Consider the following 94,093-nt stretch of genomic DNA (forward strand, 5'->3'; position numbering starts at 1 on the left):
TAGGTGGTCATTTTGAATTGGAATCAGGTGGTCACTTTAAATTGGAATTGGGTGGTCAATATCACTGGAATTTGCAAACAAGCACAAAAAAGGCTTTTATACAATTGAATTAAGTGTAGAAGGTTGTCTGGATTTGCTTTTTACTGTTGCTAATTTAATTAAGGTGTCCATTTTAGCACTTGATTCAGATGAAATATGTTCTAATCAGGTACAAAACCCACCAACTAATATAACGAATATATTAGAAATAGCGCTACAGCTATTGCCTTATGACGAAGCAGAATTTTTAGACCAGTCAAGAGAATTACTTTTGATGGAAAACGAAAATGATATTCCTGAAACATAAGAATAAAAGATAGTTTTTCTATTACATTGTCTCCTATCCTCACCATATTTTGACTATGATTTAGAGAAAAGCGAAACCTATCTTTGTATGGAAGTGTGATTTATGTCGAATTAGTAAAAGACTGTCTTGGCTGTCGTTTATTATTGAAAAAAGGAGGTGTGTGATGAAAAATGAAGAGGAGAATGAAAAAAGCAGAATCACTCCAGAGAAAGCTTTGGAGTTGTTTTATAGGGATAATGAGGGTTTAATTCTTAAACTCGATAAAAAATCATTTTGCGATGCTAAAACAAATGCTGAAAATAATCAAATTAAGTCGAGCAATTTGTCAATTTTAACAATTCGAGAGGTTGCTATCAAATTAAAGTTAATTAATAGCGAAGCAGCTAAAAAATGGTTAGAAAAAAGAGGAATCAGAATTCATAAATTTTCAAAACAAAATATTGTTTACGAAATTGAAGTTATATGCGAAATCGACAAACCTTTTGTAAAATCTTTAAGATTGAAATACCCCTTAAAATGGAAAGAAATATATAGAAATCTGGTTAAAGATCAGAATGTGTATGAACTATTGGTTTTACAACTAGAGGGAGAGTTAGATTACATTCCAACCACCAAGGTGAAAAGGAATATAGGGGATGAGAAACTATATAATGATTTAATGAAATGAATAAGTTAGTATTACCAAAGAAAAAATATAAAGGAATTAAGATTTATTGTAGAATTTGTAAGGTAGATAATCCTAAATGTAATCATTTTGAAAGCTTTACATATAGAGTAAGAGTTCATATCCCAGGAACTCTTAAGAGTGTCAAGTCTAAAATATTAAACTCAAAGATTTATAGTGATGCTGTAATTGAAGCTATTAATTTTGAAAAGCACTTAAAAACCAATAATTATCAAACAATAGTAGTTGATTCGGCAGAAGGAAATGATTATTCTGTTATTGATTCCATAATAAAGTATAATCATTATTTAAATGGTGAAAGTGAATATGCTCAATTTAAAAAGAGTGTTACTAATGAACATCGTAAAGAATTAATACGATTTTGCAAATATTTTGCTAAGACATTAAAGAAGAATAAAAACATTGAGTTGACTAGAATTAAAGATGTTAGTAGGCAAGATGTGTCTAATTTTTATTCTTGGGCTGATAACCATTATAGCCCGAAAACTTTTAATAAATGTCTGAATGGAGTCAAAGGTTTTTTTGATTTTCTCATAGATATTGAAGAAATTGAAATGAAGAATCCTTTTAGAAAGTATTCCCGGAAACAGATATCAAAAACAAATATTGATTCTGTCACCAGAGAAGAGTTTACTAAAATTCTTGAGGCGGTCGATACATATAGCCCTTTTGTTATTCTTGGGGGTAGAGGAGAGCGGAAAAACATGTTTAAGCCGTATTTGAAAGATGGTTTTAAATTGTTTTTGTTAACTGGTGGAAGGCGAGAAGAAATTGTAGATTTACGGTGGAGTGATATTTATGAAGCTGTTAGTGGTGTGAAATTTTTTAGAATCCAAAACTTAAAAGTAGAACGAAGCCGAAATATTGATGGATTATATAAATACATTCCAATAAATTCTGATTTGTTTGACTTACTAATGGAGATGGGATATCACGACAAAAAACAAACTGATGATTATATTTTAGTACCTGAAAGAAAAGTCCAATCAAAAACAATTATGGATTCACTTTCAAAATCTTTCACCCATTATAAAAATGGAGCAGGCATCAAAAAAGAGATAAGTTTGAAGAGTTTAAGGAAAACATATATCACTTGGGTGCATCAAGTCATGCAAAAAGAAACGGGATTATTAACATCACATTCAACTGCAAAGGTATTGGAGGCATACTATATAGATCCTCAAATTTTATCAGTAGTGGAAAAGGGGGCTGTTGAAATAAAAATATTTGGAGAAGATTCCTCACTCTAATTCCTCACTTTTTTTCTTTGGGTCGACCTGTTTGTTGATTTAATCCCAATAAAAAACCCTTAAACAGTTGATGTTTAAGGGTTTGTTTTTGTAGCGAGAACGAGATTTGAACTCGTGACCTCAGGGTTATGAATCCTGCGCTCTAACCGACTGAGCTACCTCGCCAAATGTTCAAAGAATAACAATCCCTGAACGCGGGTGCAAATATAAAAATAATTTCACAGCATACAAGCAAAAAACAAAGAAAAAAAAATATTTTTAAAAACGTTTTTTTTATGGAATTATATTCTATATATTCGAGAAAAAATATAAATGTAGCTCATGGATTTAAAAGTACGTTACGAAATAGAGTTCCCCATAAATTCTTCTCCGCAATTATTGTATCAATATATTTCGACTCCATCTGGATTGTCAGAGTGGTTTGCAGATAATGTAAATTCTCGAGGTGAGTTTTTCACCTTTATATGGAATGATTCTGAGGAAAAAGCTAGACTTGCCTCAAAGAAATCAGGCGAAAAAGTAAAGTTTAAATGGGTGGATGGTAACGGTAAAGATACTGAGTACTTTTTTGAACTACATATTTTAGTCGATGAGCTAACCAAAGATGTTTCGTTAATGGTGGTTGATTTTGCTGAAGAAGATGAAATTAATGAAGCGACTCAATTATGGGGAAACCAAATTTCAGATCTTAAACATCTAATTGGATCTGTATAGTAAAATTGTATATTATAACTTACATTTGCCCTAAACTAAATTTAGGGCTTTTTTTATGATTAATTTTAATGGAACTATTGTATCTCAGGATAATAATATATTGACGCAGAATCGTGCTTTCTTATATGGTGATGCCGTTTTTGAAACGGTTAAAATCGTAAACTCTAAAATTCTTTTTTTAGAAGATCATTATTTTAGGCTGATGGCGTCCATGCGCGTGGTTAGAATGGAGATTCCGATGGATTTTACCATGGAGTACCTAGAAGAGCAAATTCTTTCTTTAGTAGCTAATAATTCGTTGTCGAGTTCGTCTCGTGCCAGAATTACTGTTTTTAGGAAAGATGGTGGGTATTATTTACCTCAAACTAATACAGTCTCTTTTTTGATTCACACCATAGGTATAGAAGATAAGCTTTATTCATTCATTGAGGGGAAATATGAAGTTGATTTATTTAAAGATTTTTATGTTACTAAGCAATTGCTTTCTTCTATAAAAACAACTAATAAAATTCTAAATATCACGGCTAGTATTTTTGCTAGTGAAAATGGATTTGATAATTGCTTGCTATTAAACGATAGTAAGAATGTTGTTGAAGCAATTCAAGGAAATATTTTCATGCTTACTGGGAGCAAATTAATTACCCCGCCAGTTTCTGAAGGTTGTCTAAATGGAGTGATGAGGAAACAGGTATTAGCATTAGCTAAAAAGATGGATAACTTGCAAGTAGTAGAAGAGGTAATCTCTCCTTTTGACTTACAAAAAGCGGATGAATTGTTTGTTACAAATGTGATAAAAGGAATACAACCCATAACAAAATACAGAAAAAAAGAGTTCCGTATTGACTTGGCAAAAATGCTGTTACTAAAATTAAATGAAGTGGTAAGTGCGACTTAGTTTAAATAAGGATTTTCTGGAGCATTAGACCAGATCATGTAATCGCCTCCTAACTCTAGGATTTGTTCTTTCCAGAAATGAGCAGAAGTCTTACCTATTATCTTGTTTTTATAGCTATTTGGAGCAACAATCCACGAGTTTGATATCATTTCCAACTGTAGTTGATTTTCTTCCCATCCAGTGTAGCCTAAAAAGAAACGGATATTGTTTTTATTTATTTTTCCATTATTGATGAGCGCTTTTGTGGACTCAAAGTCTCCGCCCCAATAGATACCGTTAGAAATTTCTATGCTATTTGGTATAAGTTCTGGAATATTGTGGATAAAGTAGAGGTTGTCTTGTTCAACAGGTCCTCCATTATAGATTTTAAAAGAAGCATTGATTTCAGGGAGTAAATCATTGATTGTATATTTCAATGGTTTATTGATAATAAAACCTACTGATCCTTCCTTGTCATGGTCTGCTAGTAAAATTACAGATCTATTAAATGATAGATCTCCAATTATAGAAGGCTCTGCTATAAGTAGTTGTCCTTTTATTAAGTTTTCTGAAATCATAATACCGTAATTTTTTTAATAAATTTAAGAAAAAATAACAGAAATAACCAAATAAAATCGTTTAAAGGCAAAAAAAAACCTTCCATCAGGAAGGTTTTTATTATAATAGCTTTGAAATCTTACAATTAGTTTACTGCACTTTCTAATTCTGCACCCGCTTTGAATTTTACAACATTCTTAGCTGCGATTTGAATAGTTTTTCCTGTTTGAGGGTTTCTACCGTCTCTTGCTGCTCTCGCAGAAACTGACCATGATCCGAAACCTACTAGTGATACTCTACCACCAGCTTTCAAAGTTCCACTTACATTTCCTAAAAATGACTCTAAAGCTAATTTTGCAGCTGCTTTTGTAATTCCTGCATCAGCAGCAATAGCATCGATTAATTCTGATTTGTTCATAATAATAGTTATTAATTGTTGGTTAAAAAAAAATTGTTAATACACAAATTTAGCAGGAAATCCCTTCCTCGCAAGCGTTTCCGTGGATTTTAGTTGGTTTTGTTGATAACTTATTTTTTTTGTTCATAAAACCACTGTTATTTGTTGTGATTTGTAAAAACCACCCTGTTTTGTTGAGGTTAGTAGACTTTTGCGTCGGCAGAAAACGTGATTCCATTGAGGAATGCAGGTGTTGTCATCTTTTTTTTGCCAGGAAACTGTAAACTTAGAACCTGAATAAACCCATTTTCTATTGCTATTTTCATTTCTTTCTTAGTACAGATCATAGTACCAATAGCTAAATCATGATCTTCAAGTAGTATCTTAGCATCATAGATTTTTACATTCCATTCTTCATTTTTGTCTAAAAACACACTCCAGGCAGCAGGGTAAGGGCTCAGGCCTCTAATTAGGTTATTGATTTCTGAAGCTGATTTTTTCCAATCGATTTTGCAATTTTCTTTGTTAAGTTTAAATGCTGATTTGATGTCAGAGGAATCAGTCTGAATGGTGGTGGTTACATTTCCTTTTTCGATTAGCTCCAAAGTGCTTATTACGGTTTCACTACCCAAATGCATTAAACGGTCGTGCAAGTGTCCCGCGTTTTCATTTGAATCAATCTCAATTTCTGAACTCATGATCATCGCACCAGTATCAATCTTGTCGTCGATAAAAAAAGTGGTGACTCCTGTTTTTGTTTCTCCGTTTATTATTGCCCAGTTTATAGGTGCAGCCCCACGATAATTGGGTAGGAGAGATGCATGAAGATTGAAGGTGCCTAATTCAGGCATTTCCCAAACTACTTTAGGTAACATTCTAAAGGCAACAACAATTTGCAAATTTGCATTTAGAGACTTCAATTCGGCTAACAAAGATTCTTCTTTAAGATTGGTAGGCTGTAATAGTCTTAAATTGTTTGCTATCGCGTATTCCTTTACCGCTGAATATTTTAATTTTTGGCCACGGCCTGCTGGTTTATCGGCGGCCGTAATAACCCCGACAACCGTATAGTTGTTTTTCATTATAGTATCCAAAATGCCAACGGCAAATTCTGGTGTTCCCATAAATACGATTCTTAATTTTTCCATTATATTTTTAAGGTATATTTATTATTTGATTTTATCAGGATACGTTCGTTTTCTAATAGTTGTTGTAGTACAAATATAATATCGTCTGATTTTTTATTTGTTTTATTTTCAATCTCTCTGGAATTTAAATCCTCGATGTTTAGTAAGCAGATTATTTCTTTTGAAAGACTAGAACTATCTGTTTTCTTATTTTTTTTAGTAATACAGTAGGAGCATATGCCACAATCAGTACTTGTTTTTTCGCCAAAATAGCTCAAAATCAATTTGCTTTTACACACTTTTTGCTCATTAATATAATACAATACTGATTTAAGTTGGTCTTTTTTTAATTGATTTTGGTTTTCTAAATATTTAGAAACTCTGGAAATGGTTCTTTCGTCTTCCCGAATTTCATTAAAAATAAAAGAGGCATCATTGTTTTTTGATTGATAATCAACAATGTCTTTTTCTTTTAATTTCTGTAAAACGGTGAGTACTTGAGCTTCAGTATGTTTTGATTTTTTTGCGATTAATTGTAAATTAAAAGCAGTTTGCGTATCGTAAATTCCAGCATATGTTCTTAAGATGGCTAGAATGATTTCTTCGTCGTTGCGATTCAAACTCATGTAACGAATTAGCTCTTTAGAAGGAATAATGAACTGCAATAAAATTTTTTCTGAAAATTCTTGTGACAGTGTTATAATTCCTTGCCGATCTAAAAACTGCATTGCGTTGTATGTTTTTAACACTGGAAACTTATATTTTAAACAAAACTGATTCAAGTTGAATGAAAATCGTTCGTTGATTCCTTCTCCGTATGCAATCTGGAAAAAATTACATAGTTTATTATACATTTCGTTCAGAAACTTTTTGTCAGGAAGAATGTGGATAAACTGATTTTCGGCCTGTTTAATATCCGAAGGGTTTGTGAGTAGTACGGCAAACGCTTTTTCTCCATTTCTACCAGAGCGACCTGCTTCCTGATAATAATTTTCAAGATTTTCTGGTAGCTGAATATGAATTACGGTCTTGACATCTGCTTTGTCGATTCCCATTCCAAATGCATTTGTGGCAACAATAACCTGAGCCTTGTCTTCCATCCAAAGTTGCATATTCTTGTCCTTTTCCCTAGATGTTAGTCCGCCATGATAGTAAGTGGCCTTAAATCCTAAAGATTGTAATTGGGATGAAATTTCGACACAGGATTTTCTGTTTCTAACATAGATTATTGAGGATTGAGGATTTTTCTTTAGAATTTGTTCGATTCGAAAGAGTTTGTCTTCCACCTCAAAAACCATATAAGCAATGTTTTTCCTGGCAAATGATTTTTCAAAAATCTGCGGTTCATGTAAGCCGAGTTCGTTGATAATATCTTCTTTAACTTTAGGTGTCGCAGTTGCGGTTAAAGCTAAAAAAGGAACCGTAGGGAAATGTGCTTTTAAGTTGGAAATTTTTAAATAGGCTGGCCTGAAATCATGTCCCCATTGCGAAACACAATGTGCCTCATCGATGGTTATCAAATTGATAGGAAGATTTTTTATTCTTTCTAATATCCAGTCTGACTGCAGGCGTTCAGGCGATAAATAGAGGAATTTATAATTTCCAAATTGGCAATTATCCAACAGGTCAATCATTTCGTCAGATTTTATTCCGCCTGTTAATGCGATTGCTTTGATGTTTCGCTGTTGCAAATTGGCAACTTGATCTTTCATTAAGGCTACCAAAGGAGAAATTACCAAGCAAATTCCTTTGTTCATCATCGCTGGAATCTGAAAACATACTGATTTTCCTCCGCCAGTAGGCATTAAGGCAAAGGTATCCTTACCGCTTAAAACGGAATCAATGATTTCATTTTGCAACGACCTAAAGGAATCGTGTTTCCAGTATTTTTTTAGGATTTGTAATGCTTCTGACATCAATTATGAATTTGGATTACAAAATTCGAATTACAAATCAATGATCCATAGTTCCTACCTCAAACAACTAATTTACTTAGAAATTTCATCTAATATAAAAAGAATTCGGTTATCTAGAGTGTCTTTAGGGACTTCTGTAAGAGAATAACCATATCCTTCATAGGTTTCTATAAGGTGGTTTTGAATCAATTTTGCTTGTTCATAGTTTTCATAGCGAGCTTCGTCGCTCACATAAATGGCTTCCCATGGAGGAAGAATGAAAATTTTACTGTAGATGTGTTCTTTGCAAATAGCATCAAAAGAGGCAGGGTAGCTGTCTCCAATGTAATGCATATAGGCTAAAACATCAGGAATTCCGCGGTCAATAAATACAACATCATGCGGTTCATTTTGTGCGTCAACGAATTGTTTTTTTCTTCCTTCAAGAAGTAGTTCGCTGAATAATAATGGCTTTTCGAGAAATAATTGCTCGATACCTTGTTTTTTTGCCTCTAGGGTTACTTCTCTTGAAATTTCAGGATAACAACAAAAACCTTTGGCTATTAATCCATCGATAATAGTACTTTTTCCTGTTCCCGGACCTCCGATAATTACTATGATTTCTTTCTGCACTTTTTGGAAATAAGGCGCAAAAGTACTCAAACTTATTGGAAATCGAAAAAATCATTACCATTAAAATAATAGTTTTTGGGAAAAATTAATAATTCATAATTCGTAATTTGCATTTGAAACCGTATATTTGCTATTATTTTTTTAAATATAAAATGGATAAAAACACCGAAGAATTTTATACTAGATTAAAAGCGGAGCTGGATATGGCTAATGCTTGGCCTGCCTTATATTTGTTTAAGTTTATTGTACCTTCTGAGAATGATAACATTGCTCGAGTAGAACAGGCTTTTGATTGTATGGGAGCCGTTATTAAAACGACAAAATCCAAAACAGGAAAGTTCACCAGTATATCAGTTGATGTTCAGGTTAAGGATTCTCAAGAAGTAGTTGATAAATACCTGGAAGTTTCCACAATTAAGGGTATCGTTTCCTTATAAATAGGAAAGAGACTGTTTAAAGCAAATGCAAATACTAAATTTGTCGCTGCTTTATGTCAGACTGTAACATAGATTCAAAATTAAATTCACTTATGAATTCAAAATACCAAAAAGAAATCGCGAACGATGTCGTTCACCATTTAGAATATAATGCGGAGAGATCGCATTTAATTATTCCTGAATATGGTCGTCATCTACAAAAACTTATTGAGCAGGCTACCGCGATAGAGGATGCAGAAGAGCGAAATAAAGCCGCAAAGTACATCATTCAAGTAATGGGTAGTTTGAATCCTCATTTACGTGACGTATTAGATTTTCAACATAAATTATGGGATCAACTTTTTATTATGTCTGATTTTAAATTAGATGTAGAGTCCCCTTACCCAATACCATCTCGTGAAGTTTTGCAACTTAAACCAGACGTGCTACAATACCCACAGAATTTTCCAAAATACAGGTATTACGGGAACAACATTAAGTACATGATTGATGTTGCCAATAAATGGGAGGACGGCGACATGAAAAATGCGCTAGTTAAAGTGATCGCAAATCACATGAAGAAATCCTACCTAAGCTGGAACAAAGACACCGTTAAAGATGACGTTATTTTTGAGCATTTATATGAACTTTCAGATGGTAAATTAAACATGATCCAAAGTACGGAAGAACTAATAAGTACAACGGATTTGTTGCGAACAAACAAACGAATATCGAATAAAATTTTGCCTGTCGGACAACCAAAAATACAAAGCAATAAAAACACAAAAACGGGCAAATCAAAAACATATACAAAAAACAATAATAATCAGAAATAGTAATGTTTTAAATATAGGATCTCGATTGGAGAGTAATTTTCTAAGAAAATCCGAGCAATTTAAATGTATTACATAAATCTTACTACAATAATATGGGAATTTTCAAAATAGAAGGAGGCATTAGGCTAAAAGGTGAAATCACTCCACAAGGAGCAAAAAACGAAGCGTTGCAAATTTTATGTGCTGTTCTTTTAACTCCTGAAAAAGTAACAATCAACAACATTCCTGATATTATTGATATCAATAAATTAATCACGTTGTTAGAAAATTTGGGTGTGAAAATTCAAAAAAACGGACCGGGTTCTTATAGTTTCCAAGCAGATGATGTAAATGTTGGTTATTTAGAAACGGAAGCATTTAAAAAAGAAGGAGGCTCGTTACGCGGTTCTATTATGATTGTTGGTCCGCTTTTGGCCCGTTTTGGTAAAGGATATATTCCAAAACCAGGTGGAGATAAAATTGGAAGAAGAAGATTAGATACGCATTTTGAAGGTTTTATCAATTTAGGGGCGAAATTCCGCTACAATAGAGAAGACCATTTTTATGGAGTTGAGGCTCCAGATGGATTGAAGGGAGCAGATATGCTACTTGATGAGGCGTCTGTAACTGGAACTGCTAATATAGTAATGGCTGCAGTTTTGGCAAAAGGAAAAACTACTATTTATAATGCTGCCTGTGAGCCTTATTTACAGCAACTTTGTAAAATGCTAAACTCGATGGGAGCTAAGATAACGGGTGTTGGCTCGAATCTATTAACTATTGAAGGAGTAGAAAGCTTAGGTGGTTGTGAACACAGAATTCTGCCTGACATGATTGAAATTGGTAGCTGGATTGGATTGGCTGCGATGACAAAAAGTGAGATTACAATTAAAGATGTAAGTTGGGATAACCTAGGTGTGATTCCAAGTACATTCAGAAAATTAGGAATCACATTAGAACGCAGGGGTGATGATATATATATCCCATCTCATGTAGATGGATATGAAATTAAAACAGATATTGACGGTTCTATTCTTACTGTTGCCGATGCGCCTTGGCCAGGATTTACACCTGATTTGTTGAGCATTGTTTTGGTTGTGGCAACCCAAGCCAAAGGAGATGTTTTGATACATCAAAAAATGTTTGAAAGCCGATTATTCTTTGTTGATAAACTAATCGATATGGGGGCAAAAATTATGTTGTGCGATCCACATAGAGCTGTAGTTATGGGGCATGATTTTCAATCACAATTGAAAGCGACGACCATGTCTTCCCCAGATATTCGTGCGGGTATTTCTTTATTGATTGCAGCGCTTTCGGCAAAAGGAACAAGTACGATACAAAATATTGAGCAAATTGATCGTGGTTATGAAAGAATTGACGAACGATTAAGAGCCATTGGTGCAAATATTGTTCGTGTTGAATAAAAAAATGTAACAACAAGTAATGACGAATGAACAAACTGCTGTAAAAGCAACTTATTTCAGTATTGTTGGAAATGCCTGCCTAGCCCTTATCAAAGGGATGGCAGGCTTTTTTGGCAATTCATATGCCTTAATTGCTGATGCTATTGAGTCCACGACAGATATTTTTGCATCATTTTTAGTTTTGTTTGGAATCAAATATTCAAACAGACCGCCAGATAAAAACCATCCATATGGACATGGTCGTGCAGAGCCATTGATCACCTTTATAGTTGTTGGTTTTCTAATAACTTCGGCTACTATTATTGCTTATGAAAGCATTTCAAATATTCGAATGCCACATGATTTACCTAAACCATGGACTCTTTTCGTACTTGGCGGAATAATTATTTGGAAAGAATATTCTTTTCGATTAGTTATGAAAAGAAGTGTAGAAACTAATAGTTCGTCATTAAAAGCAGATGCCTGGCATCATAGGAGTGATGCAATTACTTCAGTTGCCGCGTTTATTGGGATTGCAATCGCTTTAATATTGGGTAAAGGATATGAGTCGGCAGATGACTGGGCGGCACTTTTTGCTTCAGGATTTATCTTGTTTAATGCGTATCTTATTTTTAGGCCAGCGCTTGGGGAGATAATGGATGAACATGTATATGATGATTTAATTGAAAATATTAGAGAAGTGTCAACTCAGGTTGAAGGGGTTATTGATACTGAAAAATGTTTCATCAGAAAAGCCGGAATGAAATATCACGTAGACTTACACGCAATTGTAAGTGGCAATATTTCAGTTAGAGAAGGACATGATATATCTCATAAGTTACAAGATAGACTCTTAAAAGAACTTCCTGAATTAGGACATGTTTTAATACATGTGGAGCCACACAGGGAGCGTTGAAAAGGAAAAAATGAATAAAAAAATGGGTCAGACTATATCGTCTGACCCATTTTTTTATTGTTGTACTTTTTATATGGCGATTATTTTATAAACGATACTATAGCCAATTCATAACTTTGTAATCCAAAGCCTAGTATTACTCCTTTTGCATTTCCTGAAATATAAGATTGATGTCTAAAACTTTCACGTGAATAAGTGTTCGAAATATGGACTTCAATAACAGGAGTTGTTATAGCTTTAATAGCGTCACCAATTCCAATCGAAGTATGTGTGTAAGCACCAGCATTTAAAATAATTCCATCATAGGTAAAACCATATTCTTGAATTTTATCAATTAACTCTCCTTCTATGTTGCTTTGGAAATAGCTGAACTCTATAGTGGGGAATTTGATCTGTATTTGCGTGAAATATTCTTCAAAAGTAAGATTGCCATAAACTTCGGGCTCTCTTTTACCTAATAAATTTAAATTTGGGCCATTGATAATGCAAATTTTCATAGTTCTTGTTTTTGTAAAAATAAAAAAACCGTTCCAATTATAGAACGGTTTTGTATTATTTTGTCAGGGATTTTTTTAGAAAAGTATTCCAGCTGAAATTTGAAATGTTGAATTTTTTGTTTGTGCATCTTTACTCGCTTCGGTTAGTCCTAGACCATATCTAGCTTGTAAAAATAAATTGTTGGTAACTTGTAACCCTAAACCTACTACACCAGCAAATTCAAAAGTTTCAGATTCTTTATAGTCAAATTTATTTCTTTCGCTTAATAAGAAAGATGCTTGAGGACCTGCTTCCAAAGAAAGACTGTTGTTTAAGTATATTTTTGCAACTACAGGAATCGAAATATATCCTAATTCATTTTTGAATTCCTCTGTTGCATTTTTATAAGTTGCTCCTTGAGTAGAGTATAAAAGCTCTGGCTGAATAGCAAAGTTTTTAAATAATTTAATTTCAGCAACTATACCAGCGTGGTAGCTAGTTATTGCTTCTTCAGTATTATAATTTTCAGAATTTAAAGTAATGTCTGTTCCATTTTGGTTAGCATAATTGATTCCACCTTTTACACCAAATCGAATTGATTGTGCTTGAGAAATCATTGTCGTTCCAAGTAGTAATGCAGCGAATAGAATTGTCTTTTTCATAAATTTTAAAATTGAAGTTTATTTTTGATGCAAGATAAAACTCTAGATTCGCAAATTTGTTGTGTAATTGTAAATTTATTTTATATAATACCCATCTGTTAAAAAGTTATTCTTAGATTGAATTTGGAATTATGTTTTGATAAATGAATCAGTCAATCACTAACTTTGAGCTTCTTAGTTAGGTGGTTTTTCTCTTTGAGTCTAATTGTGGTTAATTATAGGTTTTGCTCGCTATCTAAGCAGATCAGTTTTTATCACTATAGAAAATTTAAAAGAAGTGTCCGCATTTTGATACCAACACCTCATAATGGATTGATGGCTTTGGTTCAAATATTTTTTTATGCACTAAAAATTCGTTTATTTGTAGTATGAACTGGAATAGCGATATTAAAAATTATCAATCCTATCTTCGTATTGAAAGAGGCTTGTCAAAAAATACAATTGACAATTATACTTTTGATATTGAGCGTTTGTGTCAGTTTTTAGACGATAATCAAATTATCGTTTCTCCCTTCAAAATTTCTGAAGAAACGGTTCAGCAATTTATTTATGCAGTTTCAAGTCAGGTTAATCCAAGATCTCAGGCTAGGATAATTTCAGGTCTTAAAAGCTTCTTTGGGTACTTGATTTTTGAAGATTATCGAATAGATAACCCTATGGAGTTAATTGAATCTCCTAAAACGGGTAGAAAATTGCCAGATACCCTTTCTGTTGATGAAATTGATGCGTTGATCAGGGCAATTGATTTGACTTCAAATGAAGGAGAGCGCAATCGAGCGATGCTAGAAACTCTTTATGGTTGTGGTCTTCGAGTTTCAGAATTAGTGTCTTTAAAAATCTCCGACTTATTCTTTGACGAGGGCTTTATTAAAGTCACAGGGAAAGGGAATAAGCAACGTTTTGTGCCTATAGGGGAATTAGCACAAAAGTATATTCATATCTATAAAGACACCATTAGGATTCATCTGAATATAAAGAAAGAGCATGGGGATGTTTTGTTTTTGAATAGGAGGGGAGGCCAACTCACAAGAGCCATGATTTTTACAATTATCAAAGACTTAGCGGTTAAAATAGAGCTACGTAAAAAAATAAGTCCACATACCTTTCGGCATTCTTTTGCGACACATCTTCTTGAAAATGGTGCAGACCTGCGTTCAATTCAATTGATGTTAGGACATGAATCGATTACTACAACAGAGATCTATTTGCATTTGGATCGGAAGTTTTTAACGGAAGTGATAAATAATTTTCATCCTCGAAAGAATTCTTGATTGTCCATAGAAAAATACAGTATCGAAATACGGCTTTACAGGAATAAAAAAGCAAAAAAAAGACCTATTGAATCATAATTCGATAGGTCTTTTTCTTTATTCCCCTCCTTTGGAGGGGCTAGGGGAGGATTACTTAGCGATATTAACTGCTCTCGTTTCTCTAATTACTGTTACTTTAACCTGACCTGGATAAGTCATTTCTGTTTGAATTTTTTGTGAAATTTCAAAAGATAGTGTTGCTGCGTTGTCATCTGACACTTTTTCGCTTTCTACAATAACTCTAAGTTCTCTACCAGCTTGAATTGCATAAGCATTTTTAACACCAGTAAATCCGTATGCTACTTCTTCTAAGTCTTTCAGACGTTGAATATAAGAGTCTAATACTTGTCTTCTTGCACCTGGTCTTGCACCTGAAATGGCATCACAAACCTGGATTATTGGAGACAATAAAGATTTCATTTCTATTTCATCGTGGTGGGCTCCGATAGCATTACATACTTCTTCTTTTTCACCATATTTTTCAGCCCATTGCATACCTAATAAAGCATGAGGTAAATCGCTTTCTGCATCTGGCACTTTACCGATATCATGCAACAAACCAGCTCTTTTAGCTAATTTTACATTCAGACCTAATTCTGCTGCCATGATTCCACAAAGTTTAGAAACTTCACGGGAGTGTTGTAATAAGTTTTGTCCGTAAGACGAACGGTATTTCATACGTCCCACTACTTTTATTAATTCAGGGTGTAGTCCATGAATTCCTAAATCGATAACGGTACGTTTTCCAACTTCTATAATTTCATCATCAATTTGTTTGGCTGTTTTAGCAACAACTTCTTCAATACGGGCAGGGTGAATACGTCCGTCCGTTACTAGTTTGTGCAAAGCTAAACGTGCAATTTCTCTACGTACAGGATCAAAACAAGAAAGGATAATAGCTTCTGGTGTATCATCAACAATGATTTCTACTCCTGTAGCAGCTTCCAATGCTCTAATATTACGTCCTTCACGACCAATAATTCTACCTTTAACATCATCAGATTCTATATTGAATACAGATACACAGTTTTCTACCGCTTCTTCTGTCCCCACTCTTTGGATAGTGTTTATTATGATTTTCTTAGCTTCTTGTTGAGCTGTTAGCTTAGCCTCTTCAATTGTATCTTGAATATGAGACATCGCTTTAGTTTTAGCTTCTGCTTTTAAGCCTTCTACTAATTGATTTTTAGCTTCTTCAGCAGATAAGCCTGAAATTACTTCAAGTTGTTGTAATTGACTTTTATGAAGTTTGTCAACCTCCGTTTGTCTTTTGTCTAAAACTTCAATTTTAGCAGTGTACTCAGTCGTTTTTGTTTCAAAATCGTCGTTAACTTTTTTAGCCTTAGATAATTCGTTAGAAACTTGGGATTCTTTGTCTCTGATTCTTTTTTCAACTTCGGCTACTTTCTTGTCTCTAGTCAGAATTACTTGTTCGTGTTCTGATTTTAATTCAATAAATTTTTCTTTTGCCTGAAGGATTTTATCTTTCTTTATATTCTCGGCTTCAAGGTTAGCATCTTTTAAGATGGATGAAGCTTCTTTTTTTGCGTTTTTAATAAGATTAGAAATATTGCTTTTTTCTATAATTTTTGCGATTCCAAAACCCGCTGCAATACCTATAATTCCTGAAATAACGATCGTTAATATGTCCATGTTTGTTAAAATTTATATATAAAAAAAGCCTACATTAGGTTGATTGAATAAACTCGAAAAGACAAGTTTTGAGCTAACTCACTGTTCAAGTTTCCTCGCCTAGGCGTGGCATGCTTTAGTAGTGATGATTCGCTCATTCTAAAATGTTAGTGTTGAGTTTACCAAATGTGAACTAATGTAGGCAGTATCTTAGTTTCTGTAAAGAACGTTTAATTGTCGAGATATTGATCTAAAAGTGCATTCAATTTTTTAATTCTTTCAATAGTCTCATCACCATTGATCGTATTATCTATTTGTTTTTGCTCTACTTGAGAAGCAAATTGCAAAGCACACATGGCTAATACATCCTGCTTATCTCTTACAGCATAATTTTCTTCAAACTGCTTCATCATTACATCAATTTTTTTAGAAGCACTCCTAAGTCCTTCTTCCTGAGAAAGATCTACCGTTAATGGATAGACTCTGTCTGCGATTGATATTTTAATTTTAAGCTTTTCGTCCATATGTTTTACTAATCAGATAGCTGTGCTATACAGTAATCAATTTCCCGAATTAATGAATTTATTTTAAGCTTCGTATCTCTTTTATTATCGTCACTGCCTAATAATGAGTTGGCAATCTTAAGTGTCTCATATTGCGCTTTTAACGCTTCAATCTCATTTGATTGAGTTTGTATGATGTGTGCAGATTTTGTTAATTCGATTTTTAATTCTTGAGTATTATGATCTAAACGTTTTATTTTTAGAATTAGTTTTTCAACTTTATTTTCAAGAGTATCAATTATTTCTGCAATTACACTCATTATTTATCCTATTCATTACTTAATATTACAAATTTAGTATTACTTTTTATTATTACAATATATTATTCGTTTTTTTATTAAAAAATAAGCAAATTGTTGTACTTTAAACGGTTACGAAATGTATTATTTTATAAAGGAGAATAAATTACTTTTTTTTACCTTAGCAAAAATGTATACCATGAAATTTTTAGTTTTTATTCTATTTTTATCGGGCTCTATTCTTGCACAAACAGAGTATCCAAAGGATTATTTTAGTCATCCTCTAGAGACTCCTATGCAATTGTCAGGTAATTTTGGTGAACTGCGGCCTAATCATTTTCATTCGGGTTTTGATTTTAGGACCTTGCAACGGGAAGGCTTAGAGGTGCATGCAGTTGCGGACGGTTATGTATCCAGAATAAAGATATCTACCTTCGGTAATGGTAAGGCGATTTACATTACTCACCCCAATGGCTATACCTCTGTTTATTGTCATCTTCAAAGAGCTACAGGTGAAATTGAAAGCTATATCTATAAGACACATTATAATGAAAAATCATTTGAGATAGAAATGTTTTTGAAACCAAATGAATTGGTTGTCAAAAAAGGCCAAACGATTGCTTTATCTGGAAATACAGGATCTTCAGAAGGGCCTCATCTACATTTTGAATTTCGCGATAGCAAAACAGAAAAAATTATCAACCCTATGTTATTTGGTTTTGATAAAGACATCAAAGACACTAAAAAACCTACGGTTTCCGCTGTTTATGTGTATCCGGTTGATGGTAAAACTTCAGTAAATCAATCTAAACGTCCCTTATTATTAAATTTGTCTTTACAAAAAGACGGTAGCTATCTAGCGAATAAGGTGGTTGCTAATGGTAAAATTGGTTTTGGGATCACAGCTGTAGATTATGATAATGTTTCGGGTAATAGAAACGGAATTTATAAAGTGCAGACCTATTTAAATGGAAAACCTAATTTTGGTTATCAATTCGATACCTATTCATTTGACGAAATGCGTTATATCAATGCTTTAATTGATTATCCAAGGTATAAAACGACTTCGCAGAGGGTGCAAAAACTATTTATGGCTAATCCTTATAAATTAAGTTTTATTAAGACAGATGAAACAAATGGAGTTGTTACTGTAGTCCCTAACTTAACCTCTGTGTATCGTATTGAAGTTTCCGATTTTCAGGGGAATACAACAACAGTTTCTATTCCGATTAGTTATGACTTGTCTACTACCATTGTTGATAAAGAAGCTGTAGTTTCTAATTATTTTGTAAAAGTAAATAAAGACAATAGTTTTGTTAAAAATAACATGTCAGTATTCTTCCCTGCGGGAACCTTTTATGAAGATTTTGATATGAACTTTAATGTAAAAGACGGTACTTTATACCTTCATGACGAGTCAGTTCCTGTGCATTCCAATTTTACAATTACAATAGAGGACGACGGTAAATATTCGGAAAGTCAAAAGGAGAAAGTTTTTATTGCAGATATTAGTAAAAGCGGGAGAGTGGGTTATAATAGTACCTCGACAAAGGATAACGTATTTACAGCTAAAGTAAGATCATTAGGTAATTACACCTTGGCAATGGATACTACTGCACCAACAATTTCTATTGGTAAATCAATTGAAGGTAGGTGGTTGAGTACGCAAAAAACGATTCAGCTTTCAATTAATGACAGTGGTTCAGGAATTAAGAGCTATAATGGATATTTGAACGGTAATTGGATTTTATTTGAGTACGATAATAAAACTAGAAAAATCACACATGATTTTAGTGATGGTATTGTGGCTGAAGGTGCTAATGATTTAAAAGTGGTTGTCACTGATAATGTAGGGAATTCTACTATCTTTGAGACTCATTTTTTTAGAAGTCAAAAATAATAATATAGCACATCTTGAGGATCATTAAAATAGTTTTTGTTTTTATAACTTTATACATAAGCTTGCCTTCGTTTGCACAATTCGCACACGTTAAGGGAATTATTCTTGATAAAAATAATCAACCGGTAGAGAATGTAAATGTTACAGTCGCAGGAAACAGAACGCAATCTATTAAAAATGGTTTTTATATTATTAGGGTACCGGTAAATCAAAGGGTAGCTGTTATTTTTAGCCATGTATCTTTAAAGAAAGCAACGGTTTATCTTACATTAAAAAGGAATGAAGACTATGAGTTTAACCTGGTTATGAATGAGCGGGAAGAACAAATGGGCGAAATTATCGTTACTACAAACAACAAGAAACAAGTTCAAGGAATTGTTACTATTGCACCTGAGGTAATCCGGAAAATTCCCGGAGCGAATGCCGGTATCGAAAATATTTTAAAAACACTACCAGGCGTAAACTCTAATAATGAACTCAGTACGCAATATGCTGTTAGAGGAGGAAATTACGATGAGAATTTAGTTTATGTAAATGAGATCGAGATTTATAGACCTTTTCTAATCCGTTCTGGACAACAGGAAGGGTTGAGTTTCACTAATACTGATTTAGTTCAAAACGTAGAATTCTCGGCAGGTGGTTTTCAAGCAAAATTTGGAGATAAACTATCTTCCGTATTAGATATCACGTATCGGAAACCAACACAATTTGGTGCTACACTTGAAGCGAGTTTTCTTGGCGGCAGCCTCTCCCTAGATGCAATTTCGAAAAATAAAAAATGGAGTGCAATTACCGGGGTTCGCTATAGAAATAATAGCCTTTTAGTAAATAGCCAAGATACTCAAACTAATTTTACGCCTGCATTTGTTGATGTGCAAACGAATATTAATTATGAGGCTTCGCCAAAATGGCATTGGAGTTTTCTAGGGAATATCTCCCAAAATAAATACCAATATCAGCCAGTAACACGACAAACTAAATTTGGTACCTTAGATAATCCGATGTCGCTTACTGTGTATTATGAAGGACAGGAAAAAGATAAATACGATACTTATTTTGGTGCTTTTAAAACAACATTCAAAGCAACTGATTCATTTACATTAAAATTCATTGGTTCGGTTTTTCATACTATAGAACAAGAGCATTTTGATGTTTTTGCTCAATATCGTTTAGGGGAAGTGGATTCAAATATTGGATCAGAAACCTATGGTGATGTTGCTTTCACGCGAGGTATTGGTAGTCAACTCAATCATGCTCGAAATGATTTGGATGCACTGATCGTAAATACCGAAATAAAAGGGTTTCATGATTGGAGAAAAAACCAATTCGAATGGGGGATTAAATATACCCGTGAATCGATTCGGGATAGAGTAGTAGAGTGGGAAGTAATTGATTCAGCTGGTTTTTCAATAAATCCTCCAATTATTGATTTACCTGTTAACGAACAGCCGAACTCAACTTATAATGGGCCACTGCTTCCTTATCAAAATGTACGTGCTACTAATTTTAATACGATCAATAGATTCTCCGGTTATGGGCAATGGAGCCGAAAAGATATGATAGGCAGCAATGAAGTATGGTACAATGCAGGAGTGCGAATCCATAACTGGGAAGTTGCAGGCGAGAATGTAAATGGATCTGCCCAAACTACCTTTAGTCCGCGAGCACAATTTGCTATAAAACCGGATTGGGAAAAAGATATGGTTTTTAGAGTTTCAGGAGGTGTGTATTATCAGCCACCATTTTATAGAGAACTGAGGGGTGCTAATGGAGCGGTACAACCTAATGTAAAAGCACAAAAATCGATTCATTTTGTTTTAAGCAACGATTATAGTTTTAAAATGTGGGATCGTCCTTTTAAACTTGTTTCAGAGTTGTATTATAAATCACTTACAGATGTAAATACCTATACAATTGATAATGTTAGAATACGTTATGCTGCTTCTAATGTTGCCAAAGCCTATGCGCAGGGATTAGATTTTAGATTGAATGGTGAATTTGTTCCCGGAACAGAGTCTTGGTTTAGTTTTGGTTATCTAAAAACAGAAGAAAATAGTGAAAATAGAGGTTATATTGCTAGACCTACTGACCAACGACTGAAATTCGGGCTTTTATTCCAGGATTATATGCCTAATATTCCAAGTATGAAAATCTATTTGAATCTGGTTTACAATACAGGATTAACCGGAGGTTCGCCATCTTACGCAGATCCTTATTTGTATCAAAATAGATTAAATGATTATCGTAGGGTAGATGTGGGATTTTCAAAAGTGTTATTGGATAATACTTCAGGGACACCAAAGACAAATTGGCTAGGGAATTTTAAAGAGCTTGCTATAGGATTAGAGATTTTTAATCTTTTTAACAATCAAAATGCAATTACGAATACGTGGGTGCGAGATGTTTATTCTAAAAACGAATATGCAATTCCAAATTATATGACTACTAGGGTTTTCAATGTTAAGTTGAGTGCCAGGTTGTAGTTTAGAGTTAGGAGTAGCTTTCGGTAAGCATCCATTTTATCATATAAATTGGTTATAAATATCAGAACCATTTTTAAAAATCATTACATTTGAATTTATTTTAATATTACATCACTATGAAAAAATTACATATAGCCCTATTAAGTAGTATTGTTTTGCTTCTAGCCAGTTGTAAGGAAGAAGTGGAAAAGCCTAAAGTAATTTATGATGCTGCCAATAAAGGGAAAGGTATCTCTAAGGTAGATTCTACACAAGTAGCCATTTCTGATTTACCTATTCAGATGGAAGGGACTGATTATTTGATTCATCCAGTAGGAGACTTAAGAGTTTATGAAAGAGGAACAAAAGCAAGATATGGATCTTCTAGTGTTATTGATTTGAGTTTTACGATTTCTAACTATGGTGAAAATGAGATTACCGGTTATTTACAAAACTTAAAATTTCAAAAAACCGATTCTGATTCGATACGACCATTAACTGATAAACCTGCTTTAATTCAAACGGCAACTTATTTAAAGTCTGTTTCTGATAGAGCTAAAAAACAAATTATGGTTTACACTATGTTTGATACGGATACGAACAGAGATGGGAAATTAGATAGCAGTGATATTAAATCCTTATACTTAAGTGATATTAGCGGAGAGCGATTTACAAAAGTGTCAGCAGATTTAGAGGAATTGATTGATTGGAGTTTAATCGATTCTAAAAGCCGATTGTATTTTAGAACAGTTGAAGACACAAATAAAAATGGGCAATTTGATAAAAATGACGTGGTACATTACAACTATATCGATCTGTCAAATAATGACTGGAAAGTATCTAGCTACGAACCAATTTAAAATAGTAGCGAAATACTAAATTAGGATATCACTCTCCAAGTCTGATTTTTCAATAGTAAAATCAAAACCAAGTTGTTTCACTAATTGAATAACTAGGTTTTTATACCAGTTTTCTGATTTTGGGTGGATGTAGATTTTTTCAATTAGTTGACTGAGATCCACATTGATTTTTAAGCCGTCATTTAACGTAATGTTACTTTCGGCGACATCCGAGATAATACGTACTTCCCGCTCGTATTGAAAGCTTTTTCTTTTAAATAAAAACGGGAAAAACATATCGTCAAAAGGGATGTATTCTTTTTTGTAATCAATATAATTTACCTCACCAATATACTGTTTGTAATTGTTTTCGGGTGCAAGTGCATTTTGTAATCGTCCTATTGTGGATTGTATCGCGAGTCCTTCACTATTTTGAGTAAATATTTGCCACATGGCAAAGGATTCATATTCGTTGATATGCCAACTGCTAATTGCTACTTTTTCACGGTGTGTTTTGTAAAATTTTAAAAAATCAGGATTATCGATAGATAGTTTTCTGATTTCTTCATAGGTAGGTTCGCTAAAAGTACCTTCGTATTGATCCTCGAATTTATCAGAGCGTGACATGAAAAGTTTTCTGGACATTAACAAATCCAAAAATTTAGATAGGTCTAAATACTTCCATATAATCGTGTCAGGGTCGTCGGGGAGTTTAATATTCGGGTTGTTTAGATACATTTTTTTCGTTTAAAGATTTAAAAACTAAATAATTTAAAGATTATACTTGATGGATAAACCTTGAACAAAAAAATTAACAGCCATTATTCAAATGACTGCATAGTAACTAATTTATTGTACATTCCATTCAGCGCCATTAATTCGTCATGGTTCCCTTGTTCTACAATTTTTCCTTTTTGCATCACTATAATAGTATCTGCTTTTTGAATGGTCGAAAGACGGTGAGCAATTACAATAGACGTTCTGTTTTGCATCATGTTTTCCAAGGCTATCTGAACAAATTTTTCGCTTTCGGTATCTAGTGCTGATGTAGCCTCATCCAAAATCATAATTGGAGGATTTTTTAAAACTGCACGAGCGATTGAAAGTCTTTGTTTTTGACCACCAGAAAGTTTATTTCCGCTGTCTCCAATGTTAGTGTGAATGCCTTTTGGTAATTCTTGTACGAATTCATAAGCATTAGCAATTTTTAAGGCCTCAATAATTTCATCATCTGTAGCATCTAGTTTTCCTAATGAAATATTTGCTTTTATAGTGTCATTAAATAAAATGCTGTCTTGCGTAACCAGCCCCATTAGTCCACGAAGAGACTGTAGGTTTAGGTCTTGTATGTTTATTCCATCGATACTGATTATCCCTTCATTGACATCATAAAAACGGGTCAATAGATTAGCAATGGTGCTTTTTCCGCTACCTGATTGTCCTACCAGTGCTACCGTTTGTCCTTTTTTAACTTGAAGTGAAAAGTCTTTTAAGACATTTTCGTCTTCGTATTTGAAGTTAATGTTTTTGATCGTGATGTCTGACTCAAAAGTATTTTTTACAATGGCATTTTCTTTCGATGTAATTTCGTTTTCCACTTCCAAAACTTCAAAAACGCGCTCTGCAGCCGCTAATCCATTTTTTACGGAATACGATGCTTTAGAGATTGCTTTGGCCGGGGTAAGAATATTGAATGCCAATGTTAGATAGACAATAAAAGCAGATCCATCTAGCGTTTTTTCGATAAGAACTAAATTACCACCATAGAAAAGTAAAACGGCTATGGTTGTGACTCCTAGAAATTCACTTAATGGCGTGGCTAGATTGTTTCTACTTCCTATGCTATTCGTTAAATTTAATAATCTCGTTACCGAATCATTAAATCTATTTTTGAAATTAGGTTCAGCATTATAGCTTTTGATTACTTTCAATCCTCCTAAAGTTTCATCAACAATAGAAATTAAGAATCCACTTTCTTTTTGTGCTTGCAATGATTTTGCTCGTAAGTTTTTGGCTAATTTTGAAATAATCCATCCTGAAATAGGCATGAAAATTAAAACAAACAAAGTTAGTTTTGTACTTATTATAAACATCGTTGCTAATGCAAAAACAATAGTAAGCGGTTCTTTTACAACTAGTTCTAGAATGGAGAAAAACGAATTCTGTACTTCGTTGACATCACCAAGCATACGTGCCATGATATCTCCTTTTCTTTTTTCAGAATAGTAAGATATAGGCAATTCTATGATTTTATTATACATAGATTTTCTCAAATCTCTTAAAACACCATTCTTCAGGTGCATAATATGATGTGAAGCCAAATAATTAAATACGTTTTTTAATAAAAATGTGGTTATTACCATTAAGACTACAAATAAAAGCGCAACTTGAATGCTGTTCTCTTTTGTAAGTGCTGAAATTTGGTAATACATATAATCCGTACCAAACTGCTTTATGTCTCCTATTCCTGTATATACTGGTTTAGTTAGTACTGCTTTTGTTTTACCAAAAAGTACTTCAAGTACGGGAAGAAGAGTAAGCATAGAAATAGTGCTAAACAATGCGTATAAAACATTGTACACCACATTCCAGATGATATGTGACTTATATGGTTTTGTATAAGGTATTAATTTTAATAAACTTTTATCCATTAGTTCAATTGCATTGCAATAATAATATTTTTAATTTTTTGATCTAAAACAGCTTCTACTTCTTTGAAATCATCAACTGAATCTAATATAGTATTGACGCTGATATAGAATTTTATTTTAGGCTCCGTTCCGCTTGGTCTTGCGCAAATTTTAGATCCGTCTTCTGTGTAATAAATTAATACATTCGATTTAGGAATGTCCATTGTAGTTTCTGAACCGTCTAATATGTTCTTTGCTATAGAAGATTGGTAATCTTCGACTATTATCACTCTTTGTCCGTTGATTTCTTTTAATGGGTTTTCACGCAAGTCAATCATCATTTGATTTATTTCTTGCAGTCCTTCGATTCCTTTTTTGGTGATAGAAACTAAGAACTCTTTGTAGAATCCGTTATCAACGTATAATTGCAATAACTCTTTATAAACGGTACTTCCTTTAGCTTTTGCTTGCGCAGCTAATTCACATATTAATAGGGTAGCGGCAACGGCATCTTTATCACGTACTGCATCGCCTACCATATAACCAAAACTTTCTTCGCCACCGCCAATGAATTCCTGAGCAGGAAAATCTTTGATCATTTTGGCAATCCATTTAAATCCAGTCAATCCAATTTTGCATTCTACGCCGTAGTTTGTAGCTAATTCCATCATCATTGGAGTAGAGACAATCGTCGAACCAACAAATTGATTTCCATTTAGTTTGCCTGCATTTTTCCATTTTTCTAATAGAAATGCAGTCATCAAAATCATAGTTTGATTTCCGTTTAACAAAGTCATTTGACCTTCGTTATTACGAACAGCAACTCCTAAACGGTCACAATCAGGATCAGTCCCAATAACGATATCTGCATTTGTTTTATCAGCTAAAGCTAAAGCCATCGTCAAGGCTTCTGGCTCTTCTGGATTTGGAGATTTTACAGTTGGGAAATCACCGTTTGGAACTCTTTGCTCTTCTACAATATGCACATTGGTGTAACCCGCTTGCGATAAAGTGTCAGGAACTAGTGTTATGGAAGTCCCGTGCAATGAAGTAAAAACAACATTTAGGTTTTCTTTGGCTTCAGCGGGAGTGTTAAAACTTGCGTTTTCAATAGATGACTTTATGAAAGCGGCATCTACTTCGGCACCTATATAATGAATTAAATCTTCATTAGCCTCAAACTTAATTTGATTGAAGTTTAGCTTTTCGATAGTACCTATAATTGCTGCATCTTCTGGGGGAACAATTTGTCCGCCATCTTCCCAGTATACTTTGTATCCGTTATATTCAGGAGGATTGTGAGATGCTGTAAGTACAATTCCGCATTGACATCCTAAATGCTTAACGGCAAATGACAATTCTGGTGTTGGTCTTAATTCTGAAAATAAAAATACTTCTATTCCGTTTGCAGAGAAAACATCGGCAACTATTTTTGCTAAAGTATCACTATTATGACGACAGTCATAGGCAATGGCCGCTTTTAGAGGTTGATTAGGAAAAGCTTTGTGTAAGTAATCAGAAAGTCCTTGAGTACTCTTTCCAAGGGTGTATTTATTGATTCTATTGTTTCCAACGCCCATTACACCGCGCATTCCGCCAGTTCCAAATTCAAGATCTTTATAGAAGCTCTCTTCTAGTTCTTTTGGAGAACCGGCTTTTAATTCTTTTACAGCTAACTGTGTTGCTGCATCAAATGTTGGAGTTAACCATTCGTTTGCCGCATTCAAAATGTTTTGTTTGATTTCCATTTATATATGTTTTAAGCTTTTAGTTTAAATTTTAAAAATACTGACTGCATTGTCAGCTTTCGTTTTTGAAGCAACTTCCTATTCTCGAATCGGTGGTACGCTCTATGTGTTCAATTATAGCGTATTATGTCGATACTGTCAGTGTCGAGTTATAAATTAACTTCACTCGAAATTTTATAGCGTTCTTCGTTGCTTTTTGTGCGTAAAATTATTTCGCCAAGAAATCCTGCCAAAAACAATTGAGTACCCAGTACCATTGTAGTTAAGGCAATAAAAAACCATGGATTATTAGTAACTAAGCTATAGCGCATGTTTAAATACATATGGTATAGTTTTGATACTCCAATGTATCCTGCCAATAAAAAACCAATAATAAACATTAATGATCCCATGGCTCCAAATAAATGCATTGGTCTTTTTCCAAAACGGGAAAGAAACCAAATCGTAATTAAATCTAGGAAGCCATTTATGAAACGTTCCATTCCAAATTTAGTTTCCCCGTATTTTCTAGCTTGATGCTGTACCACTTTTTCTCCAATTTTCCCAAAACCGGCATTTTTTGCCAAAACCGGAATGTAACGGTGCATTTCGCCCGATACCTCAATGTTTTTTACGACTATATTTTTGTAGGCTTTTAAACCGCAATTGAAATCATTTAGTTCTACACCAGACGTTTTTCTGGCTGCCCAATTGAATAATTTTGAAGGTAGGTTTTTAGCAACCACAGAATCGTAGCGCTTCTTTTTCCAGCCAGAAACTAAATCAAAGTTTTGGGAAGTAATCATATTGTATAGTCCCGGAATTTCTTCAGGACTATCTTGTAAGTCGGCATCCATTGTTATGATAACATCGCCTTTTGCTTTAGCAAAACCAGCGTGTAAAGCTTGGGATTTGCCAAAGTTTTTCATGAAACGGATTCCTTTTACATTTGGGTTTTCAGCTGCAAATTCTTCGATAATCGACCAGGAATTGTCCGTACTACCATCATCTAAAAAAATGATTTCATAGGAATAATTGTTCGATTGCATCACTTTAATAATCCAGGTATAAAGCTCTTTTAGTGATTCTTCCTCGTTAAGAAGGGGTATGAGTATGGATAAATTCATTAATTAAAGGCTTTGGGGATTTTGGTTTTTTACAATTGCACCAACAATTAACGAATAAATCAATCCAATAAACGAATACATTGCAATTGTAACTGGAAAGACAATTAGAGGATTCATGAATTTTTTCATCATTGCAAGTCCCGTTTCCATATCAGAACTCGTTATGCTAGGGTTTTGTTTAATCATTGCATCTTTAGAAATAGAAATCATCTCATTAATAAACTCAGGAAAAACATAATTAAAGACAATATTAAATATACCATATACTAGTCCTGCTATAAATGTGATAGATACTCCTACCTTTAGACATTCACCAAAGGAAATGAAGCCGTTATTTAAATTTTTCTTATAGTTGATGCATCCTAAATAGATGAATAGTAAGGGTAGTATTAAGTAATTAGCAATGTTGACAATCACTCCGGCGCTCGTCCCTACTAAGGATCGCATACCTATTATGTACATAATTACAAATTCGAGAACCATTATAACACCAAATAACACACCATATACTAGTCCAGACTTGCCTGGGGATACACTTTTTTCCATAGAGACTTTATTTATTAATCCACAAATATAACAATTCCCGATATATTGGGCTACAAAAAACAGTTTTTACGATTTAATAAAAAAAATGAAACAAAGATTTGTTTATTGAAAAATAATTGTAAATTTGCACACTCAAAATAATAGTGTAAAACAAAAAGTTATAATGAGTTTACACCTTTTCTGTTGAAAGAAAAGCTTCAAAACAAGTTATAGCCAAACAAATAAAAAAAGATGAAAAAAGGTACGCACCCAGAAAATTACAGATTAGTTGCATTTAAAGACATGTCGAATGAAGACGTTTTTATCACTAAATCTGCTGCGGATACAAGAGAAACAATTACAGTTGACGGTGTTGAATACCCAGTTGTAAAATTAGAGATCTCTAGAACATCTCACCCTTTTTACACAGGAAAAAACAAACTTATCGATACTGCAGGACGTATTGACAAGTTCAAAACTAAATACGCTAAACACGCTAAATAATTGTAGCTTGTTTTTAAACATACTAAAGCCTTCCTTATTGGGAGGCTTTTTTATTTTTATCTATTTGAAAACTTTGTAACTTTGAGCTTTATTTAAAAATAAATTAATGTACGGCCAAGTTGACACTTGACCCTCCACAAATATAAATATTATGAATTACATACTTTTTGACGGACCCGCTCGAAATGCCTTGTTGCCTTTTACTTTTACGCGTCCTGTAGCTGATATTCTAATTGGGATTATGACAATTCGTCAAAAATGGGAAATGCATTTGGGTTCTACTACTACAACATTAACTGAGGAATATTTATCAGATAAATATCCAATGGTAGAGTTAGAAGAGAATGTAATGATTAATGCTTCTTTTCTTCCTAATGCTGTTCTGGTCGAAATGGTGATCAATTTAGAGCCAAATCAAGTTATCTTTAAAGGAGAAGAAGTTGTTGCATTTTATACAGATGAAAATCAGGAAGAAGTTAATTTTGATTCTTATGAGATTATTGAATACAATGATGACTGTTTAACTGTGATGCATACTTGGGATATTTTCTCAAAAAATGATGCTGCGATTCGCGAAGACTTCGAATTTTTGACGGCAGATAGAAAATCAAAACCAATTCCGAAAAGTGTCAATGTACTTGGGCACGAAAATATATTTATCGAAGAAGGAGCAAAGCTAGAGTTTGTTACTTTAAATGCTTCTTCAGGCCCTATTTATATAGGGAAGGATGCTGAGATTATGGAAGGTTCCGTAATCCGCGGGCCATTTGCCTTGTGTGAAGGCGCTGTAGTTAAAATGGCGGCCAAAGTATATGGTGCTACTACTGTAGGACCTTACTCTAGAATAGGCGGAGAGATAAACAACTCTGTTATTTCAGCTTATTCTAATAAAGGACATGATGGCTTTTTGGGAAATTCAGTACTGGGAGAATGGTGTAACATTGGCGCTGACAGTAATAATTCGAATCTGAAAAACAACTATGAAGAAGTAAAACTATGGAGTTATGAAACAGAAGGTTTTGCTAAAACCGGACTGCAGTTTTGTGGGTTGATGATGGGGGATCACAGTAAGTGTGGAATTAATACCATGTTTAATACAGGAACCGTAATAGGGGTTAGTGCAAACATTTTTGGTAGTGGCTTTCCGCGTAATTTTGTACCGAGTTTTTCTTGGGGTGGTGCTTCTGGTTTTTCTACTTACATCACTAAAAAAGCATTTGAAACGGCAAGAATCGTAATGAGTCGTAGAAATTTAGATTTTGACGAGAAAGAAGCGGCAATTTTAGAGCATGTGTTCGAAGAGACAAAAAAATGGAGAAAAGAATAAATGCTTTAATCTATTTGTAAAATATTTAAAATGCTTCATTATCTACTAATGAAGCATTTTTTTGTTGTGAGAGTTGTTGGTTTTTGATAATTATTTCAATAAACATTGAGTATTTTGTTAAAAGTAGGGGTTTTGTTTAAAAAGCACTCTTTTTATTGGTGAGTTTTTTTTAGTTAAATAATCAGTTTCTGTTATTTTATATAGCTGTTCGTTAGTTTTTTTTATTCATATGTTATAGTTTTATCAAAAAAAAGTTGCAAAACGTTTGTTTTGCTCTTTTTTTGATAATTATTAATGTAAAATAAATTTATGGAAGAGATTATTGGAGTATTAAATGATTTTGTTTGGAGTAATGCTTTAATCGCTTTGTGTTTAGGAACTGGGCTTTATTTTTCTATAAGAACACGTTTCTTGCAAGTGCGTCATATCAAAGAGATGTTCCGATTATTATTTGATGGTAAAAGCTCTGAGTCTGGAGTTTCTTCTTTTCAGGCATTATCAATGTCTCTTGCAGGTAGAGTGGGTACAGGGAATATTGCAGGGGTAGCTACGGCGATTGCTTTTGGAGGGCCTGGCGCTTTATTCTGGATGTGGATGGTTGCTTTTTTAGGGGCAAGCACCGCTTTTGTTGAAGCTACTTTGGCACAAATTTATAAAGAGAAACATTTAGGTGAATTTCGTGGTGGACCTGCTTTTTATATTGAGAGAGGGTTAGGAGTGAAATGGTTTGGTATCTTGTTTGCGATAGTTTCTATCGTTTCTGCAGGGGTATTATTACCAGGAGTTCAAGCTAATTCTGTGGCAGACGGAATACAGAATGCATTCGAAATAGAAACTTGGAAATCAGGAATTGTAGTAGCGTTAATATTTGGTGCTATTGTATTTGGTGGTGTAAAAAGAATTGCCAAGTTTACTGAATTCGTTGTTCCAATAATGGCCATTGGTTACATTATTATAGTATTGGTGATCATTGCGATTGATATCGATCAACTTCCAGGAGTCGTTGCTTTGGTTTTTAGAAGTGCTTTTAATATGGAAGCTGGTTTTGGAGCTGTTTTTGGTTTAGCCATTCAATGGGGTGTAAAAAGAGGGATTTATTCTAATGAAGCAGGACAGGGTACAGCACCGCATATTGCAGCAGCAGCAAATGTTTCGCATCCCACTAAACAAGGTTTAGTACAATCATTCTCGGTTTATATCGATACTTTATTAGTTTGTTCAGCTACTGGATTTATGTTACTAATCACTGGTAAATACAATGTTCAAAATCCTGTGTTAGGAGCTAATGGTGCTACGCAGTTTTTATATCAGGGAGCAGAAAATGTTTCTGCCGGCCCTGGGTTTACACAAAGCGCCATGGATAGTGTTTTTCCTGGTTTTGGTTCTTACTTTGTTGCGATTGCATTATTTTTCTTCGCATTTACTACAATTTTGGCCTATTACTATATTGCAGAAACAAACATCGCTTATTTGACAAGGAATCTGAATTCTCCTATATACAGTCATTTACTTAAAGTATTAATGATGGTCGTGATTATGTATGGCTCTATCAATCAAGCAAAATTAGCTTGGAATATTGGAGATTTAGGAGTTGGACTAATGGCGTGGTTTAATATTATTGCCATTATTCTTCTACAAAAGCCTGCATTGTTAGCCTTGAAGGATTACGAAAAACAACGAAAGGCGGGCAAAGACCCTGTTTTTAATCCAGAAGATATTGGGGTGTCAAATGCGCATATATGGCATACAATAAATAAAAATAAACAAGAGTAGTTTTTTTGTTACGACCTTTAAAAGCTTCCAGAGATCAGATCTTTATTCTGTTTCTGGAAGCTTTTATTTTATTGCAAACAAACTACTTATTTAATCTATCTTTGCACTTTTTAAAACAAATCGGTTTTCATGGTAACGAATAGCCGAATCTACAAATTTACAATTCAATGATTACAGTTAACGATATTTCAGTACAGTTTGGTGGAACCACCCTTTTTAGCGATGTCTCTTTTGCTATAAATGAAAATGATAAGATTGCCCTAATGGGTAAAAATGGAGCAGGAAAGTCGACACTTCTTAAAATTATTGCCGGACAAAGCAAGCCGTCAACAGGAAATATTTCAGCACCAAAAGAAGCAGTGGTGGCTTATTTGCCTCAGCATTTGCTAACTACTGACGGAGCTACTGTTATGGAGGAAACCTCTAAAGCATTTGGCGAAATTTTCGGTATGAAAGCGGAGATAGATGAAATCAACGAGCAATTGACGATTCGTACGGATTATGAAAGTGATGCATATATGAAATTGATTGAGCGCGTTTCTGACTTAAGCGAGAAATTCTATGCAATTGAAGAGGTGAACTATGAAGCTGAAGTAGAGAAAATATTAATCGGGTTGGGTTTTGTTCGTGAGGACTTTACAAGACAGACTTCTGAATTTTCTGGAGGATGGAGAATGCGAATTGAGTTAGCTAAAATCCTTTTGCAAAAACCAGATTTGATTTTACTGGATGAGCCTACAAATCACATGGATATTGAAAGTATCCAATGGCTAGAAGACTTCTTGATTAATTCGGCCAAAGCAGTTGTGGTAATTTCCCATGATAGAGCTTTTGTTGATAATATAACAAATCGTACTATAGAAGTTACTATGGGGCGTATTTATGATTATAAAGCGAAGTACTCCCATTATTTAGAATTGCGTAAAGACAGACGTATTCATCAGCAAAAAGCGTACGATGAACAACAACGTATGATTGCTGACAATAGAACTTTTATTGACCGCTTTAAAGGGACTTTTTCTAAAACAGATGCCGTTCAATCCCGTGTTAAGATGTTAGAAAAGTTGGTTATAGTGCAGGTGGATGAAGTAGATACTTCGGCATTAAAATTAAAATTTCCTGCAGCAGTTCGTTCAGGTCAATACCCTGTAATTGTAAAAGACCTTTCAAAAGCTTATGGAGACCATGTGGTTTTCAAGGATGCTAATATTGTTATCGAAAGAGGCGAAAAAGTAGCTTTCGTTGGAAAAAATGGTGAAGGAAAGTCGACAATGATTAAAGCCATCATGAAAGAAATTGGTATTGATGCGGGAAGTCTGGAGATTGGTCATAATGCGCAAATTGGTTATTTTGCTCAAAATCAAGCTGCTTTATTAAACGAGAATGCAACTATTTTTGAAACTATTGATGATATCGCAGTAGGGGATGTAAGAACTAAAATTAAGGATATCTTAGGCGCTTTCATGTTTCACGGAGATGATGTGACTAAAAAAGTAAAAGTGCTTTCAGGAGGAGAGAAAACACGTTTAGCAATGATTAAATTATTGTTAGAGCCAGTTAACTTGTTGATTCTGGATGAGCCTTCAAATCACTTGGACATGAAGACGAAAGACATCATTAAAGATGCACTACGTGATTTTGACGGAACTTTAATCTTAGTTTCTCACGACAGGGATTTCCTTGACGGACTAGCGACGAAGGTTTTTGAATTTGGAAACAAAAGAGTAGTAGAGCATTTTGAAGATATAACTGGTTTCTTAGCACATAAGAAAATGGATAGCATGAAAGAAATAGAGAAATAATTTTTATAAAATTGAAACAAAAAAGGCGTAAGTTCATTCTTATGCCTTTTTTATTGGATTAAACTTCGGTTTTCAAAACATTTTTCTTTTTAAAATACAAAGCGATGTAGGAGAGAATGCCACATATAAAACTTATAATTAACAAATTGATAATGGAGTCATGGGTTTGCGAAAAGTTTCCTCTTTCTATAATTAATACCCGAAAAGCTTTTAAGAAATGAGTTAGCGGAATTGCATTTGCAACTTCTTGAACCCAAATAGGCATTTGGCTTAAGGGCCAAGTAAATCCACTTAATATAAAACTAGGTGTTGCAACTACCATCAAAACTTCGGTGGCTTTAATTTGTGATGGTATCATGATACTGACTAAAATCCCCATAAAACTGGTAGCAACAATAAAAATTCCTGCAACAATTGTAAGCGGAAAGATGTTGTCATAAACTGGGATTCTAAACCAAAGCGTAAACAACCAGTATAAAATCCAAAGACCAAAACTCATTATTAAGTAGGGTATAATTTTTACGGCAATCAATTTAATTAATGAGGGGCATTTTTCTATTAAATTTTTAAATGTTCCTAGTTCAAATTCTGAAGCAAAGGAAAGCGCTAGGCCAAGAAGTAAAACCTGTTGCAAAACGGCACCCAAAACTCCTGGCCAAAGAAAATACATGTAGTTGGAACTGCGATTGTATTTTTTTATATAGGTAGTTTTAAACGGTTCATATTGTGAGCTAATTATCTTTTCGGGGACGCCTTGTTTGCGTAATGTTTCTAGTTGAACTCCCACTTTTAATGTCCCCAAACAAAGTTGAATCGCCGATGATGCATAATTAGCCGTCAAAATATTAGATGCATTTACAATAGTGACAATCTCGGGGTATTTCCTTGTGAGTACCATTTTTTCAAATCCTTTGGGGATAATGACCACACAGGCAGCGTCTTTTTGAATGGTAATTTCCGAAATGTTTTTCTGGTCGTAAAGAAGAGAAGCAATATGTAACACTTCATTATCTTCAAACATTTGGATTGCTGTTGCGCTCATTTCACTTTGGTCCTCATCCACAACCAGTATTGGTAAATTCGTCACTTTCCCTTTTTCATAAACATAGCCTAACATTATTCCATATAGCAGCGGAGCTCCAATAAACAACAGTCGAAGTACTTTGTTTTGCCAAAATAACTTGAATTCTCTTTTGAGAAGATCTAAAAAAATTTGCATTGTTATAGTGTTAAAGTTACTGTTGTTTTCGAAATTAATTCTTTGGTTTCTTGAATGTTTATTGGGCTTATTTTTATTTCAAATAAACTTTCCTGCATTTCGTAATCTGGGTAAGCGGTAGCAATATTTCCGTAAGCTCCCAATTGCTTGATTGTGGTAACCGTTCCCTTGATGTCTTTGTTATTATAGACAACATGCACGCTTATATCTTGTCCTTTTTTTATTCTACTTAATTTGTTTTCTGGAATCGTAAAACGGAAATAGGTACTATTGGTAATGTAGCCGTTAAATAAAGTGTATCCGGCTAATGCTAATTCGCCAAGATCTAAAGTTATGGTTTCGATGCTCATGTCTTGTGGAGCAATAATATAACGTTCTTTGTTGGCTGTTTCCACTTCTTGCAAAGCGCCTATAGCTCTGTTTTGTTGGCCAAGAGCCATGGTTTGCTGTTCTTTTCTTGCTCCGTTTTTGGCGTCGTCTAATTCTGCTTGAACGGCATTGTACTGTGCTAGTGCCCCTTGATATTTTGCAAACGTTTCATCGTAGGTTTGCTGTGAAACTAATGAATCTTTAAGCATGTTGCCTAGTCGTTTGATTGATTTTTGGGCAAATTCATACTGTTCTTTCAGTCCTCTTTTTTTAGCTTCCAGTTGTTTGATTTGATTGTCGGTTGCTCCGTTTACGGCCATATTGTATTGTGCGTTTGCCGAAGTTAAAGCTCCTTCTGCCTGGGTCTTTTTTGCTTCGACTTCAGGTATGTCCAAAATGGCCAAGGTGTCTCCTTTTTTTACCAAATCTCCCTCTTTTACAAATATTTTTAAAATTTTACCGGGAATTTTACTCACTACGGCAATTTGCTCTTTTTCAATTTCCCCTTGAATTTGATTTTCATTTTTCATTTTTCCACAACTAATAAAAAGAGTTGCAAGAATCAGTAAAGCGATTATTTTTCTCATGAATTCCAGCTTTTATTGTGATAGGTTTTTTGTTAATTCTCCAGTGGCTATGATAGTTTCAATAGCTGATAATCGTTGTTCGATTAAAATATTTATTTTATTGACCGAGGCTTTGAAGGAATCATTTTCAGCTTCTAAACGTTCAGAGACAGTTATTAAACCTTCTTTATATTGTTTTGTTGCCATGTTCAAATTGTTTGCCGCAGCCTTTTCTTGCTGTTCTGCAATTTCAATTTTTTGATTTAAAACCGAATAATTTACAAAGTTGTTCTCTAAGAGCAGTTGTAATTTCTCTTTTGTGTCATCAATCTGGTTTTGAATTTGTTCAATGTTTATTTTGGCTTCATGGACTTTATGTTTTCTCTCAAAACCAGCAAAAATTTCCCATTTCATTGCGGCACCAACAACCCAATTTTGGCTGATTGTCATTTCGTTCAATCCTAAATACAATGCTTCGTTTATTCCGGTAATTATTGGGGTCGTAGTTTGGGCATTAAATAGACTAGAATAAGAAACTCCACCAAAAGCGCCCAAAGTAGGAAGGAAAGTTCCTTTTTCCTTTTTTAATAGAAATTCATTTGCCATTTTAAAAGACTCTAGCGCTTTAATTTCCTGTTTGTTTTCGGTAGATAATTTATCTGATGCAATTAAATAGGGAACTAGATTATATTGAACCGCGTCAATCTCAGAAACGGAATAACCAGTCAGGTATTGAATTTTTTTATAGACTAATTTCCGTTTTCCTTCCAATTCAATTTTTTTTGACTCTAATTCTAATGAAGCTAACTTTATTTTATCTCTGTCATAAGGAATGGCAAGTCCTTCTTCAATTGCTCTTGTAACTCTTTTCGTTTCTGTCTGCAATCTTTTATCACTGTCATTTACTAATTTTTCGACTTCATTTAATAAGGCGAGCTGATCAAAACTGTTGATGACTTCTTTTATGACCCCATCTTTTTCAGATTCTTTCAGATACTCTGTTCCTTTGGTTTTTTGTTGAAGTGCTTTGGCTCCGTTTGGAATTTGCAAGCCGCTAAACAACACCGTTTTTGCCATTACGCTCCCGTTGAAAAGATTTCCATAATTATCGAAAGCTGTTTTTCCGTCAAATAGGGGGTAATTAACTATAGGAATAGTTGCAGTAGGGAGGTCTATGGTCAGCCGATTATCAAAATAGGAATAAATAGCAGTCGCATCCACAGTTGGGATGTATTTATTCCAGACACCTTTTTCCTGTAGATTTAATTTTTCAATTTCAAGTTCTTTATTTTTAATAGAACTATTTTTTTCAATTGCTTTTTCAATTGCTTTTTCCAAAGATGTAGAAACGTTGATCTGGGCAAAGCCAGCGAATGATAAAAGAATAAGAATGGAAAGAGCTACATATTTTTTCATCTTAATTTGTGTTTCCGTGGTAGGATAAATTGTTGTGAGAGTCTTTTTGCGTACTGATCATATAAATATATGAAATTAGATATCAATTTATTACAAAAATAGAAATGTTATTCGGACTAACTTATGACACTTTAGTAAAAGTAGTGTCATAGGCGGGTGGTTTTTAATTTCGTTATAGATGTCTAATTTTAGCAATGGTATTGCTTTAACTGGACTCAGCTTTGTCAAACGATATCAAATAAATTTTGAAATGCTATGTTTTCTTGGCACGCAATGAAATGAGTATTAGGAAAGAAATGGAGGTAGTTGATCATTAATTTTCTTTGTTAGAATCGAAATTTACATGGAGGGAGTATAGAAACTGCGTAGGATTTATTTAGTTACTTTTTTTAGTACTGCGAGGTCACTTCCTATATCGGATTGTAATTGATGCCCTACATATCTTTTTACGACAGAAATAAATAGTTAAAATACTGATTATTAGTTAATTGTTTTTTTTATATTTTGTACCTTGTAGTTGAGTGTGTTAACAATATTTAAAATTTTAAACCATGAAAAAGTTAGTTTTAACTACGCTATTATTAATTATTGGGTTGTCCAGTAGTTCATTATTTTCGCAAACGCCAATTGAGGCTACTGCTTTGGGCTTGCCTGGGGATAACCTTAATCTGTATGCGGTTTTGGATGTTTTTCAGGATTCAAAAACATTAGAGGAATTTGAAAGAGCAATTAACTCTAAGGATTCTAACATTAATAATTTGGATTTGAATAATGACAATTTGGTTGATTATATCTCAGTGTTCAGTTATGATCAAGGTCACTTTCATTCTATAGTGCTTCGTGTAGCAGTTAGTAGTACTGAATTTCAGGATGTTGCTGTAATTGAAGTGAGTAAAAATAATTCGGGTAGAGTTATTGTGCAAGTTATTGGAGATGAGGCTTTGTACGGGGAAGATTATATTGTGGAGCCTTCGTATAGTAGCGTCGAAACTCCTAACCCTGGCTACGTAGGTGATCAAACAGTAATTGCTAGAGAAAATAACTATAGCAACACTGTTGTTTATGTGGATAGCTGGCCTATAATAGCGTATATTTTCTCACCACCATTTTCAGTATATCTCTCGCCTTGGCATTGGGGATATTATCCTAGATATTACTTTCCATGGAGTCCTATCCTATATTATAACTATTGGGATATTCACTATCATTATTATAGAAGTCCTTATTTTAGAAGAGTTGCTTATGTTAGATATCCTGCTAATTATTCTTATTATCAAAAAAGACGCACAAGCTCTCGTATCGTAGAAAGAAACAGAACGAGCGGAACTTATAGAAATACCTATGATGGAAGAGTATTTAAAAGACCTGATGCTCCGATTAGAAGACTCTCGAGACAAGAAATTACAAGAGAAAACAGTGCGACGTCCAGACAAGTTCGTCCTTCCACAATAGAGCGAAATAGAGAATCAACGAGACGTCAGGTACAACCTTCTAATCGATCGCGTAATCAGCAATCAACAAGAGAGCAGAGTAGTGAATCGACAAGACGAAAAGTGCAACCTTCGACAAGGCGTCAAGTACAGCCGTCAACAGAAACGAAGAAAAGGGAGCCGACAAGACAACAGCGTATACCGTCAACAAGACGGCAAGTAACTCCATCTCCATCTGCAGCTATTAAAACTAACCGCCAAATAAGACAGTCAGCTCGAGAAACCAGAAGGTCTAATAATTCTAAAAGTAAAAAAGAGGAACAGTAGAGTAACAGAAAGTATTTCTCTTTTCTTTAAAGTCTAATTCCTGGGGGAAGCAGTTCTTTGTAAACGGGATTTTTTTTGAAAAAGACCACGATTTTTGGAAGTATTGGAACTACTTTTAATTTTCGTTCAATTGCAATTGCCATTATTTTACATAGTAACTGAGTAATAAATTCTTCGTTGTCAAATTCTTCGGGTGTATTTATTTTTGTCAAAAAAATTTTTTTTTCCTGAAAAGAATATTCAACCGAAACTAAACCTTTTTCGACTGTAGTTTCAAATTGTCTTGCGAAAGTATTGTCTTTAATCTCCATAATGATACTAGATTGTTTCATTTTGTTTATTTTAGTATTTATGACCGGGTAATGTTTACCTTGGTTCATTGTTGAGGATTTATTGGAATTTCAACCAATAGTATTTTAAATTTAATATGGTTTTATTTAAAATTATTAAAAATCAATTGCATTTATGATTGTTTCGTGATTTAAACGTCAGTTCGTCACTTGCTTTTTAGCATAAGAAAGAGAACGGATGAATGCCGTTCTTGAGGAAGCAAGTATTCTGTTCTATAGTTGTGTTATTTTCGAAAATTTGCAGATAGAAAAAAGATTTTTAGTAATGAATTTATGTTGTGTTTCTAGCAATTATTTTTGTTAATGAGGGAACCTCTACAAAGATATTAATTTGATTATCAACATCAAATTGTTTTAACGTCTATGTTTAGATACGTTTCTCTTTGTCAGTAAATATAGGTCCTCGCAGTATTTTTATTAGTTAATTTTTTTTACACTATTCCACTCTTGTTTCGATAGTAATCGAAGGAGCGGTCTTTCTGTTTTTAATGCTTTCTTACGGTATAGCGTTTTGGTGTTTTAGAATCTATTTGAAGAGAATAACAATAATATTTAAAAGGAAATATAGAAAAGGAATCAGAATCTGCTGTATCCACAGTTTCAGATTTGTAAAGTAGAGTACTCTTAATTTAATGCTAATATAAAGGTATATTTGAAGTTGGTTCAAATAAAAAAATTAATTTTATGGGAAATTTCTAATAATTAGATGGCAATCTGTTGTAAAATCACGAAGCAAAATTATGAGTAAAATACCAGTTTATTTCATGCCTGGATTAGCGGCTAGTGCCGCAATTTTTGAGAGAATACAACTACCGGAGGCTGATTTTGAAGTCCATCTTTTAGAGTGGGAGATTCCACTATCTAAGGAATCTCTGGAAGATTATGCCAAAAGAGTAGCTCAAAAAATAAAAAAGGAGAATCCCGTTTTGATCGGAGTTTCGTTTGGCGGTATTTTGGTTCAGGAAATGGCAAAACATATCGATGCCAGAAAAGTGATTATCATCTCGAGTGTAAAAAGCAATCTCGAGTTTCCCCGAAGAATGAAAATGGCCAAGGCTACTAAAGCCTACAAACTGATTCCGATGAGTTTGATATTGAATTTGGAGAATTTAGCCAAATTTTCCTTTGGGGCAAAGATTAATCATCGACTGAAATTATATGAGAAATTCCTGTCGGTTCGTGATATCGGTTACTTAGAGTGGGCCGTAGAGAAAGTGATTCTTTGGGATAGAACAGTCGCTGACGAAAGCGTAATCCATATTCATGGTGAAATGGATGATGTTTTTCCTATAAAGTACATTAAAGAATGTACGGTGGTAAAAGGAGGGACGCATATTATGATCTTGAATAAATATAGGTGGTTTAATGCTAATTTGGCTTCTATTATTCTAGAAGAAAATACAAGTGTAGACTAATATAAATACCTAAAAAGAGAAAGATGAAAAGAATAGAAAAAATAACTATTATCCTTACGGTAGTTTTAGCAAGCGGTCTGTTGATTTTTGCGACTACTTATGCATCCAAAGACAAACTAGATAAAGAAAAAGAGTATGTGTCAACCTATTTTCCGGCTACTGCTAATTTTGCAGGGGAAACAACACCGCTAGAAATTTCGGATGTCAAAGAACGCTTGGACCGGGAGTTGATTGTCAACATCAACCTTCATGCTTCTACTATTTTAGCAATAAAAAGAGCAAACCGCGCTTTTCCTGTTATTGAACCCATTCTTAAGAAAAACGGAATTCCAGATGATTTTAAGTACCTGGCAGTTATAGAAAGCGGTTTAGTCAATGCTGTATCTGGTGCTGGCGCAAGAGGGGTATGGCAGTTCATGCCTGAAACGGCTAAGGAAAGAGGTATGGAAGTAAACGATATTGTTGATGAACGCTATAATTTAGAAAAATCAACAGAAGCAGCTTGTAGTTATTTTTTGATTGCCAAAGCAAAATTTGGAACTTGGACATTAGCTGCTGCTTCTTATAATGGCGGAATGGGCGGAGTAAACAAACAAATGGACATCCAAAAAGAATCTAATTATTATGATTTGTTGCTTACTGAAGAAACGTCTCGTTATGTATTCCGAATTTTGGCACTAAAAGAAATTATGAAAAACCCTGACAAATTTGGATTCTCCTTAGCAAATGAAGAACTGTACGCAATATTGCCAACAAAAAAAATTGCCGTAGATAGTACGATTAATGACTTAGCTAGTTTTGCGAAAGCACAGGGGATAAACTATAAGATTTTAAAAATTCACAACCCATGGCTTAGGGATAAAAAATTAGAGAATCCAACGAATAAAAAATATACAATTGAAATTCCATTGAGTGGATATTAATCTAAAATGACATGAAAATGACAATTCAAACTATAATTTTGTTAATGTGCATTGGCTTAACTGCTGGTGTTTTGAGTGGCTTGATAGGAATTGGAGGAGGAATTATAATGGTTCCGCTTTTATTATTGATGGGATTTACGCAGCAACAGGCGCAGGGAACTAGTTTAGCTGCTTTGTTGCCACCTGTTACCTTACTTGCTGTAATTAATTATCATAAAGCGGGATTTATAGATTGGCGCTTTGCAATTATAATATCGTTAGTGTTTGTGGTAGGCGGTTATTTCGGAAGTAAACTGGCGATTCATATTGATCAAAAAATATTAAAGAGAGTTTTTGCAGTGACTTTATTGGTTATTGGAGGTTTTCTTTTCTTTGAAAAATGACAAAAGAAAAAGGTGTTATTGTATCTTAACTTTAGATTGTATAAAAAACGCAGCTTCACAATTACTATTTTTCAATAGATTTGCGAAGCTGCGTTTTTTAATGCTTGATATTTTTGAAGTAACAAAAATAAGAAAGGGCAAAATGAAATTATTTGCCCTTTTTTAAATTATATCTTTTTCATCTGACCTTTCATCATGGTGATCTGTTCTTTCAGCATACCTTGTTTATCTAGTCTTTTTGCTTCGTTTAGAAGGTTAGTAGCTTCTAACTTTCTTCTTCTTGACATTGCAACTCCCGCCAGGTTCAATTTAGCAACAGCTAAATCCATATCCATAGACAATCCTAATTCGATTGCTTTCTTGAAATATTTCTCGGCTTGATTGATATTAGTTTGCGAAAGCATGATTCCGTGAAGGTAATTGAAATACCCCTGTTGTTTTCTTACTAAAGCTGTTTCTGGATTTTTAATGAAAGACAGCCATTTTTTTGCTCCTTCAAAATCCTGTTTTCTTAGTTTTAAAAATGCTAAAAGGATGAATTCGTTTTTGAAATAAAGGAAAATTGGAATTGCAGTCAATAATATAAGGAAAATTCCATTGCCGATATTGTTTTCAGTAAATTGCCAAATGCCAGTAATTACGAGAAGTCCGGCGATAATAAGTTTAATATTCTTGTGAAACATAGTAAGTTTGTTTTATGAACGCAAATATAGTAAAATGAATTGAAAATATTTTTACAAAACTACTTGTGAGAAAAAAAAGTCTTTGTATATTTGCACTCGGTTTTAGGGTAACGAATATTCAAAAACGGGAAGACATATAAATAAGATTTTAAAGATACAAAGCAATGAGCAAAAGAACGTTTCAACCATCGAAAAGAAAAAGAAGAAATAAGCACGGATTCATGGACAGAATGGAGACTCCGAATGGAAGAAAAGTTCTTGCTAGAAGAAGAGCTAAAGGAAGACATAAATTGACTGTTTCTTGCGAACCAAGACACAAAAAATAATGTTTGTATAAACATAAATAAGGCGTTACTTTTTTTAGTATCGCCTTTTTTTATACCTTGTCGTTAAATTATTATTTTTTTTAGAAGCATATCTGGATTTTTGTAACAATTAAGAGCGCTATTCTGCTGATTTACAATAAAAAAGATTAGAGAACAACTACAACAATAAACTACACATAATTTTAGTAAAATGCCAAAAGATACATCCATAAAATCAGTCTTAATTATAGGTTCAGGTCCTATTGTTATTGGTCAAGCATGTGAATTTGATTATGCAGGATCACAATCAGCTCGTTCTATCCGTGAGGAAGGAATTGAGGTTATCTTGATAAATTCGAATCCGGCAACGATTATGACCGACCCATCCATGGCCGATCATATTTATTTGAAACCCCTAACGACTAAGTCGATAATCGAAATTCTAAAAGCACATCCTCAAATTGATGCTGTTTTACCTACTATGGGTGGACAAACGGCTTTGAACTTGTGTTTAGAAGCAGATGAAAAGGGAATTTGGCAGGATTTTGGGGTAAAAATGATAGGTGTTGATGTAAATGCTATCAATATTACTGAGGACAGAGAGCAGTTTAAACAATTGCTTAAGAAAATTGGAGTACCATCTGCACCTGCAGAGATATGTACTTCTTACCTTAGAGGTAAAGAAATTGCACAGGAATTTGGTTTTCCGTTAGTAATCCGTCCTTCCTTTACTTTAGGAGGTACTGGAGCGGCTATCGTGTATAAAAAAGAAGATTTTGATGAACTTTTAACCAGAGGTTTAGAAGCATCACCTATTCATGAGGTGTTGATTGATAAAGCTTTAATGGGTTGGAAAGAATATGAGTTGGAGCTCTTGAGAGATAAAAACGACAATGTTGTGATTATCTGTTCGATTGAAAATATGGATCCTATGGGAATTCATACCGGAGATTCCATTACGGTAGCGCCAGCGATGACGTTATCTGATCCAACTTTCCAAAGAATGCGTGATATGGCCATTTTGATGATGCGTAGTATCGGAAACTTTGCAGGAGGTTGTAACGTGCAGTTTGCCGTTTCGCCTGACGAAAAAGAAGATATCGTAGCAATCGAAATTAACCCTCGTGTATCTCGTTCTTCGGCATTAGCATCTAAAGCAACTGGTTACCCTATTGCAAAGATTGCTTCAAAATTAGCTTTGGGTTACAACTTGGATGAATTGCAAAACCAAATTACCAAATCAACTTCGGCTCTTTTTGAACCCACTTTGGATTATGTGATTGTAAAAATACCGCGTTGGAACTTTGATAAGTTTGAAGGAGCTGATAGAACATTAGGACTTCAAATGAAATCTGTTGGTGAAGTAATGGGAATTGGACGTTCGTTCCAGGAAGCCTTGCACAAAGCTACGCAGTCATTAGAAATTAAAAGAAATGGTTTAGGAGCTGACGGAAAAGGATATAAAAACTACGAACAAATTATCGAGAAACTGACTTTTGCAAGTTGGGACCGAGTTTTTGTGATCTACGATGCGATTGCCATGGGAATTCCTTTGAGCCGTATTCACGAAATCACTAAAATCGATATGTGGTTCTTGAAACAATACGAAGAGCTTTATACCTTAGAGAAAGAGATTTCTACTTATAAAGTAGACGCTTTACCAAGAGAATTGTTGCTAGAAGCGAAACAAAAAGGTTTTGCCGATAGACAAATTGCACATATGGTAGGTTGCCTTGAAAGTCAGGTTCATAGCTTAAGAATGACAATGAATATCAATCGTGTATTTAAATTAGTAGATACTTGTGCGGCGGAGTTCAAAGCAAAAACGCCTTATTACTACTCTACTTTTGAAGCCGAAATTGAAAAGGCTGATGGAACACGTTATGTAGATAACGAAAGCATTGTTACTGATAAAAAGAAAATAATTGTTCTTGGGTCAGGCCCAAATAGAATTGGACAAGGAATCGAATTTGATTATTCTTGTGTACACGGAGTTTTGGCTGCCCAAGAGTGCGGTTATGAAACGATCATGATTAACTGTAACCCAGAAACAGTTTCGACTGATTTTGATACAGCCGATAAATTGTATTTCGAACCGGTTTTTTGGGAACATATCTACGATATTATCCAACATGAGAAACCAGAAGGTGTAATTGTACAGCTTGGTGGACAAACGGCGCTGAAATTAGCAGAAAAATTATCTAAATACGGAATAAAAATTATAGGAACCAGCTTTGATGCTTTGGATTTAGCCGAAGATAGAGGGCGTTTCTCTGAATTATTGACGGAACTGGAAATCCCTTTCCCACAATTTGGAATTGCAGAAACTGCTGATGAAGCTGCTGCACTAGCCGATACTTTAGACTTTCCATTATTGATTCGTCCTTCTTATGTGTTGGGTGGTCAAGGAATGAAAATTGTAATCAACAAGCAAGAGCTTGAAGAGCATGTTGTCAATTTATTGAAAACCATTCCAGGAAACAAATTGCTTTTAGACCACTATCTTGATGGTGCAATTGAAGCAGAGGCAGATGCGATTTGTGACGGTGAAAATGTGTACATCATAGGTATTATGGAGCACATCGAGCCTTGCGGAGTACACTCTGGTGATAGTAATGCGACTTTACCACCGTTTAATCTGGGTGAATTTGTGATGCAACAAATAAAAGATCATACTAAGAAAATAGCACTAGGTTTAAGAACCGTAGGTTTAATCAACATACAGTTTGCAATAAAAGACGATATTGTTTATATTATTGAAGCTAATCCTAGAGCGTCACGTACGGTTCCGTTTATTGCAAAAGCGTACGGAGAACCTTATGTAAACTACGCTACGAAAGTAATGTTAGGTCACAATAAAGTAACCGACTTTAAATTCAATCCGCAATTAAAAGGATATGCAATTAAACAACCGGTTTTCTCTTTTAGCAAGTTCCATAATGTAAACAAAGCGTTAGGGCCAGAAATGAAATCAACAGGAGAAAGTATCTTGTTTATTGATGACTTAAAAGACGATCAGTTTTACGAATTGTATTCTAGAAGAAAAATGTATTTGAGTAAATAAGCTCAAGTCACTATATTGAAAAGCCCCTATCAAGGGGCTTTTTTTTTGGCTGTAATTTTTTGTTATTTGTATGTAGAAACAAGGTTGTGAAGTTGCTAATAACGTAATACTGCTTTGCATAGGACCTCTAGCTGTTGTGCAGTCATTTTTCTTATTTACACTTTGTCAAATTTGTTTTTGATTGCTTTTTCGACTCTCAGCAAAAGTATAATTACCATTATAATCATAAGACTTAAGCCAATAATCATATTTGTAAAGTTGTCAAAAGTTGTTGAAAATCCAAACAAGGAACAAGCAGACAATATCACTCCAAGTTTAATCATTTCTTTTGAAGAATAGCTTTGAGCAAAAGTCCATCTTTCGTCACTTTTCATTGAACTTGGAGTTCTGTAACCATAAAGCGAATTAATCTTTTGTGGAGGAAATTTTAGCGTAACAAATCCTGCTAATGAAAATACTATTCCCATCGATAATGGAATTATAAATAATAAATTTTCAAACATATTAATTTAAGTTTTGTGTTGTTCCATTTTCCGGTTTTGTTCTAATAAAATGGTGCGCAACGTCAGTCTGTGAAGAAAAATTGCAATTGAATATCAATCAAATATAGTAAAATACTAGAATGAAAACAGGAATTTTCTGATTTTTAATTATGAATCATATCATCAGAATTTCTCGTCGCCAAATGCATTTTTTGGAGCTAAATTTATTTTTAACGTTTTTTGTGGATCTTCTTCTGTGCTATAGAAAAGGGTCAAGATGCTATTATCTAAAGACATTTTATCAAACTGTTGCTCGGGAACTATAGCTGTAAACTTCTCTTTAAATGGAATTTTAATTGTCTGTTTGGTATCAATGAAATATATAATTAAATCATCTGAATCTTGTGATAGATATACAATAAAATCAAATTCATATTTACGAGAAACCTCACTCCATAGACTGTCAGTATCAATGCAAATCAGTTGTCCATATTCGTCTATTTTTTCTCCATTATTCTTGTCAATTAAAATATAAGAGCATGGACCACTCGCGGAGCAACCACTTCTAAAAAGCAATGTGTTTTCATATTCTTTGATTAGATGAAAGCCAAGTCTATATGTATAATTATAAAGGTCAATATCTACTTCGTCTACAGTTACTTTATTTCCCTCAGCATTTTCAAGAGTTAACCAAATTCTGTCACAGTTATATTGCCAATATAATTTGGAATTATTTTTTAATTTAATAGTTTCACAACTAATAGTTGAACCATTCATTAAAGTGTTTTTGTCACAGAAGCACTGTTTTTTCTGACCAAATAATTGACAAAAAACAAAAAGTAAAAGGATAACGGAAAAATGCTTCATAATATATTTGTTAATGTCAATGTCATTTCGTCTAAAAAGCGGTAGTCAGCATCTTTTTAATTAATTATAAAGTAAATATAGGTCATTCTAGTAGATGAATTTATTTGTTTAGCGGCGTTCGAGCGAGACCATAGAAGTAGCGAGGGAGTCATTATTCTATTATTCAAACACCACTTTATTTATACCTTCTAGCTGCAATAAGTTAACTTCAATTTCCGGGCGACAACTACACATGGTTATTGAAATACCAGCTGATCCTTCGATGGCAGCAATATAAGCAGTATTTCCTGTTACTTTTATGGTGGTTTGCTCCATAATTCTATTACACTTTCCAGAAGTGGCAGCCAGTACTGTGGCTTTAGCTAACTCATTTGGAGTCATTTTGTCTATTACTGTATTCGTTATTACCTTATGGGTAATTGTCTTCCTGTATCCATCGCTATCGCTAATAGCGCCATTGCAATAGTCTAGCGGATCTTTGGTTGATGATAGATAGGTTAAATAAGTTGCAGGTTTTGTAGGGACTAATTGAGTTGTGTCTTGAATTAGCTTCGTTACTTCTGGATTACTGCCTTGACTGTTCTCTGGTAAAAGAGGAGTGTGCTGTTTGCATCCTGTTGTAACTGCTGTTATAAACAAAGCTATTAAAATTAGTTTTTTATTTTCCTCCTTCGGCATGGTGTTATTAGCTGCTATAAGGAAATACATTTTCCTGTATTTTATTAAAATTCCTAGTATTATAAATAGAATGGCTGCTGCAATCATTTTCCTATTCTATTTATTCCGGTGATTATTTATTCATTAGTAATAATGATTTTCAATGCTTTTTCTTCTGCAGCATTTAAAAACACTTGATATGCATGTTCAAGTTCAGAAAGAGGAAAACGATGTGTGATCATTTTCTTTAAATCCATGCGATTAGCAGAAACTGCTTTCAATAGCATTGGAGTTGTATTTGTGTTTACCAGTCCAGTAGTTATGGTTAGATTTTTAATCCATAGTTTTTGAATGTCAAAATCTACTTTTACACCATGAACGCCTACATTAGCAATATGAGCTCCTGGTTTAACTATTTTTTGACAAATATCCCAAGTTGTAGGAATACCAACTGCTTCAATCGCCACATCTACACCATCACCACCCACTATTTCTTTAACAGCTTCTTCAACATTTGTAGTTCCAGAATTAATGGTATGTGTAGCACCTAATTCTTTGGCTAATTTTAGTCGGTTGTCATCTAAATCAATCATGATTATTTTAGAAGGAGAGTAGAACTGCGCTGTTAAAAGTACAGACATCCCAACTGGACCTGCGCCAACAATTGCAATTTCATCGCCAGGTTTTACGTTTCCGTATTGAACACCTATTTCATGACCAGTAGGCAAAATATCGCTTAACAAAACGGCGATTTCATCATCAATACTTTCAGGGATTCTATGTAGGCTATTATCAGCATGAGGAATTCTAACATATTCTGCTTGAACTCCATCAATCATATACCCTAAAATCCAACCTCCATCTGTACAATGAGCATACATTTGTTTTTTACAATATTCGCAAGAACCACAGGAAGTAATGCATGAAATTAAAACCTTTTCTCCCTTTTTAAACTGCGATACACTGGCACCCACTTCTTCAATTATACCTACACCTTCGTGACCAAGGATGCGTCCACTTTCAATTTCGGGGTTTTTACCTTTGTAAATACCTAAATCGGTTCCACATATAGTTGTTTTTAATACTTTTACAATTACATCTGTCGGTTTTAGGATAGTAGGTTTTGGTTTTTCTTCTAAAGCGATTTTATGATCGCCATAATAAACTAGTGCTTTCATTTTATTTCTTTTTTAGGATTTAACGATTATTTTAATATACTATATATTTGTTAATCAGTATTTTATGCTTCTATACTCAAATATAGGCTATTTTGTTTACATAGCATGAAAAGGGACCTTATTTGTTGTCTCTCTTAGTATTTCAAGGAGTTTGAAGTTCAGTTTTTATATACAAAACCCCTTCATACGCACTCGCAGAGCGGGTTTGAAATGTAGAATTAAATTTAGTGAAATTTTAAAGCCTTCTTTTTAAGATATAGACTTTCTTAATGGAGTCTAATTTGGGAAAAGTTTTCAAAAACTTAGCGCGATTGGGAGATAAGGAATCGTATTGGTCCATGGTAGCATTTCCGTAGCCAGAATAGATAGATTCGACCACTTCCATTCCTTTTACGACAGTACCAAAGGAAGGAAATCCTTTTACACCATTATAGTTAACCGTGTCAAGGCGCGAATTATTCTTAAGATTAATGAATAAATCATTGCCTCGGGTATCTTTTCCATCTCGGGCATAGCTTAAAGCACCTTTTATATTGCTTTTCAATACTTTTTCATCGGATATTTTGAATTTGTTCCAAGGTCCCGTTTGTGTAGTGTCACTATTGCCAAATTGCACTACAAAGTCTGGAACGACTCTGTAAAAGAGCGTGTTGTCGTATAAATGATGTTTAGTAAATTGATAAAAACGGTCAACTGCCATCGGCGAAGAAGTTCTGTTTACTTGAATATCAAAAACGCCCTTTGAGGTTTCAAACCGAGCTGTAAAATTTTCGGGTGCTTTGTCATTAGTCCATTTGGGTTGAAAAACGGCTTTCGAACAACAGGAAAAAAATACGATTAGTATAATAAAAAGAAAGGTTCTCATCTGGCAAGTTTACGGATTAGTAGTTGATTTCATAAATCTAAATTAAGGTAATCGCGTTGCAAACGTTACAATGGTGCAGGAAATTAAAATTGGTACTCGTTGAAAATGAGCGCTAGTGGGTGCATTTTATGTTTGTGACTTTGAGCTGAGAATTCGTAACCGTTCAATTTTCGGTTTACCGAAAATTCGATGCGAAACCATAATTCCACTATACTCCAGCTAGCTCAAAATGGCTTTTAGCAAATCGGTTTTTAACTCCATTCGACGTTCAGTTTATCCAATTCGTTTTTCAATTCAGCAAGTGAATTCGGGTCGATTATTTGTGTATTGATTGTCAATTCAGTTTTTTCAGTTTTTATGATATAATCTCCAGCAAATTTTTTGATTTGCTTTATATCAGTTAGATTTATTTTCTTTCCAAATGGACTATTCTCTTTTATAAGTCCGTTTTCAATTGTTAAATATTTATTTTGCCTTTGGTAAAAATATCCACTCAAATACATTGCAGAAATTACAATCCAACCATAATCAGTCCAATTCGGTTCATCTTCTGTTAGGATTCCGATAAAAAACCAAACTAACCACATCAACCCGAAAATTAGATTGATATTCATTTGTCTTTTTTTATAACTTATTTTCATTTTTAAGCTTTTTTTCTTGCGTTTGTCTTAAACTGTTTGCTAACTAGTAGATAGGTCTAATGAAATCAGACCTATCACCCCTAATTTAAAGAGACAGGTCTCATGTTAGTCAGACTTTATTTATTCTCAAATATACCTAAATATCTAATCCTTATATGTTTATGATGTATTTTATTAAAGAAATGTATCATTCTAAAAGCTTTTTTTATTCCGCAGTTAATTCTATAGGAAACCGATCTGCTACTAAATTCAGTTGAATATTGTGTTCTAGGTAGGCTTTTAGTCCCGCTAGAACGAGTGTAAAGCCTTCGGTAACATCTCTAATTTGGTCACACATCTCGTCCGTTCTTCCTTGAATTCCATTGTATGTTATAGTAACAAAGGTTTTAGATTCGCCTAAATCATTAAATTCCCATTCGGCTATTGCCTTTTCATCTTCTCCCCATTGAACAACAATCGATTCGTTTGCTAAAAGAGAAAGTACTTTAACGGTAACAGCGTGGTTGCCGTACATTTCCCAAACCCAATCAATCGATTTTCCTTCTTCTAGTTTTCCTGAGGATTTTGAAAACCAGAACTTAGTCGTGATTTCTGGATTTATAAAGGCTTCAAATACTTCAGAGATTGGTTTTCTAATCAGCATTGCTGCTTCGGCGTAAGAAGTGTTGTCTGTATTCATTGTGTCTTTTTAATTGTCTAGATTAATTCTCATATGAGAATGTTGAATTCCTACTTCTACAAAGGGGGCATCGTATATTTCGAATCCTAAGATTAAGTAGAAAGGTACTGCATTGTGTCGGGCATGACATACGACTTCTTTTATTCCGTTAGCATTACAAAAAGACAGTAACTCCTTCACTAATAATTTCCCGATGCCTTTTCCTTGTTGGTTCGTTTCAACGGCCATTTGCATGAGTTGGGTTTTGGTTTTATCAGGGTTGAGCGGATTCAATACCACACATCCTATGACAGCATTACTTTCAACCGCCACAAAATGCCAGGCTTTATGATCGTGCATTTCCCAAGTATGATCTGGAACACCAATGGGGCGCAGTAATATGCGGTTTCTTAAATCGGTTTCTAATTGATAAAGAGGATTAGAGGTTTCAATACGTTGAATAGTAATCATTAATTTGTAGTGTCTGAATTTTTAATAGCATCGTTTTTCTTGCCAAATATTTTTTTAAATCCTTTTACGACAACTAATGCTATGATTCCGCCCACTAGTCCAGCTAGGGCCTCTCCAACTATCGAAGGTAGGTTTTGTAGTAAATGATGCACCGGTTCGATTTTATGCATGAATATTCCTCCTGCGACCAGAATTAATGCGATGGTTCCTATAAAGGCTAGGCTTTTAATGACTATGGGTAGCAATTGTATCAACTGCTTACCAATAAATTTAGAGGTTTTACTCCTATTAGCAGTTAGTAGCATTCCTAAATCATCCATTCGTACGATGGCGGCGACAATACCATAGACTCCTACGGTGGCTAAAAAGGCAATAAAAGTGACTACAATAACTTGGGTCGTAATCGGTTTTCCTTCTACGCTACCTAGGGCTATAATCACGATTTCTATCGATAGTATAAAATCAGTTAGAATGGCTGCTTTTATTTTTCCTTTTTCGAGAGCTAATACTTCCTCTTTGCTCGGGATTATGGTGTCAATTTTAGTACCCTCCTGTTCATGAGGAACTATGTATTCGTATATTTTTTCGGCACCTTCAAAGGCAAGATAGATAGCTCCAAGTATAAGGACGACCGTAATTAACCAGGGAATAAAATAACTTAGTAGCAACGCGAGTGGCAGGATGATTAGTTTGTTTAAAAAAGAACCTTTTGTTATGGCCCACAACACAGGGATTTCTCTTGAGGAAACAAAACCTGATGCCTTTTCAGCATTGACAGCTAAGTCATCGCCTAATATTCCTGCTGTTTTTTTTGTTGCTATTTTACTCATCACCACAACGTCATCCATAAGTGCTGCAATATCGTCTAGCAGTGCAAAAATTCCTGATGCCATAATCTACTATTTGTTTAGTTTTTCTTTAAAAAAATCAATTGTTCTTGTCCACGATAAGGTAGCAGCTGCATCATCGTATCGGGGTGTGGTATTGTTGTGAAAGCCATGATTGACCCCGGGATACGTATAGGCGGTGTTTTCTACTTTATTTTTTTTGAGTATGGCTTCATATGCTGGCCAACCTTCATTTACCCGACTGTCTAAACCTGCGTATTGCAGTAATAGCGGTGCTTTTATTTGCGCTGCTTCTTCGGCAGTGGGTTGCCCACCATAATAAGGAACTGCTGCCGCTAAAGTTGGAATTTTTACCGCCATCATATTGGCAATCCAACCTCCAAAACAGAATCCTACAACTCCTACTTGGCCATTACAATCTTTATGAGACTTGAGATAGTCGTAGGCCGCAATGAAGTCTTCGAGCATTTCTTCACGTGTCCGTTTTTTTTGCAATTCCCTTCCGTCGTCATCATTTCCCGGATAACCGCCTAATGGAGATAAAGCATCTGGTGCCAGAGTGATAAAGCCTTCTAATGCAGCTCTACGTCCTACATCTTCGATATAAGGATTTAGTCCGCGGTTTTCGTGTACTACGATGATTCCGGGTAGTTTCTTTTTCGTTTCCGTTGGCTGTGATAAAAGAGCCTTAATTTTTCCTCCACCTTTCGGGGACTCGTATGTGATATATTCTGATTTTAACCGTGGATCACTGGGTTTAATCAAAATGGAATCTAAATAATTAGGCGTCATAAAACTAAGTAGAGAAGGAACAGTAAGCGTTCCTACCGCAAACAAGGATAATTTTTCAACGAACCTTCTTCTGTCAATTTTGTTATGTGCGTAGTCATCGTAAAGGTCAAATACTTCCTGACTTATATCTTCTTTGGTTAATTTCTTCATGGTTATAGCTTTTGTTAAAGGTACGTATTTGTTTCAATCAATAGAAGACGCAAATATCTTCGAGTCCTTTTCTTTGTAAATCTGGAACCCAACATTCTTCGGCTGGATAGCCAACGGGAATCAATAGAAAAGGTTTCTCATTATCCGGTCGACCCAGAGTTTTGGTCAGGAAATTCATTGGGCTAGGAGTATGAGTTAAGGAAACCAAACCTGCATTATGTATCGCTGCCAACAAAAATCCGGCAGCCAATCCAACACTTTCCTGAACGTAATAGTTATTTTTCTTTTTGCCGTCAGCACCAAATTCATAAATGCGTCTAAAAACGATGATGAGATAGGGAGCGGTTTCTAGAAACGGCTTGTGCCAATCTGTTCCCAACGGTTTTAAATCGTCCAACCAATCACTAGACATACGAGACTCATAACTTTGTAGTTCTTCCTCTTCAGCAGCGATGCGAATTTTCTTTTTAATTTCGGGATTTTCAATTACACAAAAAGTCCAAGGTTGTTTGTGCGCACCAGAAGGAGCGGTAGAGGCTGTTTTTATTATATTTTCAATTACTTCTCGAGGAACTGCTCTGTCTGAAAATTCCCTTGCCGAACGTCTGCTGTCCATGGCTTCATAAAAAGAGAGGGAACGTTCGAGCATTTCTTCGTCAGAAAGAATAGGTTTGCTATAACGGATATACGGATGGTCTTCGATTATTTTTTTATCGGGCATTTTGAACGTTTTTTTCTTATTGTCAAATATAAAAAAAAATGAGTCTAAATAGTAGATTTACTGCTCAAGTAGGTATTTCTTTTGACAGCACACAAAAAAATCCCTAAATTGGGATTTTAGAAGTAATTTAATGAAGCTCCTTGTGTAGTGACCAAATGGTTTTTATACCAGCTAATCGCTAAATCAGCGACTTCAGAGAGTTTTCCCGGCTCTTCGAATAGGTGGGTTGCTCCGGCAACAATTTTCATTTCTTTTGTACAATGTAATTCGTCATAAGCTGTCTTATTCATTTCGATAACAGGCACATCATTGCCTCCTACAATTAGTAATGTGGGAGCAGTCACCTGATGCAAAGCGCTAAGCGCCAAGTCTGGTCGACCACCGCGAGAGACCACCGCTTTTATGGTATCACCAAAATAAGCCGCCGCCCGCAATGCCGAAGCCGCTCCCGTACTGGCTCCAAAATAGCCGATGGGCAAGTCCTTCGCTTCATTATAATTCATAAGCCATTCCGTAGTTTCTATTAATCGGCTAACCAAAAGGTCAATATTAAATCGATTTTCGTAAACGCTATCTTCTTCGACTGTTAGCAGGTCAAATAATAGAGTGCCTATTTTTTGTTTTTGAATGAGTTCAGCAACCATCCTATTTCGGGTGCTAAACCTGCTACTGCCACTACCATGTGAGAACACAACAATTCCTGTTGCCTCTTCAGGAATTATTAAATTTCCTTTTAATGTTACATACGTTAAGGGGATGTCAAGTTCTAGTTTTTTCATAATTTCCTTTCTTATAATAAGTACATGGTAATGTTTAACTTTTACTCCAGCGGTTAGTTGGCTTGCAGCATTTTGATTACCTCCTCGTCTTCTAGCTGTTGAAAATCTTTGTAAAAGCCGCCCACGCCCCTGAAATTTTTTGAAGCAATCAAATAGATGAGCTCATCGGTATGTTTTTCAAATAGGGGGACAGTATCGTAGGGTAAGACTGGAACAGCAACAATGATTTTTGCAGGATGCTGTTTTCGCAACATTTCTATACTTGCTAATAGTGTATTTCCTGTTGCTATTCCATCATCTACGAGAATAACATTTTTATTTTCAAGAACTTGGGGTTCTCGATCGCCTCTGTAGAGTTTGTATTTTTCGCGAAGTACATTTCGGAGTCTAGCAATTTCATTTTCTATGTATTCTTTTGGGACAGTAGGATGTTCATCTAAAATGGTAGAATTCAGTGAAACGGCGCCAATCGCAAATTCTTTATTGGATGGATGCCCTATTTTTTTAGAAAGAACAATGTCTAAAGGTAGTTGTAAGCTTTTGGCAATTATATAGCCAAGTGGAACACCACCTCTAGGTACCGCTAAAACAACTGAATTGCTGTTTTTGTACTTTTTTAATTTTTCTGAAAGCAAAAATGCCGCTTCCGTTCTGTCTTTTAGGATTTCGTTATACATGTCTCAAAAGTTTATACAATAAAATGTCACAACACACATAAAGATACTGATTTTAAGTCATTTATGAAATGCGGAGTAAAAATTTATTGATTGACAGCTAATTTTAATTGTTAGTATAAAGAACGAAGTATTAATTTTCAATTAGCCCTATATTTTAAAAAAACTAAACTTTCAAAAAGTTGGCTGTAATGATATAGAGAACTACGATGCCTATCATAATTGCAAAATTAAGAAACGGAAGCGGAGAGATTCCTACCACGCTGGCAACAGGAAGGAAGAGCATGGAAACGGTGATAACCAAACGTAGTAAGCTTAAAAAAGATATTTTCCAAGTTTACTTTTATAAAAATTTTTTCGGGTTCGAATGATAAATAAAATAAATAATTCTGATAGTATGTGGTATTATTCGATCAGGTTTGAGATTGAAATGAAAGACTTTTAAAGTGGTTGATTGAGTTTTGGCCCTAGTTTCATTAGGAATTACGGTCTTGGGATGTTGCGGTGATTTTCCTTCGGAACATAATCTTTGGATGCTTGGTAATTTTATCTAATTTTACTTCCTATATAAGACATAAATAATGGCATTGTTAGAAAGAATAAATCTAAGAGCAAAAGCGGATAAGAATACAGGATTTGGTACTAATGCCAATAGTTATGGCGGTCGTTTTGTCAACAAAAACGGAAGCGCTAATGTAGAGAAGCGAGGAATGCCTGTTTTGCAGCGCATCAGCTGGTATCATACCATGATTGATATGGCAGTGTGGAGATTCATGCTTATTATTCTGTCGTTTTATGTGAGTATCAATTTTATATTTGCCACTATTTATTATGTAATTGGAATCGAACATTTGGACGGAATTACAAGTACGGACAGTGAATGGGTTAAATTTGGTCAAGCTTATTTTTTTAGTGCACAAACCTTCACCACGGTTGGTTATGGACATATCAGTCCCACTGGTTTTTTGACCAGCGCACTTTCAGCCGCCGAGGCATTAATTGGTTTATTGAGTTTTGCTATTGCCACAGGATTGTTCTTTGGAAAGTTCAGCAAGCCAACTGCTTTTCTAAAATTCTCACACAATGCAGTGATTGCACCTTATGGAGATATCTCAGGACTGATGATACGCTTAACGCCGTATAAAAACACGAATTTTACCGATGCGGAAGCGAAAATAACTTTAGGGATGAGCGTGGAGGAAAACGGAAAGAAGGTTAATAAGTTCTATGCGTTGGATTTAGAATTAGAAAAGGTAAACGCACTGCCCTTGAGCTGGACTTTAGTACATCCCATTACTGAGGAAAGTCCCCTATACCAATTCACGAAAGAGGATTTTGCCAATACGCACGGGGAGATCCTTGTTTTTGTAAAAACGTTTGATGATATGTTCAGTAATACCGTGGCCACTCGTACTTCCTATACTTTTGAGGAAGTAATCTATGGGGCTAAATTTGAACCGATGTACACCCGAAGCACGGACAATTCTAAAACTATTTTGTATTTAGATAAGCTCAATTCATTCAAGGATGTCCCTTTAAAAGGATAGTTTTTAACTTATTCATAAACTATATAAAGTCTTTCTGGCAAAATAGCGTACTCCATCTCTATTTGGTTAAAACCTATTATCGAGTGTAAACAGCGCGTGCAGATACCTCCATAAAACGTAGAGTTTTCAATTTTTATAGTCTTGTATACTGTTTTAAACTTCTATTTTTCAATAGGTTATATCATTATTTCTTTTTAAATTTAATATGAATTTAATGAGATATATGATTATGAAAAAATTTTACATTACTCAGCTTAATACAATTTCAACAATTATTTTGTTAGTTGTATTCATTACTTCTTATTCTGTGACTGCTCAAACTTTTACTGGGAGTAATTTACCTATTGTAATTATTACGACTGATAATGATCCGAGTACAAATTTGCCACTTGAAATTTTGGATGAACCAAAAATTTTGGCAAGTATGAAAATTATCAAGAGACCAGACGGTACTAGAAATTTTATTTCGGATCAAAATACACCTGGATTTTTAAATTATAGTGGTAGAATTGGTATCGAAATTAGGGGTTCTTCTACTCAACTTCTACCAAAAAAACAATACGGTTTAACTACCTTAAAAGCGGACAATACGTCTAATAATAATGTAAGTATTTTTGGAATGCCAGAGGAGAATGACTGGATCTTAAATGGATTAGGATTTGACCCATCTTTAGTTAGGGATTACATGGCTTATTATATGTCAAGACAATTGGGGAATTATGCCAGTAGAACACAATTTTGCGAGGTTGTGATTAACGGAGATTACAAAGGGCTGTATGTTTTTCAGGAAAAAATAAAATCAGATGAAAACAGAGTAGATGTCTTAAAAATTGAAAAAACAGATAATATTTTACCCAATATCACGGGAGGATATATTACAAAAGCAGATAAAACTACCGGGGGTGATCCCATCGCTTTCTGGATGGACGAAACTAAGTTTGTACATGATTTACCAAAATCTAAAAATGCGACAACTGAGCAGACACAGTATATCGAAGGTGTCTTCAATAAATTGCAAGACCATGCTTACGACAATGATTTAGAAGATGGGTACAAAACTGTTATTGATGTACCTTCCTTTGTTGATTTTATGTTGGTGAATGAGTTATGCTCTAATTCAGATGTTTATCAGTCCAGTACCTTTTTTCATAAAGACAGAGATGGAAAATTGCGAGCAGGACCAGTTTGGGATTTTAATCTAAGTTTGGGTAGTACATTTGCAAACGGCGACAGTCAAGTTGATCAATGGCAATTTAACAATGGGAATAGAATCGGTCCGCCATTTTGGACTTATTTATTCGATAATAGAGATTTTAGATGTTATTTAGCAAAGCGATGGAATGAGGTAATAGCACCTGGTCAACCATTGAATAAAGAGGTGCTAATTGCCTATATTGATAACACTTTAAGTTATATCATTGAAGCTATACCTCGGGAGAATGAACGTTGGGGAACGCTCGGAGATCACACTAACGATATAAATAGAGTTAAAACCTTTATTGAAGAAAGAACTACCTGGATTACAAATAATATAGGGCCGTTTTCTGACTGTTCTACTGTCACTTTACCACCGCTTGTAATTACTAAAATTAACTACAATCCTAAAACGTCTACTGCTTTTGCAGTAAGTAGTGATTTAGAATTTATTGCTATTAAGAATATAGGTAATCAGGAAATAAATCTTTCAGGGATTTATTTGAGACAATTAGGACTGACCTATCAGTTTCCTTACAATTCAACAATTGAAGCAGAAGGAACTATTTATTTGGCTAGTAATTCTACGATTTTTCAAAATAAATATGGAATAGCTCCTTTTGGTCAGTTCACTAGAAATCTATCCAATAAATCTCAAAAAATTGTTCTCGCTGATGCCTATGGAAATACAATTGATTCAGTCGAGTATTTTGACGCTGACCCATGGCCAACATCAGCTGATGGAGGAGGAGATTATCTTGACTTAGTAAGCACTTCTCTAGACAATAACATCGCCTCAAGTTGGGTTGCTAAAAATGACAATGCCTTATCTACTCAATCATACCTAGCTTCTTCTTCATTTACCGTTTATCCTAATCCATTTTCAAATAGGGTGATTATTCAATCTGATAAAGTGGTCACTGGAGTTAAAGTGTTTACTGTTTTTGGTGCTTTAGTACAAGATATTAAATCAAATTCAGAAAACATAAATGTGGATTTAAGTGGGCATTCCCCTGGTCTCTATATTATAACAATCTACAACCAAAACGGTTTTACAAGCAAAGAAATCATAAAAAAATAAATTTAAACAGTAAGAGTATTTATGTTAAGATCAGATAAGTAAAGGCGTAGACTTTTACTTATCTTTTTTTGTATATGCATTTTTCCTTGGTGTTTCCTAAAGTTTGATTTTTGATGGAAGTTGGAGAGAAATCGTTAATGCAACTGCTGTAATTACCATTTGATATTCGGAAAGAAGTCATATTCCTAATTGTTTTGTTTATGCTAATGCATAGAAAAATTAAGCAAAAATGAAAGTTTAAAGGCGATAATAAGGGTTTTTAATTAAATTATTTTTATATTTGTTTAATAAATATGAATAAATAATGAACAATATAAAAAATGTTTTTAGCATAAAGGATCTCGAAAATCTTTCCGGTATAAAAGCACACACCATACGTATTTGGGAAAAAAGATATAATGTGCTGCAACCCATGCGCACAGACACTAATATCAGATTGTATGATTTAGCGAGTTTGCAAAAACTGTTGAACATTACTTTATTACACGATTACGGATATAAAATATCTAAAATTTCGGCCTATCCAGAGGAACAGATTCCATTGATGGTAAAAGAAATTGTATCTTCAAAGAGTGCTAAAAATCATGCTATCACCGCTTTCAAAATGGCTATGATGAACTTTGATCAAGAACTTTTTTTAAACACGTACAATTGGCTGAATGAAGAAAAGTCATTCAAGGAAATATTTCATCAGGTATTTATTCCATTGCTTGAAGAATTAGGTTTATTATGGCAAACTGATACTATCACTCCTGCTCATGAGCATTTTATCAGCTACTTAATCAAACAAAAAGTATTGGTCAATACGGAAAAACTTCAGGCGGAAAAACGTACTAAATTAGACAAGGTTTTTGTACTTTCACTTCCGATGAATGAAATACATGAGTTGGGGTTGATGTATCTCAATTACGAAATTTTATTAAGTGGATATAAAACAGTCTATTTAGGGGAGAGTATGCCCATTGATAACTTAAAAGACCTGAAAAAACATTTTGAATCTATTGTTTTTGTGTCTTATTTAACGGTTCAGCCGGAGAGAAGTGCCATTAACGAGTATATAGCTCAAATGACAGATGAATTATTAGATGATACTACTGAACTCTGGTATACCGGATGGTTGACTCAGTTTATTGATAAAGAAAATCTATCTGATAGGATAGTCGTTTTTAATTCTATGGCAGAATTAATAGAGAAAATATAGGTTTTGTTTAATGATTTTGTATATTTGCTAAACAAATGAAAAAGAAAATTACAATTATAGGTTCAGGATTTTCAGCATTGTCTGCTGCTTGCTATTTGGCTAAAGCCGGACATGAGGTTCTCGTTTTTGAAAAGAACACAACCATTGGTGGTAGAGCGAGGCAATTAAAAGAAGATGGTTTTACATTTGATATGGGACCGAGTTGGTACTGGATGCCAGATGTTTTTGATCGTTTCTTTGCTGATTTTGGAAAAAAGACAACAGATTATTATGAGCTCATCAAGCTCTCACCGGCTTACAGGGTTTATTTTGGAGAAAATGAGTTTATTGCAATCGCAGATAATCTAGCAGAAATCGAAGCTACTTTTGAAGCTATAGAAAAAGGAAGCGGAAAGATCTTGAATGAATTCATAACAGAAGCAAAAAGCAATTATGACATTGCCATAAAAGATTTAGTATACCGTCCGGGAGTTTCACCATTAGAACTTGTAACGCTAGAAACAACGAAGAAGATAGGGCAGTTTTTTAGCAATATTAGTCGTGATGTTCGCAAGAAATTTAAAAATGAACGACTAATTCAAATTCTTGAATTTCCTGTTTTGTTCCTAGGAGCAAAGCCGTCAGATACTCCGTCCTTTTACAGTTTTATGAATTACGCTGATTTCGGAATGGGAACTTGGCATCCAAAAACAGGAATGTTTGATGTGGTGCGAGCGATGGAAAGCCTAGCCAGAGAACTGGGAGTGACGTTTCATACCAATTCCAATATTGAGAAAATTATTGTCGAAAATAAAGCAGCAACAGCAGTAGTAGTTAATGGTGAAACGATATTTTCGGATATAGTTTTGAGTGGTGCTGATTACCATCATACGGAAACCTTATTAGATGCTAAGCATAGAGTGTATTCAGAAGAATATTGGGATAGTCGCGTATTTGCTCCTTCATCTCTTTTGTTTTATGTTGGTTTTGACAAGAAAATAGAAAACATATCACATCATGCTTTATTTTTTGATGTTGATTTTTATCAGCATGCAAAGGATATTTATGATGCGCCGCAATGGCCAAAGGAACCTTTGTTTTATGCCAATTTCCCATCACTTACTGATAAAACAGCTGCTCCAGAAGGAATGGAGACTGGTTTTTTTCTGATTCCGTTAGCTCCAGGCATCCATGATACTGAGGAGTTGAGAGAGGAATATTTCAATAAAATAATTGATCGCTTTGAGATTTTAACGCAGCAAAGTATAAAAAATAACATTATCTTTAAAAAGTCGTTTTGTAAAAATGACTTCGTAGAAGAATATAATTCTTACAAAGGTAATGCATATGGAATGGCGAACACTTTAATGCAGACGGCTTTTTTAAGACCAAAACTAAAAAGTAAAAAGGTAAATAATTTGTATTTCACAGGTCAGTTGACTGTGCCAGGACCGGGTGTCCCTCCAGCATTGATATCTGGGAAATTAGTATCAGATTTAGTAAACAAGCAATTTTTAGAACAATAATTATGAAGCAATTATTTGACGATGTATCTTTTAAATGCAGTAGAATAGTAACAAAAAACTACAGTACTTCATTCTCATTGGCAGTCTATATGCTTTCGCCAAGTATAAGAGATGCTATTTATAGCGTCTATGGTTTTGTGCGTTTTGCAGATGAAATTGTGGATTCATTTCATGGTTACGACAAAGAGGATTTGATTAACGACTTCGAAAAGGAGTATTACAAGGGAATGGATAGAGGCATTAGTTTGAACCCTATTTTGAACTCTTTCCAGCAAACGGTTAAAGAATATAATATTACTGATGATATGATTCAATCTTTTTTGAAAAGTATGAAATTAGATTTAATCAAATTAGATTATAACAATAAAGCGGAATACGACGACTATATTTATGGTTCAGCTGACGTTGTTGGTTTAATGTGTCTCAAGGTTTTCGTAAACGGAGATGATGAGAAATACAATCAGTTAAAAGACGAAGCTATGCGTTTGGGCTCTGCCTTTCAAAAAGTTAATTTCTTGCGTGATCTTAAGGATGATAATTTAATTTTAAACAGGAATTATTTTCCTGGAGTAGATTTAAACTCATTTGATGAAAAGGCTAAACTTGCCATCATAGAGGAAATCGAAGAGGATTTTAGAGTTGCCTATCAAGGTATTATGAAACTGCCTATTGTTGCTAAATTTGGTGTTTACACTGCATTTGTCTACTATAAAAAGCTGTTGAAAAAGTTAGAAAACACCCCCTGTCATGAGATTGGAAATGAAAGGATTCGGGTATCTAATTACACTAAAGCGGGATTACTAGCGCAATCTTTTGTAACCTACAAGTTGAGATTAGTATAAAAAATATGCTTATTTTTAAAATGAATATTTATAAATAAAAAACAATGATTTCCTTTTTAATATTTCTAGGCGTTTTTCTTTTTATGGAATGCGTTACTTGGCTGACTCATAAGTACGTAATGCACGGATTGATGTGGTATTTTCATGCTGATCATCACCAACCCAAATATGCAAATGTTTTCGAACGAAACGATATCTTTTTTGTGATTTTTGCCGTTCCCAGCATCGTACTTTTTTATTTTGGAGTGCAAGGTGGCGTAAACTATCTGTTTTTCATTGGACTTGGAATCACATTTTACGGGTTCTGTTATTTCATGATACACGATGTCCTGATTCATCAGCGATTTAAGTGGTTCAAAAATACCAATAACAAATACCTGATAGGATTGCGAAAAGCGCACAAAGTGCATCACAAGCACTTGGGTAAGGAGCACGGAGAGTGTTTTGGGATGTTGTTTGTACCTTTGAAATACTATAAAATATAATAATTTCTTTTGGGCGTGACTTGTCCCGATAGCTATCGGGACGGGTCGGGTTATTCGTTCCCGCTTTTTTATAACTGGTAAAAAATATCAGTTATAAAAAGAGCTCCACTATTATCCCTCACGCAAGCCACACTTCCGTACAATTTTCTATTGAAAAACAAAAAAACAAGACAGATGAAAATCTATAAAAAAGAAAGCGTTCAACACGTAAATGCAAGTTTAGAAGAATGTTGGACATTTTTTTCTAATCCAAAAAATCTTCAAAAAATAACACCTGAAACGATGGGGTTTGAAATCACTGATTTCGATAACAAATCCATGTATGCAGGCCAAATTATACAATATAAAGTGTCTCCGCTTTTAGGGTTAAAACTATCGTGGGTAAGCGAAATCACTTTTGTGAAAGAAAAAAGTTATTTTGTTGATGAACAACTTTCAGGGCCTTATGCTTTATGGCATCACAAACATTTTTTTGAAGCCACAGAAAACGGTACAAAAATGACCGATGTAGTGCACTATGCCCTGCCTTTGGGTTTCATTGGACGTATCATGAATACACTGGTCGTTAAAAATAAATTAAAAGATATTTTTGAGTATAGGCGTGTTATAGTTGATAAAATGTTTAATACTAAATAATGAACAAACAAGAAGTAACTTTTTTTTGGTTCAGACGCGATTTACGTTTGGAGGATAATGTAGGTTTGTTTCATGCTTTGCAGTCAAAATTCCCTGTAATACCACTTTTTATTTTTGATGACTCGATTTTAGACAGTTTGCCAAAAAATGATGCTAGGGTTGGTTTTATACACGAATCCCTTTCGAAAATAAATGATAAACTACAAGAAAATGGAAGTTCACTTTTGATAAAAAAGGGACATACTACTGCTATTTGGGAATCACTTATTCAAGAGTATGACGTAGAGGAAGTGTTCTTCAACAAAGATTACGAGCCGTATGCGATAAAGCGGGATACAGCCATTTGTGAGTTATTCGAAGCAAATAATACAGCTAGCTATACTTTTAAAGACCAAGTAATCTTTGAAGAACTTGAAATCACAAAAGCAGATGGTTTGCCTTACACCATCTATACGCCGTATAAAAATAAATGGCTAGAGAAATACAAATCAATGGCTCCAGTTGAGGAATTTGATAGCACAGCTACATTTTCTAATTTCCATAAATCCGATTTTGTTTTTCCAAGCTTCGAACAGATAGGTTTCGAAGAAAGTTCGATCAAAGTTAAGCCTCACAACTTAAAATTTATTTCTAATTACCAAGAGATAAGAGATTTTCCTGCTTTGGATCAAACCTCTTATCTATCACCACATCTTCGTTTTGGAACAGTAAGCACTCGCAAATTAGTGAATTGGGCATTTCATAAAAACGATGTCTTTTTGAGTGAATTGATATGGAGAGAGTTTTTTATGCAAATCTTGTTTAGCTTCCCAAAAGTGGTCACTCATAATTTCAAATCTGCTTATGACGGAATTCAGTGGCGTAATAATGAGGACGATTTCAGGCGCTGGTGTGCTGGAACTACGGGATATCCTATGGTTGATGCCGGAATGCGACAACTCAATGAAACGGGATATATGCACAACAGAGTGCGGATGGTTGTAGCAAGTTTTCTCTGCAAACATTTACTGATACAATGGCAATGGGGTGAAGCTTATTTTGCCGAAAAACTATTGGATTATGATTTATCAGCAAATGTAGGGAACTGGCAATGGGCTGCAGGAACTGGTTGTGATTCGGCGCCCTATTTTAGGGTTTTTAATCCCGAGATTCAATTGAAAAAATTTGATGAAAAAGGAATTTATATCCGTAAATGGATAAAAGAGTTTGAATTAGGATATGGCGAACCTATGGTAGAACATGCTATGGCTAGAGACCGAGCGATTGCAACTTATAAAGCGGGGATACTGAAATGATTTTTTTTGTTGCAAATCTTCTTAGTCAATTTATTCAGCATTCCATCAAAACAGTATCAGTTGTAAAAAGCTTATATAACTTATAGGTTGAACATATATTCAATCAATTTATTCATCGCTCTCTGTTTTTTAAAACTTATATGACTTATATGTTGTTAAAATCTATTTAATCAATTTATTCAGCATTCCATTAAATATAAACCCATGAAACGGAAAAACAGAATACCAGTATAATTTACCCCAAAATCCTTTCGGTTTAAAAGTTGCTGTCTGAATTAAGGTGTTATCGATGATTTTAAACTCCAGCCAAGCCTCTCCGGGTAATTTCATTTCGGCAAACAAAACTAATTTCCCTTCTTCTCTGTTGGCATAAAGTACGCGCCAAAAATCTAAGGCGTCACCTGCATGAATTTCTCTTTTATTCGTTCGTCCTCTGCGGGAACCAACACCACCATATAGTTTGTCTATAAAACCACGTAATTCCCATAACCAATCTCCATAATACCAGCCCGTATCTCCACCAATGGACCAGATTTTATTTACGGTATATTCTCTGTCTACGATTTTCATTTTTCTTTTATCAATGAAGCAATCTTTTTCTGGAATTTTTAGGTAATCAGACATATTGGTATTAAATCGCCCGCTAACTAAAGAGTCTTTCCAGCTAGATGCTACTTTATCTTCATCTACTTTTATTAATGCTCTAGACAAAGCCTGTTCGTACGTCATGGGTTTTAGCTGCAATAATTCATTGATGCGATGATCTCTACAAATCACTTCAACTTTCATACTGCTTACTAAAGCAGATGCTAGTTTATAAGAGGTAGAGGTTACAAAATACAACCAATAAGAAGATAACTTAGGTGTCATTACAGGAACAGTAAAAATCCATCGTTTTAGTTTTTTTGCTTTGGCAAAACCCAACAACATTTCCTTATAAGTAAGAATATCGGGTCCGCCAATGTCAAAATTTTGATTATAAGTAACTGGGTTTAGTAATGATTTCGAAAGAAAGTCCAGTACATCAGCAATTGCTATGGGTTGGCATTTTGTGTTCAGCCATTTTGGTGTAATCATAATAGGAAGCTTGTTCACCAAATCTCTAATAATCTCAAATGAAGCACTACCAGAACCCACGATAATTCCTGCTCTGAGTGCAGTCATTGCATAAGTTCCCGAGCTTAAAATATCCTCTACATTTTTTCTGGAAGACAAATGTTTCGAAAGTGATTTGTCATTGACAATTCCGGTGAGGTAAATGACTTGTTTTGCATTTGTTTGATTGATTCGTTGCAGAAAATTTTTAGCCGAAGTACTTTCTAAGTCATCATAATTGTCTGATGAGCTAGACATAGAATGGATGAGGTAATAAGCGGCATCAATATCTAATGGTATTGCTGATAGCGTTTCTTCCTTAAGAAAATCGACTTCGATTACTTCAATATTCTTTTCAAATTCTTTTGGCGTATAAAATCTATTTTTATCTCTAACACAACAGATTATTTCGTGTCCTTGTCCTACCAAAATTGGTAATAGTCGTTTCCCGATGTAACCTGTTGCGCCTGTTAAGAGAATTTTCATAGATTTTATTTTAAGAATTAAATTTAGCTAAATTTATTGGAAATTAGACTAATAAATTCTTTTCTGGTTTTGTCTTTTTCAAAAGCACCTGTAAAAGAGGAGGTGGTAGTTACTGAGTTTTGTTTTTGAATGCCTCGCATTTGCATGCACATATGTTGCGCTTCAATAACAACAGCTACTCCAAGCGGATTTAGAGCTTCTTGAATACAATCTTTTATTTGATCGGTTAATCTTTCTTGTACTTGCATTCTTCTCGCAAAAGCATCGACAATTCGAGGAATCTTACTCAGCCCTACGATCTTACCATTTGGAATATAAGCAACATGCGCTTTTCCAAAGAATGGCAACATATGATGTTCACACATGGAATACACTTCTATATCTTTTACAACAATCATCTGTCTGTGATCCTCTGTAAATAGTGCCGACTTTAAAATTTCTAGTGGGTCCAGGCCATAACCATGCGTTAAGTATTGCATTGCTTTAGCTGCTCTAACCGGTGTACTCACAATTCCTTCCCGATTCACATCTTCCCCTAAATTATCGATTATCGATTTATAATTTTCAGCAATTGCATCAGTGATTTCAGTATCATAACGCTCTACTTTTTCGTAACTTTTGATTTCTTTAACTATCATATTCTGGTCTTATTAGTACTTGATTTTAATTACATTTTAAAGGTAACAATGCCGTAATCCATTTCAAAAATTTGGCCTGAAATTGATTTGGCCTTTTCTGAAATAATAAAATTGGCCATTTCGGCTACTTCCGCTGGTTTTAAATAATTTTTCATTGGGTGGCGTTCCACCATGTTTTCTTTCATTCGATCATTTCTTAAAATTCCTGCCGATAGTGAGGTTTCAGTAATCGTGGGAGCAATAGCATTGATGCGTACTACCGATGCCAATTCTGCTCCTAATGATTTTACTAATCCTTCCACTCCTCCTTTTGCAGTAGCAATACTGGCATGAAAAGGCATTCCTAGTTTTACCGCCACTGTGCTAAACAATAGAATTGATGGGTTAGTCCCTTTTTTTAGAACAGGTAAATATTTTTGAATCGTTTTTACTGCTCCTATGACGTTTATCTCAAAATCATTCCTAAAATCATCGATGCTTAAGCTGCCTATTGGTTTTAAATTAATAGAACCTGGGCAGTAAATCAAGCTGTCAATATTTTCTATAGAAGGAAGTTCATCCTTTAAAACGTCTATAGAATAATGAGTTAGATTAGGGTGTGAAACGTCTGGCTCATTTCTACTGATGTTGTGTACAAGGTTGTTTTCTAATTGCTCTAGTAAAATGGCATTTCCAATACCTTTACTACCGCCTACAATTACGATGTTTTTCATTTGAATGGTGTTTATCTTTTGGATATTTTATTGTTGTTAATTTGTCTTTGTCTACTGCATTTAAAGCGACCTTCTTTAAAATCACGAAGTTTTTCATGTTTTGTTTTGCGCCCTTGAACCCTTTTGCGCCACATTATGAAACTTGTGGGTTTCAATTCTATGCGCATTAAATCAATAACTTCCTGCTCTTTTAATCCAAATTGAAGTAAAATAGCATCAAATGTGGTTCTGTCTTCCCAAGCCATTTCAATTACTCGGTCTTTTTCTATATCAGATAAATGATGTTCTGTCATTGTTAGTATTTTAGATATTCGGTCACTGTAATTTTGGCTTTTAAATCAAACATTAAATTATAAAGACCAAAAAACGTTCTGTTCATGTATATAAAATGCTTCGAACCACGATTTCCATTCATTTTTCTAAGGTTGGTGTCACTGGCAAATCGTTCACCTAATTTAGCTATACTTTCAAAAAACACTGCGTCTGAGAAATCGAAAGTTTCTTCCTGGAACGGTTTAGTAAACAACGATAGTAAGTCGTAAAACATAGCTGTGAAATAATCTACTTCTTCTTTAGAATCATCAGTTCTAAGGATTTCTAGTTCAAATAATTTTTCGCTAAAAATCTTTTTGTTATCGATTACTTTCGGATCGATTAATTCAAAATAGGGAACGTAAAACTCATTTGGGATGGTTTTCATACATCCAAAATCAATCGCTATCAATTCATTTTTATCATTCACCAAGAAATTACCTGGATGTGGGTCAGCATGTACTTTTTTTAGAACATGAATTTGGTACATGTAGAAATCCCATAAAGCTTGTCCAATTTTATTGGCGATTATAGGATCTGAATTTTTAAACTCAGAAAGGTGAACTCCAGTCATCCAATCCATAGTGATAATCTTCTCAGAAGAATATTCAGGATAATACTCTGGAAAGACAAGATTGTCTATTTTCTTGCAGGCATCAACAACCTCTTGGCTTTGTTTTAGTTCCAATAAATAGTTGGTTTCTTCAATTAGTTTATCTTCGACTTCTTTAAAGTACTTGTCAGAATCTTTTCCTTGTAGGTTAAACATTCTGATGGCAATTGGTTTTACCAATGCTAAATCAGAGGAGATGCTATTGGCAACGCCAGGATATTGAATTTTTACCGCTAGTTTTTTATTGTCTTTCACTGCCGAATGGACTTGACCAATACTGGCTGCATTTACAGAATTAGCGTTAAACTCATCAAAGATTTCATAAGGAGTTTTTCCTAAATTATTTTTGAAAGTCTTTAATACTAACGGAGCCGAAAGTGGTGGTACTGAAAATTGAGACAAAGAGAATTTTTCTACATAAGCCTGTGGCAAAAAACTTTTATCCATACTTAACATTTGAGCAACTTTCAAGGCGCTCCCTTTTAAGCTTTTTAAGCCGTCGTAAATGTCTTCGGCATTGTTTTCATTTAGCTTATCCCGAGTAAGATCAGAGTTAACGATTTTTTCTCCGTAATATTTAAGGTAATTGACGCCTACTTTTGCCCCTGTTTGTACAAGTTTTGTGGCTCTTTCAATTTTTGACGTTGGTATATAATCTATCGTTTTCATTATTTGTTTTGTATTTTTTCTTTAAGAATAAATTTCCCAAAGTCAATTAAACTATCTATTGGTGCGATGTTCATCAGTTCAAAACTCAGTTTCACTGATTTTTCAATGTAGATGTCTGTTTTCTCAAATGATGGAGAATCATCATCTAGCCAGAATTTCAACGTTAACAATAATTGGATCCAAGCACTTTCCTGAATTGCTTTTTTCTGGAAGTCTTGAAATTTTTCTTGCTTAATACGATACTCGTCTGTTATAATTTCGCCTACATATTTCTTGAAGGCAGTTCTCAGACTTGAAAGTTGCATTAGATTTTTTAGCTGGTTATCGTGCTCCTTTAAAGTCATGGTAACATAACTTCTATTTGCAGAAAGTAATTCAAAGAATGTAAAGTAGAAACTTAGCATCTTTGTTTTCATATCATAGTCAACGTAGGCTTTATCTTTATGGAGTAATTCGATTGTCATTTCCAGAAAAGTTTTGAAAATTTCTTTCTCTATGCTTTCCATAGTTCCAAAAAAGGCATAAAAGTCTGTTTCTGTAAAGCCGTTTGATTTTGCGAAAAGATACACTGATTTGGGTTTTTCGCCATTTTCTAAAATATAGTCCATATACATAGAAACTATTTTCTCTTTTGTTATTGCAGTTTTCTTAGTAGCCATTTTCAATTAATTAAAAAATTAGAGTATAAAGGTAAGGAATGTTTAACAAAACAATCATAAAGTTAAACAAAATTTTATTGTATCTTTGATTTTAATGAATTGAACGATTAAATATACTGTTATGAAAAAGAATGTATTACTCACAGGAGGTACTGGTTTTGTTGGGACGGAACTCACAAAGCTGTTGATAAATAGCGGATATACCGTTTCTATACTTAGTAGAAGTAAAAGAGAAAATACAGCAAGTATTTTTTACTATACTTGGGATATACAAAAACAGACCATAGAAAAGGAAGCAATATTGAATGCAGATTATATAATTCATTTGGCAGGAGCAAATATTGCTGAAAAGCCGTGGACAAGTAAGCGAAAAGAAGAAATTGTTAACAGTCGGCAACAATCGGCACAGCTAATTTATTCTGTTTTAAAGAAAAACGATAAAAAGTTGGATGCCTTTGTTTCTGCATCGGCAATTGGTATTTATGGAGCAGTGAACGGGGACGAAATTTGCACAGAAAATACTGCTGCAGGTGATGATTTCCTGGGACTTACATGTCAAAAGTGGGAGGAGGCTGCAGATCAGTTTGAAAAATTAGGTATACGCACAGTGAAAATCCGTACTGGCTTAGTGTTAGGCGAAAACGATGGTATACTGAATAAATTGGCTCCTATTTTTAAATGGAGACTCGGTTCGGCATTAGGTTCGGGAAAACAATATATGCCATGGATTCATGTTGAGGATTTGTGTGCAGTATATCTTGAAGCAATTAAGAATCAAGATATGAAAGGGCCTTATAATGTTGCGATAAATGATAATACAACGAATACAATCTTTTCTAAAACATTGGCGAAGGTTTATGGGTACAAAATCTGGCTTCCTAATGTTCCAGGTTTTTTAATTAAGATGGTATTAGGGGAAATGTCTAAATTATTGTTGACAGGGAGGCGAGTGTCGTCCGATAAAGTGCAGGAACTAGGATTTAATTTTAAACATACTAATTTAGATGAAACGTTGAAAATTTGCTTATCTAAATAGACTTTATAAGTTAGGAGAGTAATTCAAAAGAAGTGCCTAATGAATTTAATTTTAGTTTATAGAAGTCAGTACACAACTGACTAAAATGTTAAGAGGCATTTATTCTATCAGGATGAAGACAAGTCGCAGGCTGAGTAAACTTTTAAAAGGCAAAACTAAAACTATTGACTTACATCTCAGATTGGTTTATTTTATAAAATGTTGAACTGAAATGGGCCGTTATAACCAAGCAATCCTATTATAAAATGGTTTTAACTCTAACATTTACTTTTTTAGATATTTTGCTTCTAATAACGTAAGGGATTTCGATATTATAATCATCAGAGTTTAAGGTGAAATTAGAGATTAATTCTATCCCGGCCGCTACTTTTTTAATTTTCGCAGAGACACGGATATTTTTTGATTTTCCGTGCATGGTTATTTTTCCTTTAATGTAATATTCTTTTGCATTAGACCCAATGTTTTTTAAATCAAACTTTTCAATTAAACCTTTAAAGGTCGCTTTTGGGTACCTTTTACTTTCCATATAATTTTCATTAAAATGCTCCTGCATTAAATTTCTTTCAAACGAAAAATGATCGATATAGACTACAAATGATATACTTCCTCTCTTAGTATTTAAAATAAGATTTACGTCCTTATTTATAGCTTTTACTGGCTCAAAAAAGGGCACTGACGCTTCAAAAATAATGATTCCCTTTGTGGAAGTCATTTTTTCCTGAGCATCAATGATAAATGCAGTTAATAGTAAAAATAAGAGTAGAGTTTTCTTCATTGTAGAGTCTGAATGATACTACTTAAAGTTACGATTTTTATTTCAAATAAGCAGTAAAATTCAGTTGCTATCATAGCAAAAGAGACCTAAAAAATTGATTTTCAGGTCTCTTTATGGATTTTGAATGATTTTATATATTAATAGTGGGAGTAAACGGTAGAATTAGCCTAACTCGACTAATACGTTATACTTTTCTAAACTGGCTAAGGTTTCTATTGAGGTGTAATCAAAAACTTCCTCATGACGGTCTTTTTCTTTTTTCAAGGAAATTTGTTTTAAGCAATTAAAGAAACGACGTACTTCTTCTAAATTAGAAAGAATTAGACCGGGGACTCGTTCATTTTTACCCTCTTTGTCTTTTGAAACCATGGTAAAGTAAGAGGAATTGCAATGTTTTATCGCACCTGTTTGAATATTTTCAGATTCTACTCGAATGCCTACAATCATAGAACTCTTGCCTACATAATTGACGCTAGCTTTCATAGTTACTAGTTCTCCCACTTCGATAGGTCTTAAGAAATCCACGGTATCCACAGAGGCTGTGACGCAATAATTTCCAGAAAATTTTGATGCACAGGCAAAAGCAATCTGATCGAGTAGAGAAAGAATATAACCACCATGGATTTTACCGCTAAAGTTAGTATGAGACGGCAACATTAATTCTGAAATGGTAATGTTTGATGAGGCAACTGTCTTGTAAGTGTTATTCATCTTTATTTTGATTTAAATGGGGATTCATCTTCTTTTACGCCTATGACAAAATATTTAGAGTCACCCCACCAAGGGAATGTTTTGTAGCGTTCTATATAAGACAATTTTACATACTGTCCTTCCATCTCTTTTAAGTTACTAATCACTTCCTTGTCTTTATCTAATACAGAAAAAGCAAAAATTTGTGAGCCTGAGATGCCTTGGCTTATTTCTCCTTCCCAGGTTTTAAAAGCGACTCCTTTATGGCTAAACTTTATGAGTTGGCCAGATCGTATGCCTTCGCTATAAGTAGCATAATAGACAAACGTAAAATAGCTAATTACAGATAGTACTAGTACTGCCGCAAGAATTCCTAAAAATTTCTTCATTTTGTTTTAGTTTAATAGTTGGTTTTCCTCCTTTTCAGCTCTTGATAAAATGTTTTCAGGAAGTGATTTTTTAGCTTTTGCCCCCATTTTTTTTAGCTTTTCAACACTAGTAATAAGATTTCCTTTTCCTTCCACTAGTTTATTCATGGCACTGCTATATTCTATTTTACTTTCGTCGATTTTCTTTCCAATTTTTATTAGATCAGCGACAAAGCCCTCGAATTTGTCATATAATGCGCCAGCTTGTCTGGCTATTTCAAAGGCATTTTCCTGTTGCTTTTGGTTTGCCCACATACTGTCAATCGTTCTTAATGTAGCCAGTAGGGTAGCAGGAGTAACAATTACAATATTCTTTTCAAATGCCTTGTTGTATAAAGCAGTGTCCTCATTTAGTGCCATCGCAAATGCGGGTTCAATAGGGATAAAAAGCAAAACAAAATCAGGGCTTTCTATCTGGTATAAATCCTGATAATTTTTATTTCCTAATTGCTCTACATGACGTTTTATCGAATTAACATGCTCTTTTAAATAGCCACTTTTTAAATCGTCGTCTTCCTCATTGATGTATTTTTCATATGCGGTCAAGGATACTTTTGAATCGACAATCATTTTTTTACCGTCCGGAAGGTTAATCACCACATCTGGAAAAACACGGTTTCCTTCGGCAGTAGTAAAGCTTTGTTGCACTTCATATTCCCGTCCTTTTTCTAAACCTGATTTTTCCAATACTCGTTCCAGCACCAGTTCTCCCCAATTCCCCTGCATTTTACTATCTCCTTTTAATGCTTTGGTCAGGTTGATGGTTTCCTTGCTCATCTGGATATTCATTTCGCGCAAGCCTAAAATTTGTTGGCGCAAAGCCGCATGATAATCGATACTTTCTTTGTGGGTATCTTCGACTTTTTTTTCGAATAATTGGATCTTGTCTTGCAGAGGAGACAGGATGTTTTTCATATTTTCCTTATTCTGCTCTGTGAATTTATTGGATTTTTCTTCTAATATTTTATTAGCGAGATTCTCAAATTCCTTGGTGAATTTCTGCTGTAGTTTTTCTACTTCGTCTTTTTGCTCTTTGTTACGTTCCCATAGGTTCTCAAAATCAACTTCTTTTTTAGAAAGTTGGATTGCCAGACTGTCTTTTTCGTTACGAATAACTTCCTTCTCGTAAGTACTATTTTCTATTTGTTTTTCAAAAGCAGACTTATCATTCAAAAGTTGCTCTTTTACTTGATTAAATTGAGAAGAAAAGGCAATCAGTTTTTCTTCCAGGCTTATTTTTTCAGATTGAAAACGGGCGGAGAAAATAAGCTTTCCAATGAAAATACCAATCGCAAGAGCAATAATAAATAAGAATAAAAAAGTGACCATGTTTGACATAGAAAGATTGATTGATGTACTCGTAAAAGTAAACAATATTACATCTTAGTGCTAAATTTATTAATCATAAAATAAAAAAAGCCAATAAAAACGATTGTTCTTATTGGCTTCTTAAATCATTGAATAGGCATTATTCATCATCTAATTTTATATTTCCTCGATCTTTGTGATTATCGGGATTCGAGTTCGGATAACGATTTGCAGTGATGTCTGAGTTGAGGTCTTCATTTTCGACTGTTTTCATCTCTTCTTCCTCAGTAGTAACTCCTCTGCTTAAGCTTTCGTTTTCATTCCATGTACGTTCTTCATCAGGGATGTGAGCAATTGATCCATCAACATTTCGGGCTCGTTGTACAATGACTTTATTTCCTTCGGCATCAATTTCTATTTCGTTAGTAAGCATAGAATCTTGATTTTTGTCTGTATCAGCGATCTGTTTTTCGCTAAAACCTTCATTTGTGTTTTGTTTATCGAGGTCTTTATTTGAATTTGAATCTTTATTTTCCATGATGTAAAATTTAAGTGATTGTTTTTTCAGAATTATAATATTACAGCTTTTTGAGGAAGAAAGAAAATCATTTAACATAGCTTTTAGATTGCTAAAATGTAGGTCATTGAAATTTATATGCTAATAAAACAATGCTATCTTTGCGTCCAATATCATTTGAACTGAATTAATAGGTTACCCTAAAATGTTACATTTATTTAAGTCAACGATTGGTGATTTCTTTCAAAAATTATATTTTGAATAATTAGTACCTATTAAAGAGAGGAGGGTCAATTCAGTTGCGTTTAGCTGCTCAGCTTTAAACATCCAATTCACAACGGAAAATCGACCTTCCGATTTTGTTGCAACGATTTTTCGTTGTGAATTGCTTTCAAAATTGTATTTTTACTTATAATTCCCAACGTAGTCTTTTTTGTTTATATACCATTATGGTTGTGAATTGCTTTCAAAATTGTATTTTTACTTATAATTCCCAACTTTGTAAAAAATTCGATGGGTGACTATGCGTTGTGAATTGCTTTCAAAATTGTATTTTTACTTATAATTCCCAACTTTCTAGAGTATTGGAAAATAGTATCTTGTGTTGTGAATTGCTTTCAAAATTGTATTTTTACTTATAATTCCCAACAATTGACTATAAAAGATTTGACTGACATATGTTGTGAATTGCTTTCAAAATTGTATTTTTACTTATAATTCCCAACTAGAGTTAGTCACTAATCTTAACAGAACGTGTTGTGAATTGCTTTCAAAATTGTATTTTTACTTATAATTCCCAACGGCTTCACTGTAAAGGTAGACACTAACTTTGTTGTGAATTGCTTTCAAAATTGTATTTTTACTTATAATTCCCAACTTTGGTTTGTGCCTGTTGCAGTAGCCACTAGTTGTGAATTGCTTTCAAAATTGTATTTTTACTTATAATTCCCAACGCTTCTCCAAATCTTTGAGTATAACATCCAGTTGTGAATTGCTTTCAAAATTGTATTTTTACTTATAATTCCCAACATACCGCGATATAATCGTTTGATATGTTGGTAGTTACGAGTTTGTTTTGAAATCGAAAAAAAGAGCTACCTACATGTTGTTATTCAAGTAGTTAGTCGGTTTTAGAATCCTATATTTCTAAAATAGCTCCAATTGTTGCGAAGGTTTATCCGTTTCAACTGGTTTTTTTCCGTAAAAAAGTTCCATCATCCCAAATTGTTTATCGGTTATTTGCATCACGCCAATTTTGCCGTGTTCGGGCAAATTATTCCTAATTCGTTTGGTGTGTACTTCTGCATTTTCTCTACTAGCACAAAAACGCATATAGATGGAAAATTGAAACATAGAAAAACCATCGTCCAATAATTTCTTGCGAAATCCACTGGCAATTTTACGCTCTTTCCGCGTTTCAGTAGGCAGGTCAAAAAATACGAGTATCCACAAACTTCTATATTGATTTAATCGGGTGTAATGTTCGTCATACATAGATAGGGTATAAAATTTTCCTTGCTGTTCCCTCAAAACATTCGTGTAAGGAATTGCTTGTACGGCTCATTGCCACCATTAGTGGACTGTTTTTACCGTCTATGAACACATCTATTGTGGCAATGTTTAACAATTGTTTTTTAATAGCAATGGTCAATTCTCCATACGAATCTTCGGTTTCCATAATATGACACACAATTAAATCTACATAGGGACGATAGGGTTCCATTATATCGTCGGCAAGACAATACGCATTGTATTTGTTGCGATGGAAGATCCCTAACGTAGGCAACATCCCTGAACTGACTATAGCTCTGGCGGTAATGGCTCGCAAAATAGCGTAGCCATAGTTTAATAGATTATTGGGTGGAATTCCTTTTTGGCTTCTAGTAAAATTCTCCACTGTGATAAGTTTTTGCCAATAATAAACCGCCGCTCTCGATTCGTGATTGAGTGCATCTCCAGATGTTACTTCTTGTGCCCAAATTTCCATTTTTCGGCAGGGGATTCCTTTTTCTTTTAGTAGTCCCGCTTGGTTCCTAATTTTAGAACTAATGGTTTGCTGCCACAAATTCTTTTTGAGTGGGACAGAAGCATTAATTTGATTCTTGAACCGTTCGCTTTGTTCCGTATGACCGTTCAAGGGCATTAATAAACCAATAGGTAAATGCTGTTGGTCACAGTTGATTAATGCCACATTGTTATTGGTCAGTTTTTCGAGCAAACCATTGGTAATAGTGATTTGTTGGTTTTCTAATACGACAACCCCAATATCTTCAATAGCCACAGTTTTAGTTTCTTGCTCCTTGTCAGGATAAGAAATGACAATTTGCTCGTTTTTAGTGCTCAAATAAGCTGGATTACCAAAGAAAAGGGTTCGTTTTATCATTTTTTTTACTGTTTTGGCTAAAGCCGATTTGGACTATTTAATATTATTGAATGGGTTAAAACCCATTCCTATTGATTTTGTATTGATTTCAAATGAATAGTTAAAGGCTAATCCTAACGAATTTTGGAATAATAGTTTATTATCGAATTATTCTCTTAATTTTTCCAAGTCTATCAACTTCTAGCTTCCAAAATTTTTCTTTTATTGTCATTCCTTCTAATGATTTAGATAGTTTAGAATCAAAACTTGTATCTAACTCTTTTGGAGCTATGTTTTTCGCAAATTGATTTGGAGTAAAATAAATAGTATAACCTGAAAAATCATTAACATTATATAAACGATGTACTTGGTCTTTGTTGAAGCTGTTTAAATCTATTAGATTTGAATTCTCTATTTCATCGTCTGTTGGGATATATACTAGGTCATTAGGAGATAGAAATTGAGTTAATTGGTACTGTGTTTTGGTTTTCTCATCTAAATATTTATCTGGGACTGGCGACAATCCATCTTTTAGATTCTCAATAACAATATTTAAAGGGATGGTAATGAATTTTTTATTATGTAAATCATCTTTGTAAATAGCAAAATATAAGTTTGTTCCTTTAGCTGTTTCAACAAATTTATTCGCTTTATTTCCAGTTTCTCCTAAAGGGAATTTATTACTTTCCTCAAAAACACGAACTTTTTTTATTGGTTGATGTTTTTTACCATTATTTAATGCTGTAATATTTTTATTTAATTCATCTAAACCATTTTCAGAAAAAGCAACTTCGTGAGTTGGGAATTTTTTTCCGTTTTCGTCAACTACATTTTGATACATTTCTTGTTGAAGATGCTTTAATAGGATTTTTTGAATACCAGTATCAGTTATTTTCTCAATTTTGTTTTTATCAAAAGTAATGTCAAGTGTTTTACGAGTCGCAGTAGCTTGAATGGTTTCATAAATCTGCACTTTGTCAATAGCTTTTCCATTAATCATTATAGGAAAAGCTTTGAGGTGTTTTTTTAAACCATCATTATTGTTTGGATATAGCTTGATTTTTGCTTGCAGTTGTTTTTTAGCTTCCTTGTCGACAATTAATTCTATTTGCTCAATTGTATTTGCAATAGTAATATGGCTTTGTTTAATGCGCTTTAAGCTTACTTTTCCACTCACAGTTTCAGCATGCATTGGTTTTCTAATTGCCCAGTTATCTCCTTTTTCCTGTTTAGTTGTAATTTTGGTCATTACACCATCCTTTTCTTTCCACACTTCGTATTTGTTTACCGTTTTATTGATAACTCTTGTGTTCTGCTTGAAACTAATAATAGTTTGATTCAATTCATCTTCTGCATTTTTTGTAAAATGCTCCCATGGTTTGTGGAATTCTTTAGCAACATTTTGTGTTTTTCCATTAATTTTAATTTCATCTATTTTCCTTAATTTAGAAACTAACGAATAATTTGTTCTTTCCGTATTGATAGAATTTAAATAATTGACGTGGTCTTTGGTCACACAGGCAATTACCAATGCATCCAAAGCATGATGGCGATGGTCTATTCTTTTTTTAGAAAAGCCTTTTGCAATTTCATCCGGTACTGTGGTTTGAAAGACTTGTTTACCACCATTCCCATATGCATCTCTTTTAAGCTCTAATTTACCAAAATCAGTGGAATTAGTAATTGCATTCAAACGTTCAAAACGAGGTGTGACTATAGTGTTCCAAACATCATTCAAACCCCAGTCTTGTTTCATTTTGGAAGTAATTGACCCATTTAGGGGAATAACATGTTTTGAAGTTACTTCTTGCTCATCGTCTTCTCGAACTATTTTGCTTAAAAGATTCTTTACGATTTTACTTATATATTTAGTATCATTTAATTGTCTTTCGATAAATTTTTCTGGAATTTCCTCACTCAATAATCGTTTTTGCTTGTTTTTATTTTTGCTGTAATAGCTGGTTATATGTTGGTTGTACGCTTCTTTAGTGAATATTTTGACGGTTTTTCCTCCTGTTAAGGTTACAATTCTATCTTCGTTTTTTAGTATGAATTCTACAGCTGTCATGTTGCTTTTAAGTTCATTGACTTCTGATTCACAAATAACCTTATTTGATAATGAATCATCAAACAATCTTGATTGCGGAATGATGTGTTCGATTTGATACTTTATTGTAAATAAGTCACTTAATGGTATTAATTTCCCTGTATATGGAGAAATATAACCTTGTTCCAACCACAGTTTGTATTTTATGATTTCAGAAGTGGTGGGTTTTGCATTTTTTCTAATTTTGTCAACTTCTTCTAATTTTTCTTTTCTGTTTTCATTACTATAAACTCCTTCTTCGTAAATTTTTAGAATCTCTTGTTGACTTGGTGAATACGGACGGACATCATTAGCTCCATCATTTTTCAACTCAGTCAAAATGGCTTTTATTCTCAGGTTTGTATTTTCATTTAGAGAAATCTGATTTGTCATTTGTTTTCTCTTTGCGGCTGGATTTTTCATCTCACGACCCAATTCAATATGAATTTCGTCAAAGAAGTTTTCTTTTCCTTCTCCATAATGTTGCCAAATATCTTTCACAACGCGTAAAGTTTCTGTGATAACCTGCTCCACAATTGGGTTTCTCAGCGAATGTTGTTTAAAATCATACTTTAGAAATTGATCAATATCAGCGGGCGTTTTCCATTTAGAAATGTCACTCGCTTCACTGTGCCTGTCATAGATAATATAAGAAGCTAGCCATAAAGGCAATCCTTTGAAATCTAAAATATCATGTAAGTCAATAGCCTTTTCACGTACACGAGTTCTAATGTTTTCATCAAATTCTCCTGTTTGCATTTTGTCTATTCTTGCTAACGTTTTTGTGTCAATATTTTTTTCGTTCCAATAATTTCCAAAACGCATTAATGGCAATAATTTCTTTATTGCTTTTTCAGAATAGGAACCATAGTCTTTTTTATATGGTTTTATTTTTGAAAAATTTCCAATGAATTCATCTGGTAAATTATGTTTTCTTGCAAATGTGCTAATTGCACCAGAATGAATTCCAGTATTTTCATCGAAGGAATATAATTCAATTTTATCAGTTACTGAATATAAAATATGCCATAAATCCTGAGTATTTTTGAGATTAAAAAAAGATTTATCTATGTCGGTTTTTGCAATAGCATTCAAAAATTGATTTCTTGTTTCGTTACACGGATAACTTTTATCTTCTACAAAATTCCATCGGTATTTGTCTTCTTTTAATTTAAATTTCGGATATGCTAAAAATTGCTTCTGACTTATTTCTGCTTTATCATTCAACCAATTGAAAAGCTCTACTATATCTTCTTCCGTTTTTAAATATTCATTAGTTACATCAATATCTTCTGTAATTCCTTTTTTATAAATTTTTAGATTTTTTACAAATTGTAACAATCTAAATTCCTGGAAAATAGGATTTGATTTTGCAATACATTTTACAGGTTTTACAATTTGCTTTCCATTTACATCTTTTACTAAAACTCCCTTTTTATCTTTAATCGGTCTAAATTCTAAATTACAATCACTAATTAATGAAGTTTTACTTTTAAGCGGCCGTTGATAAAAAATAATGTCATCCAAAAATAAGTAGTCAAAACCTCTTTCTTTAATATTGTTTTTATGAGCTTCATTATTTCTATATAACTCATTTATACATTTTTCATAAAGATTTTGATCAGTTAAAATAGGGGAATGAAACGTTATCTGTGTTTTTAAAATTTTTGATATTTCATCTTTGTAAAATTTTCTTTCGACTGTTCTAACTAGCTCACCTTTTATTTTTTGATTAGGATTTCTAAGTAATGTGTCATAAATAAAAGAACCTACAGTTTTGCCACTCTGGTTAATAGTTTGTTCTGTTCTAATCTTTATTAATCCCCAATCGTCTTCCTTTGGCGATCTAAAACTTCTTTTTTCTTCGTTGTCTTTATTTAGTTTTATAGTTCCGTCATCATTTAATTCAGTGGTTACAATAAACTCTTTTTGTTTACCAACCCAATCAAATAATGTGATTTTGCTTTCACGTTTGTAGACCCATCCGTTTTCAAGAATTACATTATACCAAATCCCAGATTTACCTTTTTCTCTTTCAATTACATCAACTACCATCAGGGTATGGAACTCTTCTAGTTTGTTTTTTTTTATTTCTTGTTCTTCCCCTCGTAATTGATAATACCCTCTTTTTTGATTAAAATTTAGTAATATCCACGCCAACTCTTCTTTTGATATTTTTTTAGTTAAAGCTTTTTTTCTCAAATAATAAATAGTCCAATCATAAGGGACTTGTTTTAAATCAGGATTTTTTAATTTGAATTCAGCAAGCATTTCTTGGTGGCTTTCCAGAAATAGAAATTGGTTTTTACCATCTTCATTTTTATAAAATGATAATTTCACTTCTGTTTCAGGTTTAAATTGTCCAAGTTTTTTATTAAAATCAATTGCTTCGGAATAATGTTTAGGTAGAAAATTAAGGATGTTTAAAACTCTATGAAGTCGTTCTCTTCTTAATAAAAAACGTTGTACTAATCTTCGAGTTCCTCTGTACTTTGTTCTTTCGGCAGTTTGGGAAATAGAAACACCACTGTCAAACTTACCAAGTACATCTTGGCTCATTGGGATTATTCTGCTTCCTAATCCTTCAATATTCCCAAGTTTATTATCAAAATCATTATTTGTTAATGCCCACCCAATACTATTTGTACCCAAATCTAATCCTAATATTTTTTTCATTTTCTATATTTTTATGCTGATTTTTGCTGTTATCTGAATGAGTTTCGAAATATAAATATAAGAAAATTAACATCCTTACGGGAAACCTCAATAGAACTTTGAAACTTTTGTTGTATAATTGCAATACAATTTTGAAGCAATTCACAATAAGGATTATTCCGTTGTGAAAACATTCAAAGCGGCATCCTTACGGTTGTCGCTTTTTTATTTTAAAAACAAGACTATCTTTGCGTTTTATAAAATCAAATTAAGTCAATGTCCCATCAGCATTTCATCCTTCACAAACCCTACGGTTATTTAAGTCAGTTTATCTATGAGTTGAAACGAAAAAAGAAACTGCTAGGCGAGTTGCACGATTTTCCAAAAGGAACGATGGCAATAGGACGTCTGGACGAAGATTCGGAAGGGTTATTGTTGCTAACAACAGATGGGATGATGAGTGAAATCATTCGATCTAAAAAAGTAGACAAAGAATATTATGTGCAGGTCGACGGGATTATCCATCAGGACGCTATTGACAAACTAAAGGCTGGTGTCGAGATAGGTTTCAATGGAACCAAGTACATCACTAAAAAATGTGAAGCTTCCTTAATCATTGAAGTTCCTGCTTTTGGCGCTAGAGGAAAAAAAATATGGGACGAACGCCACGGTCCTACCTCCTGGGCTTCGATAACTGTCAACGAAGGCAAGTTTCGTCAAATACGTAAAATGACAGCTGCAGTTGGTTTTCCTACCCTTAGACTGGTTCGTGTGCGAATAGGAAATGTACACCTGGATAATTTGCAATCTGGAGAAGTTATTGAAGTTGAAAATTTTCAATAGCAAAAATCAATAGTCAATAACAATTACGAAAATCAAGAAGTCTAATCATAGGTATCAATCAAAAAACAGGTGTCGTTAACCAACAATCTTAAATCTTTTTAAATGTTAAATATAGTTTTAGTTGAACCCGAAATACCGAATAACACCGGAAATATTGGCCGATTGTGCGTAGGCACCGAAAGCCGCTTGCATTTAGTTCACCCTTTCGGATTTGTAATCAATGATAAAAACCTGAAACGTTCGGGATTGGATTACTGGGTTCATCTTGATGTTACTGAATATCAAAACGTAGAAGAATGGATTGCTCAAATTCCTGATGCTTCTCGTGTTTTCTTAATGAGTTCGCATGCTGAAAAATCCTATTTGGATATAGAGTACCAAGACGGAGATTGGTTGGTTTTTGGAAAAGAAAGTAAAGGACTAAGCGAAGAAGTTTTGGGTAAATTCGAAAATCATTTAAAAATTCCGATGTCAAATTTGATTCGGAGTTTTAACATCGCTAATTCAGTGGCTTTTGTTATTGGCGAGGCTAAAAGACAGATTCTACTCAAGTAGTTTACTCGCATCAAAAGTCGCAAAAGAATGCTGTTGTTAAGAAGATGAGTAAATTAGAATGCATCATTTTTCTGAATTTGACATTCTTTCTAGTGTTCAATTTTACTGAGTAAGATTGTATTTTAAAACTAGTTTTTTACACGCGGTCTCTCTCTTTTTATCAGCTAGTTTTAGATTATTATACAATTACGAACTTTCCTTTTTGTGCATCAAAAAAAATATGTTCATCTTTGAATAGGGTATTAAAAGTTCCTTTGGAAATAAAATTACAGGGCTCATCTTGAATAACAGTTTCGGGAGTCATGATAATCATTTCATCACTCAATTGTATGGCCATATCGATATCATGGGTTGAAAAGAGAATGCATTTATTTGTTTCCTGAGTGAGTTTTTTTAATAGTTTAAACAGTGCTACCTTATGTAATAGATCTAGATGGGTAGTAGGCTCATCTAAAATTATAAGCGGTGTATCTTGTGCAAGAGCGCGAGCTACCAGCACTTTTTGCAATTGACCATCACTGATTTCGTAATGTTTTTTGGTTGCTAAATGACTAATTTGTGTCAGTTCCATGGCTTCACGTACTTTGGCAATATCAGTTTCTGTCAGTTTTCCAATCCAGTTGGTGTAAGGCTGTCTTCCTAAAGCGATCAGCTCAAAAACAGTTAAATTGCTGGGTGGTAATTTTTCAGTTAGTACTACACTTAGATTTTGCGCTAAGGTTAAAGCATCTATTGCATGAATGTTTTTACCGTTAAGAGAAATAGTTCCCGAAAGTGGTTTCTGAATGCCAGTTATTGTTCGAAGCAAGGTTGATTTCCCTATTCCATTTGCTCCAATTAAAGCAATTAGTTTTCCCGCCTGCAAATTCAAGTTAAGATTTTCGGCGATAATAGTAGTCTCTGCTTTAGATGTGTATCCAATGCTTAGATTTGATGTAGTAAGTATGTCTTTAGTGCTAATCATTATAAGAATAAGAGTTTTTTAAAAAAATCATCCAATCATTTTTCGTTTTCGAACCAATAACCAAATAACAATCGGCGCTCCAAAAACAGAAGTTACAGCATTAATTGGCAGTGTGATATCTCCGCCGGGAACTTGTGAAATACTATCGCAAATAAGCATAATACTGGCTCCAAAAAGCAAAGTACTCCAAAACAAAATAGTGTGATTACTGGTCTGAAATACCAGCTTTGCAATATGTGGAACGGCCAGTCCTATAAAAGCAATTGGGCCGGCAAAAGCAGTAATGCTACCCGCCAGAACACTCGTTGCAAAAATGATAATAAGTCTTGTTTTTTTATAGTTCAATCCTAAACTACGGGCGTAATTTTCTCCAAGCAACAGCGCATTTAACGGTTTAATACTAAAAAGACTTAGAAAAAGTCCTAGTAGTACACAAACGAATAAAATGCCAATGGAGGTCCAGGATAGATTCCCTAAATTTCCCAAAGACCAAAAGGTGAATTTTTGTAGTTGCTCAGCGGTACTGAAATAAGTCAATGTTCCCACAATAGCGCTTGTCAAACTCCCAAACATCAGCCCTACAATTAAGATCGCCATCGTGTCTCGCAACCGATAGGATACAGCCAAAACAGCCATTAATACCAAAAAACTTCCTAGGCTTGAAGCCAATACGATTCCGTAAGAAGACATCATTATAGAAGCAATGGATTGTGGTAAAAACGCCGCTCCTAGAATTACGGTGGCAACACCTAAACTGGCTCCTGAGCTCAGTCCTAAAACATAAGGTCCCGCTAGCGGATTTCTAAATAAGGTTTGCATCAATAAGCCACTTATCGATAGACCCATACCCACTAATATTGCTGCAATCGCCTTTGGTAATCGATAATTAACGATGATGTAATGCCAGGTTTCTTTGGTTGGGGTTCCTCCTATGAGACTGTTAAATACTTCTTTTAGGGGTATGGAAACAGATCCTAAACTGAGGTTGATTAAAAATAGGCAAACCATTCCAATGGTTAGGATTGCGAATAGAACGGTATTTCGATTGGTGTGATTCAATTTAGTCTAATTTCTGAAAGAAAAACAGTTCGTGATTTGGTACTAATTCTGGATGAAAGATCTTTATCAAATCTTTTAAAACCCAGTCTGGGCGGGTAGGGGACCATTCAAAATATAGAATTCCTCCTTTTGCCCCCTTGTTTAAGGCATACGAATATACTTTTTTATTTTTAAATGACTCAAATTCCTTGTAATGGGGATTGCTGTCGCTCATTTGTTTTAAAGAGGAAAAATCACCAGGAGCAATCCAGAATTCTGCTTGCTGTGCTTTTTCTAGAATGACTTCAAAGGGCAAGGAAATACTTCCAGTACCTTTTGTGTCTTTCCATAAATAATCTGCTTGTGCATCTTTTAAAAACAGGGCAGCCCAACTTTCCCCTTGGGGTACATACCATTGATCTTGGAACATGGAACCACTAAGAACGGTAGGTTTTTGTGTTGCTTTTTTGGCTAAAGCCAAAGTGCTATTGTATTCTTTTTCAATTTCACTAAATACTGAATTTGCTTTGGAATCCAGTCCGTATAAAGCGCCAAAAAATTTGATCCATTCTGCTTTTCCAAGAGGGGACTGTTCCGTCCAATCGCCATTGAATATTACTTTTAAACCGCTTTTTTGTAAAATATCTAAAGAAGGATTACTGCTGTTTAGCCCAAAGCCAACAATCACTTCTGGCTCCATGTCAATTAAAACTTCTGTATTTAGATTTTCGTTTTTTCCCACTTCTCTCACCATTCCTGCATCAATGCGTTTTCGGGTTTTTTCAGACGAAATATAATCGGTATTGGGAAAGCCAACTAATGTATTTTCGACGCCTAACATTTCCAGGGAAGGTATGTGCGTGGTTGAGGTTACGACAATAGATTTTATAGGAATTTGAATCGTGGTAAACTGCTTTATGCTATCTGGAATGATTCCATTTTTTTCTTGTAAAACGTAGGTGAAATTTTCTTTGGCTCCAGGCCAAGGTTTGGTGATTTTAACTATTGAATAGCCCTTATATCTATAGATCTCAAATCCTTTAGCATACTGGATTTCGTTTTTTAACCCTGATTTTGTTTCCTGATGGGTTTCTTTTTTACATTGGATAAATAACAAAGAAATCAGAAAGAGGAACAGTGTGTTTTTAACGAATTTCATAAATCTAATTTTTTTACAAAAGTATTGTTTTGTTTTAATAAAAATAAGCTTGTGTGATATTTGATACATTTTTTCCAATAATAATAGAGTAATTTTATCTAAAAATAAATCATGAGAGACAATTCAAATACCTTCATCTATATTGTTGCAGGGATTATCATATTGCATTTTGTAGTTGGTTTTGTGTGGCTTATAGTTAAGCTTTCTAAAAAGAAAGATAAGGAAAAGTAATTGTTGTAATTTATTGTTTAGTAGTTTGTTATGCGTTTTTTTAAATGCGTAGCGTGTTTATTGTGGTTAATTCCATTAGGTTTTTTTATAATATCTTTCAATTTTTCTATATTTGCAGCCGTATTGAGGTTGCTTTTTTGTTTTTTCAAAATAGCATTAAAAGGGAATCAGGTTTAAAACCTGGGCTGTACCCGCAACTGTAAGCTATCAAGCTTGTTGTTATCTACAAAACCACTGTTTGCCGCGGCGAATGGGAAGGGAAACAACAAGACGCAAGCCAGGAGACCTGCCTATTACAATTTGTATCAAACTTTCGGGAAAAAAGGTTTGGGTATGGGTTATTTCATACTTTCTTCCCATTTTTAGTCATGTAACGGTAAGAGCCGTTATTAAAAATGTTTTATTAAAATGAACAACAAAATCGTTCGTATTAGTGCGTTATGCGTGCTGATGAGTGCTTGTGCCTTTGCGCAGCAAAAAGAAACTATTTCTACTCCTAATGAGTTGAATGAAGTTGTTATTTCGGATTCTAAATTTGCTTTGGCAAAAGAAAAGTCGGGAAAGGTAATTGTAAAAATTACGGCCGAGGAATTGGCTAAAAAATCGGGGCAATCTCTCGCTTCTATTTTAAGTACTGTAGCAGGTTTAGAGATAAACGGAAACCAAAGTAGTGCTGGTAAAAATTTGGGCTATTACATTCGAGGTGGTCGCAACCGCCAAACTCTAATCCTAATTGATGGAATCCCTGTAACAGATGCTTCGGGTATTAATTTAGAGTACGATTTACGTCTAATCCCTGCAGAACAAGTAGAGAGTATAGAGATTATGAAAGGGGCAGCAAGTACTTTGTATGGTTCAGGGGCGGCAACAGGAGTAATTAATATCACTTTAAAAAAGGCAGGAAAGAAAGCATTTGCCGGAAATGCCTATATGAATATCGGGACACAAACTACAGCAGATAGAACTAATTATCGTCCTGAAGACTATAATCAAGGGCTTTCTGTCAACGGAAATTTGGACAAATTTAATTATTACGCTTCGTTAAACAGTACAGAGACATCAGGGCTTTCTGAAGCTGCAGTTCCTAAATCAGCAGATTTTGAAGTAGATCGCTTTTCCAGAATAAACGCATTGGTTAAACTAGGTTTTAAACCAACAAAAAAGCTTTCATTTGACTTTTTTGGTAATTATGATAGGTTGAAAAATGATTTTGACGGAACATTTGATAATTTAAATAATCCCGATAACTCTTTAAATGTATCGACTTCAGAGCAGTTTCGTTTTGGTTTCTCTCCGAAGTACAAGTATGAAAAAGGAGAGTTTGTTATGAATTCAAGTTTTAATACTATCGAAAGAAATTATAATACGTTTAGCAGTTATTCTAATTCGGTAGACATCAGCGATTACAAATCCAAAAGTGTAAATGTAGATGCTTTTAATAAATATGAATTTAGCAATCATTTTTTTGTGGTAGTAGGAGGTCAGTTTCAATTTCAGGAAATGAGTTCTGAAACCCCTTACGGCGCAATTGCTGCAGAGAAAGCAAAATTTAATACTATTGATCCTTATTTGACCGCAGTCTATAATTCTGATTTTGGTTTAAATCTGAATGTTGGAGGACGTTTTAATATGCATAGTGTTTATGATAATCATTTTGTATTTAATGTGAATCCATCTTATTCTTTTACTGAAGTTCCGTTGAAAGTATTGGCGTCGTATAGCACAGCCTATATTACTCCAAGTTTGTATCAATTGTATTCTCCTTATGGAAATCTAGATTTGACTCCTGAGGAAAATTCTACGGTAGAGGCGGGATTTGAAGTATCATTATTAGATAAAAAACTGACTTTTAATACTGTTGCTTTTTACAGGGAAGAGGAAAATTCATTTGGATTTTATACGAATCCTGATACCTATGCTTCAAACTATATCAATATAGAGGGGAGGAATAATGCGAGAGGAGTCGAAACTATGGTTTCTTATTCTTTTTCGAATGCTCTAAAGGTTAATGGGAATTATACATTTACCCAAGTGGAAGAGCCTTTAAGTAGATTAATTCCAAAACATAAAGGGAATGTTTCCTTGGATTATCAAGCAACAAGCCGTGCTTTCTTCAATGTCAATTATCAGTATGTTGATAAAAGGAAAGACGCTTTCTTTGATGGAGGAACATATGCTACAACGGCTGTTCTTCTAGATTCTTATCAGTTAGTTAATGCAATGGCTAAATATGATGTTATTAAAAACAGAATGAATGTTTTTGCGTCAGTAAACAATATCTTAAATGAAGATTTTGTAGAAACGGTAGGATATAGCACAAGAGGAAGGAATTTTAAAATAGGAGTAAACGTATTGTTTTAATAGTACGTTCTTTAGATAAAACTAAAAAAGGCTTTCAGTGATGAAAGCCTTTTTTAGTTTTACTAATTATGATTTAGTCTAAAGATTTCAAAATACCTTCTGGAGCTTTTTCTAAATACATTTGGTTTTGCAAACCATTCAAAGATTTAGCATCTTTAAAATAGTTGAGTTCTTTTTCAGGGCTTTGTTTTAGCATTTTGCTTGTTCCCGTAATTTTACCTATTGCAGTACTTAACAAAGGTTCTGTAGAATTCCCAAGGACATCCATGTTTCCGTAATTTTCTTTTAGAGAATAATCAGGTGTTAATCCATTGAAGTAATCTCCAAAACCTGCAGCATTTACTATTTTTAAAACTATAGGTTGCATCGCATATCGGTGATTTGGGTTTCTGTTTTCTTGACCAAAAGTAGGGGAGTCATATAATGTAATCGACCCAACATTTTTCCCTGTCGTAACATCTCCTATTTGAACTACGGTCATATAAGGCTTCAAACCATTAATAACAAGTTCACTTGCAGAAGCTGTACTTTTTGTGGTTAGAATATAAATTTTGCTCAATTTCAAGCTGTTTATTGCAGTTGTTTCTATTTTATCTGTGAAGTTGTTATTCAGTGCTTCAGGATTGTTAGATTCAAAATAGCTGTTGATTTTAGGGTTCCATTGTTGTTTTGCAAAAACTTTTCCAGTGTATTGTCCTGTAATCATACTAGCTAGTCGAGCGGCAGTTTGCACTGATCCACCTCCATTATATCTTAAATCAAGTACTAAATCAGTAACTCCTTGCGATTTTAACGTCGCGAAAGCCTCGTTTAGTTTAGTGTCGTAATCTGCATAAAAACCATTGTACATTAAATAACCAATCGTATGTGCTCCATTAACAATTACTTTATTGATTAAAATAGGGTTTTCAGATACTACGGTTTTTGTTAAGGAAACGGTTTTATTATTTGGCGTTATTGCTCCTGAATTATAGTCAGCAAGGTTTAAAGTAAAAGTATCATTAGCCAATAAAGATTGGTAATTACTAATTGTAAGTTGGGTTCCGTTAATACCGTAAAAAATAGCACCACGTTTAATGTCTTTAGTTGCTGCGTCTGATCCTGGAATGATATAACGAACATAACCAAAGATATCTGTACTTGATCCTGGTTTGTAAACTAGGCCAAATTCAACACCGTTATTTTTTGTGATTCCTTGAAGCGCTCCTTCAAGTTCTAAGTAATCATCTACAATCCAACTGAATCTATCGATGGATTTATCGACTCTTAACGCATCAAATAATTGCTCAGGAGTTGAATAGGTTTGTAAGAAAGTGTTTAACTCATTTTGAGATGCAAATCGATCATCAGATAAGTTAGGGACATCTGGTTGCCATAAATAATATTGGTTTAGCCCTTTCCAAATAAAATCCTGAACTTCTAGGTTTATTGGTGCCGCAGTATCATCGTTATCTTGACAGCTTTGGAAAGAAAAAACTACTAAAAGAAGTAATAGCGCAAATTTAAATGTAGGTTTCATATATTGGGGTAATTTATATAATAAACGTAAAAATAGTATGTTTAGTTTTAATTTTAAATATATTTTGTAACAAAAATAAAACTGTCTCGTCTTGATACTATAAGCCGGACTAATAATGTAGTGATTTATGAATCAAATAGAGTTTTTGCAGATTACAACTCCATTCAAAGACAAAGTCTTTCGATTAGCAAAACGGTTGCTTATAAGTACAGAGGAGGCTGAGGACGCTACTCAAGAGATTTTAGTTAAATTATGGAATAAAAACGAAAGTTTGGTTGGTTTCAATAGTGTCGAAGCTTTTGCGATGACCATGACAAAAAATTATTGTTTGGACCAGCTAAAGTCAAAAAGAGCGGGAAATGTTAAGCTCACTCATGATAATTTTACTGATAATTCTCCAAGATTAGATAAAATTGTGGAAGACGGAGATAGTTTGAATTGGGTAGAAAAAATAATTAATCGACTGCCACAGCAACAAAAATTAATAATCCAGATGCGAGATGTTGAACAGTATGATTTTGATGAAATTGCAAAAATATTGGAGATGAATGAAACTGCGATAAGGGTAGCGCTTTCAAGAGCAAGAAAAACAATTAAAGAAAATATGATTAAAATCCACGGTTATGGAATTGAATAAAATAGAAATACTTATTGAAAAATACTTTGAAGGTCAAAGTAGTATTGTAGAGGAAAAAGAGTTGCGGGAATACTTTGCTTCGGCTGAAGTTGCGCCTCATCTAAAGCAGTATGCGCCAATTTTCGCTTATTTCTCACAGGCCGCTGGACAGGAATTCAAACAAAAAGTTATGGAATTGCCGAAGCCTCAGAGTAAAAAAAGAAATAAAGTCTGGTTGTCTATTGCTGCTTCAGTTGTTGTTATGGTAGGTGCTGGTAGTTATCTGTATTTTGATAGTGAAGTTTCAAATCAGGAACTGGGGACGTATGATAATCCTGAGGTAGCGATGAAAGAGACACAAAAAGCATTGGCCATGTTGTCAAGCCATGTAAATGTTGGCATAGAAAGTGTTATAGTTCTTGAGAAATATGAGGATTCAAAAAAATTAATTTTTAAACAATAATAAATAAAACAAAATGAAAAAGTTTATAATCACATTAGTAATAGTATTGGTTTCTAGTCCGTTTTTTGCACAAGCTGCATTTGATAAGTTTGATGGTCAGGATGATGTAACGTCTATTATCGTAAATAAGAAAATGTTTGAGTTGATGAGTAAGGTTAAAGTTGATGCTTCTGATAGGGAAACGCAGCAATATATGAATTTGATAAAAAAGCTGGACAACCTTAAAGTTTTTACTACTACTAGCACCAGAGCAACTAGTGATATGAGGTTAACTGCAGAAAAATATATAAGAACGGCAGGTCTGGAAGAATTGATGCGTGTCAATGATAGCGGTAAAAATATTAAAATATTAGTAAAATCTGGAGCGACAGACTCTCAAATAAGAGAACTTTTAATGTTTATCGAAGGTGGGAGCAAATCAAATGAGACTGTTTTGATGTCGTTGACGGGTAATTTTGATTTGAACGAAATTTCTATTCTTACCGATAAAATGAGAATACCAGGTGGAGATGATTTGAAAAAAGCAACCAAAGGAAAAAAATAAAAGAAAATGAAAACGATTTATAGCATAGCGATTTTTGTGAGTCTGTTAACTGTTAGTTGTAATTCAGAACCTACGCTACAAAAGTATTTTGTGGAAAATACAGAAAACACGGATTTCATTGCATTAGATGTTTCTCCGAGTATACTGAATGTAGATAAAACTAAACTATCTGCAGAACAAAGTGGGGCTTTAGAAGCGTTTGATAAAATGAATGTTTTAGCCTTTAAGCTTAATGAGAATAACAAAGCAGAATTCGAATCAGAGCGGGCAAAGGTTAGTTTGATTCTAAAGGACAAAAAGTACCAGCAGTTGATGAAGTATGGTTCCGGTTCGGTAGGTGCTTCAGTAAGCTATGTAGGGACAGATGAGCATATAGATGAGTTTGTTTTGTATGCAAATAGTAAAGATGCAGGATTTGCTGTCGTGCGAGTTTTAGGTAAGGATATGAATCCTAATAATATTATCACATTAATGTCAGTTTTGAGACAGTCTAATATTGATATGGAGCAATTAAAGCCTTTACAGGAAATGTTTGAAAAGTAAGATAATATATTTTTAATTTAAAGCGTCTCGGCAGTTTGTCGAGACGCTTTTTTTGTGACAACTATTTTAGGTTAGATAGTAAAAGTGGGGGTGTGGTGCCTTTTTTTGTTTTTGAGAGTTGCTATTAATGGAGCGGGCTTTTTTCAGGCTATGCTAGCTGAAGCGGTTTTATAGGAGTGTATAAATCTCTTATTAGAAAGTTTAAACTCGATTCGTAACATAATGAGTTTTTATTGTTGAATAGTAGGATTAGTTTGCAATATCACTAAAAGTAGGTATTGTGAAAGAGGCGTAATACTCGTTCCTTTACTTTACTGTAGAAACGGTTGTTATTGTACTGTTTGCAGAGTTAAAATAAAGAATTAGATGATGATTGCCAAGAAATACAGCGTAGCTAATGTGGAGCTGCTAAGAAGGGAACATAAAAACGACAGATTGTTTTTGTATATAGGTGCTTTTGTAATTATAACAATTGGTTTTTCAATATTTTTTTTACTGAGAATGGCTTTTCTAAAGAATTTTGGAGGGGATTTTTAGGATCAGGAACAAAACCTGGGGTCAATCTCAAAAGTTGGGGAGGAATTAAACATTCCCGAGATTTACAGAAAAAAATAAGACTTGGAAAATTATATAGAACTTCTTAAACTCATACTTCCTGAATTGAT

The 94,093-nt window shown here is 34.0% G+C and carries 90 protein-coding genes, 1 tRNA gene, 1 other RNA gene, 1 CRISPR repeat array and 1 riboswitch; of the genes, 39 read left to right on the forward strand and 53 right to left on the reverse strand.

Translation table 11 applies throughout. The features are described from left to right. The first annotated feature begins 163 nt into the window (after nt 1-163). The 3 genes from QO200_RS14055 to QO200_RS14065 all read left to right on the forward strand — a co-directional run bounded on the left by QO200_RS14055 (nt 164) and on the right by QO200_RS14065 (nt 2,281). Nucleotides 164-346 carry a hypothetical protein gene (locus QO200_RS14055; RefSeq protein WP_371541089.1) on the forward strand — a complete coding sequence of 61 codons (183 nt, stop codon included), beginning with the start codon at nt 164-166 and terminating at the stop codon, nt 344-346. Between the two features lie 163 nt (nt 347-509). Then, nucleotides 510-1,013: a hypothetical protein gene (locus QO200_RS14060; RefSeq protein ID WP_371541091.1), complete on the forward strand. Its 504-nt coding sequence runs from the start codon at nt 510-512 to the stop codon at nt 1,011-1,013. Beyond that, nucleotides 1,010-2,281, forward strand: a complete 1,272-nt coding sequence (locus QO200_RS14065; protein WP_371541092.1) for a tyrosine-type recombinase/integrase — start codon at nt 1,010-1,012, stop codon at nt 2,279-2,281. The genes QO200_RS14060 and QO200_RS14065 overlap by 4 nt, the downstream gene beginning before the upstream one ends. 91 nt (nt 2,282-2,372) lie before the next feature. On the opposite strand, the gene QO200_RS14070 is transcribed toward QO200_RS14065, so the two are convergent. Next, nucleotides 2,373-2,446: transfer RNA gene (locus QO200_RS14070), tRNA-Met, on the reverse strand. Between the two features lie 156 nt (nt 2,447-2,602). On the opposite strand from QO200_RS14070, the gene QO200_RS14075 reads away from it, so the two are divergent. Continuing rightward, nucleotides 2,603-2,995 (forward strand): START-like domain-containing protein, encoded by a 393-nt coding sequence (locus QO200_RS14075; RefSeq protein WP_371541094.1) that lies wholly within the window; start codon nt 2,603-2,605, stop codon nt 2,993-2,995. A gap of 55 nt (nt 2,996-3,050) precedes the next feature. After that, a complete protein-coding gene (locus QO200_RS14080; RefSeq protein WP_371541096.1) occupies nt 3,051-3,890 on the forward strand; it encodes an aminotransferase class IV in 840 nt (279 codons plus the stop codon). Here the strand turns inward: QO200_RS14080 and QO200_RS14085 are convergent. From QO200_RS14085 to QO200_RS14105, 5 genes are all read right to left on the reverse strand, one after another. Further along, entirely contained in the window at nt 3,887-4,447 is a 561-nt protein-coding gene (locus tag QO200_RS14085; RefSeq protein ID WP_371541097.1) for a YqgE/AlgH family protein, read from the reverse strand. The genes QO200_RS14080 and QO200_RS14085 overlap by 4 nt on opposite strands. A gap of 125 nt (nt 4,448-4,572) precedes the next feature. Further along, complete coding sequence (locus tag QO200_RS14090; protein ID WP_371541099.1) at nt 4,573-4,845, reverse strand: HU family DNA-binding protein; 273 nt, start codon at nt 4,843-4,845, stop codon at nt 4,573-4,575. Between the two features lie 179 nt (nt 4,846-5,024). Continuing rightward, on the reverse strand, nt 5,025-5,972 hold the full coding sequence (gene fmt, locus QO200_RS14095; protein ID WP_371541101.1) for a methionyl-tRNA formyltransferase: 948 nt from the start codon (nt 5,970-5,972) through the stop codon (nt 5,025-5,027). After that, nucleotides 5,972-7,867, reverse strand: coding sequence for an ATP-dependent DNA helicase RecQ (locus QO200_RS14100; RefSeq protein WP_371541103.1), 1,896 nt, complete (start codon nt 7,865-7,867; stop codon nt 5,972-5,974). The genes fmt and QO200_RS14100 overlap by 1 nt, the downstream gene beginning before the upstream one ends. Before the next feature lie 72 nt (nt 7,868-7,939). After that, complete coding sequence (locus QO200_RS14105) at nt 7,940-8,479, reverse strand: AAA family ATPase (protein WP_371541104.1); 540 nt, start codon at nt 8,477-8,479, stop codon at nt 7,940-7,942. Between the two features lie 152 nt (nt 8,480-8,631). Between QO200_RS14105 and QO200_RS14110 the strand changes: the two genes are divergently transcribed. The 4 genes from QO200_RS14110 (at nt 8,632) to QO200_RS14125 (ending at nt 12,032) form a co-directional block, all read left to right on the forward strand. Continuing rightward, complete coding sequence (locus QO200_RS14110; protein WP_371541106.1) at nt 8,632-8,916, forward strand: DUF493 family protein; 285 nt, start codon at nt 8,632-8,634, stop codon at nt 8,914-8,916. A gap of 92 nt (nt 8,917-9,008) precedes the next feature. Continuing rightward, a complete protein-coding gene (locus QO200_RS14115; RefSeq protein ID WP_371541108.1) occupies nt 9,009-9,731 on the forward strand; it encodes a DUF4290 domain-containing protein in 723 nt (240 codons plus the stop codon). Between the two features lie 92 nt (nt 9,732-9,823). Further along, nucleotides 9,824-11,137: a UDP-N-acetylglucosamine 1-carboxyvinyltransferase gene (murA, locus tag QO200_RS14120; RefSeq protein ID WP_371541110.1), complete on the forward strand. Its 1,314-nt coding sequence runs from the start codon at nt 9,824-9,826 to the stop codon at nt 11,135-11,137. 19 nt (nt 11,138-11,156) lie between these two features. Next, nucleotides 11,157-12,032: a cation diffusion facilitator family transporter gene (locus tag QO200_RS14125; RefSeq protein WP_371541112.1), complete on the forward strand. Its 876-nt coding sequence runs from the start codon at nt 11,157-11,159 to the stop codon at nt 12,030-12,032. Between the two features lie 80 nt (nt 12,033-12,112). On the opposite strand, the gene aroQ is transcribed toward QO200_RS14125, so the two are convergent. After that, nucleotides 12,113-12,529: a type II 3-dehydroquinate dehydratase gene (aroQ, locus tag QO200_RS14130; protein WP_371541113.1), complete on the reverse strand. Its 417-nt coding sequence runs from the start codon at nt 12,527-12,529 to the stop codon at nt 12,113-12,115. Nucleotides 12,530-12,604: 75 nt separating this feature from the next. Further along, on the reverse strand, nt 12,605-13,171 hold the full coding sequence (locus QO200_RS14135) for a porin family protein (protein ID WP_371541115.1): 567 nt from the start codon (nt 13,169-13,171) through the stop codon (nt 12,605-12,607). Nucleotides 13,172-13,539: 368 nt separating this feature from the next. On the opposite strand from QO200_RS14135, the gene xerD reads away from it, so the two are divergent. Further along, nucleotides 13,540-14,442 (forward strand): site-specific tyrosine recombinase XerD, encoded by a 903-nt coding sequence (gene xerD / locus QO200_RS14140; protein WP_371541117.1) that lies wholly within the window; start codon nt 13,540-13,542, stop codon nt 14,440-14,442. A gap of 129 nt (nt 14,443-14,571) precedes the next feature. Here xerD and rny read toward each other — a convergent pair whose 3' ends face one another. The 4 genes from rny to QO200_RS14160 form a co-directional block, all read right to left on the reverse strand. Next, nucleotides 14,572-16,134 carry a ribonuclease Y gene (gene rny, locus QO200_RS14145; protein ID WP_371541118.1) on the reverse strand — a complete coding sequence of 521 codons (1,563 nt, stop codon included), beginning with the start codon at nt 16,132-16,134 and terminating at the stop codon, nt 14,572-14,574. 49 nt (nt 16,135-16,183) lie between these two features. After that, nucleotides 16,184-16,292: non-coding RNA, 6S RNA (gene ssrS, locus QO200_RS14150), on the reverse strand. Nucleotides 16,293-16,343: 51 nt separating this feature from the next. Next, nucleotides 16,344-16,637, reverse strand: coding sequence for a cell division protein ZapA (locus tag QO200_RS14155; protein ID WP_091092450.1), 294 nt, complete (start codon nt 16,635-16,637; stop codon nt 16,344-16,346). 8 nt (nt 16,638-16,645) lie between these two features. Further along, on the reverse strand, nt 16,646-16,936 hold the full coding sequence (locus tag QO200_RS14160; RefSeq protein WP_371541120.1) for a hypothetical protein: 291 nt from the start codon (nt 16,934-16,936) through the stop codon (nt 16,646-16,648). Nucleotides 16,937-17,114: 178 nt separating this feature from the next. Here QO200_RS14160 and QO200_RS14165 point away from each other — a divergent pair, with 178 nt between their 5' ends. The 3 genes from QO200_RS14165 to QO200_RS14175 all read left to right on the forward strand — a co-directional run bounded on the left by QO200_RS14165 (nt 17,115) and on the right by QO200_RS14175 (nt 22,137). Further along, the gene (locus tag QO200_RS14165; RefSeq protein WP_371541122.1) at nt 17,115-18,815 is read left to right on the forward strand and encodes a M23 family metallopeptidase; all 1,701 of its coding nucleotides are present in this window, start codon (nt 17,115-17,117) and stop codon (nt 18,813-18,815) included. A gap of 20 nt (nt 18,816-18,835) precedes the next feature. Continuing rightward, on the forward strand, nt 18,836-21,298 hold the full coding sequence (locus QO200_RS14170; protein WP_371541266.1) for a TonB-dependent receptor plug domain-containing protein: 2,463 nt from the start codon (nt 18,836-18,838) through the stop codon (nt 21,296-21,298). Nucleotides 21,299-21,414: 116 nt separating this feature from the next. Then, nucleotides 21,415-22,137 (forward strand): hypothetical protein, encoded by a 723-nt coding sequence (locus tag QO200_RS14175; protein ID WP_371541124.1) that lies wholly within the window; start codon nt 21,415-21,417, stop codon nt 22,135-22,137. A gap of 15 nt (nt 22,138-22,152) precedes the next feature. Here the strand turns inward: QO200_RS14175 and QO200_RS14180 are convergent, their stop codons facing one another. The 5 genes from QO200_RS14180 to QO200_RS14200 all read right to left on the reverse strand — a co-directional run bounded on the left by QO200_RS14180 (nt 22,153) and on the right by QO200_RS14200 (nt 28,146). Continuing rightward, the gene (locus QO200_RS14180; protein ID WP_371541125.1) at nt 22,153-22,854 is read right to left on the reverse strand and encodes a hypothetical protein; all 702 of its coding nucleotides are present in this window, start codon (nt 22,852-22,854) and stop codon (nt 22,153-22,155) included. Nucleotides 22,855-22,937: 83 nt separating this feature from the next. After that, nucleotides 22,938-24,767 (reverse strand): ABC transporter ATP-binding protein, encoded by a 1,830-nt coding sequence (locus tag QO200_RS14185; RefSeq protein ID WP_371541126.1) that lies wholly within the window; start codon nt 24,765-24,767, stop codon nt 22,938-22,940. Then, on the reverse strand, nt 24,767-26,494 hold the full coding sequence (locus QO200_RS14190; RefSeq protein ID WP_371541128.1) for a phospho-sugar mutase: 1,728 nt from the start codon (nt 26,492-26,494) through the stop codon (nt 24,767-24,769). The genes QO200_RS14185 and QO200_RS14190 overlap by 1 nt, the downstream gene beginning before the upstream one ends. A gap of 149 nt (nt 26,495-26,643) precedes the next feature. Further along, entirely contained in the window at nt 26,644-27,600 is a 957-nt protein-coding gene (locus QO200_RS14195) for a glycosyltransferase family 2 protein (protein ID WP_371541129.1), read from the reverse strand. A gap of 3 nt (nt 27,601-27,603) precedes the next feature. Next, on the reverse strand, nt 27,604-28,146 hold the full coding sequence (locus QO200_RS14200; protein ID WP_371541131.1) for a DUF4199 domain-containing protein: 543 nt from the start codon (nt 28,144-28,146) through the stop codon (nt 27,604-27,606). A gap of 231 nt (nt 28,147-28,377) precedes the next feature. Here QO200_RS14200 and QO200_RS14205 point away from each other — a divergent pair, with 231 nt between their 5' ends. The 4 genes from QO200_RS14205 to QO200_RS14220 all read left to right on the forward strand — a co-directional run bounded on the left by QO200_RS14205 (nt 28,378) and on the right by QO200_RS14220 (nt 33,531). Next, nucleotides 28,378-28,629 (forward strand): type B 50S ribosomal protein L31, encoded by a 252-nt coding sequence (locus tag QO200_RS14205; protein ID WP_371541132.1) that lies wholly within the window; start codon nt 28,378-28,380, stop codon nt 28,627-28,629. A 151-nt stretch (nt 28,630-28,780) separates the two neighbouring features. Beyond that, nucleotides 28,781-29,956, forward strand: coding sequence for a GlmU family protein (locus QO200_RS14210; protein ID WP_371541133.1), 1,176 nt, complete (start codon nt 28,781-28,783; stop codon nt 29,954-29,956). A 309-nt stretch (nt 29,957-30,265) separates the two neighbouring features. Continuing rightward, complete coding sequence (locus tag QO200_RS14215; protein ID WP_371541134.1) at nt 30,266-31,729, forward strand: alanine/glycine:cation symporter family protein; 1,464 nt, start codon at nt 30,266-30,268, stop codon at nt 31,727-31,729. Between the two features lie 167 nt (nt 31,730-31,896). Next, complete coding sequence (locus tag QO200_RS14220) at nt 31,897-33,531, forward strand: ABC-F family ATP-binding cassette domain-containing protein (RefSeq protein WP_371541135.1); 1,635 nt, start codon at nt 31,897-31,899, stop codon at nt 33,529-33,531. A gap of 58 nt (nt 33,532-33,589) precedes the next feature. Here QO200_RS14220 and QO200_RS14225 read toward each other — a convergent pair whose 3' ends face one another. The 3 genes from QO200_RS14225 to QO200_RS14235 are packed head-to-tail and all read right to left on the reverse strand — an operon-like array spanning nt 33,590 to nt 37,101. Beyond that, entirely contained in the window at nt 33,590-34,750 is a 1,161-nt protein-coding gene (locus QO200_RS14225; protein WP_371541137.1) for an ABC transporter permease, read from the reverse strand. Nucleotides 34,751-34,752: 2 nt separating this feature from the next. Further along, nucleotides 34,753-35,706 carry an HlyD family secretion protein gene (locus tag QO200_RS14230; RefSeq protein ID WP_371541138.1) on the reverse strand — a complete coding sequence of 318 codons (954 nt, stop codon included), beginning with the start codon at nt 35,704-35,706 and terminating at the stop codon, nt 34,753-34,755. A 12-nt stretch (nt 35,707-35,718) separates the two neighbouring features. Continuing rightward, nucleotides 35,719-37,101, reverse strand: a complete 1,383-nt coding sequence (locus tag QO200_RS14235; RefSeq protein WP_371541139.1) for a TolC family protein — start codon at nt 37,099-37,101, stop codon at nt 35,719-35,721. A 551-nt stretch (nt 37,102-37,652) separates the two neighbouring features. On the opposite strand from QO200_RS14235, the gene QO200_RS14240 reads away from it, so the two are divergent. Beyond that, nucleotides 37,653-38,858: a hypothetical protein gene (locus QO200_RS14240; RefSeq protein WP_371541141.1), complete on the forward strand. Its 1,206-nt coding sequence runs from the start codon at nt 37,653-37,655 to the stop codon at nt 38,856-38,858. A gap of 26 nt (nt 38,859-38,884) precedes the next feature. Here QO200_RS14240 and QO200_RS14245 read toward each other — a convergent pair whose 3' ends face one another. Beyond that, entirely contained in the window at nt 38,885-39,169 is a 285-nt protein-coding gene (locus QO200_RS14245; RefSeq protein WP_371541269.1) for a GNAT family N-acetyltransferase, read from the reverse strand. Nucleotides 39,170-39,948: 779 nt separating this feature from the next. Here QO200_RS14245 and QO200_RS14250 point away from each other — a divergent pair. Genes QO200_RS14250 through QO200_RS14260 form a run of 3 tightly spaced genes read left to right on the forward strand, consistent with a single transcriptional unit; the run spans nt 39,949 to nt 41,929 of the window. Beyond that, complete coding sequence (locus QO200_RS14250) at nt 39,949-40,623, forward strand: esterase/lipase family protein (protein WP_371541142.1); 675 nt, start codon at nt 39,949-39,951, stop codon at nt 40,621-40,623. 23 nt (nt 40,624-40,646) lie between these two features. After that, nucleotides 40,647-41,546, forward strand: a complete 900-nt coding sequence (locus tag QO200_RS14255) for a lytic transglycosylase domain-containing protein (RefSeq protein ID WP_371541144.1) — start codon at nt 40,647-40,649, stop codon at nt 41,544-41,546. Nucleotides 41,547-41,563: 17 nt separating this feature from the next. Then, nucleotides 41,564-41,929, forward strand: a complete 366-nt coding sequence (locus QO200_RS14260) for a sulfite exporter TauE/SafE family protein (protein ID WP_371541146.1) — start codon at nt 41,564-41,566, stop codon at nt 41,927-41,929. A gap of 167 nt (nt 41,930-42,096) precedes the next feature. Here the strand turns inward: QO200_RS14260 and QO200_RS14265 are convergent, their stop codons facing one another. Next, nucleotides 42,097-42,612, reverse strand: a complete 516-nt coding sequence (locus tag QO200_RS14265) for a DUF2892 domain-containing protein (RefSeq protein ID WP_339920921.1) — start codon at nt 42,610-42,612, stop codon at nt 42,097-42,099. A 164-nt stretch (nt 42,613-42,776) separates the two neighbouring features. Here QO200_RS14265 and rpmH point away from each other — a divergent pair, with 164 nt between their 5' ends. Both rpmH and carB read left to right on the forward strand, forming a co-directional pair. Beyond that, nucleotides 42,777-42,938 (forward strand): 50S ribosomal protein L34, encoded by a 162-nt coding sequence (rpmH, locus tag QO200_RS14270; RefSeq protein ID WP_074723512.1) that lies wholly within the window; start codon nt 42,777-42,779, stop codon nt 42,936-42,938. A gap of 190 nt (nt 42,939-43,128) precedes the next feature. Beyond that, the gene (carB, locus tag QO200_RS14275; RefSeq protein WP_371541147.1) at nt 43,129-45,981 is read left to right on the forward strand and encodes a carbamoyl-phosphate synthase large subunit; all 2,853 of its coding nucleotides are present in this window, start codon (nt 43,129-43,131) and stop codon (nt 45,979-45,981) included. A 155-nt stretch (nt 45,982-46,136) separates the two neighbouring features. Here the strand turns inward: carB and QO200_RS14280 are convergent, their stop codons facing one another. The 13 genes from QO200_RS14280 to QO200_RS14340 all read right to left on the reverse strand — a co-directional run bounded on the left by QO200_RS14280 (nt 46,137) and on the right by QO200_RS14340 (nt 55,767). Continuing rightward, nucleotides 46,137-46,484 (reverse strand): SdpI family protein, encoded by a 348-nt coding sequence (locus QO200_RS14280; protein WP_371541149.1) that lies wholly within the window; start codon nt 46,482-46,484, stop codon nt 46,137-46,139. A 162-nt stretch (nt 46,485-46,646) separates the two neighbouring features. Next, a complete protein-coding gene (locus tag QO200_RS14285) occupies nt 46,647-47,240 on the reverse strand; it encodes a hypothetical protein (protein ID WP_371541151.1) in 594 nt (197 codons plus the stop codon). Between the two features lie 249 nt (nt 47,241-47,489). After that, entirely contained in the window at nt 47,490-48,095 is a 606-nt protein-coding gene (locus QO200_RS14290; RefSeq protein ID WP_371541153.1) for a DUF3784 domain-containing protein, read from the reverse strand. A gap of 29 nt (nt 48,096-48,124) precedes the next feature. Next, nucleotides 48,125-49,165 (reverse strand): zinc-dependent alcohol dehydrogenase family protein, encoded by a 1,041-nt coding sequence (locus tag QO200_RS14295; RefSeq protein WP_371541155.1) that lies wholly within the window; start codon nt 49,163-49,165, stop codon nt 48,125-48,127. Nucleotides 49,166-49,400: 235 nt separating this feature from the next. Beyond that, nucleotides 49,401-50,030: a peptidylprolyl isomerase gene (locus QO200_RS14300; protein ID WP_371541158.1), complete on the reverse strand. Its 630-nt coding sequence runs from the start codon at nt 50,028-50,030 to the stop codon at nt 49,401-49,403. Between the two features lie 251 nt (nt 50,031-50,281). Beyond that, nucleotides 50,282-50,644, reverse strand: coding sequence for a hypothetical protein (locus tag QO200_RS14305; RefSeq protein WP_371541160.1), 363 nt, complete (start codon nt 50,642-50,644; stop codon nt 50,282-50,284). Nucleotides 50,645-50,876: 232 nt separating this feature from the next. Then, on the reverse strand, nt 50,877-51,350 hold the full coding sequence (locus tag QO200_RS14310; protein ID WP_371541162.1) for an SRPBCC family protein: 474 nt from the start codon (nt 51,348-51,350) through the stop codon (nt 50,877-50,879). Between the two features lie 9 nt (nt 51,351-51,359). Further along, nucleotides 51,360-51,800 carry a GNAT family N-acetyltransferase gene (locus QO200_RS14315; RefSeq protein ID WP_371541164.1) on the reverse strand — a complete coding sequence of 147 codons (441 nt, stop codon included), beginning with the start codon at nt 51,798-51,800 and terminating at the stop codon, nt 51,360-51,362. After that, nucleotides 51,800-52,693: a DUF808 family protein gene (locus QO200_RS14320; RefSeq protein ID WP_371541165.1), complete on the reverse strand. Its 894-nt coding sequence runs from the start codon at nt 52,691-52,693 to the stop codon at nt 51,800-51,802. The genes QO200_RS14315 and QO200_RS14320 overlap by 1 nt, the downstream gene beginning before the upstream one ends. Before the next feature lie 6 nt (nt 52,694-52,699). Next, nucleotides 52,700-53,590, reverse strand: coding sequence for a dienelactone hydrolase family protein (locus QO200_RS14325; protein ID WP_371541168.1), 891 nt, complete (start codon nt 53,588-53,590; stop codon nt 52,700-52,702). Nucleotides 53,591-53,627: 37 nt separating this feature from the next. Then, nucleotides 53,628-54,311, reverse strand: coding sequence for a nitroreductase family protein (locus QO200_RS14330; protein WP_371541170.1), 684 nt, complete (start codon nt 54,309-54,311; stop codon nt 53,628-53,630). A 116-nt stretch (nt 54,312-54,427) separates the two neighbouring features. Next, entirely contained in the window at nt 54,428-55,090 is a 663-nt protein-coding gene (locus tag QO200_RS14335) for a dienelactone hydrolase family protein (RefSeq protein WP_371541173.1), read from the reverse strand. 53 nt (nt 55,091-55,143) lie between these two features. Continuing rightward, nucleotides 55,144-55,767 (reverse strand): phosphoribosyltransferase, encoded by a 624-nt coding sequence (locus tag QO200_RS14340; RefSeq protein WP_371541176.1) that lies wholly within the window; start codon nt 55,765-55,767, stop codon nt 55,144-55,146. Nucleotides 55,768-56,345: 578 nt separating this feature from the next. Between QO200_RS14340 and QO200_RS14345 the strand changes: the two genes are divergently transcribed. The 8 genes from QO200_RS14345 to QO200_RS14380 all read left to right on the forward strand — a co-directional run bounded on the left by QO200_RS14345 (nt 56,346) and on the right by QO200_RS14380 (nt 65,550). Then, nucleotides 56,346-57,311 carry an ion channel gene (locus QO200_RS14345; RefSeq protein ID WP_371541179.1) on the forward strand — a complete coding sequence of 322 codons (966 nt, stop codon included), beginning with the start codon at nt 56,346-56,348 and terminating at the stop codon, nt 57,309-57,311. A gap of 229 nt (nt 57,312-57,540) precedes the next feature. Beyond that, the gene (locus tag QO200_RS14350) at nt 57,541-59,586 is read left to right on the forward strand and encodes a CotH kinase family protein (RefSeq protein WP_371541182.1); all 2,046 of its coding nucleotides are present in this window, start codon (nt 57,541-57,543) and stop codon (nt 59,584-59,586) included. Nucleotides 59,587-59,890: 304 nt separating this feature from the next. After that, the gene (locus QO200_RS14355) at nt 59,891-60,787 is read left to right on the forward strand and encodes a MerR family transcriptional regulator (protein ID WP_371541185.1); all 897 of its coding nucleotides are present in this window, start codon (nt 59,891-59,893) and stop codon (nt 60,785-60,787) included. 35 nt (nt 60,788-60,822) lie between these two features. Continuing rightward, nucleotides 60,823-62,292, forward strand: coding sequence for a phytoene desaturase family protein (locus QO200_RS14360; protein ID WP_371541189.1), 1,470 nt, complete (start codon nt 60,823-60,825; stop codon nt 62,290-62,292). A 2-nt stretch (nt 62,293-62,294) separates the two neighbouring features. Continuing rightward, complete coding sequence (locus QO200_RS14365; RefSeq protein ID WP_371541191.1) at nt 62,295-63,134, forward strand: phytoene/squalene synthase family protein; 840 nt, start codon at nt 62,295-62,297, stop codon at nt 63,132-63,134. Nucleotides 63,135-63,178: 44 nt separating this feature from the next. Beyond that, nucleotides 63,179-63,619, forward strand: a complete 441-nt coding sequence (locus QO200_RS14370) for a carotene hydroxylase (protein ID WP_371541194.1) — start codon at nt 63,179-63,181, stop codon at nt 63,617-63,619. A gap of 174 nt (nt 63,620-63,793) precedes the next feature. Further along, nucleotides 63,794-64,255 carry a hypothetical protein gene (locus tag QO200_RS14375; protein ID WP_371541197.1) on the forward strand — a complete coding sequence of 154 codons (462 nt, stop codon included), beginning with the start codon at nt 63,794-63,796 and terminating at the stop codon, nt 64,253-64,255. Next, nucleotides 64,255-65,550, forward strand: coding sequence for a deoxyribodipyrimidine photo-lyase (locus tag QO200_RS14380; protein ID WP_371541200.1), 1,296 nt, complete (start codon nt 64,255-64,257; stop codon nt 65,548-65,550). Before QO200_RS14375 ends, QO200_RS14380 begins: the two co-directional genes overlap by 1 nt. A 162-nt stretch (nt 65,551-65,712) precedes the next feature. On the opposite strand, the gene QO200_RS14385 is transcribed toward QO200_RS14380, so the two are convergent. Genes QO200_RS14385 through QO200_RS14410 form a run of 6 tightly spaced genes read right to left on the reverse strand, consistent with a single transcriptional unit; the run spans nt 65,713 to nt 70,735 of the window. Continuing rightward, nucleotides 65,713-67,131, reverse strand: coding sequence for an SDR family oxidoreductase (locus QO200_RS14385; protein WP_371541203.1), 1,419 nt, complete (start codon nt 67,129-67,131; stop codon nt 65,713-65,715). A 23-nt stretch (nt 67,132-67,154) separates the two neighbouring features. Next, a complete protein-coding gene (gene folE / locus QO200_RS14390; RefSeq protein WP_091433551.1) occupies nt 67,155-67,769 on the reverse strand; it encodes a GTP cyclohydrolase I FolE in 615 nt (204 codons plus the stop codon). A 29-nt stretch (nt 67,770-67,798) separates the two neighbouring features. Continuing rightward, nucleotides 67,799-68,482: an SDR family NAD(P)-dependent oxidoreductase gene (locus QO200_RS14395; RefSeq protein ID WP_371541206.1), complete on the reverse strand. Its 684-nt coding sequence runs from the start codon at nt 68,480-68,482 to the stop codon at nt 67,799-67,801. Between the two features lie 11 nt (nt 68,483-68,493). Continuing rightward, nucleotides 68,494-68,775 carry a TIGR03643 family protein gene (locus QO200_RS14400; RefSeq protein WP_371541208.1) on the reverse strand — a complete coding sequence of 94 codons (282 nt, stop codon included), beginning with the start codon at nt 68,773-68,775 and terminating at the stop codon, nt 68,494-68,496. A gap of 2 nt (nt 68,776-68,777) precedes the next feature. Further along, entirely contained in the window at nt 68,778-70,076 is a 1,299-nt protein-coding gene (locus QO200_RS14405; protein ID WP_371541211.1) for an ABC1 kinase family protein, read from the reverse strand. Beyond that, a complete protein-coding gene (locus QO200_RS14410) occupies nt 70,076-70,735 on the reverse strand; it encodes a TetR family transcriptional regulator C-terminal domain-containing protein (protein WP_371541213.1) in 660 nt (219 codons plus the stop codon). The genes QO200_RS14405 and QO200_RS14410 overlap by 1 nt, the downstream gene beginning before the upstream one ends. Before the next feature lie 121 nt (nt 70,736-70,856). Between QO200_RS14410 and QO200_RS14415 the strand changes: the two genes are divergently transcribed. Then, complete coding sequence (locus QO200_RS14415) at nt 70,857-71,771, forward strand: TIGR01777 family oxidoreductase (RefSeq protein ID WP_371541215.1); 915 nt, start codon at nt 70,857-70,859, stop codon at nt 71,769-71,771. Nucleotides 71,772-72,009: 238 nt separating this feature from the next. On the opposite strand, the gene QO200_RS14420 is transcribed toward QO200_RS14415, so the two are convergent. The 8 genes from QO200_RS14420 to cas9 all read right to left on the reverse strand — a co-directional run bounded on the left by QO200_RS14420 (nt 72,010) and on the right by cas9 (nt 82,613). Further along, nucleotides 72,010-72,546 carry a YceI family protein gene (locus tag QO200_RS14420; RefSeq protein WP_371541218.1) on the reverse strand — a complete coding sequence of 179 codons (537 nt, stop codon included), beginning with the start codon at nt 72,544-72,546 and terminating at the stop codon, nt 72,010-72,012. A 162-nt stretch (nt 72,547-72,708) separates the two neighbouring features. Beyond that, nucleotides 72,709-73,257, reverse strand: a complete 549-nt coding sequence (locus QO200_RS14425) for an acyl-CoA thioesterase (RefSeq protein WP_371541221.1) — start codon at nt 73,255-73,257, stop codon at nt 72,709-72,711. 2 nt (nt 73,258-73,259) lie between these two features. Continuing rightward, nucleotides 73,260-73,625 (reverse strand): 6-phosphogluconate dehydrogenase, encoded by a 366-nt coding sequence (locus QO200_RS14430; RefSeq protein WP_371541224.1) that lies wholly within the window; start codon nt 73,623-73,625, stop codon nt 73,260-73,262. Nucleotides 73,626-73,631: 6 nt separating this feature from the next. After that, entirely contained in the window at nt 73,632-75,002 is a 1,371-nt protein-coding gene (gene rmuC / locus QO200_RS14435; protein ID WP_371541227.1) for a DNA recombination protein RmuC, read from the reverse strand. Nucleotides 75,003-75,132: 130 nt separating this feature from the next. Beyond that, entirely contained in the window at nt 75,133-75,510 is a 378-nt protein-coding gene (locus QO200_RS14440) for a hypothetical protein (protein ID WP_371541230.1), read from the reverse strand. A 356-nt stretch (nt 75,511-75,866) separates the two neighbouring features. Next, a CRISPR array of direct repeats spans nt 75,867-76,518; the repeat unit is 46 nt; unit sequence GTTGTGAATTGCTTTCAAAATTGTATTTTTACTTATAATTCCCAAC. Between the two features lie 117 nt (nt 76,519-76,635). Next, on the reverse strand, nt 76,636-76,983 hold the full coding sequence (gene cas2 / locus QO200_RS14445) for a CRISPR-associated endonuclease Cas2 (RefSeq protein WP_371541233.1): 348 nt from the start codon (nt 76,981-76,983) through the stop codon (nt 76,636-76,638). After that, entirely contained in the window at nt 76,976-77,872 is an 897-nt protein-coding gene (gene cas1, locus QO200_RS14450; protein WP_371541236.1) for a type II CRISPR-associated endonuclease Cas1, read from the reverse strand. The genes cas2 and cas1 overlap by 8 nt, the downstream gene beginning before the upstream one ends. Before the next feature lie 139 nt (nt 77,873-78,011). Further along, complete coding sequence (cas9, locus tag QO200_RS14455; protein ID WP_371541239.1) at nt 78,012-82,613, reverse strand: type II CRISPR RNA-guided endonuclease Cas9; 4,602 nt, start codon at nt 82,611-82,613, stop codon at nt 78,012-78,014. A gap of 255 nt (nt 82,614-82,868) precedes the next feature. Here cas9 and QO200_RS14460 point away from each other — a divergent pair, with 255 nt between their 5' ends. Together QO200_RS14460 and QO200_RS14465 are read left to right on the forward strand one after the other, a co-directional pair. Beyond that, nucleotides 82,869-83,435: a pseudouridine synthase gene (locus QO200_RS14460; RefSeq protein ID WP_371541241.1), complete on the forward strand. Its 567-nt coding sequence runs from the start codon at nt 82,869-82,871 to the stop codon at nt 83,433-83,435. Between the two features lie 102 nt (nt 83,436-83,537). Beyond that, nucleotides 83,538-83,990, forward strand: a complete 453-nt coding sequence (locus QO200_RS14465; RefSeq protein WP_371541244.1) for a tRNA (cytidine(34)-2'-O)-methyltransferase — start codon at nt 83,538-83,540, stop codon at nt 83,988-83,990. 178 nt (nt 83,991-84,168) lie between these two features. Here QO200_RS14465 and QO200_RS14470 read toward each other — a convergent pair whose 3' ends face one another. From QO200_RS14470 to QO200_RS14480, 3 genes are read right to left on the reverse strand one after another with little or no spacing between them, the layout of a single operon-like run. Beyond that, nucleotides 84,169-84,954 (reverse strand): ABC transporter ATP-binding protein, encoded by a 786-nt coding sequence (locus QO200_RS14470; RefSeq protein ID WP_371541247.1) that lies wholly within the window; start codon nt 84,952-84,954, stop codon nt 84,169-84,171. Between the two features lie 27 nt (nt 84,955-84,981). Then, on the reverse strand, nt 84,982-85,962 hold the full coding sequence (locus QO200_RS14475) for an iron chelate uptake ABC transporter family permease subunit (protein ID WP_371541271.1): 981 nt from the start codon (nt 85,960-85,962) through the stop codon (nt 84,982-84,984). Nucleotides 85,963-86,014: 52 nt separating this feature from the next. Further along, on the reverse strand, nt 86,015-87,151 hold the full coding sequence (locus QO200_RS14480) for an ABC transporter substrate-binding protein (RefSeq protein ID WP_371541250.1): 1,137 nt from the start codon (nt 87,149-87,151) through the stop codon (nt 86,015-86,017). Nucleotides 87,152-87,491: 340 nt separating this feature from the next. Then, nucleotides 87,492-87,691, forward strand: a riboswitch (cobalamin riboswitch). 99 nt (nt 87,692-87,790) lie between these two features. Between QO200_RS14480 and QO200_RS14485 the strand changes: the two genes are divergently transcribed. Then, nucleotides 87,791-89,743, forward strand: coding sequence for a TonB-dependent receptor plug domain-containing protein (locus tag QO200_RS14485; RefSeq protein ID WP_371541252.1), 1,953 nt, complete (start codon nt 87,791-87,793; stop codon nt 89,741-89,743). Between the two features lie 73 nt (nt 89,744-89,816). Here the strand turns inward: QO200_RS14485 and QO200_RS14490 are convergent, their stop codons facing one another. Then, the gene (locus tag QO200_RS14490; protein WP_371541255.1) at nt 89,817-91,262 is read right to left on the reverse strand and encodes a S41 family peptidase; all 1,446 of its coding nucleotides are present in this window, start codon (nt 91,260-91,262) and stop codon (nt 89,817-89,819) included. A 127-nt stretch (nt 91,263-91,389) separates the two neighbouring features. Between QO200_RS14490 and QO200_RS14495 the strand changes: the two genes are divergently transcribed. Genes QO200_RS14495 through QO200_RS14510 form a run of 4 tightly spaced genes read left to right on the forward strand, consistent with a single transcriptional unit; the run spans nt 91,390 to nt 93,428 of the window. Further along, entirely contained in the window at nt 91,390-91,899 is a 510-nt protein-coding gene (locus QO200_RS14495) for an RNA polymerase sigma factor (protein WP_371541258.1), read from the forward strand. Then, a complete protein-coding gene (locus QO200_RS14500; protein WP_371541260.1) occupies nt 91,886-92,341 on the forward strand; it encodes a hypothetical protein in 456 nt (151 codons plus the stop codon). The genes QO200_RS14495 and QO200_RS14500 overlap by 14 nt, the downstream gene beginning before the upstream one ends. Before the next feature lie 13 nt (nt 92,342-92,354). Beyond that, nucleotides 92,355-92,885 carry a DUF4252 domain-containing protein gene (locus tag QO200_RS14505; RefSeq protein ID WP_371541263.1) on the forward strand — a complete coding sequence of 177 codons (531 nt, stop codon included), beginning with the start codon at nt 92,355-92,357 and terminating at the stop codon, nt 92,883-92,885. A 6-nt stretch (nt 92,886-92,891) separates the two neighbouring features. Then, nucleotides 92,892-93,428 (forward strand): DUF4252 domain-containing protein, encoded by a 537-nt coding sequence (locus QO200_RS14510; RefSeq protein ID WP_371541264.1) that lies wholly within the window; start codon nt 92,892-92,894, stop codon nt 93,426-93,428. Nucleotides 93,429-94,093 lie beyond the last annotated feature (665 nt).

Origin of the sequence: Flavobacterium sp. Arc3, assembly GCF_041431375.1 — a bacterium.
Taxonomy (GTDB): Bacteria; Bacteroidota; Bacteroidia; order Flavobacteriales; family Flavobacteriaceae; genus Flavobacterium.

Coding starts and splice junctions, on each gene's coding strand:
- QO200_RS14060 (WP_371541091.1), top strand. CDS start 510: ATGAAAAATGAAGAGGAGAATGAAAAAAGCAGAATCACTCCAGAGAAA.
- QO200_RS14065 (WP_371541092.1), top strand. CDS start 1,010: ATGAATAAGTTAGTATTACCAAAGAAAAAATATAAAGGAATTAAGATT.
- QO200_RS14075 (WP_371541094.1), top strand. CDS start 2,603: ATGGATTTAAAAGTACGTTACGAAATAGAGTTCCCCATAAATTCTTCT.
- QO200_RS14080 (WP_371541096.1), top strand. CDS start 3,051: ATGATTAATTTTAATGGAACTATTGTATCTCAGGATAATAATATATTG.
- QO200_RS14085 (WP_371541097.1), bottom strand. CDS start 4,447: ATGATTTCAGAAAACTTAATAAAAGGACAACTACTTATAGCAGAGCCT.
- QO200_RS14090 (WP_371541099.1), bottom strand. CDS start 4,845: ATGAACAAATCAGAATTAATCGATGCTATTGCTGCTGATGCAGGAATT.
- fmt (WP_371541101.1), bottom strand. CDS start 5,972: ATGGAAAAATTAAGAATCGTATTTATGGGAACACCAGAATTTGCCGTT.
- QO200_RS14100 (WP_371541103.1), bottom strand. CDS start 7,867: ATGTCAGAAGCATTACAAATCCTAAAAAAATACTGGAAACACGATTCC.
- QO200_RS14110 (WP_371541106.1), top strand. CDS start 8,632: ATGGATAAAAACACCGAAGAATTTTATACTAGATTAAAAGCGGAGCTG.
- QO200_RS14115 (WP_371541108.1), top strand. CDS start 9,009: ATGAATTCAAAATACCAAAAAGAAATCGCGAACGATGTCGTTCACCAT.
- murA (WP_371541110.1), top strand. CDS start 9,824: ATGGGAATTTTCAAAATAGAAGGAGGCATTAGGCTAAAAGGTGAAATC.
- QO200_RS14125 (WP_371541112.1), top strand. CDS start 11,157: ATGACGAATGAACAAACTGCTGTAAAAGCAACTTATTTCAGTATTGTT.
- aroQ (WP_371541113.1), bottom strand. CDS start 12,529: ATGAAAATTTGCATTATCAATGGCCCAAATTTAAATTTATTAGGTAAA.
- QO200_RS14135 (WP_371541115.1), bottom strand. CDS start 13,171: ATGAAAAAGACAATTCTATTCGCTGCATTACTACTTGGAACGACAATG.
- xerD (WP_371541117.1), top strand. CDS start 13,540: ATGAACTGGAATAGCGATATTAAAAATTATCAATCCTATCTTCGTATT.
- rny (WP_371541118.1), bottom strand. CDS start 16,134: ATGGACATATTAACGATCGTTATTTCAGGAATTATAGGTATTGCAGCG.
- QO200_RS14155 (WP_091092450.1), bottom strand. CDS start 16,637: ATGGACGAAAAGCTTAAAATTAAAATATCAATCGCAGACAGAGTCTAT.
- QO200_RS14160 (WP_371541120.1), bottom strand. CDS start 16,936: ATGAGTGTAATTGCAGAAATAATTGATACTCTTGAAAATAAAGTTGAA.
- QO200_RS14165 (WP_371541122.1), top strand. CDS start 17,115: ATGAAATTTTTAGTTTTTATTCTATTTTTATCGGGCTCTATTCTTGCA.
- QO200_RS14175 (WP_371541124.1), top strand. CDS start 21,415: ATGAAAAAATTACATATAGCCCTATTAAGTAGTATTGTTTTGCTTCTA.
- QO200_RS14180 (WP_371541125.1), bottom strand. CDS start 22,854: ATGTATCTAAACAACCCGAATATTAAACTCCCCGACGACCCTGACACG.
- QO200_RS14185 (WP_371541126.1), bottom strand. CDS start 24,767: ATGGATAAAAGTTTATTAAAATTAATACCTTATACAAAACCATATAAG.
- QO200_RS14190 (WP_371541128.1), bottom strand. CDS start 26,494: ATGGAAATCAAACAAAACATTTTGAATGCGGCAAACGAATGGTTAACT.
- QO200_RS14195 (WP_371541129.1), bottom strand. CDS start 27,600: ATGAATTTATCCATACTCATACCCCTTCTTAACGAGGAAGAATCACTA.
- QO200_RS14200 (WP_371541131.1), bottom strand. CDS start 28,146: ATGGAAAAAAGTGTATCCCCAGGCAAGTCTGGACTAGTATATGGTGTG.
- QO200_RS14205 (WP_371541132.1), top strand. CDS start 28,378: ATGAAAAAAGGTACGCACCCAGAAAATTACAGATTAGTTGCATTTAAA.
- QO200_RS14210 (WP_371541133.1), top strand. CDS start 28,781: ATGAATTACATACTTTTTGACGGACCCGCTCGAAATGCCTTGTTGCCT.
- QO200_RS14215 (WP_371541134.1), top strand. CDS start 30,266: ATGGAAGAGATTATTGGAGTATTAAATGATTTTGTTTGGAGTAATGCT.
- QO200_RS14220 (WP_371541135.1), top strand. CDS start 31,897: ATGATTACAGTTAACGATATTTCAGTACAGTTTGGTGGAACCACCCTT.
- QO200_RS14225 (WP_371541137.1), bottom strand. CDS start 34,750: ATGCAAATTTTTTTAGATCTTCTCAAAAGAGAATTCAAGTTATTTTGG.
- QO200_RS14230 (WP_371541138.1), bottom strand. CDS start 35,706: ATGAGAAAAATAATCGCTTTACTGATTCTTGCAACTCTTTTTATTAGT.
- QO200_RS14235 (WP_371541139.1), bottom strand. CDS start 37,101: ATGAAAAAATATGTAGCTCTTTCCATTCTTATTCTTTTATCATTCGCT.
- QO200_RS14240 (WP_371541141.1), top strand. CDS start 37,653: ATGAAAAAGTTAGTTTTAACTACGCTATTATTAATTATTGGGTTGTCC.
- QO200_RS14245 (WP_371541269.1), bottom strand. CDS start 39,169: ATGGAGATTAAAGACAATACTTTCGCAAGACAATTTGAAACTACAGTC.
- QO200_RS14250 (WP_371541142.1), top strand. CDS start 39,949: ATGAGTAAAATACCAGTTTATTTCATGCCTGGATTAGCGGCTAGTGCC.
- QO200_RS14255 (WP_371541144.1), top strand. CDS start 40,647: ATGAAAAGAATAGAAAAAATAACTATTATCCTTACGGTAGTTTTAGCA.
- QO200_RS14260 (WP_371541146.1), top strand. CDS start 41,564: ATGACAATTCAAACTATAATTTTGTTAATGTGCATTGGCTTAACTGCT.
- QO200_RS14265 (WP_339920921.1), bottom strand. CDS start 42,612: ATGTTTCACAAGAATATTAAACTTATTATCGCCGGACTTCTCGTAATT.
- rpmH (WP_074723512.1), top strand. CDS start 42,777: ATGAGCAAAAGAACGTTTCAACCATCGAAAAGAAAAAGAAGAAATAAG.
- carB (WP_371541147.1), top strand. CDS start 43,129: ATGCCAAAAGATACATCCATAAAATCAGTCTTAATTATAGGTTCAGGT.
- QO200_RS14280 (WP_371541149.1), bottom strand. CDS start 46,484: ATGTTTGAAAATTTATTATTTATAATTCCATTATCGATGGGAATAGTA.
- QO200_RS14285 (WP_371541151.1), bottom strand. CDS start 47,240: ATGAATGGTTCAACTATTAGTTGTGAAACTATTAAATTAAAAAATAAT.
- QO200_RS14290 (WP_371541153.1), bottom strand. CDS start 48,095: ATGATTGCAGCAGCCATTCTATTTATAATACTAGGAATTTTAATAAAA.
- QO200_RS14295 (WP_371541155.1), bottom strand. CDS start 49,165: ATGAAAGCACTAGTTTATTATGGCGATCATAAAATCGCTTTAGAAGAA.
- QO200_RS14300 (WP_371541158.1), bottom strand. CDS start 50,030: ATGAGAACCTTTCTTTTTATTATACTAATCGTATTTTTTTCCTGTTGT.
- QO200_RS14305 (WP_371541160.1), bottom strand. CDS start 50,644: ATGAATATCAATCTAATTTTCGGGTTGATGTGGTTAGTTTGGTTTTTT.
- QO200_RS14310 (WP_371541162.1), bottom strand. CDS start 51,350: ATGAATACAGACAACACTTCTTACGCCGAAGCAGCAATGCTGATTAGA.
- QO200_RS14315 (WP_371541164.1), bottom strand. CDS start 51,800: ATGATTACTATTCAACGTATTGAAACCTCTAATCCTCTTTATCAATTA.
- QO200_RS14320 (WP_371541165.1), bottom strand. CDS start 52,693: ATGGCATCAGGAATTTTTGCACTGCTAGACGATATTGCAGCACTTATG.
- QO200_RS14325 (WP_371541168.1), bottom strand. CDS start 53,590: ATGAAGAAATTAACCAAAGAAGATATAAGTCAGGAAGTATTTGACCTT.
- QO200_RS14330 (WP_371541170.1), bottom strand. CDS start 54,311: ATGCCCGATAAAAAAATAATCGAAGACCATCCGTATATCCGTTATAGC.
- QO200_RS14335 (WP_371541173.1), bottom strand. CDS start 55,090: ATGAAAAAACTAGAACTTGACATCCCCTTAACGTATGTAACATTAAAA.
- QO200_RS14340 (WP_371541176.1), bottom strand. CDS start 55,767: ATGTATAACGAAATCCTAAAAGACAGAACGGAAGCGGCATTTTTGCTT.
- QO200_RS14345 (WP_371541179.1), top strand. CDS start 56,346: ATGGCATTGTTAGAAAGAATAAATCTAAGAGCAAAAGCGGATAAGAAT.
- QO200_RS14350 (WP_371541182.1), top strand. CDS start 57,541: ATGAAAAAATTTTACATTACTCAGCTTAATACAATTTCAACAATTATT.
- QO200_RS14355 (WP_371541185.1), top strand. CDS start 59,891: ATGAACAATATAAAAAATGTTTTTAGCATAAAGGATCTCGAAAATCTT.
- QO200_RS14360 (WP_371541189.1), top strand. CDS start 60,823: ATGAAAAAGAAAATTACAATTATAGGTTCAGGATTTTCAGCATTGTCT.
- QO200_RS14365 (WP_371541191.1), top strand. CDS start 62,295: ATGAAGCAATTATTTGACGATGTATCTTTTAAATGCAGTAGAATAGTA.
- QO200_RS14370 (WP_371541194.1), top strand. CDS start 63,179: ATGATTTCCTTTTTAATATTTCTAGGCGTTTTTCTTTTTATGGAATGC.
- QO200_RS14375 (WP_371541197.1), top strand. CDS start 63,794: ATGAAAATCTATAAAAAAGAAAGCGTTCAACACGTAAATGCAAGTTTA.
- QO200_RS14380 (WP_371541200.1), top strand. CDS start 64,255: ATGAACAAACAAGAAGTAACTTTTTTTTGGTTCAGACGCGATTTACGT.
- QO200_RS14385 (WP_371541203.1), bottom strand. CDS start 67,131: ATGAAAATTCTCTTAACAGGCGCAACAGGTTACATCGGGAAACGACTA.
- folE (WP_091433551.1), bottom strand. CDS start 67,769: ATGATAGTTAAAGAAATCAAAAGTTACGAAAAAGTAGAGCGTTATGAT.
- QO200_RS14395 (WP_371541206.1), bottom strand. CDS start 68,482: ATGAAAAACATCGTAATTGTAGGCGGTAGTAAAGGTATTGGAAATGCC.
- QO200_RS14400 (WP_371541208.1), bottom strand. CDS start 68,775: ATGACAGAACATCATTTATCTGATATAGAAAAAGACCGAGTAATTGAA.
- QO200_RS14405 (WP_371541211.1), bottom strand. CDS start 70,076: ATGAAAACGATAGATTATATACCAACGTCAAAAATTGAAAGAGCCACA.
- QO200_RS14410 (WP_371541213.1), bottom strand. CDS start 70,735: ATGGCTACTAAGAAAACTGCAATAACAAAAGAGAAAATAGTTTCTATG.
- QO200_RS14415 (WP_371541215.1), top strand. CDS start 70,857: ATGAAAAAGAATGTATTACTCACAGGAGGTACTGGTTTTGTTGGGACG.
- QO200_RS14420 (WP_371541218.1), bottom strand. CDS start 72,546: ATGAAGAAAACTCTACTCTTATTTTTACTATTAACTGCATTTATCATT.
- QO200_RS14425 (WP_371541221.1), bottom strand. CDS start 73,257: ATGAATAACACTTACAAGACAGTTGCCTCATCAAACATTACCATTTCA.
- QO200_RS14430 (WP_371541224.1), bottom strand. CDS start 73,625: ATGAAGAAATTTTTAGGAATTCTTGCGGCAGTACTAGTACTATCTGTA.
- rmuC (WP_371541227.1), bottom strand. CDS start 75,002: ATGTCAAACATGGTCACTTTTTTATTCTTATTTATTATTGCTCTTGCG.
- QO200_RS14440 (WP_371541230.1), bottom strand. CDS start 75,510: ATGGAAAATAAAGATTCAAATTCAAATAAAGACCTCGATAAACAAAAC.
- cas2 (WP_371541233.1), bottom strand. CDS start 76,983: ATGTATGACGAACATTACACCCGATTAAATCAATATAGAAGTTTGTGG.
- cas1 (WP_371541236.1), bottom strand. CDS start 77,872: ATGATAAAACGAACCCTTTTCTTTGGTAATCCAGCTTATTTGAGCACT.
- cas9 (WP_371541239.1), bottom strand. CDS start 82,613: ATGAAAAAAATATTAGGATTAGATTTGGGTACAAATAGTATTGGGTGG.
- QO200_RS14460 (WP_371541241.1), top strand. CDS start 82,869: ATGTCCCATCAGCATTTCATCCTTCACAAACCCTACGGTTATTTAAGT.
- QO200_RS14465 (WP_371541244.1), top strand. CDS start 83,538: ATGTTAAATATAGTTTTAGTTGAACCCGAAATACCGAATAACACCGGA.
- QO200_RS14470 (WP_371541247.1), bottom strand. CDS start 84,954: ATGATTAGCACTAAAGACATACTTACTACATCAAATCTAAGCATTGGA.
- QO200_RS14475 (WP_371541271.1), bottom strand. CDS start 85,962: ATGGTTTGCCTATTTTTAATCAACCTCAGTTTAGGATCTGTTTCCATA.
- QO200_RS14480 (WP_371541250.1), bottom strand. CDS start 87,151: ATGAAATTCGTTAAAAACACACTGTTCCTCTTTCTGATTTCTTTGTTA.
- QO200_RS14485 (WP_371541252.1), top strand. CDS start 87,791: ATGAACAACAAAATCGTTCGTATTAGTGCGTTATGCGTGCTGATGAGT.
- QO200_RS14490 (WP_371541255.1), bottom strand. CDS start 91,262: ATGAAACCTACATTTAAATTTGCGCTATTACTTCTTTTAGTAGTTTTT.
- QO200_RS14495 (WP_371541258.1), top strand. CDS start 91,390: ATGAATCAAATAGAGTTTTTGCAGATTACAACTCCATTCAAAGACAAA.
- QO200_RS14500 (WP_371541260.1), top strand. CDS start 91,886: ATGGAATTGAATAAAATAGAAATACTTATTGAAAAATACTTTGAAGGT.
- QO200_RS14505 (WP_371541263.1), top strand. CDS start 92,355: ATGAAAAAGTTTATAATCACATTAGTAATAGTATTGGTTTCTAGTCCG.
- QO200_RS14510 (WP_371541264.1), top strand. CDS start 92,892: ATGAAAACGATTTATAGCATAGCGATTTTTGTGAGTCTGTTAACTGTT.